The 113,678-nt window shown below is 71.1% G+C and carries 92 protein-coding genes, 3 rRNA genes, 12 pseudogenes and 1 riboswitch (2 of these 108 cut by a window edge); of the genes and pseudogenes, 52 read left to right on the top strand and 55 right to left on the bottom strand.

Annotated features, from left to right (window positions below; genetic code table 11):
- From Q3Y56_RS31455 to Q3Y56_RS31435, 5 genes are all read right to left on the bottom strand, one after another.
- On the bottom strand, positions 1–392 hold the start of the coding sequence (locus tag Q3Y56_RS31455) for a proline racemase family protein (RefSeq protein WP_304465125.1). 610 nt of this gene lie to the left of the window's left edge; 392 of the gene's 1,002 nt are visible here — the first part of the coding sequence; the start codon lies at positions 390–392; its stop codon lies beyond the left edge, outside the window.
- 60 nt (positions 393–452) lie between these two features.
- Entirely contained in the window at positions 453–1,364 is a 912-nt protein-coding gene (locus Q3Y56_RS31450) for a dihydrodipicolinate synthase family protein (RefSeq protein ID WP_304465124.1), read from the bottom strand.
- Positions 1,365–1,458: 94 nt separating this feature from the next.
- On the bottom strand, positions 1,459–2,919 hold the full coding sequence (locus Q3Y56_RS31445) for an NAD(P)/FAD-dependent oxidoreductase (protein WP_304465123.1): 1,461 nt from the start codon (positions 2,917–2,919) through the stop codon (positions 1,459–1,461).
- Positions 2,900–3,214, bottom strand: coding sequence for a (2Fe-2S)-binding protein (locus Q3Y56_RS31440; RefSeq protein ID WP_304465122.1), 315 nt, complete (start codon positions 3,212–3,214; stop codon positions 2,900–2,902). Before Q3Y56_RS31440 ends, Q3Y56_RS31445 begins: the two co-directional genes overlap by 20 nt.
- Positions 3,215–3,324: 110 nt before the next feature.
- A complete protein-coding gene (locus Q3Y56_RS31435; protein ID WP_304465121.1) occupies positions 3,325–4,482 on the bottom strand; it encodes an FAD-binding oxidoreductase in 1,158 nt (385 codons plus the stop codon).
- Between the two features lie 190 nt (positions 4,483–4,672).
- Here Q3Y56_RS31435 and Q3Y56_RS31430 point away from each other — a divergent pair.
- The 5 genes and pseudogenes from Q3Y56_RS31430 (at position 4,673) to Q3Y56_RS31410 (ending at position 10,384) form a co-directional block, all read left to right on the top strand.
- Positions 4,673–6,417: pseudogene (locus tag Q3Y56_RS31430) on the top strand (ABC transporter substrate-binding protein).
- Positions 6,418–6,431: 14 nt separating this feature from the next.
- Positions 6,432–7,375 (top strand): annotated as a pseudogene (locus tag Q3Y56_RS31425) (ABC transporter permease).
- Positions 7,372–8,358, top strand: coding sequence for an ABC transporter permease (locus Q3Y56_RS31420; protein ID WP_304465120.1), 987 nt, complete (start codon positions 7,372–7,374; stop codon positions 8,356–8,358). Before Q3Y56_RS31425 ends, Q3Y56_RS31420 begins: the two are co-directional and overlap by 4 nt.
- Positions 8,358–9,407 (top strand): ABC transporter ATP-binding protein, encoded by a 1,050-nt coding sequence (locus tag Q3Y56_RS31415; RefSeq protein WP_304465119.1) that lies wholly within the window; start codon positions 8,358–8,360, stop codon positions 9,405–9,407. The genes Q3Y56_RS31420 and Q3Y56_RS31415 overlap by 1 nt, the downstream gene beginning before the upstream one ends.
- Positions 9,404–10,384, top strand: coding sequence for an ABC transporter ATP-binding protein (locus Q3Y56_RS31410; protein WP_304465118.1), 981 nt, complete (start codon positions 9,404–9,406; stop codon positions 10,382–10,384). The genes Q3Y56_RS31415 and Q3Y56_RS31410 overlap by 4 nt, the downstream gene beginning before the upstream one ends.
- Before the next feature lie 109 nt (positions 10,385–10,493).
- Here the strand turns inward: Q3Y56_RS31410 and Q3Y56_RS31405 are convergent, their stop codons facing one another.
- Positions 10,494–11,693: a M6 family metalloprotease domain-containing protein gene (locus tag Q3Y56_RS31405; protein ID WP_304465117.1), complete on the bottom strand. Its 1,200-nt coding sequence runs from the start codon at positions 11,691–11,693 to the stop codon at positions 10,494–10,496.
- Positions 11,694–11,791: 98 nt separating this feature from the next.
- On the opposite strand from Q3Y56_RS31405, the gene Q3Y56_RS31400 reads away from it, so the two are divergent.
- Positions 11,792–12,760 carry a LysR family transcriptional regulator gene (locus tag Q3Y56_RS31400; protein WP_304465116.1) on the top strand — a complete coding sequence of 323 codons (969 nt, stop codon included), beginning with the start codon at positions 11,792–11,794 and terminating at the stop codon, positions 12,758–12,760.
- A 172-nt stretch (positions 12,761–12,932) separates the two neighbouring features.
- Entirely contained in the window at positions 12,933–13,994 is a 1,062-nt protein-coding gene (locus tag Q3Y56_RS31395) for a YncE family protein (RefSeq protein WP_304465115.1), read from the top strand.
- A gap of 12 nt (positions 13,995–14,006) precedes the next feature.
- On the opposite strand, the gene Q3Y56_RS31390 is transcribed toward Q3Y56_RS31395, so the two are convergent.
- Positions 14,007–14,192: a hypothetical protein gene (locus Q3Y56_RS31390; RefSeq protein ID WP_304465114.1), complete on the bottom strand. Its 186-nt coding sequence runs from the start codon at positions 14,190–14,192 to the stop codon at positions 14,007–14,009.
- A 25-nt stretch (positions 14,193–14,217) separates the two neighbouring features.
- Between Q3Y56_RS31390 and Q3Y56_RS31385 the strand changes: the two genes are divergently transcribed.
- On the top strand, positions 14,218–14,592 hold the full coding sequence (locus Q3Y56_RS31385) for a DUF2267 domain-containing protein (RefSeq protein WP_304465113.1): 375 nt from the start codon (positions 14,218–14,220) through the stop codon (positions 14,590–14,592).
- Positions 14,593–14,627: 35 nt separating this feature from the next.
- Here Q3Y56_RS31385 and Q3Y56_RS31380 read toward each other — a convergent pair whose 3' ends face one another.
- Positions 14,628–15,362, bottom strand: coding sequence for an RICIN domain-containing protein (locus tag Q3Y56_RS31380; protein WP_304465112.1), 735 nt, complete (start codon positions 15,360–15,362; stop codon positions 14,628–14,630).
- A 235-nt stretch (positions 15,363–15,597) separates the two neighbouring features.
- On the opposite strand from Q3Y56_RS31380, the gene Q3Y56_RS31375 reads away from it, so the two are divergent.
- Together Q3Y56_RS31375 and lnt are read left to right on the top strand one after the other, a co-directional pair.
- The gene (locus Q3Y56_RS31375; RefSeq protein WP_369696827.1) at positions 15,598–18,090 is read left to right on the top strand and encodes a SpoIIE family protein phosphatase; all 2,493 of its coding nucleotides are present in this window, start codon (positions 15,598–15,600) and stop codon (positions 18,088–18,090) included.
- 50 nt (positions 18,091–18,140) lie between these two features.
- Positions 18,141–19,735: pseudogene (gene lnt, locus Q3Y56_RS31370) on the top strand (apolipoprotein N-acyltransferase).
- Between the two features lie 24 nt (positions 19,736–19,759).
- Here the strand turns inward: lnt and Q3Y56_RS31365 are convergent.
- A pseudogene (locus Q3Y56_RS31365) lies at positions 19,760–20,869 on the bottom strand (FAD-dependent monooxygenase).
- A gap of 28 nt (positions 20,870–20,897) precedes the next feature.
- Here Q3Y56_RS31365 and Q3Y56_RS31360 point away from each other — a divergent pair.
- Positions 20,898–21,327: pseudogene (locus Q3Y56_RS31360) on the top strand (TetR family transcriptional regulator C-terminal domain-containing protein); the annotation flags it as partial.
- Positions 21,328–21,362: 35 nt separating this feature from the next.
- On the top strand, positions 21,363–21,896 hold the full coding sequence (locus Q3Y56_RS31355; RefSeq protein ID WP_304465885.1) for a DinB family protein: 534 nt from the start codon (positions 21,363–21,365) through the stop codon (positions 21,894–21,896).
- 47 nt (positions 21,897–21,943) lie between these two features.
- Here the strand turns inward: Q3Y56_RS31355 and Q3Y56_RS31350 are convergent, their stop codons facing one another.
- The 6 genes from Q3Y56_RS31350 to Q3Y56_RS31325 all read right to left on the bottom strand — a co-directional run bounded on the left by Q3Y56_RS31350 (position 21,944) and on the right by Q3Y56_RS31325 (position 26,360).
- Positions 21,944–22,438 carry a hypothetical protein gene (locus tag Q3Y56_RS31350; RefSeq protein ID WP_304465111.1) on the bottom strand — a complete coding sequence of 165 codons (495 nt, stop codon included), beginning with the start codon at positions 22,436–22,438 and terminating at the stop codon, positions 21,944–21,946.
- A 149-nt stretch (positions 22,439–22,587) separates the two neighbouring features.
- A complete protein-coding gene (locus Q3Y56_RS31345) occupies positions 22,588–23,268 on the bottom strand; it encodes a uracil-DNA glycosylase (RefSeq protein WP_304465110.1) in 681 nt (226 codons plus the stop codon).
- Between the two features lie 137 nt (positions 23,269–23,405).
- A complete protein-coding gene (locus tag Q3Y56_RS31340; protein WP_304465109.1) occupies positions 23,406–24,170 on the bottom strand; it encodes an SDR family oxidoreductase in 765 nt (254 codons plus the stop codon).
- A 17-nt stretch (positions 24,171–24,187) separates the two neighbouring features.
- Entirely contained in the window at positions 24,188–24,949 is a 762-nt protein-coding gene (fabG, locus tag Q3Y56_RS31335; RefSeq protein WP_304465108.1) for a 3-oxoacyl-ACP reductase FabG, read from the bottom strand.
- 176 nt (positions 24,950–25,125) lie between these two features.
- Positions 25,126–25,509: a DUF3037 domain-containing protein gene (locus Q3Y56_RS31330; RefSeq protein ID WP_304465107.1), complete on the bottom strand. Its 384-nt coding sequence runs from the start codon at positions 25,507–25,509 to the stop codon at positions 25,126–25,128.
- Complete coding sequence (locus Q3Y56_RS31325) at positions 25,506–26,360, bottom strand: HipA family kinase (RefSeq protein WP_304465106.1); 855 nt, start codon at positions 26,358–26,360, stop codon at positions 25,506–25,508. The genes Q3Y56_RS31330 and Q3Y56_RS31325 overlap by 4 nt, the downstream gene beginning before the upstream one ends.
- Positions 26,361–27,211: 851 nt before the next feature.
- Here Q3Y56_RS31325 and Q3Y56_RS31320 point away from each other — a divergent pair.
- Both Q3Y56_RS31320 and Q3Y56_RS31315 read left to right on the top strand, forming a co-directional pair.
- Positions 27,212–27,538 carry a hypothetical protein gene (locus Q3Y56_RS31320; protein WP_304465105.1) on the top strand — a complete coding sequence of 109 codons (327 nt, stop codon included), beginning with the start codon at positions 27,212–27,214 and terminating at the stop codon, positions 27,536–27,538.
- A 93-nt stretch (positions 27,539–27,631) separates the two neighbouring features.
- Positions 27,632–28,474, top strand: coding sequence for a hypothetical protein (locus Q3Y56_RS31315; RefSeq protein ID WP_304465104.1), 843 nt, complete (start codon positions 27,632–27,634; stop codon positions 28,472–28,474).
- Between the two features lie 55 nt (positions 28,475–28,529).
- Here the strand turns inward: Q3Y56_RS31315 and Q3Y56_RS31310 are convergent, their stop codons facing one another.
- The 5 genes from Q3Y56_RS31310 to Q3Y56_RS31290 all read right to left on the bottom strand — a co-directional run bounded on the left by Q3Y56_RS31310 (position 28,530) and on the right by Q3Y56_RS31290 (position 33,100).
- Positions 28,530–30,038, bottom strand: a complete 1,509-nt coding sequence (locus Q3Y56_RS31310) for a transglutaminase-like domain-containing protein (RefSeq protein WP_304465103.1) — start codon at positions 30,036–30,038, stop codon at positions 28,530–28,532.
- Between the two features lie 15 nt (positions 30,039–30,053).
- Positions 30,054–31,394, bottom strand: coding sequence for a DUF58 domain-containing protein (locus tag Q3Y56_RS31305; protein WP_304465102.1), 1,341 nt, complete (start codon positions 31,392–31,394; stop codon positions 30,054–30,056).
- Entirely contained in the window at positions 31,394–31,828 is a 435-nt protein-coding gene (locus Q3Y56_RS31300; RefSeq protein WP_304465101.1) for a MoxR family ATPase, read from the bottom strand. Before Q3Y56_RS31300 ends, Q3Y56_RS31305 begins: the two co-directional genes overlap by 1 nt.
- Positions 31,828–32,361, bottom strand: coding sequence for a MoxR family ATPase (locus tag Q3Y56_RS31295; protein WP_304465100.1), 534 nt, complete (start codon positions 32,359–32,361; stop codon positions 31,828–31,830). The genes Q3Y56_RS31300 and Q3Y56_RS31295 overlap by 1 nt, the downstream gene beginning before the upstream one ends.
- A 211-nt stretch (positions 32,362–32,572) precedes the next feature.
- Positions 32,573–33,100 (bottom strand): DinB family protein, encoded by a 528-nt coding sequence (locus Q3Y56_RS31290; protein ID WP_304465099.1) that lies wholly within the window; start codon positions 33,098–33,100, stop codon positions 32,573–32,575.
- Between the two features lie 204 nt (positions 33,101–33,304).
- Between Q3Y56_RS31290 and Q3Y56_RS31285 the strand changes: the two genes are divergently transcribed.
- Positions 33,305–35,668: an immune inhibitor A domain-containing protein gene (locus tag Q3Y56_RS31285; protein WP_304465098.1), complete on the top strand. Its 2,364-nt coding sequence runs from the start codon at positions 33,305–33,307 to the stop codon at positions 35,666–35,668.
- 136 nt (positions 35,669–35,804) lie between these two features.
- Here Q3Y56_RS31285 and Q3Y56_RS31280 read toward each other — a convergent pair whose 3' ends face one another.
- The gene (locus tag Q3Y56_RS31280) at positions 35,805–36,500 is read right to left on the bottom strand and encodes a hypothetical protein (RefSeq protein ID WP_304465097.1); all 696 of its coding nucleotides are present in this window, start codon (positions 36,498–36,500) and stop codon (positions 35,805–35,807) included.
- Positions 36,501–36,682: 182 nt separating this feature from the next.
- Here Q3Y56_RS31280 and Q3Y56_RS31275 point away from each other — a divergent pair, with 182 nt between their 5' ends.
- From Q3Y56_RS31275 to Q3Y56_RS31240, 8 genes are all read left to right on the top strand, one after another.
- Positions 36,683–37,660 carry an SDR family oxidoreductase gene (locus tag Q3Y56_RS31275; RefSeq protein ID WP_304465096.1) on the top strand — a complete coding sequence of 326 codons (978 nt, stop codon included), beginning with the start codon at positions 36,683–36,685 and terminating at the stop codon, positions 37,658–37,660.
- An 82-nt stretch (positions 37,661–37,742) separates the two neighbouring features.
- Positions 37,743–38,387, top strand: coding sequence for a CatB-related O-acetyltransferase (locus Q3Y56_RS31270; RefSeq protein ID WP_304465095.1), 645 nt, complete (start codon positions 37,743–37,745; stop codon positions 38,385–38,387).
- Between the two features lie 143 nt (positions 38,388–38,530).
- Complete coding sequence (locus tag Q3Y56_RS31265) at positions 38,531–38,725, top strand: hypothetical protein (RefSeq protein WP_304465094.1); 195 nt, start codon at positions 38,531–38,533, stop codon at positions 38,723–38,725.
- 673 nt (positions 38,726–39,398) lie between these two features.
- The gene (locus Q3Y56_RS31260) at positions 39,399–39,908 is read left to right on the top strand and encodes a transposase family protein (protein WP_369696873.1); all 510 of its coding nucleotides are present in this window, start codon (positions 39,399–39,401) and stop codon (positions 39,906–39,908) included.
- Positions 39,909–40,010: 102 nt separating this feature from the next.
- Positions 40,011–41,036 (top strand): hypothetical protein, encoded by a 1,026-nt coding sequence (locus Q3Y56_RS31255; RefSeq protein ID WP_304465092.1) that lies wholly within the window; start codon positions 40,011–40,013, stop codon positions 41,034–41,036.
- On the top strand, positions 41,033–42,145 hold the full coding sequence (locus Q3Y56_RS31250) for an FAD-binding oxidoreductase (protein ID WP_304465091.1): 1,113 nt from the start codon (positions 41,033–41,035) through the stop codon (positions 42,143–42,145). Before Q3Y56_RS31255 ends, Q3Y56_RS31250 begins: the two co-directional genes overlap by 4 nt.
- Positions 42,146–42,362: 217 nt before the next feature.
- Positions 42,363–43,421 (top strand): AMP-binding protein, encoded by a 1,059-nt coding sequence (locus Q3Y56_RS31245; RefSeq protein WP_304465090.1) that lies wholly within the window; start codon positions 42,363–42,365, stop codon positions 43,419–43,421.
- Positions 43,421–44,782 (top strand): aldehyde dehydrogenase family protein, encoded by a 1,362-nt coding sequence (locus tag Q3Y56_RS31240; protein ID WP_304465089.1) that lies wholly within the window; start codon positions 43,421–43,423, stop codon positions 44,780–44,782. Before Q3Y56_RS31245 ends, Q3Y56_RS31240 begins: the two co-directional genes overlap by 1 nt.
- Before the next feature lie 46 nt (positions 44,783–44,828).
- On the opposite strand, the pseudogene Q3Y56_RS31235 reads toward Q3Y56_RS31240, so the two are convergent.
- Together Q3Y56_RS31235 and Q3Y56_RS31230 are read right to left on the bottom strand one after the other, a co-directional pair.
- Positions 44,829–45,467: pseudogene (locus Q3Y56_RS31235) on the bottom strand (histidine phosphatase family protein); the annotation flags it as partial.
- A 117-nt stretch (positions 45,468–45,584) separates the two neighbouring features.
- Positions 45,585–46,466, bottom strand: coding sequence for an LLM class F420-dependent oxidoreductase (locus tag Q3Y56_RS31230; RefSeq protein WP_304465088.1), 882 nt, complete (start codon positions 46,464–46,466; stop codon positions 45,585–45,587).
- A 149-nt stretch (positions 46,467–46,615) separates the two neighbouring features.
- Here Q3Y56_RS31230 and Q3Y56_RS31225 point away from each other — a divergent pair.
- A pseudogene (locus Q3Y56_RS31225) lies at positions 46,616–46,921 on the top strand (transposase family protein); the annotation flags it as partial.
- A 455-nt stretch (positions 46,922–47,376) separates the two neighbouring features.
- On the opposite strand, the gene Q3Y56_RS31220 reads toward Q3Y56_RS31225, so the two are convergent.
- On the bottom strand, positions 47,377–48,525 hold the full coding sequence (locus Q3Y56_RS31220) for a DUF475 domain-containing protein (RefSeq protein ID WP_304465087.1): 1,149 nt from the start codon (positions 48,523–48,525) through the stop codon (positions 47,377–47,379).
- Between the two features lie 3 nt (positions 48,526–48,528).
- Positions 48,529–48,910, bottom strand: a pseudogene (locus Q3Y56_RS31215) (TerD family protein); the annotation flags it as partial.
- Positions 48,911–49,030: 120 nt separating this feature from the next.
- Between Q3Y56_RS31215 and Q3Y56_RS33640 the strand changes: the two are divergent.
- From Q3Y56_RS33640 to Q3Y56_RS31190, 5 genes are all read left to right on the top strand, one after another.
- Positions 49,031–49,465 carry a lantibiotic dehydratase C-terminal domain-containing protein gene (locus Q3Y56_RS33640; RefSeq protein ID WP_369696872.1) on the top strand — a complete coding sequence of 145 codons (435 nt, stop codon included), beginning with the start codon at positions 49,031–49,033 and terminating at the stop codon, positions 49,463–49,465.
- Positions 49,462–49,758 carry a hypothetical protein gene (locus Q3Y56_RS31205; RefSeq protein ID WP_304465085.1) on the top strand — a complete coding sequence of 99 codons (297 nt, stop codon included), beginning with the start codon at positions 49,462–49,464 and terminating at the stop codon, positions 49,756–49,758. Before Q3Y56_RS33640 ends, Q3Y56_RS31205 begins: the two co-directional genes overlap by 4 nt.
- Positions 49,755–50,246 carry a phytanoyl-CoA dioxygenase family protein gene (locus Q3Y56_RS31200; RefSeq protein ID WP_304465084.1) on the top strand — a complete coding sequence of 164 codons (492 nt, stop codon included), beginning with the start codon at positions 49,755–49,757 and terminating at the stop codon, positions 50,244–50,246. Before Q3Y56_RS31205 ends, Q3Y56_RS31200 begins: the two co-directional genes overlap by 4 nt.
- Before the next feature lie 25 nt (positions 50,247–50,271).
- A complete protein-coding gene (locus tag Q3Y56_RS31195; RefSeq protein ID WP_304465083.1) occupies positions 50,272–51,147 on the top strand; it encodes an NAD(P)-dependent oxidoreductase in 876 nt (291 codons plus the stop codon).
- 166 nt (positions 51,148–51,313) lie between these two features.
- Complete coding sequence (locus tag Q3Y56_RS31190) at positions 51,314–51,820, top strand: DinB family protein (RefSeq protein WP_304465082.1); 507 nt, start codon at positions 51,314–51,316, stop codon at positions 51,818–51,820.
- A gap of 61 nt (positions 51,821–51,881) precedes the next feature.
- Here Q3Y56_RS31190 and Q3Y56_RS31185 read toward each other — a convergent pair whose 3' ends face one another.
- Together Q3Y56_RS31185 and Q3Y56_RS31180 are read right to left on the bottom strand one after the other, a co-directional pair.
- Positions 51,882–53,213, bottom strand: coding sequence for a phosphatase PAP2 family protein (locus Q3Y56_RS31185; RefSeq protein WP_304465081.1), 1,332 nt, complete (start codon positions 53,211–53,213; stop codon positions 51,882–51,884).
- Between the two features lie 274 nt (positions 53,214–53,487).
- Positions 53,488–55,087, bottom strand: a pseudogene (locus Q3Y56_RS31180) (serine/threonine-protein kinase).
- Positions 55,088–55,305: 218 nt separating this feature from the next.
- Between Q3Y56_RS31180 and Q3Y56_RS31175 the strand changes: the two are divergent.
- From Q3Y56_RS31175 to Q3Y56_RS31165, 3 genes are all read left to right on the top strand, one after another.
- Positions 55,306–56,037, top strand: a complete 732-nt coding sequence (locus Q3Y56_RS31175) for a hypothetical protein (RefSeq protein WP_304465080.1) — start codon at positions 55,306–55,308, stop codon at positions 56,035–56,037.
- An 88-nt stretch (positions 56,038–56,125) separates the two neighbouring features.
- Entirely contained in the window at positions 56,126–58,204 is a 2,079-nt protein-coding gene (locus Q3Y56_RS31170) for a prolyl oligopeptidase family serine peptidase (RefSeq protein WP_304465079.1), read from the top strand.
- Positions 58,205–58,267: 63 nt separating this feature from the next.
- The gene (locus tag Q3Y56_RS31165; protein ID WP_304465078.1) at positions 58,268–58,696 is read left to right on the top strand and encodes a Rieske (2Fe-2S) protein; all 429 of its coding nucleotides are present in this window, start codon (positions 58,268–58,270) and stop codon (positions 58,694–58,696) included.
- Positions 58,697–58,746: 50 nt separating this feature from the next.
- Here the strand turns inward: Q3Y56_RS31165 and Q3Y56_RS31160 are convergent, their stop codons facing one another.
- Complete coding sequence (locus tag Q3Y56_RS31160; protein ID WP_304465077.1) at positions 58,747–59,394, bottom strand: cysteine hydrolase; 648 nt, start codon at positions 59,392–59,394, stop codon at positions 58,747–58,749.
- A gap of 150 nt (positions 59,395–59,544) precedes the next feature.
- On the opposite strand from Q3Y56_RS31160, the gene Q3Y56_RS31155 reads away from it, so the two are divergent.
- A complete protein-coding gene (locus Q3Y56_RS31155; protein ID WP_304465076.1) occupies positions 59,545–60,012 on the top strand; it encodes a pyridoxamine 5'-phosphate oxidase family protein in 468 nt (155 codons plus the stop codon).
- Positions 60,013–60,096: 84 nt separating this feature from the next.
- Here Q3Y56_RS31155 and Q3Y56_RS31150 read toward each other — a convergent pair whose 3' ends face one another.
- Complete coding sequence (locus Q3Y56_RS31150; RefSeq protein WP_304465075.1) at positions 60,097–61,020, bottom strand: LysR family transcriptional regulator; 924 nt, start codon at positions 61,018–61,020, stop codon at positions 60,097–60,099.
- A 74-nt stretch (positions 61,021–61,094) separates the two neighbouring features.
- Between Q3Y56_RS31150 and Q3Y56_RS31145 the strand changes: the two genes are divergently transcribed.
- A complete protein-coding gene (locus Q3Y56_RS31145; RefSeq protein ID WP_304465074.1) occupies positions 61,095–62,111 on the top strand; it encodes a DMT family transporter in 1,017 nt (338 codons plus the stop codon).
- An 18-nt stretch (positions 62,112–62,129) separates the two neighbouring features.
- Here Q3Y56_RS31145 and Q3Y56_RS31140 read toward each other — a convergent pair whose 3' ends face one another.
- Positions 62,130–63,461: an aminotransferase class I/II-fold pyridoxal phosphate-dependent enzyme gene (locus Q3Y56_RS31140; RefSeq protein ID WP_304465073.1), complete on the bottom strand. Its 1,332-nt coding sequence runs from the start codon at positions 63,459–63,461 to the stop codon at positions 62,130–62,132.
- 36 nt (positions 63,462–63,497) lie between these two features.
- Here Q3Y56_RS31140 and Q3Y56_RS31135 point away from each other — a divergent pair, with 36 nt between their 5' ends.
- Positions 63,498–64,214, top strand: a complete 717-nt coding sequence (locus tag Q3Y56_RS31135) for a pyridoxamine 5'-phosphate oxidase family protein (RefSeq protein ID WP_304465072.1) — start codon at positions 63,498–63,500, stop codon at positions 64,212–64,214.
- Between the two features lie 13 nt (positions 64,215–64,227).
- On the opposite strand, the gene Q3Y56_RS31130 is transcribed toward Q3Y56_RS31135, so the two are convergent.
- From Q3Y56_RS31130 to Q3Y56_RS31115, 4 genes and pseudogenes are all read right to left on the bottom strand, one after another.
- Positions 64,228–65,229, bottom strand: coding sequence for a DMT family transporter (locus tag Q3Y56_RS31130; RefSeq protein ID WP_304465071.1), 1,002 nt, complete (start codon positions 65,227–65,229; stop codon positions 64,228–64,230).
- Between the two features lie 211 nt (positions 65,230–65,440).
- Positions 65,441–66,433, bottom strand: a complete 993-nt coding sequence (locus tag Q3Y56_RS31125; protein WP_304465070.1) for a DMT family transporter — start codon at positions 66,431–66,433, stop codon at positions 65,441–65,443.
- Between the two features lie 31 nt (positions 66,434–66,464).
- Positions 66,465–67,031 (bottom strand): peptidase, encoded by a 567-nt coding sequence (locus Q3Y56_RS31120; RefSeq protein WP_304465884.1) that lies wholly within the window; start codon positions 67,029–67,031, stop codon positions 66,465–66,467.
- Between the two features lie 220 nt (positions 67,032–67,251).
- Positions 67,252–67,859: pseudogene (locus Q3Y56_RS31115) on the bottom strand (PadR family transcriptional regulator).
- A gap of 193 nt (positions 67,860–68,052) precedes the next feature.
- Between Q3Y56_RS31115 and Q3Y56_RS31110 the strand changes: the two are divergent.
- The 4 genes and pseudogenes from Q3Y56_RS31110 (at position 68,053) to Q3Y56_RS31095 (ending at position 71,642) form a co-directional block, all read left to right on the top strand.
- Positions 68,053–68,801: pseudogene (locus Q3Y56_RS31110) on the top strand (TnsA-like heteromeric transposase endonuclease subunit).
- Positions 68,801–69,949, top strand: coding sequence for a hypothetical protein (locus tag Q3Y56_RS31105; RefSeq protein ID WP_304465069.1), 1,149 nt, complete (start codon positions 68,801–68,803; stop codon positions 69,947–69,949). The pseudogene Q3Y56_RS31110 and the gene Q3Y56_RS31105 overlap by 1 nt, the downstream one beginning before the upstream one ends.
- A 65-nt stretch (positions 69,950–70,014) precedes the next feature.
- Complete coding sequence (locus Q3Y56_RS31100; protein WP_304465883.1) at positions 70,015–70,998, top strand: ATP-binding protein; 984 nt, start codon at positions 70,015–70,017, stop codon at positions 70,996–70,998.
- Positions 70,995–71,642, top strand: a complete 648-nt coding sequence (locus Q3Y56_RS31095; RefSeq protein WP_304465068.1) for a TniQ family protein — start codon at positions 70,995–70,997, stop codon at positions 71,640–71,642. The genes Q3Y56_RS31100 and Q3Y56_RS31095 overlap by 4 nt, the downstream gene beginning before the upstream one ends.
- 71 nt (positions 71,643–71,713) lie before the next feature.
- Here Q3Y56_RS31095 and Q3Y56_RS31090 read toward each other — a convergent pair whose 3' ends face one another.
- Positions 71,714–72,448 (bottom strand): helix-turn-helix domain-containing protein, encoded by a 735-nt coding sequence (locus tag Q3Y56_RS31090; RefSeq protein WP_304465067.1) that lies wholly within the window; start codon positions 72,446–72,448, stop codon positions 71,714–71,716.
- Between the two features lie 217 nt (positions 72,449–72,665).
- On the opposite strand from Q3Y56_RS31090, the gene Q3Y56_RS31085 reads away from it, so the two are divergent.
- Positions 72,666–73,628 (top strand): ATP-binding cassette domain-containing protein, encoded by a 963-nt coding sequence (locus Q3Y56_RS31085; protein WP_304465066.1) that lies wholly within the window; start codon positions 72,666–72,668, stop codon positions 73,626–73,628.
- The gene (locus Q3Y56_RS31080) at positions 73,625–74,428 is read left to right on the top strand and encodes an ABC transporter permease (RefSeq protein WP_304465065.1); all 804 of its coding nucleotides are present in this window, start codon (positions 73,625–73,627) and stop codon (positions 74,426–74,428) included. Before Q3Y56_RS31085 ends, Q3Y56_RS31080 begins: the two co-directional genes overlap by 4 nt.
- A gap of 394 nt (positions 74,429–74,822) precedes the next feature.
- Here the strand turns inward: Q3Y56_RS31080 and Q3Y56_RS31075 are convergent, their stop codons facing one another.
- Complete coding sequence (locus tag Q3Y56_RS31075) at positions 74,823–75,731, bottom strand: GlxA family transcriptional regulator (protein ID WP_304465882.1); 909 nt, start codon at positions 75,729–75,731, stop codon at positions 74,823–74,825.
- Between the two features lie 130 nt (positions 75,732–75,861).
- On the opposite strand from Q3Y56_RS31075, the gene Q3Y56_RS31070 reads away from it, so the two are divergent.
- Both Q3Y56_RS31070 and Q3Y56_RS31065 read left to right on the top strand, forming a co-directional pair.
- Positions 75,862–76,455 carry an MBL fold metallo-hydrolase gene (locus tag Q3Y56_RS31070; RefSeq protein WP_304465064.1) on the top strand — a complete coding sequence of 198 codons (594 nt, stop codon included), beginning with the start codon at positions 75,862–75,864 and terminating at the stop codon, positions 76,453–76,455.
- Between the two features lie 93 nt (positions 76,456–76,548).
- Positions 76,549–77,214, top strand: a complete 666-nt coding sequence (locus tag Q3Y56_RS31065; RefSeq protein WP_304465063.1) for a class I SAM-dependent methyltransferase — start codon at positions 76,549–76,551, stop codon at positions 77,212–77,214.
- Positions 77,215–77,233: 19 nt separating this feature from the next.
- Here Q3Y56_RS31065 and Q3Y56_RS31060 read toward each other — a convergent pair whose 3' ends face one another.
- Together Q3Y56_RS31060 and Q3Y56_RS31055 are read right to left on the bottom strand one after the other, a co-directional pair.
- The gene (locus Q3Y56_RS31060) at positions 77,234–78,040 is read right to left on the bottom strand and encodes a CPBP family intramembrane glutamic endopeptidase (protein ID WP_304465062.1); all 807 of its coding nucleotides are present in this window, start codon (positions 78,038–78,040) and stop codon (positions 77,234–77,236) included.
- Positions 78,041–78,212: 172 nt separating this feature from the next.
- A complete protein-coding gene (locus tag Q3Y56_RS31055; protein WP_304465061.1) occupies positions 78,213–79,715 on the bottom strand; it encodes a glutamate--cysteine ligase in 1,503 nt (500 codons plus the stop codon).
- Positions 79,716–80,234: 519 nt separating this feature from the next.
- Between Q3Y56_RS31055 and Q3Y56_RS31050 the strand changes: the two genes are divergently transcribed.
- Positions 80,235–80,825 carry a hypothetical protein gene (locus tag Q3Y56_RS31050; protein WP_304465060.1) on the top strand — a complete coding sequence of 197 codons (591 nt, stop codon included), beginning with the start codon at positions 80,235–80,237 and terminating at the stop codon, positions 80,823–80,825.
- Positions 80,826–81,135: 310 nt separating this feature from the next.
- Positions 81,136–81,342, top strand: coding sequence for a DUF5999 family protein (locus tag Q3Y56_RS31045; RefSeq protein ID WP_304465059.1), 207 nt, complete (start codon positions 81,136–81,138; stop codon positions 81,340–81,342).
- Positions 81,343–81,423: 81 nt separating this feature from the next.
- On the opposite strand, the gene gcvP is transcribed toward Q3Y56_RS31045, so the two are convergent.
- Positions 81,424–84,309: an aminomethyl-transferring glycine dehydrogenase gene (gene gcvP / locus Q3Y56_RS31040; RefSeq protein ID WP_304465058.1), complete on the bottom strand. Its 2,886-nt coding sequence runs from the start codon at positions 84,307–84,309 to the stop codon at positions 81,424–81,426.
- Positions 84,310–84,499: 190 nt separating this feature from the next.
- Positions 84,500–84,616: riboswitch (glycine riboswitch) on the bottom strand.
- 137 nt (positions 84,617–84,753) lie between these two features.
- On the opposite strand from gcvP, the gene Q3Y56_RS31035 reads away from it, so the two are divergent.
- Positions 84,754–85,071: a PRC-barrel domain-containing protein gene (locus Q3Y56_RS31035; RefSeq protein WP_304465057.1), complete on the top strand. Its 318-nt coding sequence runs from the start codon at positions 84,754–84,756 to the stop codon at positions 85,069–85,071.
- Positions 85,072–85,081: 10 nt separating this feature from the next.
- Here Q3Y56_RS31035 and Q3Y56_RS31030 read toward each other — a convergent pair whose 3' ends face one another.
- From Q3Y56_RS31030 to Q3Y56_RS30970, 13 genes and pseudogenes are all read right to left on the bottom strand, one after another.
- On the bottom strand, positions 85,082–86,551 hold the full coding sequence (locus Q3Y56_RS31030; RefSeq protein WP_304465056.1) for a DNA polymerase IV: 1,470 nt from the start codon (positions 86,549–86,551) through the stop codon (positions 85,082–85,084).
- A gap of 108 nt (positions 86,552–86,659) precedes the next feature.
- Positions 86,660–87,280 (bottom strand): MerR family transcriptional regulator, encoded by a 621-nt coding sequence (locus Q3Y56_RS31025; RefSeq protein ID WP_304465055.1) that lies wholly within the window; start codon positions 87,278–87,280, stop codon positions 86,660–86,662.
- Positions 87,281–87,449: 169 nt separating this feature from the next.
- Positions 87,450–87,922, bottom strand: a pseudogene (locus tag Q3Y56_RS31020) (bifunctional nuclease family protein).
- A gap of 53 nt (positions 87,923–87,975) precedes the next feature.
- On the bottom strand, positions 87,976–88,722 hold the full coding sequence (locus Q3Y56_RS31015) for a MerR family transcriptional regulator (protein ID WP_304465054.1): 747 nt from the start codon (positions 88,720–88,722) through the stop codon (positions 87,976–87,978).
- Positions 88,723–88,811: 89 nt separating this feature from the next.
- The gene (locus Q3Y56_RS31010; RefSeq protein WP_304465881.1) at positions 88,812–89,741 is read right to left on the bottom strand and encodes an FHA domain-containing protein; all 930 of its coding nucleotides are present in this window, start codon (positions 89,739–89,741) and stop codon (positions 88,812–88,814) included.
- A 61-nt stretch (positions 89,742–89,802) separates the two neighbouring features.
- Positions 89,803–90,738, bottom strand: coding sequence for a DUF881 domain-containing protein (locus Q3Y56_RS31005; protein WP_304465053.1), 936 nt, complete (start codon positions 90,736–90,738; stop codon positions 89,803–89,805).
- The gene (locus Q3Y56_RS31000) at positions 90,735–91,067 is read right to left on the bottom strand and encodes a small basic family protein (RefSeq protein ID WP_304465052.1); all 333 of its coding nucleotides are present in this window, start codon (positions 91,065–91,067) and stop codon (positions 90,735–90,737) included. Before Q3Y56_RS31000 ends, Q3Y56_RS31005 begins: the two co-directional genes overlap by 4 nt.
- Positions 91,064–91,996 (bottom strand): DUF881 domain-containing protein, encoded by a 933-nt coding sequence (locus tag Q3Y56_RS30995; protein WP_304465051.1) that lies wholly within the window; start codon positions 91,994–91,996, stop codon positions 91,064–91,066. Before Q3Y56_RS30995 ends, Q3Y56_RS31000 begins: the two co-directional genes overlap by 4 nt.
- Positions 91,997–92,136: 140 nt before the next feature.
- Positions 92,137–94,632 (bottom strand): mannose-1-phosphate guanyltransferase, encoded by a 2,496-nt coding sequence (locus tag Q3Y56_RS30990; RefSeq protein ID WP_304465050.1) that lies wholly within the window; start codon positions 94,630–94,632, stop codon positions 92,137–92,139.
- Positions 94,633–94,747: 115 nt separating this feature from the next.
- Positions 94,748–95,356: a CDP-alcohol phosphatidyltransferase family protein gene (locus Q3Y56_RS30985; protein WP_304465049.1), complete on the bottom strand. Its 609-nt coding sequence runs from the start codon at positions 95,354–95,356 to the stop codon at positions 94,748–94,750.
- Between the two features lie 139 nt (positions 95,357–95,495).
- A 5S ribosomal RNA gene (gene rrf / locus Q3Y56_RS30980) occupies positions 95,496–95,612 on the bottom strand.
- 87 nt (positions 95,613–95,699) lie between these two features.
- A 23S ribosomal RNA gene (locus tag Q3Y56_RS30975) occupies positions 95,700–98,821 on the bottom strand.
- Positions 98,822–99,101: 280 nt separating this feature from the next.
- A 16S ribosomal RNA gene (locus Q3Y56_RS30970) occupies positions 99,102–100,630 on the bottom strand.
- The 16S, 23S and 5S rRNA genes sit together here, the layout of an rRNA operon.
- 542 nt (positions 100,631–101,172) lie before the next feature.
- Here Q3Y56_RS30970 and Q3Y56_RS30965 point away from each other — a divergent pair.
- Together Q3Y56_RS30965 and ptsP are read left to right on the top strand one after the other, a co-directional pair.
- Positions 101,173–101,622 (top strand): PTS glucose transporter subunit IIA, encoded by a 450-nt coding sequence (locus tag Q3Y56_RS30965; RefSeq protein WP_304465048.1) that lies wholly within the window; start codon positions 101,173–101,175, stop codon positions 101,620–101,622.
- A gap of 81 nt (positions 101,623–101,703) precedes the next feature.
- Complete coding sequence (gene ptsP, locus Q3Y56_RS30960) at positions 101,704–103,374, top strand: phosphoenolpyruvate--protein phosphotransferase (protein WP_304465047.1); 1,671 nt, start codon at positions 101,704–101,706, stop codon at positions 103,372–103,374.
- 126 nt (positions 103,375–103,500) lie between these two features.
- On the opposite strand, the gene Q3Y56_RS30955 is transcribed toward ptsP, so the two are convergent.
- Together Q3Y56_RS30955 and Q3Y56_RS30950 are read right to left on the bottom strand one after the other, a co-directional pair.
- Positions 103,501–104,316 carry a hypothetical protein gene (locus Q3Y56_RS30955; protein ID WP_304465046.1) on the bottom strand — a complete coding sequence of 272 codons (816 nt, stop codon included), beginning with the start codon at positions 104,314–104,316 and terminating at the stop codon, positions 103,501–103,503.
- A 281-nt stretch (positions 104,317–104,597) separates the two neighbouring features.
- The gene (locus tag Q3Y56_RS30950) at positions 104,598–105,962 is read right to left on the bottom strand and encodes an MFS transporter (protein WP_304465045.1); all 1,365 of its coding nucleotides are present in this window, start codon (positions 105,960–105,962) and stop codon (positions 104,598–104,600) included.
- Positions 105,963–106,127: 165 nt separating this feature from the next.
- On the opposite strand from Q3Y56_RS30950, the gene Q3Y56_RS30945 reads away from it, so the two are divergent.
- Complete coding sequence (locus tag Q3Y56_RS30945; RefSeq protein WP_304465044.1) at positions 106,128–107,447, top strand: aminotransferase class I/II-fold pyridoxal phosphate-dependent enzyme; 1,320 nt, start codon at positions 106,128–106,130, stop codon at positions 107,445–107,447.
- 122 nt (positions 107,448–107,569) lie between these two features.
- On the opposite strand, the gene Q3Y56_RS30940 is transcribed toward Q3Y56_RS30945, so the two are convergent.
- Positions 107,570–109,600, bottom strand: coding sequence for an acetoacetate--CoA ligase (locus Q3Y56_RS30940; protein ID WP_304465880.1), 2,031 nt, complete (start codon positions 109,598–109,600; stop codon positions 107,570–107,572).
- A 211-nt stretch (positions 109,601–109,811) separates the two neighbouring features.
- On the opposite strand from Q3Y56_RS30940, the gene Q3Y56_RS30935 reads away from it, so the two are divergent.
- From Q3Y56_RS30935 to Q3Y56_RS30925, 3 genes are all read left to right on the top strand, one after another.
- Positions 109,812–112,481 (top strand): glycoside hydrolase family 31 protein, encoded by a 2,670-nt coding sequence (locus Q3Y56_RS30935; protein ID WP_304465043.1) that lies wholly within the window; start codon positions 109,812–109,814, stop codon positions 112,479–112,481.
- 107 nt (positions 112,482–112,588) lie between these two features.
- Complete coding sequence (locus Q3Y56_RS30930; protein WP_304465042.1) at positions 112,589–113,395, top strand: M15 family metallopeptidase; 807 nt, start codon at positions 112,589–112,591, stop codon at positions 113,393–113,395.
- A 120-nt stretch (positions 113,396–113,515) separates the two neighbouring features.
- Positions 113,516–113,678: the 5' end (the start) of a Zn-ribbon domain-containing OB-fold protein gene (locus Q3Y56_RS30925; RefSeq protein ID WP_304465041.1), read on the top strand. 296 nt of this gene lie beyond the right edge of the window; the window shows 163 of its 459 coding nt (coding positions 1–163); the start codon lies at positions 113,516–113,518; the stop codon falls past the right edge of the window.

Genomic DNA, 113,678 nt, shown 5'->3' with positions numbered 1-113,678 from the left:
CGTACGTCGACGGAGACCAGGCCCGCCGGGGTGTCGAGGCGGACGGTGGTGACCGGTTCGGTGACCGGCACCATCCCGGTCTCCACCAGCACGGTGGCCACGCCGATCGTGCCGTGCCCGCACATGGGCAGCAGCCCGGACACCTCGATGAACAGCACGCCGTAGTCGGCGTCGGGGTGGGTGGGCGGCTGGAGGATCGCGCCGCTCATCGCGGAGTGGCCGCGCGGCTCGTACATCAGGAGCGTACGGAGGTGGTCCATGTGCTCGATGAAGTGGAGCCTGCGCTCGGCCATGGTGGCGCCGGGGATCACCCCGACCCCACCGGTGATCACACGGGTGGGCATCCCTTCGGTGTGCGAGTCAACGGCGTGGAAGACATGACGAGTACGCACGGAGGTTCCTTGTCAGCGGTCAGCGGTCGGGGGGCGGTGCGGTCGGCGGTCAGCGGGCGGTCAGCGGTGGCCGTCGGCCACGGCCTTCTCGGTGGCGGTCCGCACCCCGGCCTCGATCTCGCCGGTGAGCGGGGCGCGCGGCGGCCGCACCGGGCCGCCGCGGCGCCCGACCATGTCCATCGAAAGCTTGATCGACTGGACGAACTCGGTCTTGGAGTCCCAGCGCAGCAGCGGGTGCAGCGACCTGTACAGGGGCAGGGCCGTGGCCAGGTCGCCGGCGACCGCGGCGTGGTACAGCTCGGAGCAGGTGGCCGGGAAGGCGTTGGGGTATCCGGCGATCCAGCCGACGGCCCCGGCCACGGCGAGTTCGAGCAGCACGTCGTCGGCGCCGATCAGCAGGTCGAGCTCCGGGGCGAGTTCGGCGAGCTCGTACGCGCGCCGTACGTCGCCGCTGAACTCCTTCACGGCCACGATGTGCCCGTCGCCGTGGAGCCGGGCGAGGACGGCGGGGGCCAGGTCGACCTTGGTGTCGATGGGGTTGTTGTAGGCGACGACCGGCACACCGGCCGCGGCCACCTCGGCGTAGTGGGCGTGCACGGCCGCCTCGTCGGCACGGTAGGCGTTCGGCGGCAGCAGGAGGACCGAGCCGCAGCCGGCCTCGGCCGCGTCCTCGGCCCAGCGGCGGGCCTCGGCGCTTCCGTACGCGGCCACTCCGGGCATCACCCGGGCCCCGTCGCCCGCCGCCTCGACCGCGATCCGCACCACTCGGGCGCGCTCCTCGTCGGTGAGGGTCTGGTACTCGCCGAGCGAGCCGTTGGGGACGACGCCGTCGCAGCCGTTGTCGACGAGCCAGCGGACGTGCTCGGCGTAGGCGTCGTAGTCGACGGAGAGGTCGTCGCGCAGCGGGAGCGCGGTGGCGACCATGACGCCGCGCCAGGGGCGGGTGGGGTTCCAGGTGGTGGTGGCGGTCATGCCGATCGAGCCTTTCGTGAAGGTGTGATGCTTTTCGTGGTGCCGCATTTCGTGGTGCCGCATTTCGCGGCGACGCCGGCCGTGCGTGACGTCTTCAGTGTGTGGCGTTGTGGTCTTTCGTGGGCTGGTCCAGGGCCCCGAGCGCGCCGAGGGGCACCGGGACGGCGAGCGGGCGGCGCTCGTCCGACGGCGGTACGGCACCGCCGCCTTCGGCCGCGAGGCAGGCCACGGCCGCGCCGCACATCCGGCCCTGGCACCAGCCCATGCCCGCCCGGGTGAGGAGCTTGACGGTCCGCGCGTCGCGGGCCCCGAGGTCGGTGACCGCCTCGCGGATCCGTCCGGCGGTCACCTCCTCGCAGCGGCACACGTCGGTGTCGTCGGCCAGCCACCGGGGCCAGCCGGGACCGGGGGCGTGTGCCACCGCCATGGCGTCCGCGAAGGACCGCATGCGGTCCCGTCGGCGGCGCAGTCGCGCCACGTGTGCGGACACGGCGAGCGCGGGGCGGCCCAGCAGGCGGGCGGCGACGGCGATGCCCGCCAGTTCGCCTTCCGCGCGGGCCAGCCGCGCGCCGCCGACCCCGCCGGTCTCGCCCGCCGCCCACACGCCGGGCACGGAGGTCTCCTGGAGGCCGTCCAGGACGAGGGCGGAGGTTCCGTCCGGGGTGCGCCGGGTGGCGCACCCGAGCCCGACGGCGAGTTCGATCTGCGGGGCCAGACCGTGGCCCACGGCCAGCGCGTCGCACTCGATGCGGCGGCCGCTCCCCTTCACCGGCCGCCAGTCGCGGTCGAGCCGGGAGACGGTGACCGCCTCCACCCGCTCGCCGCCGTGGACCTCGGTGACCGCGCTGCGGGTGCGCAGCCGGACCCCGTGGCGCAGCAGCGCCGAGCCGTGGACGACCGCCTCGACGAGCTTGTGCGGATTGGCGGCGAGGGCCCGGGGGAAGCGGGCGTATCCGAGATACCCGGACGCCTCCACCACCGCCGGGACACGGGCCCCGGCCGCGGCGAGCGAGGAGGCCACGGCGAGCAGCAGCGGCCCGCTGCCCGCGACGACGACCCGCTTTCCGGGCAGCACCAGGCCCGCCTTGAGCATCGCCTGGGCGCCTCCGGCGCCGACCACCCCGGGCAGCGTCCAGCCGGGGAAGGGCAGTTGGCGCTCGTACGCACCGGTCGCGACGAGGACCGCCCGTGCCCGGACGCACACGGGCCGCCCCTGCGCACCGTCCGCGCCGGTCACGGCGTGCACCGCCCACAGCTCGCCGCTCTCCCGTGTCACCGTCCAGACGTGGTGTTCGGCGAGGTGGGTGATGCCGCTGCGCGCCTTCTGGCGCCGGCGCAGGTCGGCGAAGGCCGCCCATTCGTGGTGCAGCGCCTCGGGCCGGGCGGCTCCGAGCGCGGGTTCCGGAGTCCGGTAGAACTGGCCGCCGACGGCGCCGGACGCGTCCAGCAGGGCGACCGACAGCCCGTGTTCGGAGGCGGTGACGGCGCCGGACAGGCCGGCGGCGCCCGCGCCGATGACCGCGAGGTCGTAGGGTTCAGACGCCGAGCCCGGCATGGCCGTGTCCTTCCTGGGTGGTGATCGCGTCCCCCGGCCGGGCCGGGACCAGGCAGGCCCGCCTGTTGGGCTCTCCGTTGATGGTGGCGAGGCAGTCGTAGCACTGGCCGATGCCGCAGAACGCGCCCCGCGGGCGCCCGCCGCCGCGCGTGGTGCGCCAGGCGACGATGCCGGCGCCCCACAGGGCGGCGGCGACGGACTGCCCGGGCAGGGCGGTCACGGTCCTGCCGTCCATCGTGATCTCGAACGGCGGATCGGGCTGCGCCCCGACCAGCTCGGCGGGGGTACGGGCCATGTGGGCACTCCTCTCGGGACGGACGGGCTTCGTCGGGCAGGGCGTCGATGGACGGCGCTGTGGCGGACGGGCTCGGGCGGATGGACTTCGGCGGACGGCGGCGGTCGGGTTCAGGCGGTGGAGTCGAAGCGCTCCGGTCTGAACGGGTGGATGTCGAGTGGCACTTCGCCGCCGACCAGGGACTCGGCGACGATCAGCCCGGTCGCCGGCGCCAGCCCGATGCCCGCGCCCTCGTGCCCGCAGGCGTGCAGCAGTCCGGGGACGCGCGGGTCGGGGCCGATCGCCGGCAGATGGTCCGGCAGATAGGGGCGGAAGCCCGGGTACGTGCGGATCGCCCGCACCGTGGCCAGGACCGGGAACAGCGCCGTGGCCTGGGCCGCGAGGCGCCGCAGCACCTCGACCGACAGCGTGCGATCGAAGCCGACCCGCTCCCGGCTGGCGCCGATCAGGACCGGGCCCGCCGGGGTGCCCTCGACCACCGCCGAGGTCTGGAGCGCGGCGGAGCCGCTGGCCACGTCGGCGACGTAGTCCGCCGCGTACACCTTGTGGCGCACCACGCGCGGCAGCGGCTCGGTGACCAGGACGAAGCCCCGGCGGGGCAGTACGGGCAGGTCCACACCGGCAAGGCGGGCGAGTTCGCCGCCCCAGGTGCCCGCGGCGTTCACCACGTACGGAGCGTGGATCGGACCGGTCGCCGTCCGCACCCCCCGCACCTCGCCACTGGCCCCGGTGAGCAGGCCGGTGACCTCCGTACCGAGTCGCAGCCGGACCCGGTCGCCGCCGCCGCGCAGCAGGTGCGCGGCGGCCAGCGCCGGCATGACCTGCGCGTCCTGGGGGTAGTGGAAGCCGCCTGCCAGGCCGGTGGCGAGGTGGGGCTCCAGGTCGTGCAGGCGGTCGGCCGGGACCTCCTCCGCCGTAATACCCGCCTTCTCCTGTCCGGCCGCGAAGTCCCGCAGCGCGGCCATCCGGGTCGCGTCGGAGGCGACGACCAGTCCGCCCTTTGGCTCGTATTCGATGCCCGGCGGGAGTTCTTCGGCCAGTTCCCGCCACATGAGCGTCGACAGCAGGGCCAGTTCGAGTTCGGGGCCCGGCTCCTTGTCGGAGACCAGGAGGTTGCCCTCGCCGGCCCCCGTGGTGCCGCCGGCCACCGGACCGCGGTCGAGCACGGTGACGCGGAGGCCGGAGCGGGCGGCGTAGTAGGCGGAGGCCGCGCCGACCACGCCGGCGCCGACCACAATGACATCCGCGGAGTCGTCTCTCGTGAGCACGGCAGTAATATTTCACATTGCACTGCCTCTGCCAAGGGGGCGCGATCAAAGCCGAGCGCTTCACCCCTCCACGGAGCACGGGTACGTAACGAAGCGGCCAACGTCTTGCCAGTGCAATTTCACATTACTATGTTACAGGTCACATTCCAGCCACCCCTCGGCTGGCCGACTGTTCACGGAGTGACCCCTGATGAACAAGCGCACCTGTACCGCCCTCGCCACCGCCCTCGTGGCGGCCCTCACGCTCGGCGCGACCGGCTGTTCCAGCGGCAAGCATTCAGGCAGCAACCAGGGCGGCAGGAACCCCGCCACCGCCAACCTCGGCAAGGTGATCGGCGGCACCCCGCAGAAGGGGGCACCCTCACGATCCTGTCCAACCAGGACTTCGAGCACCTCGACCCAGCCCGCAACTGGGTCGTGAACGCCATGGAGTTCGGCACCCGGACGCTGTACCGCACCCTGGTGACGTACAAGGCGGCCCCCGGGACGGAGGGCGGCGAGCTGGTCCCCGACCTCGCGACCGACCTCGGCACCCCCTCCAACGGCGCCAAGACCTGGACCTTCCACCTCAAGCCGGGGGTCAAGTACGAGGACGGGACCCCGGTCACCGCCAAGGACATCAAGTACAACGTCGAGCGGTCCTTCTCCCCCGACCTGCCCGGCGGCGCGGACTACGCGGCCCGCTACCTCAAGGACGCCGAGGGCTACAAGGGACCGGCCGACGGCAAGCACCTGGACTCCATCAAGACGCCGGACGACCGCACGATCGTCTTCGAACTGCGCAAGCCCTTCGCCGAGTTCCCCAACGCGACGGTCATGCCGACCTTCGCACCGGTGCCCAAGGCGAAGGACAACGGCCCCAAGTACGACAACCGGCCGTTCTCGTCCGGGCCGTACAAGATCGAGTCGTACCAGCGCAACAAGAAGCTCGTCCTGGTCCGCAACACCCACTGGGACCCCAAGACGGACGAGATACGCAAGGCGTACCCGGACAAGATGGTCATGGTCATGGGGCTCAAGCCCAACCAGATCGACGACCGGATGATCGCCAGCCAGGGCGGGGACGCCTCCGCCGTCCCGTGGTACGCGCTGCGCCCCGAGAGCGCCGCCAAGGTGCTGCCCAAGGCCGAGGTCCGCAAGCGGCTGCTGGCCGAGTCGACCAACTGCACCGACATGATCCAGATGCACACCGGCCGGGCGCCGTTCGACAACGCCAAGGTCCGCCAGGCCGTGCAGTACGCCCTCGACAAGGAGGTGGTGGTCACCTCCTCCGGCGGCCCCGCCTTCAACGACGTCTCCACCGCCTACATGCCCGCCACCCTCTTCGACGGCAAGCAGCCCGACACCCTCAAGATCCCCGCCACCGGCGACGTGGAGAAGGCCAAGCAGCTGATGAAGGAGGCCGGCAAGCCGGACGGCTTCACGACCAAGATGACCGTCTCCAACGGTGACAAGGGACGGGCCGAGGCCATCCAGCAGGCGCTCGCCAAGGCCGGCATCAAGGTCACCATCGAGACGGTCGACCCGGCCGCGTTCTACGGCACCATCGGCAACACCACCAACCGCACCGACATGGTCTACACCGGCTGGTGCCCGGACTACCCGTCCGGCTCCACCTTCCTGCCCTTCGTCTTCGACGGCCGCTACATCAAGGAGAAGGGCAACCAGGGCAACCACTCCCTCTTCCGTGACGAGGCGACCATGAAGCGGATCGACGAGATCGCGGCGATGACGGACGCCAAGAAGGCGGCCGACGCCTGGCGCGAACTCGACGGTGAGATCCTCGCCAAGGCCCCGACCGTCCCGGTCCTGGTCCGGCGCTGGCCGCTGGTGGTGGGGACCAACATCGCGGGCGCGTACGGCCAGACCTCCTTCGGCGGCCAGCTCGACTACGCCTCGGTCGGTCTCAAGGACCCGTCCAAGAGCCAGGGCTGAGGAGCGCCCCCACCATGGCCACCACCTCCACAAGCGCCCCGGCCGCCAAGGCCGCCCCGGCGGGCAGCGGCCCCTGGCAGCTCGCCCGCGCGCAGCTGAGCCGCCGCCTCTCCGTCAAGATCTCCCTCGTCGTGATCGCGCTCTTCGCGGTCATGGCGGTGGCCGCCCGCTGCTGAGCAAGCTGGGCGGCTGGGAGCCCGACGAGTTCGACAAGACCGCCGTCGACCCCTACCTGGGCGGAACGCCGATCGGGCCGCTCGGCGGGATCTCCGCCGAGCACTGGCTCGGCGTCGAACCCGTCACCGGCCGCGACCTGTTCGCCCGGGTGGTGCACGGCGCCCAGGTCTCGCTGCTCATCGCCTTCGCCGCCACCGCGATCGTCGTGATCGTCGGCACGGCGGCCGGGATCGCGGCCGGCTACTTCGGCGGCCGCACCGACGCGGTGCTCTCCCGGCTGATGGACCTCACCATGTCCTTCCCGTCCCTGATCTTCATGATCGCGATGATGTCGGTGGCGCGGGACGTCAACCGGATCGTGCTGATGATCGCCGTCATCGGGCTCTTCGGCTGGCCCGGCATCGCCCGCGTGGTGCGCGGCCAGACGCTCTCGCTCAAGCACCGCGAGTACGTCGACGCCGCCCGCGTCGGCGGATCGGGCCCCTGGCGGATCCTCACCCGGGACATCCTCCCGGGCGTCGCCGGGCCGGTCATCGCGTACACCACGCTGATCATCCCCGGGATGATCGCCACCGAGGCGGCGCTGAGCTATCTGGGCGTCGGCGTCCGCCCGCCCACCCCGTCCTGGGGCCAGATGATCGCCGAGAGCGTCGCCTTCTACGACACCGACCCCATGTACTTCGTCATCCCCAGCACCTGCCTCTTCCTCACCGTGCTCGCGTTCACGCTGCTCGGCGACGCGCTGCGGGACGTGCTGGACCCGAGGGGAAGCCGCACATGATCCTCTACATCGGGCGCCGGCTGCTCGGTGTCCTCGGCGTGCTGATCGCCATCGCCGCCGTCACCTTCACCATCTTCTTCGTCCTGCCCTCCGACCCGGCTGCCGCGGCGTGCGGCAAGTCGTGCAGCAACGAGCGGCTGGAGGCGATCCGTGCGCACATGGGTCTCGACCAGCCGCTCTGGAAGCAGTTCGGCGACTTCGTCACCGGCATCTTCACCGGCCGCACCATGGGGTCGGGCCAGTACGAGCTGCACTGCGACTTCCCGTGCTTCGGCTACTCCTACGAGAACAGCGAGCCCGTCTGGGACCTGCTGATGGACCGTCTGCCGGTCTCCGCCTCGCTGGCCTTCGGCGCCGCCGTGCTCTGGCTGGCCCTCGGGCTCTCCGCGGGGGTCGTCGCCGCCCTGCGCAAGGACACCCTCACCGACAAGGTGCTGATGGTCGGCGCCGTGGCCGCCGCCTCGCTGCCGGTCTACTTCACCTCGATGCTGATGATCTACGGGGTGATCCGGACGGCCGGCTGGCTGCCCTACCCGAGTTACGTGCCGTTCGCGGACGACCCGGTGGACTGGGCGTCGAACCTGCTGCTGCCCTGGCTGGCGCTGGCCATCCTGTACGCGGCGATGTACGCGCGGCAGAGCCGCAGTTCGATGATCGAGACGATGGCGGAGCCCTACATCCGCACCGCCCGCGCCAAGGGCCTGCCGCGCCGCACCGTCGTCGTCAAGCACGGGCTGCGGGCGGGCATGACCCCGATCCTGACCATCTTCGGCATGGACCTGGGCGGGCTGCTGGCGGGCGCGGTGATCACCGAGTCCATCTTCGGGCTCCCCGGCATCGGACGGCTCTTCTACGGCGCGCTGTCCAGCGGCGACCAACCGGTCATCCTCGGCGTCACGCTGCTCGCCGCCACCTTCATCGTCGTCGCCAACCTGGCCGTCGACCTGCTGTACGCCGTCGTCGACCCGCGAGTGAGGTACTGATGGCCGACCCTGTGATGGCTGACCCCGTGTCGGCCGCCCCTGAGACGGCCGGCTCCGCGCCCCTGCTGTCCGTACGGGACCTGACCGTCACCTTCGCCACGAAACACGGCCCGGTCCGGGCCGTCGACTCCCTCGGCTTCGACGTGCACCGGGGGCGGACCCTCGGCATCGTCGGGGAGTCCGGCTCCGGCAAGTCCGTCACCTCGATGGCGGTGATGGGCCTGCACACGGGCGCCGAGACCACCGGCTCCGTCGTCCTCGACGGGCAGGAGCTGGTCGGCCTGCCCGAGCGCGGGCTGAACCGGCTGCGCGGCCGGAAGATGGCGATGGTCTTCCAGGACCCGCTCTCCAGCCTGCACCCGTACTACACCGTGGGCGAGCAGATCGCCGAACACCACCGGGTCCACTTCGGCTCCCGCCGCAAAGCGGCCCGGGAGCGGGCGATCGAGGCGCTCGCCGAGGTGGGCATCCCCGAGCCGCGCCGCCGGGCGGGCGAGTACCCGCACCAGTTCTCCGGCGGCATGCGGCAGCGCGTGATGATCGCCATGGCGCTGGCCTGCGAGCCGGATCTGCTCATCGCCGACGAGCCGACCACGGCGCTGGACGTCACCGTCCAGGCCCAGATCCTGGAGCTGATCGCCCGGTTGCAGCAGGACCGGGGCCTGGCGGTCATCATGATCACGCACGATCTGGGGGTCGTCGCCCGGGTCGCCCACGAGGTGCTGGTGATGTACGGCGGCCGGGCCGCCGAACAGGCGCCGGTGGACCTGCTGTTCGCCGCCCCGTCCCATCCCTACACCCGCGGTCTGCTCGACTCCCTCCCGCGCCTCGACGACCGGGACGACGAGCCGCTGCGGGCGATCCCCGGCAGCCCGCCGTCCCTGCTCACCCCCGCCCCCGGTTGCGCGTTCGCGCCCCGCTGCCCGCGGCTGGCGACCGCCTCGGACGAGGAGCGGACCCGCTGCGAGACCGAGCGCCCGTCGTTCGGCGGCCCGACCGGCCACCCGGTCGCCTGTCATCTCCCCGCGCACGAAGGCGTCGCCTCATGACCACCACCGCCGAACCCCTGCTCTCCGTACGAGACGTGACGATGGCCTTTCCCGGCAAGCGGGCCCGCTCGGCCCCGGTCCGGGCCGTCGACGGCATCAGCTTCGACGTGGCGGCGGGCGAGACGCTGGGCCTGGTCGGCGAGTCCGGCTGTGGCAAGTCCACCACCGGCCGCATGATCGTCCGGCTCCTCGAACCCACCGCCGGCTCGATCACCTACGACGGACGCGACATCAGCCACCTGTCGCAGCGCGCGCTCAAACCGCTGCGCAAGGACCTCCAGATGGTCTTCCAGGACCCGCACTCCTCGCTCAACCCCCGCCAGACCGTGGCCCGGATCATCTCCGACCCGCTGCTGGTGCAGGGCAGTTCGGCGGCGGACGCGCGCAAGCGCGCGGTGGAGCTGATGGAGCTGGTCGGGCTCATCCCCGAGCACATCGACCGCTATCCGCACGAGTTCTCCGGCGGGCAGGCCCAGCGCATCGGCATCGCCCGCTCGCTGGCCACCGGCCCCCGGCTCGTGGTCGCCGACGAACCGGTCTCGGCGCTCGACGTCTCCGTACAGGCCCAGATCGTCAACCTGATGGAACGACTGCAACGGGAGCTCGGCCTCGCCTACCTGTTCATCGCCCACGACCTGTCGGTGGTCAAGCGGGTCTGCGACCGGGTCGCCGTGATGTACCTGGGCCGCATCGTCGAGATCGGCGAGAAGGAGCGGGTCTACGCGGCCCCCGCCCATCCGTACACCAGGGCGCTGCTGTCGGCCGTCCCGCTGCCGGATCCGGCGGCCGAGCGGAGCCGGGAGCGGATCACCCTGCTCGGCGACCCGCCGAGCCCGGCCTCTCCCCCACCCGGCTGCACCTTCCACCCGCGCTGCGCCAAGGCGCAGGACATCTGCCGGAGCGAGGCCCCCCTGCTGCGGATCACCCGCCCGGGCGAGGCCCGGGAGGTGGCCTGCCACTTCCCCGAGGGGGCCTGAGACGAGGCTCCGCCCCCGGACCGCAGGGGGGTCTGGGAGCGGAGCCTCCGTAGCGACAGGAGTGCCCTGGATCCCGGGCGGGATCCAGGGCACTGGTCTGTCCGGCCACCTACGACTTGGTGACGCGGACCGTGTCACCGCCCGCGTCGGAGCTCAGCACCTTGATGGTCACACCGGCCGCGGAGTCGGTGAACGACTCACCCGCCCCGTAGGGAGCGTCGTCCAGCGGACGGCAGCCGCTCGCCGGTGTGGCGTCGGGCTCGGCGTCCATCACCCGGATCGGCCCCTTGCCGGTCTCGACGGACGAGTCGACCTTGTAGACCAGCGCGCCGGTCGCGCACAGGCCCGTGTCCGCCTGGACCTTCCGCCGCGATTCGACGACGTACGCGGTGGTGGGGCTGGTGCGTACGACGGCCATCTTCTTGCCGCCGCCGGACTCGACCGCCTTCAGGTGCACGGTGGTGCTGCCCTTCGATGCCCGGCAGACGACCTGGCGGTCGGCGGTCCAGCCGAGCTTCCAGGAGTGCCAGGCGAAGTACTGCGGTCCCGCGCCGCTGATCAGGCCCATCACGTCCCAGCCGCCGACGTGGCGGTGGGCGTCGGTGCCGTCGAACGCGTACAGGTCGGGCAGGCCGAAGGTGTGCGCGGTCTCGTGGCCCACCAGCTTGGGGCCCCAGTGCCACATGTCCTGGCCGAAGGTGACCGCCCACTTGAGCCGGTTGCCGTCGGCGACGACTCCCTCCGTGCCCGGGTCGTAGATGTAGGTGGGGGTGAAGGAGATGGCCTTCGCGTTCTTCGTCGCCACGACGTACACCATGTCGTAGGCGGAGAAGTCCACATCCGGGTCGGCCGCCCGCACCGCGTCCTTGATGTACGCCTCGTGGGTCTCGTGGGTGAGGCCGCGCTCGAAGCCGTAGTCCGTCGAGTTGTGCGGCATCCGCACCCAGCGCTGGTGCTGGCTGATGGCCAGCCGGGTCTTGCCGTACGAGGCGTTCCGCACCCAGTCCGCGCCGGGCGTGATCTGGGCCGCGTCGTCGGCCGGGGACTCCGTGGCGGGTGCGTCCGGGAAGTCCACGAAGATCATGGCGACCTTCTTGGTCCCGGTGGGGCGCTGGAAGACGGAGGAGTCGGTGGTGTGCCCCTCGTCCGTCCAGCCGGTGGTGCCGCGCAGGGCGCAGTCCGACACCCTGTCCGGCGCCTTGGGTGCCGCCTGGACGGGAGGCGTACCGGGAAGGAGCACGATCGATGCGGCGACCAGGCCGGCCAGGACCGCTCCGCGCGCCGCCGTCAGGGGATGGGACCGTCTCATGGGCAACAACCTCCGAGTGTGCCGTGTGACATTTCACATAATCTTGACGGTCTCCGGCCACTGTCCGAAAGCTGTCGCCGGTCCATAACATCCGCGCCATGGATCTGGAGGTACGGCATCTGCGCGTGGTGTGCGCGATCGCCGAGGCCGGCAGCCTCACCCGCGCCGCCGCCCGGCTGGGCATGACCCAGCCGGGGCTCAGCACCCAGCTGCGGCGCATCGAGGCGATGCTGGGCGGGGTGCTCTTCGACCGCAGGAAGGCCGGGGTGGCGCCCACGCCCTTCGGCGACCTGGTGCTGGAGCGGGCGCGCGCCATCCTTCCGGGGGTCGACGCGCTCCTCGCCGACACCGCGCGGGCCACCCGCGTCCGCGCGGCCCCGGAACGGGTCCGCCTCGGCTCGGTCGGCGCCCCGCTGCTCGCCCGGCTCGTCGTGGCGGTACGGGCGGCGCTGCCGGAAGCCGAGGTGACCTCGCGCTGCCAGTACTCCCCCGCGCCGCTGCTGGACGACCTGGCCGCGGGCCGACTGGAAGCGGCGGTCCTCGGCGACCACCCCGACCAGGAACTCCCGCCGCGCGACGGGGTGGTGCTCACCCCGCTGGTCACCGAGCCCGTCTTCGCCCTGCTGCCGGCGGCCCACCCCCTGGCGGCGCAGGAAGAGGTGGGTCTGGAGCAGCTCGCCGACGAGGACTGGGCCGTGCCCCGCCCCGACCGCGACCGGACCCGCGAATACTGGTCATCCGCCGTCGCCCTGGCGGACCGCCGCCCGCACGCGCCGTACGAGGCCGAGGGGCGTCAGCTGATCGAGCTGGTCAGGGCGGGGCTGGCGGTCAGCCTCTGCCAGGCCACCTTCATCGAGGTCCCCGGCGTCACCGTCCGCCCCCTGCGCGGGAACCCGCTCTGGTACCGGCACCTCCTGGCCTGGCACCGCGAGGGTCCGCTCGCCGCGCACGGCGACGAGATCCTGCGCGACGTCGCCGCCGGCTACCTGGCCACCTGCGCCGCGAGCCCCGCGTACGCCCGCTGGCGCGCGCGGCATCCCGAGGCGGCCCCGGTGGCGTACGCCTGAGCGGGGCCGACCGATCGGCGCCGCCGGCGATGGATGACCCGGACGGTCGGTGATCCGCGTCACGTCGCCCGCCCTGTCCGTGCGCCTCCACCAGGATTCCTTCGCCCGGTGCAACGACACCTTGCCCAGGCGGCATTGGATCACCGGCCGGGCCGTCGACCAGGCTCGCGGCATGAACACCACGGAAACGCACCCTTCCCATGACACGCTCGCGGTGGTCAGCCAGAGCGGCCCGAGCGTGACGTTCTTCGACGCCGCGACCTTTGAACGGCAGGACGTGCTGGCGCTCCCCCCGGAGCCGCACGAGCTGTGCTTCGACGCCGAGCACCGGCTGCTGTACGCGACCGGCACCTACGTCTCGGGCTACTACCACGCGAACCAGGGCCGGGCCCGCGACGTCAGCGTCATCGACGCCGACACCCGCGAGGTGGTCGACGTCATCGACACCTCCCCCGACCACGGGCCGCACGGTCTCGCCCTCGATCCCGCCCGGCACCGCCTGTACGTCAGCGTCGAGGCCACCGACACCGAGCCGGGCGGGGTGATCGTGTACGACACCCGGGACCGGCGCCGGATCGGCAGGATCTCCACCATGGCGCCGGGCCCGCACTGGTTCGCGATCACCCCGGACGGCCGCCGCGGCTACGCGGCCAACAAGGAGGCGCCGTTCGTGTCGGTCGTCGACCTGGAGCAGGACCGGCTGATCGGACGGATCGAGGTGCCCGGAAGCGAGGGGCTGGACGTCTCACCCGACGGCGGGTACGTCTACGTCGCCGCGCCGAAGGGCGACTTCGGGCCCCACCCCAAGGACCGGCCGGGGATCCGCGTGATCGACACCGCCGAGGACGAGGTGGCGCACGTCCTGCACACCGAAGGCGTGGTCTTCCCCGTCCACACCACGGCCACCGGCCTGGTGCTCGCGGGTGAACTGCGGATGGCCACCGGTCCGGGCAGCGCGCTGGGCGCGCAGACCAACGGCGTCCTGACCGTCTTCGCGCCGGACACCTTCGAACAGGTCGGACAGGTCGAGGTCGGGAAGTTCCCCCTCACCATCAGCTCCTCGCCGGATGGCTCCCTGGGCTTCGTCGCCAACGTCATGTCCAGCACCGTGACCGTGGTGGACCTGCGGCGGCTGAGGGTCGTCACCACCCTCGAAGTCGACCGCGCGGGCGAGCCGGGCGCCCACGGCCTGGCCTACATCCCCCGCGCCGCGGACGGCCCGTCCCACCCGTAGGACGCTGACAACTCAGGCGACGCCGGACGGGCGGGCCCAGGGGCTGCCGGGCCGCCCGTCCGCGCGGTGGGAGGCCGGCAGCCGGGGGACGTCCGCGACCCGGTCGTCCATCGTGCGCGCCCGGGCATGGGCGGTGCGGCCCTGGGTACTCGGAGGGGGCCCAGCAGGAGGGACGCCCAGGGGAGGGACGTACGCCATCCAGAACCTCCCGCCAGGAGGAACCATGATCACTCACGAACGGCTGATCGCCGAGGCCGCGGACGAGGTCCGCGTCACCCGGGGCGCGGACGCCGGACACGTCGCCAGGATCGTCCTCGCCGAGCTCGCGCTCCACCTGGAGATTCCGCAGCGGCGGCTGCTGCAGCGCGCGCTGCCCGCCGCCGACCGCGACGCGGCGTACGCCACGGTTCCCCGCTCCACGGGAGGGGCCGCGGAACTCGTCCGCGAGGTCGGCCGCCACCTCGAACTGCAACCCGAGCGCGCCCGCCATCTGACGAGAAGGGTGCTGTCGGCCATCGCCGACTCCGACCCCGACCTGGTGGCCGCGTTGCGCCCGCACCTCTCCCCCGACATCGACGACTTGTTCGCCGCGCCTTAGTGCCGGTCAACGGGCCTGTTCCGGGCAGCGCCCGCTCATCGGCCGACCGGTTCGAAGCGGAAGACCTGCCCGCGGTCGCCCGCGGCGCAGGGGAACTGCACCACACGGGACCAGGGCGTCGCCCCGGGCGCGGCGAGGCAGTGGCCGGTGTGCGACGGCTTGATGCGGTAGCCCCGTACCGGGGTCCGGACCTCCTCGAGGCGGAAGCGCTCGGCCTTGCCGCGGTGCCCGCAGTAGTCGTCCGTCATCCCGGCGCCCGCCTCGGTGCTGCCGCGGGCCACTCCCAGGCACCCTTCGTCGAACACCGGGTGGAGGGAGTGGATCCAGTAGGTGCCGCCACCAGCCGCCTCCACGCTGTAGGCCGGGATGCTGTCCCGGCAGTGGGACTGGTAGACGTTGCCCGATTCGGAATCCGCCTTCTCGGACAGGCAGAGGGAGGACAGGGCGGAGCGGATCCGGTACGCGCCCGGCAGAGGTAATGACGCCGCGTCGGACGTCTTCTCCGGCATGGGGCTCGCCACCGTACGCGAGGGCGCCTGCCGCCTGTTTGCGGCAGACGCCCCCGGCCTGTCTCCGGCGTCGCCGCTCGGCCCGTCCCAGACCGTGTATCCGACCGCGTACCCGACGGCGTATCCGCCGCCCAGCAGCACCGCGAGCGTCAGCGCTCCGACGGCCAGCCGGCCGCGCACGCCGCCGGGCACCCGCACCCGCCGGCCTGACGTACCGGCAGTTGTCGACTCCGCCCCCTGCGGATCCGGAGCACCAGGCATACCGTCAGCCCCCCCCGTCGGCGTCCATCGACGCGCATCGGCATTCCATTGGCGTGTTCAGAACAGCGAACAGCGATACAGAGAACAGGCTGGCAGATCCGCGCAGAACGGAACAGCAGCCGACGCGTGGAGGACGGGACGGGCTGCTCGGCGGGCAGGAACACCCCACGTCGCCGATACTGAGAGCAACCTCCCGGTGGCGGCAGGTCCGCCACCAGCCAGGAGCGAGATGGGCGTGCACACCGATCATCCGGGCGACGGCGCGGCGGCGCTTCTCGACGCCGTCGCGACCGCCGTGGTCGATGGCGGAGGAACGGTGCTGCGGTGGTCGCAGACGGCGGCGCGGTTGCTGGACAGGACGGCCGAGGAGGTCCGCGGACGTCCTGTGCACGCGCTGCTCGCCACCGGCGGCGAGACCGGCCGCGATGGCGAGACCGGCGGGGACACGGCGGACGGCGGCGCGGCCACCGGCGTGGCGCCGTGCGCCTCCCGGCTCCCCCCGACCGGCCGGGCGCTGCTGAGCCGCGGCTCCGGAGGCACCGTCGACGTCACCTACCGCGTCCTGCCGCTGGACGGCACCGCGGAGTTCCTGGTCGCCGCCGTGCCCACGGACCGCCTCACCGAGTGGCAGCAGGGCGCGTCCCTGGTGCGCGCCCTGCTCGCCCAGGACGTCATCGGGCTCGGGCTGCACGACATGGATCTGCGCACCGTACGGACCAACGTCGCCACCGCGACGTTCGGCCGGCGGGCGCGGTCGCCCGTCGTCGACGCGGCCGACCTCATGGGCGCGCAGGACACCGAGGCGATCCTGCGCGAGGTCCTGGAGACGGGGGTGCCGGTGCTCGGCAAGGAGCAGCGGCTGCGGTCGCCGCTGCTGCGCGGCAGGGAGCGCACCCTGTCGCTGTCCGCCTTCCGGCTGGAGGACTCCGGCGGCGTCCCGACCGGCGTCGCCTCGGCGTTCATCGACGTCACCGCCCAGGCGCGGGCCCGCCGCCAGCTCGACCTGGTCCTGGAGGCCGCCACGCGGATCGGCGGGGAGCTCGACGTCACCCGCGCCGCGCAGGAACTCGCCGACGTGCTCGTCCCCTTCGCGGACCTGGCGGCGGTCGCGGTGGCCGAGGCCGTGCTCGACGGCGACGAGCCGCCCGTGTTCGTGGACCGGCGCCGACATCCGCTGCGGCTGGTCGCCAGCGCGGCGTCGGCCGGGAACCCGCCGCCCGGCTTCCTCGGCGTGGGCGGCATCGTCCCGCCGTTTCCCGAGTACCCCGAACAGCGCTTCATACAAAGAGGACAGGCGTTGGTGGCCGACCGGACCTGGGCGCTGAACGTCTTCGGCGGCGCCGGGGTGGCCGACCAGCTCGTCCCGCCCGGCGGGCACTCCCTGGCCGCGGCGCCGCTGTTCGCCCGCGGGCTGCTGCTCGGTGCCGTGCTGGCGTGGCGTATGGAGCGGCCCGAGCCCTTCGACAAGGGGGACGCCGAGCTGCTGCGGGAGCTGGCGACGCGGGCGGCGCTCAGCCTGGACAACGCCCGCCGGTACACCCGTGAGCGCCGCACCGCCATCGCGCTCCAGCAGAGCCTGCTGCCGCCCGCGATGGCCGACACCCCGGCGGCCGAGACCGCGGGCATCTACCTGCCGGCGGGCGGTGCGGTCGGCGGCGACTGGTTCGACGTCATCCCGCTGCCGTCGCTGCGCGTCGCCCTGGTCGTCGGGGACGTGGAGGGCCACGGCCTGCACGCCGCCGCCACCATGGGCCGGCTGCGCACCGCCATCCAGACCCTGGCCGACCTGGAGCTCGATCCGAAGGAGCTCCTCACCCACATCGAGGACCTGGTCCAGCGGCTGTCGGGCGAGACCGGCCCCGGCGTCCAGGACATCACCGGCTCCGAGCTGCTGTACGCCGTCTACGACCCGGTCTCCGGGCGCTGCACCTTCGCCGGTGCCGGGCATCCGCCGCCCGTGGTGCTCCGGCCCGACGGCAGTGCGGAGGTCATCGAGATGTCCCTCGGGCCGCCGCTGGGTGCCGGCGACACGCCGTTCGAGGCCGCCACCGTGGAGCTGGAGCCGGGCAGCGTGCTCGCGATGTACACCGACGGGCTGCTCAAGGCCGAGGACCGCAGCGCGGACGAGGCGGTGCGGTGGCTCAGGGACACCCTCGCCGCGCACGGGCCCCGGTGGCCGCTGGGGGACATCCGGCGCGAGCTGCTGGCGGACCTCAGCGGCCGCCGCCACCGCGACGACATCGCGCTGCTGCTGGCCCGTACCCGGGTCGTACCGCCGGAGTCCGTCGCGGCGTGGGAGTTCCCGGCCGATCCCGCGGCCGTCGCCGACGCCCGCGAGGCCGCCGCCCGGCAGCTGACGGCGTGGGGGCTGGAGGACCTGGTCTTCACCACCGAACTGGTCGTCAGCGAGCTGGTCACCAACGCGATCCGGTACGCGGGCGGGCCGGTGGGCCTGCAGCTGGTCCGGGAGAACGTCCTGGTGTGCGAGGTCACCGACCCCAGCAACACCCAGCCGCGGCTGCGGCGGGCGGAGACCACCGACGAGGGCGGCCGGGGGCTGTTCCTCGTCGCGCAGCTCACCACCCGCTGGGGAAGCCGCTACGGCAGGCGGGGAAGACCATCTGGGCCGAGCAGCCGCTCCACCCGGCCCTCGGCTGACGTACGTTCCGGCTCTCGGCTGACGTACGTTCGGCCGCGCACCGGGCGTCGTGGCGCCCCCTGTGCGTGATCGCCTCCGTCGCGCACACTGGTGGCCTCATCCGACGAGGGAGGCGCGGCATGCCGTGGTCGGTCGGCCGGAGCGGTCGGTGGAGGCGGGCGGCCGCCTCCCGGTGGGCGCGCGGGGTCGCGGCGGTGGCGGCCGGGGCGCTGCCCGCGCCGGCGTTCCCGGCACCCGCCCTGTGGTGGCTGGCCTACGCGGCGCTGGTGCCCTGGCTGCTGCTGGTGCGGTCGGCCGGGTCGGGGCGGCGGGCGGCGCTGGACGGCTGGCTGGGCGGGGCGGGGTTCATGCTGGCCGTGCACCACTGGCTGCTGCCGAGCCTGCATGTCTTCCTCTTCGTGCTGGCGGCGCTGCTGGGGCTGTGCTGGGCCCCGTGGGGCTGGCTGGCGCACCGGCTGCTGCGCGGGGCGCCGGGTCCGGGCCGGGCGGCAGCGGCCGTGGTGCTGGTGCCGTCGGGGTGGCTGATGGTGGAGCTGGTGCGGTCGTGGGAGTACCTGGGCGGGCCCTGGGGCTGCTGGGGGCGAGCCAGTGGCAGGTCCCGGCCGCGCTGCGGCTGGCGTCGGTCGGCGGCGTATGGCTGGTGAGCTGGCTGATCGTGGCGCTGAACACGGCGCTGGTGGTGCTGGTCGCGGTGCCGCGGGCGCGTACCGCCCTGGTGGCGGTCTCGGGCGCGGGGGCGTGCGCCGCGGCGGCCGGCGGGGTGTGGGCGTGGGCGCCGCAGCCGGAGCGCGCGGGGACTGTGCGGGTCGCGGTGGTGCAGACGGGGGTGGTCTCGGGGTACGAGCGGCGTTTCGACCGGGACGAGGAGCTGACCCGGCGGCTCGCCGGGCGGCGCCTGGACTTGGTCGTCTGGGGCGAGAGCAGCATCGGGCAGGATGTGACGCGCCGTGCCGACCTGCGGCGGCGGCTGGCCGCGCTGTCCCGTACGGTCGACGCGCCCCTGCTGGTGAACGTGGACGCGCGCCGCCGGGGCGAGCGGGGGATCTTCAAGAGCGCGGTGCTGGTCGGCGCCCAGGGGCCCACCGGCGACCACTACGACAAGATGCGTCTGGTGCCGTTCGGCGAGTACGTCCCGCTCAGGGGCGCGCTGGGCTGGGCCACGTCGGTGGGCAAGGCGGCGGGCGAGGACCGCAGGCGCGGCACCGCGCCGGTGGTGATGCCCCTCCCGGGTGGGCCGGGGCTGCGGATCGGTCCGCTGGTCTGCTTCGAGTCGGCGTTCCCCGACATGAGCCGGCGGCTGGCGCGGGACGGGGCGCAACTGCTGATCGCCCAGTCGGCGACGTCCTCCTTCCAGCACAGCTGGGCACCGGCGCAGCACGCCTCGCTGGCCGCGCTGCGGGCCGCGGAGACCTGGCGGCCGATGGCGCACGCGACGCTGACCGGGGTGAGCGCGGTGTACGGGCCGCGGGGTGAGCCGGTCGGCGCGCGGCTGGGCACCGACCGGAGCACCGCGGCCGTCTACCCGGTGCCGCTCGGCCGTGGCACCAGCCCCTATGTGCGGTTCGGGGACTGGCCGGTGTACGGGTCGATGGCCGCGCTGGCGCTGTACGGCGGGATGACGGCGGGGCGGTCGGTGACCGGCCGCCGGGACCGGCGGCCTCCCGCGCGCCGCACACGGCCGGCGCGCACCGCGCGTGCGGGCGCGGGGCGCTGACCTCGACCGCGGCGATACGGGCCGTCAGGCGGCGGCGTGCGTGCGGATCGGCGGGGTCCAGTCGGCGATCCCGTCGAAGGCGCGCAGCGCGAGGCCGGGGGCGAGGCGGCCGACGACGATGAGGGCGGCGGCGCGCAGGGCGGCGGTGGGGGCGCGGTCGAGCAGGGAGAAGCGGGCGGTGCGGGCCGAGCGGCGGACGATGTCCGTCGTGCGGGGCAGCCGGTCACGGGTGTACGCGGCCAGGGCGCGGCTGAGGCCGCCGTCCGGGGCGACGCCGCCGTCCGGGGCGGCCAGGTGGTGGGCGAGGACGACGGCGTCCTCGACGGCCTGGTTGCCGCCTTGGCCGAGGGACGGCGCCATGGGGTGGGCGGCGTCGCCGAGCAGGGCGGTGCGGCCCCGGTGGTAGGCGGGCAGCGCCGTGGTCATGTGGCGCACGTCGTGCCGGAGGACCCGGGCGGGGTCGGCGGCGGCGAGGAGGGCGGGAACAGGGTGGTGCCAGTCGCCGAAGCGGCGCAGGAGTTCGGCCTGCTCGTCGTCGGGGGCACGGCCCGCCGGCGGCGCGAGGGCCGCCGCGTAGGCGTACACCCGGCCGTCCTTGAGCGGCTGGCTGCCCCACAGCGCGCCCCGGCCCCAGGTCTCGTGCGGCGGATACGGCCGGGTGGGGGCGGGGACGACGAAGCGCCAGGTGGTGAATCCGGCCTACGCGGGGGCGGGGTGGCCGGGGAAGAGGGTCGCCCGCACCCCGGAGTTGATGCCGTCGGCGCCGATGACCAGGTCGGCGGTCAGCTCACCGCCCGACGTGCCGACCCGGGCGGGCCGGTCCGGCGCGCCGGGGTCGGTCAGCGTGGCGGCGGTGCCGGTGCGCAGGGCACCTTCGGGCAGCCGGGTGCGCAGCAAGTCGGCGAGGGTGGCGCGGTGGAGCAGGACCAAGCCGCCGCCGTGCCGCCGGAGGTGGGCTGAGCTGTCGCTCCGGGCGAGCCAGCCGCCTCGCGGGGTGCGGATGCCGCCTTCGCCGTGCCAGGCGGCCAGCGCCCGGACCTCGTCGCCGAGGCCGATGACGTCGAGGGCGCGCTGGCCGTTGGCGGCCAGCGAGATGCCGGCGCCGACCGGTTCGAAGGACGGCGAGCGCTCCAGGACGGTGACCGCCCAGCCCCGCTAGGCCGCCCTGCTGGCCGCGGCGGTGCGGAGGCTGGCGCAGCGCGAGGCGCGGGTGCTGACCCCGGAGGAGATGCCCGGCCCGTGGGACGGACCGGAGAAGCTGGCCGACGCCCTCTCGCTCTCGCTGCATCGCTATCTGACGGCCCATCGCCATCTGCTGGTCGCCCGCTACGAGCTGGCGCTGGAGGCGACCCGCCGGCCGGAGCTGCGGGAGATCTACGACGCGTCGGGCCGGGTCTTCCAGGAGATGCTGGTCGCGCTGATGCGGGCGGCGGGGTCGGCGGCGCCGGAGCGGCACGCGGCTGGCCCTGACCGCGTGGTGCGACGGGATCCTGTTCTCGTGCTCGGCGGGCTCGTACCACCAGGCGTCGCCGACCCGGGAGGAGCTGCGGGCCGGCTGCGCGGAGCTGCTGTGCGGGATGCTGGCACGCTGACATCCCCTGGCGCACCGGCCACTTGGGTGACGATGATGGCGGCCATGACGACGACTGAGCGCACCATTCCGACCGGGGAAGCCGACGAGCGCACCATGTTGGAGAACTGGCTGGAGTTCCACCGGGAGACCCTCGCCGCGAAGTGCGAGGGGCTCTCCGACGAGCAGCTGCGGGAGGCGTCCGCGCCGCCCTCCGATCTCACGCTGCTCGGACTCGTACGGCACATGGCGGAGGTGGAGCGCGCCTGGTTCCGCCGGGTGCTGTCCCAGCAGGAGATCGGGCCGCTGTATTACAGCGAGGAGGACCCGGACGGGGACTTGCATGTGAGCGGTCAGGACACGGCCAAGGAGGCGTTCGACACCTGGCGCGCGGAGATCGCCGCGGCGCGCGAGTCGGCCGCCCGCCATGCGCTGGACGACACCGGGGTCTGGAAGAGGCGCAAGAGCCCGGGCGAGGACCGGGTGGTCAGCCTGCGCTGGATCTACGTCCACATGATCGAGGAGTACGCGCGGCACAACGGCCACGCGGACCTGCTGCGCGAGCGGATCGACGGCGCCACCGGCAGCTGACCGCACGCTCGGCCCGCGCCGCCCTCGCTCCCGCCAGGCCCTCTCGGTCAGGCGTGCGGCGGGGCGGCGTCCCCGTCCAGCCGCAGCGCGATCCGGCCGATGGCGGCCCGGACCCCGTCGCTGTACGGGTCCTCGCCCAGCACACCGGAGGCGGCCCGGGCCTGCGCCAGCTGGGCGCGGGCCGCCTCCCGCTGGCCCAGCTTCACGTAGTCGGCGGCCAGGTTGAGATGGAGCGAGGGGTAGAAGGCGCGCACCGCCACCCGCGCCGGATGGCGCACGGCACCGTCACCGGTGACCGCGTCGGCGGCCGCCAGGGCCAGCAGGTCCCACATCAGCTCGTCGGCCGGGTCGTCCTGGGTGTCGGCCATGTAGTGGGCGAGGGTGCAGCGGTGGTACGGATCGCCGTCCTCCCCGATCTGCTCCCACAGCCGGGCGAACCGGTTGCGCGCCTCCTCCCGGTCGCCGCCCTGATGCAGCATCACCGCCTGCCCGATGCGGGTCATCACGACGTCCTCCGCCGGCTCGTGCCGCGCTGGTGCCATCACCCACTCCCGTCTGTGTGCGTCGCCTATAGGCGTCGTCGCTCCGTCGCCGTGTCCCGACTCGTCGTTTTCGTTGCCGTGTCCCGACGCTAGCCGCGCGGCCACCGACAATCCCGGTCAGGAGCCCCGGACACGCCGAAGCCCCCGGTTCAGACGCCCAGGTCAGGGATCCGCCAGTCGATGGGCTGGTGGCCCTGGGCCGCGACGGCATCGTCGATCTGCGTGAAGGGCCGGGAGCCGAAGAACTTCTTGGCCGACAGCGGGGAGGGGTGCGCGCCCTTGACCACCACATGCCGCTCCTCGTCGATCAGGGGCAGCTTCTTCTGGGCGTAGTTGCCCCAGAGCACGAAGACGGCCGGGTCGGGCCGGGAGGCGACGGCGCGGATCACCGCGTCGGTGAACTTCTCCCAGCCCTTGCCCTTGTGGGAGTTGGCCTCGCCGGCGCGGACGGTCAGCACCGCGTTGAGCAGCAGCACCCCCTGCCGGGCCCACGGCATCAGATAGCCGTTGTCCGGGACGGGGTGGCCGAGCTCCTCCTTCATCTCCTTGTAGATGTTCCGCAGCGACGGCGGGGTCTTGACCCCGGGCCGCACCGAGAAGCACAGCCCGTGGCCCTGGCCCGCGCCGTGGTAGGGGTCCTGCCCGAGGATCAGCACCTTGACCTGGTCGTACGGCGTGGCGTCAAGGGCGGCGAACACCTCTTCGCGCGGCGGGTACACCGGGCCCCTGGCCCGCTCCTCCTCGACGAAGTCGGTGAGCTCTTTGAAATAGGGCTTCTCCAGCTCGTCGCCGAGCACGGCCTGCCAGGACTCGGGCAGCATGTCGCTCACGTGGGTGTTCCTCCGGTCGTGATGGTGTGACAGGACGAACGTACCGGCGACCACTGACAACGCACGCGTCGAGGGCCGGGCGGCATCCGGATCCGGGCCGCCCGGCCGCTCGACGAGGTGGGTCCGCCGTGATCCGCTCAGGCACCGACCCCGGCGTTGAGGAAGATCCCGCCGTCCACCACCAGGGTCTGGCCGGTGATCCAGGCGGCCTGGTCGGAGGTGAGGAACGCGGCGGCGCCCCCGATGTCCTCCGGTACGCCGAGGCGGCCGAGCGGGTAGGCCGCGGCGGCCTCCTCCTCGCGGTTCTCGTACAGCGCCTGGGCGAACCTGGTCTTGACCACGGCCGGGGCGATGGCGTTGACCCGGACGCCCGGCGCGAACTCGTGCGCGAGCTGCGCGGTGAGGTTGATCATCGCGGCCTTGCTCACCCCGTACGCGCCGATGAACGGCGAGGGCGCGAGTCCGGCGATCGAGGCGATGTTGACGATCGCGCCGCCGTGCTCCTTCTGCCACGCCTTCCAGGTCTGCTGGGCGAAGCCGAGCGCGGAGACCACGTTGGTCTCGAAGACCTTGCGGGCGACGGCGAGGTCGAGTTCGGCCAGCGGCCCGAAGACCGGGTTCGTACCCGCGTTGTTGACCAGGAAGTCGACGCGGCCGAACGCCTCCATGGTGCGCTCGACGGCAACCGCCTGGTGCGCCTCGTCGTGGGCCTTCCCCGGCACCCCGATCACCCGGTCCGCGCCGAGCCGCTCCACGGCCTCCTTCAGCGCGTCCTCGTTGCGCCCGGTGATGCACACCCGGTCGCCGCGCGCCACCAGCGCCTCGGCGACGCCGTATCCGATGCCGCGGCTCGCCCCGGTGACGAGCGCGACCTTTCCGGTGTCCGCTGCCTGTGCGGTCATGTCGCTGTCGCCTTCCGTCAGTTGAGCGGGCCGCCGGCCACGTACAGGACCTGGCCGGAGACGAAGCCCGCCGCGTCGCCGGTGAAGAAGGCGATGGCGTTGGCGATGTCGTCCGGCACCCCGACCCGCTGGACCGGGATCTGGGTGGCGGCCGCCGCCTTGAAGTCCTCGAAGCCCATGCCGACGCGCTCGGCGGTGGCGGCGGTCATGTCGGTGGCGATGAAGCCGGGGGCGACCGCGTTGGCCGTGACGCCGAACTTGCCCAGCTCGAAGGCGAGGGTCTTGGTGAAGCCCTGCAGGCCGGCCTTGGCGGCGGAGTAGTTGGCCTGGCCGCGGTTGCCGAGCGCGGAGCTGCTGGAGAGGTTGACGATCCGCCCGAACGAGGCGTCCACCATGTGCTTCTGGCACGCCCGCGACATCAGGAACGCGCCCCGCAGGTGCACGTTCATGACCGTGTCCCAGTCGCTGTCGCTCATCTTGAAAAGAAGGTTGTCGCGCAGGACGCCCGCGTTGTTGACGAGGATCGTCGGCGCGCCGAGCTCTTCGGCGACCCGGGCGACCGCGGCCTGGACCCGCTCGGCGTCGGAGACGTCGGCGCCGACGGCGATGGCCTTGCCACCGGCCTTGGTGATCTGCGCCACGGTGTCCGCGCAGGCCCCCTCGTCGAGGTCCAGTACGGCGACGGCGCGGCCCTCTGCGGCCAGTCGCACGGCGGTGGCCGCGCCGATGCCGCGGGCCGCGCCCGTCACGATGGCGACGCGCTGCTCGGTGGTGGACATGCGGGTTCTCCTCGCCTCGGTAGCGGCTCACCACCCGGCCGGCGGGCGCGGCGGTGAGCAACCGCTTAGTCGCTTCAGCAGACGAGACGCTAGAAGCCCCACCACCGCATGTCAACGCCCCACCCGCCGACGCACGGGTGGGGCGCGCACGGGCCGACGCGGCCGTACGTACGCCGTCAGCGCACCAGCAGCTCCAGCAGCCGCTCGACCTCGGCCTCCGGGTCGGTGGTCAGGCCGGTGTGCACCGGCCCCGGCTGGACGACCGTGGAGCGCGGCGCGATCAGCCAGCGGAAGCGCCGCCCCGCGTCGTCGCCCGCAGCCTGCCCCGCGTCCTCGCCGCCCCGGCAGACCGCCTCGACGGCGTGCAGCGCCGCGCGCACGCCGGCCACGTCGGCCTGCGGGTCCAGCGCGCGCAGCTTCTCCTCGCTCAGATACGTGCGGGCGGCCACGAAGGAGGCTGCCCGGCAGTAGACGACCACGCCCGCGTTGAAGCACTCCCCGCGCTCGACCCGCGGCACGACGCGCAGCAGCGCGTACTCGAAGACCTGGCGCTCGCTCATTCCCCGCCGCCCTTGCGCTGGTTCTTGGTCGGGTGCGGCCAGGCGGCCAGATGCTCGGTCAGCCAGCCCGCGGCCGGGGTGGGCTTGCGCTCCACCCGCGGGCCGAGGCCGATGCGCTCACCGATGGTCGCGGCACGCGGCAGCAGCGCCTCCACATAGGCGCGGCGGAGCGCGTCGGCGGAGTCAAAGCCGGGCTCGTCGACCAGCCACTCGTCGGGGACATCCGCCACGACCTCGGTCAGCAGCTCCTCGGTGACCAGCGGGGCGAGCGTGGCCGCGGCCGACGCGACGTCGGGGGCGAAGGGGGCGAGCACGTGGTCCGAGGCGTCGTACGGCTTGGCGGCGGATGTCCGCGCCGTCGACCAGTTGTGGTGCCAGATCATGGTGGCGCCGTGGTCGATGAGCCACGGATCACCGTGCCAGACCAGCATGTTGGGGTTGCGCCACGAGCGGTCGACGTTGTTGACCAACGCGTCGAACCAGACGACCCGGCCCGCCTCCTGGGAGTCCACCCGGTAGGCGAGCGGGTCGAAGCCGATCGATCCGGGGAGGTAGTCCATCCCCAGGTTCAGCCCTCCGCTCGCCTTGAGCAGTTCCTGCACCTCCTGGTCGGGCTCCGACAGACCGATGACCGGATCCAGCTGGATCGCGACCAGCTCCGGGACGCGCAGCCCCAGACGGCGGCCGAGCTGTCCGCAGATGACCTCGGCGACCAGGGTCTTGCGGCCCTGGCCCGCGCCGGTGAACTTCATGACATACGTACCGAGATCGTCGGCCTCGACGATGCCGGGGAGCGAGCCACCCTCACGCAGCGGCGTGACATACCGGGTGGCGATGACTTCTGTCAGCATTTCTCCAGGCTATACGCCCTGACTCCCTGGAAATCCACGACCACGTCAGCGCCGCACAGCCTGGGGAATCGCTTCCGCGAGCAACGGCGAGCGGCGGCGAGCATATGTACGCCATCGCCCGTTACCCGACGGTAGTACCGTCTGTCACCTCTCCTTGCGGTGCGTCTTCGGATAGGCTGAAGTGAGCCAATTACCGCTTATTCATGGCGAGTTCGGCACGGGGGATCATGAGACGCGCCAGGAGATCCAACCTGTTCATCGGCGCCGTGTGCACCCTCGGGGTGGCGGCGGCACTGGCCGCGGCGGGGCCCGGCGCGTCCGACGGAGAGCCTGCGCGGGCCACCGGGCTGACGCTGACACGCGATGGCGAGGGCATCGCGCCCTCGCCGCCTACGGGGGCGTCGGCCGAGGCGTCCGGCAGCGCGTCGCCAACGGCTCCACCGCCGCTGTCCGTAGCGCCGAGCACCGGTTCATCGGAACCCTCGCGCTCCAGCGGCTCGACGAGCCCGACGAGCCCGACGCACCGTACCGATCACGGCGGGCAGCAGCCGCCCTCCCCGTCGGCGGGCGTGCCTGACCGGCCGTCATTCTCGCGTCTGCCGGGGACCGATGAGCCCTCGTCGCGCGGGCCGGCTCCCTCGGGGCCGGCCACCCCGGCACCGGGCACCACCCCTCCCGGGTCCCCCGCCACCGGGCCCTCCCCGCCCGGGCCGGACCGCTGCGGGGACGCGCGCCCGTGGCAGGGACTGCGGATCGGTTTCACCTCCCCCTGCGAAGGGGCCGCGGTCCCGCAACTGGTGTCGGTCCGGCTGAAGGTGCCGAGGTACCCGGGCGAGGGCCAGGGGGCGTTCGTGATCACCGGCACCGTGCTCACCGACGCCGCCGGTCGGCGGCTTCCCGAGTCGTACACCTTCTCGGAGTTCTACCCGCTGGCGCTGGGCCCTGGGACGTCCCAGGAGACGGGCCACCCGGACGTCTGGCGGAACAACGTCATCGTCGGGAAGGGCTGCGCTCCCCTGACCGACCGCACCCGGGTCCAGTTGCGGATCTATCTGCTGTCGTCGGCCGGTCTGGCCTACGCGCAGCAGGAGTGGCGCGAGTCCACACCGGTGCGCATCCCCGAGGACAGCGTCCTGATGGACCGGATCACCGTGACCCGGCACGACGCCTGCCGCTGACCGCCCGGCGCGCACCTCGGCTGACCGCGCGGCGCGCACCTCGGTCGCACGGCCGCGACAGCCGGCCCCCGTCCCGGCGCGAAGGAGACCCGTATGAGCACACCCTCCGATCCACCGGACCCGTCCGACGAGAGAGCCGAGGGCACCGCGTCCACCCCTGCGGACGGGGCAGGCGAGGGCGCGGCCGCCGCCCCCGCGGACGGGGAGGCCGGTGGTGAGCCGAGTGGGGAGCCGGGCGCGGAACGGTCCCGGCGGGTCGGCTGGCCGGTGGCGATCGGCAGCGGCGTCGCCATCGCCACCGCCGTCGCCGCCCTGGTCACGGCCTTCACGCCCTGGCTCACCGGCGGGGGCGGCGGTGCCGCCGCATCCTCGGCGTCGCCGACCCCGTCCAGCGGGCCGACGTCCTCGCCGACGCCGCCGCCGAGTCCGCCGCCGCCCACCTCGCCGACGGTCACCCCCTCGCCGCCTCCGCCCACGCAGGCGCCGGACAAGCCCTGCCGGTCCACCAAGGCGGCGCACGGCTTCCGTGCTGCGTTCGTCGCGCCCTGCGACGGGGGTTCCGCCACCGCCCCGTACCCCACCGTCACCCTCGCGGTGCCCCGGTACCCCGCCGGGGACGGATCCCAGGGGCGGCTCTGGATCGTCTCCAGAATCCTCACCGACGGTGCGGGGATGCCGCTCGCGGACGAGCCGCTGTACGGCCAGTACCCGGTGGAGCGCAAGACCGCCGACCGGTTCACCGCCACGACCTGGCAGAAGAACCTCTTCGTCTTCCGGACCTGCCGCGACTACGGGCCCACGGAGCTGTCGGTGTACTGGCTCGACCCCAGCGGGGCCGAGGAGGCCGAGCGGTGGCGGCCCGGCGTGACCATCACAATCCCCCCGCACAGCACGCTGCTGGACCGGGCCACCGTCACGCTCGCCCCCGGCTGCTGACCACCGCCGACCGGCCCCCGGCGGCAGCCGACCGGACGGCGGCCCGGACCCGGCATCACCGACGGGCACCCGGACGCAGCGCCGCCGTGACCAGGGCGCGGCGACGGCGCGCGCGCAGCACGCGGCGGCAGTGTGCCGCCAGCCGGACCGCGCGCCGGGCGTCATCGTCGTCCACCACGTGGTAGAGCGCTCGTTCGGTGAGCCTGGCGAGGGCGAGCACCGGCGCCAGGCCCGTCGCCTGTGCCGTCTGACGGGCCGTCGAGCCGACCGGCCGGGGCCGCCCGGCCTCGGCGACCCGGACGACGTCCTGCCAGGCGGCGAGGATGCGCTGGTCGGCGGGGGCCCGGCGGCCGCCGCGGGGGCGTCGGCGGACGGCCCGGAGTACGCCTGCCAGGACGGGCCACATCGCCGACAGGCCGAGCAGGATCAGGAGGCGGACGTACAGCGGGAGATGGGACGGGGAGCGGGCCGGGTGCGCGGAGGGCTCGGGCGTGTGGGCGGCGGCACCGGCCTCGGGATCCGGCGCGGCGGTACGCCGCCCCGCCGCGCCCGGCAGCGGCAGGTAGTCCGTCCAGCCGAGCCCGGCGAACCGCACCTGCGGCCAGGCCAGCGCGTCCGCCCCGGTCACCGTCACCACACCGCCGGCGGGAGCGTGCCGGGGCCGGTATCCCACCACGACCCGGCTGGAGACGCCCAGCGTGCGCGCGGTCAGGGCGAAGGCGGTCGCGTATTGCGCACCGCTCCCCTGATGGGTCGTCAGCAGCTGGCGGAGGGCGGCGCAGTCCGTCCCCGGGCCTGCCGACGGGCGGTACCGGTACGGCGGCGAGCCGAGCCGGTCCCGCAGCCGCTCCAGCCGGTCTCCCGCGGCCGGCCCGGCCCGCAGGGCGTCCTTGCGCAGGCCGTCCAGGGCACGGGCGGCGCAGCGCGGCACGCGGTCGGCGGCGGGGACCGGTGCGGCGGCCCGGAGTCGCGCGCGGGACGGGGGGACGGGGGCGGGCGCGGTCAGCTCGTACCGCGTGACCGCCGAGGGCGCGTACAGCGCCTCGTGGCGAGGGTCCTCCCGGAAGCCGCCGACCGCGACCGCGCCCCAGGGGTGCGGCAGCAGGCGCGCCGGACGGGCCAGCGTGACGGTGACCGGGTCCCGCCCTGCCGCGGGCCGGGGGCGGGGAGCGGGGCGCAGCGCCGGTTCGGCCGACCAGCCCCGGCCGTCGGAGAAGTCCTGGTACGCCAGCAGCGGCCAGGTCGGCGGCCGGGTCCGCAGCCGGCCGGTCAGGGTCGCACGGAAGACCTCGGCGGCGCCGTGCCGCGCCGGGCGCGTCAGCCGGTGGAGCGGGTCCTGCTCCGTGGGTGCGGAGGACGACGGGGCGGGGGCGGGGCGCTGGGCCGCCCGAGGCGGCAACGGGAGCAGCGCCGCGGCGGCACCGGCCGACGCGACGGTCACCACCGCCACGGCGCTCAGTCCGCGCCGGTGCCGTAGCGGGGCGCGGCGCCCGGCGAGCAGCAGCACCGCCATCAGGCAGACGGCGGCGACCGCGGCCGCCGCGGAAGCCTCAGGCGCGGTCATGGCCGTCATGGCCGGTCATGCCCGGTCGTGGTCGGGGAGAGGGGCCAGGGACAGCATCAGGGGCGGCAGCTCCGCCGGACGGCTCACCTGGCCGTACCGCACCCGCCCGACGCGCAGGAACGCCCCGGTGGCCGCTTCGGCGGCGCGGACCACCGCCACCCAGCGGAAGCGCCCGGCCAGCACGGCCAGTTGGGGCTCGGCGGCGCTGAGGTCACGGGTGGTGCACACCACGGCCAGTGCCGCGCGTGGTCCGGCGGCCAGGGCCCGGGCCGCCTCCGACAGCTCCATGGCGGGCGCGCACCCGTCCCGGGGACCGGCCGGAGGCGCCACCGCGGAAAGCTCGTCGAGCACCATCCGGCGGCCCGCCGCCCCGGGCGGGCAGGCGACCGGCCCGCGGGTCAGCGCGGGGTGCCACAGCTCGACGGGCGAGTCGGCGCGCAGCGCGGCGACCGCCAGGCTCGCGGCGCAGTCGACCGCCGACTCCACGTGGTCGTGGTCCGGTCGGCTGGGAGCGGGGGCCGGGTCCGCGTGGACGGGAGCCAGGTCCAGCAGCACCGCGGTGCCTCCGCCCGTGGTCGAGGGGCTCTGCCGGATCTGGAGGACGCCGGTACGCAGCGACGCCGGCCAGTGCACCCGGCGCGGCGCCTCGCCCGGCTGACGGGGGCGCAGTGAATGGAACTCGAAGACGTCCTCGGGATCGGCGCAGCGGGTGGTGCCGGAGAGCTCTCCCGCCACCGCGCGGGGCCAGCGCAGTTCCTCGACGACCGCGGGGTGGACCAACAGCCGGGCGCCCGCGCCGACATGCGCCCGGGCGCGGGCCAGCCCTGTCGGATCCCGCCATTCCAGCGCCGGCGGCCCCGCTTCCCAGACGCCTCGGCGCAGGGGCGGCGACAGCGCGCGGCCCTCGGCGCCCGAGACGTCGACCGCCCACTCCTGCGCCGTACCGAGCGGTGTGCTGCGCCAGCGTTCGCGGACCGTCGTGGCGCCCGCCGCCCGGGTGGCGCCCCGGACCACGTAGCCGGTCTCGACCCGCTGACCGCGCACAGCGGGTGAAGGCGACAGCCGTTCGCGGACGATGTCCAGCGGCACGCGGCGGGGAGCGCTGAGCAGCGCCACCGCGCAGGCGGCCAGCCCCGCCGCGCCGAGGCCGGCCAGCAGATGCTGCCGCAGGATGCAGGCGTCGGCCAGCGCGGTGGCGGACAGGCCCAGCAGCCACCGCCCGCGCGTGGTCGGCCGGACCGTGGTCCGCCCCAGGAATCGGCCTTGGACCGTGGTCCGGCCCGGAGTCCGGCCTCGGGCGGTGGCCCGCCTCGTGAACCACCCCCGAACCGCTGCCCGCCCCGTGGCCCGGTCCATCACCGCACCGCCGTGCGTTCGGCGACCGGTACCCGCCGGACCAGTTCGGCGACCACGTCCGTCGGCTCCCGCCCCGACCCGAGGTGGACCACCATCCGGTGCGCGAGCACCGGCACCGCCAGCGCCTGGACGTCGTCCGCCACCGGGTAGCGGCGTCCGGCCAGCATGGCCCGCGCCCGCGCCGCGCGGACCAGCCCCGCGGTGGCCCGGACGCTCACCCCCCGGGCCACGTCGGGGTGGGTGCGGGTGGCCCTGGCGAGCCGTACCGCGTAGGCGGTCAGCGGCGCGGGGGCGGGCACCGCGCCCAACGCCTCGATCGCGGCGTTCAGTTCCCCGGGAGCCATCAGCGGGCGCACGTCGGCCGCCTTGCCGATGCGGCCGGCGGCGATCTCGCACTCCGTGGCCTCGTCGGGGTCGCCGACCACCACCCGCATCAGGAACCGGTCGAGCTGTGCCTCGGGGAGGGGTAGGTGCCCTGCAACTCGACGGGGTTCTGGGTGGCGGCCAGCAGGAACGGCTCCGGCAGCGGCAGGGTTTCGCCGTCCACCGTCACCTGACGCTCCTCCATGGCCTCCAGCAGCGCCGACTGCGTCTTGGGAGAGGCGCGGTTGATCTCGTCGGCCACCACGACGTTGGCGAAGAGCGGACCCTCCCGGAACCGCAGACCGCCGCCGACACCGTCGGGCACGGCGTAGCCGGTCACCTCGGCGGGCAGCAGATCCGGGGTGAACTGGATCCGGCGGCAGGAGCCCGCCGTCGCCCGGGCGAGGGCCTGGGCCAGGGTCGTCTTCCCGCTGCCGGGCTGACCCTCGATCAGCACATGCCCCTCGGCGAGCGCGCAGATGACCGTCTGCTCCACCGCCTCCGGACTTCCGGCGAACACCGCGCCGATCGGCGCGAGCAGCCGGTCGCGCAGACGCTCCGCCCACGCGGCGGTCCCTGCCCGGCCTGCCCCCGCACCACTCATCGGTACGCCCCCGCCCCCCGTACGGCCGGTTCGCCCACCGGCGCAAACCACCCTTACCGCGGCACTCTAGGCACCGCGGGTGGTGACCGCAGCCGATCGGCGAGGATGAGGCCGTGCTGTGACCCGCCGCGACGGATCCGGAGAAGCGAACTCCTCCTCGGACACGGCACTCGGTCTACTCACCGGGGGCGGCTGCGGCCGAACCGGTCGGCTACCCCATGCTCTTGGCGCCGTCCAGGGACTCGCGAATGATGTCGGCGTGGCCCGCGTGCTGGGCGGTCTCGGCGATGACGTGCATCAGGACTCGGCGGACCGACCAGTACGCTCCGGCCTCGAACCACGGGGCCTTCGGCAGCGGCTGGGTCGCGCCCAGGTCGGGCAGCGAGGCCACCAACTCATCCATACGCTGGGCCGCTTCGGCGTAGTCGGCCAGCACGCCCGCCAGGGTCTCCTCGGGCAGCAGCCGGAACTCGTCGGCCCGCCGGGCCAGGTCGGCCTCGGTGATGGTGGTGAAGTCGGGCATCGCCGACGGGCCTTCCAGGATGAAGGCCGTCCAGGTCCGCTCGACCGCGGCGACGTGCTTGACCAGGCCGCCCAGGCACAGCTCGCTGGCGGTGGTCCGCTTCCTGGCCTGCTCGTCGGTGAGGTCGCGCGTGGTGAAGCGCAGGAAGTGCCGGTGCTGGGCCAGCATCGCCAGCAGGTCGGCGCGCTCACCGGTGTCGGTCGTGGTCTCGCTCATGTCTCGGCCTCCGTTGTTGCCGTTCCCTCGGACGAGAACCACGCTACGGGCCATGTGGGTCAGATCATGACCTAGATCCCCCAGATCGCGGATGCTTTCAGCTCCCGCCTCGGCATCGCCATCGGACGTCTCCGACATCTACCCCTCACCTGTGACATGTGAAATATTACTGCGCGCCCGGCGACTCCTTCGAAGGGATCAGTCATGTCGCGCAGACTCAAGGGGGCAGGAGCGGCGATAGCCCTCGCACTCCTCGCCGCCCCCGCCATCAGCGCCCAGGCGCTCGCCGCACCCGCACCCGTCACCGCGCCTCCACCGGCCGCCGACCACCCGCACGACGCCCGCCACGGGCACGGCGCCGAGGCTCCGCCGGCGCCCAGCCGCCAGGAACTGCAGCAGCAGGCCGTGCGCCGACAGGCCCTGGAGCAGGTGGCGGCGGGCCGTATCGACACGGTCGACGGCCGGCTCCCGCAGCGGGTCAAGGTCGGAAAGCGCTACGTGGAACTCGCCCAGGAACGCAAGGACAAGATCTTCGTCATCCTCGCGGAGTTCGGCGAGCAGGTGGACAACACCACCGAGTTCGAGGGCAAGCCCCGCTTCGGCGGTGAGCCCGGCCCCCTGCACAACACCATCGACAAGCCCGCCAAGGCCGACAACCACACGGTCTGGCGCAAGGACTTCGACCGCGCCTACTACCAGCAGCGGTTCTTCGGCGACAAGCCCGGCGCCGTCAGCCTGCGCAACTACTACCGGCTCCAGTCCTCCGGCCGGTACGACATGGACGGCCACGTCACCGACTGGGTGAAGCTGCCCTGGAACGAGAACCGCTACGGCACCGACAACTGCTCCGAGTCCGGTCAGTGCCGCACCAACTGGGACCTGGTGCGCGACGCCACCAACGCCTGGTACCACTCCGAGCGGGCCAAGGGCCGCACCCCGGCCGAGATCAAGGCCCAGCTCGCCGAGTACGACGTCTGGGACCGCTACGACTTCGACCGCGACGGGAACTTCGACGAGCCCGACGGCTACCTCGACCACCTGATGATCGTCCACGCCGGGAAGGACCAGACCTGGGGCGGCGGCAAGCAGGGCACCGGCGCCGTCTGGGCGCACCGCTGGTTCGCGTACTGGAACCAGGCCGGATCCGCGGGCCCCGAGGGCAACAAGAACGGCGGCGCCCCGGTCGGTGAGTCCGGCATCTGGGCAGGCGACTACCTCACCGGCGGCGAGAACAGCGGGGTCGGCCTGTTCGCCCACGAGTTCGGCCACGACCTGGGCCTGCCGGACATGTACAGCTCCGACGGCGACAACAGCGTCAACTTCTGGTCGCTGATGTCGTCCGCCTCGTACCTGGCCAAGGGCCGCAACACGACCGGCGAGTATCCGGGCGACCTCGACGCCTGGAGCAAGCTGCAGTTGGGCTGGCTGGACTACACCGAGGCCGACGCGGGCCGTAAGACCCGCGCCCTGCTGGGCGTGTCCGGGTACAACACCGAGGACCCGCAGGCGCTCTTGGTGCACCTGCCGCCGTCGACCACCTCCACCGACCTGACCGACCCCTACGAGGGCGGCAGCCAGTGGTGGAGCGGCACCGGCGACTACATGGACAACACCCTGACCCGCACCGTCGACCTGACCGCCGCGGGCGGCGCGGCCCGCCTCGACGCCAGGGCCTGGTACGACACCGAGGAGGGCTACGACTTCCTGACGGTGGAGGCGTCCACGGACGGCGGGGTGCGCTGGACCCCCCTGACCGGCACCGTCGGCGGACGGCCCCTTCCGGCCAACGGGATCTCCGGCGCCTCGGGCGGCTGGACGGAGCTGAGCGTGCCGCTGGACCGGTTCACCGGCCGGAGCGTACAGCTGCGGCTGCGGGTGACCTCCGACAGCAACACCCACGGCAAGGGCGTCACCTTCGACGACATCCGCATCACCGCGGGCGGCACCGAGCTGCTGCGCGACGGCGCCGAGCAGGGCGCCAACGGCTGGAGCGCCGTGAAGTGGTCACGGACCCAGGGGCGCACGGGCACCGCCGAGCACCCGCGGGCCTACCTCGTGGAGAACCGCCGCCACACCGGGTACGGCGCCTACCTGAAGACCGGCCCGTACAACTTCGGCTGGACCGGCGACGCCGCCCACCCGGAGAAGAAGGACACGGTGGAGTTCTACCCGTACCAGGAGGGCGTGCTCGTCTGGCTCTGGGACACCGCCTACAGCGACAACACCACCAAGGCGCACCCGGGCAAGGGCATGCTCCTGCCGGTCGACGCCCGGCCGCAGGCGCTGCGGTTCACGGACGGAACGCTGGTCAACGCGCGGGCGCAGACCTTCGACGCGCCCTTCTCGCTCCGGCCGAGTGACGAGATCCTGCTGCACCGCGCCGGAGTGCCCGTGGTCGTCCCGGAGCGCCCGGGCGTGCCGGTCTTCGACGACCACACGGGCACGTACTGGAACGAGGAGCTGCCGCAGGTCGGGGTGAAGGTGCCGGACACCGGGACGAGGATCGCGGTGGTGAAGGAGGCCCAGGACGGTCGGCTGACGACGGTGCAGGTGAGCCCCTCGCACTGAGCCGCCGGTTCGGCCGTCGACGTGGGGATGGCGGTGGGGGGCCAGGGCAGGGCCCGCCATCCCCACGCGCGGCGGGCGCCGCGTCCCACCGCCGCGGCCGGTCCCACGGGCGACCGTGGAGACCGGCCGCGGCGCGTCAGGGGGAGAAGACCTGGTCGAGCCGGTGGATCGCCCCGTCGTCGCCGGTCTGGTACTTGAAGACCAGGCCCGAATTCGGGTGCGCCGCCAGCCAGTCGACCAGTTCCTGGACGCCGATCCGCCGGTTCTCCGCGGAGTCCGTGATGGGGGTGGTGGCGGACACGTACGCCGCCTGGTCGAGGGCCCACCGGGCCTCCTCCCCGGTGGTGACGAACGGGGCCCCGTCCGTGTCCTTGCCGGGGCAGCCCCAGGCGCCGTGCTGGAGGATCAGGTTCAGGTGCGTGGGATCGTCGATCTCCTCGGTGCCGTAGAGGGCGATCTCGTCCGGGTCCACCTCATCCGGAGTCGGCGGCTTGTCCGCGCACGGGGACTTCTTCGGCGCGGGCGCGGTGGGGCCGGTCGTCTTGGGGTTCGGCTTCTTCGCCGGTTCTCCCCCGCCCGTCCCGCCCGAGCCACCGGTGCTGCCCGTCCCGCTCGTCCCGCCCGAACCGCCCGTGCCGCCCGAGGCCGCCGGGCCGCCGGAGGACTTCGGAGATGCCGGAGACGAGGCGCTCTTGTCCGGCTGCCCGGCGCCCGGCTTCCCGGAAGCCGGCTTCCCGGAGGCCGTGTCGTCCTTCGCGCATCCCGTCGCCAGCGCCACCAGCGCGATGGGCGCGAGAAGGCCGACGACGCATCTGAACCGCGTTGCAAGCATGTAGGTGTTCCCCCCTGCTCAAAGGCGGCCATTTCCGGCCGCACCCCCATGGACGGGGGAAAGGTACCAACAGCGGTTCATGGGGCACATCGGCGGCGGCTCCTTGTCACCCAGCTGGGACACTCCCGTCGCAGATCGGCGACTGGCCGGGGGGAGGCAGGGTCGTCGACCGACCTCATTAGGTGGCCGACCACCACCGGCAGCCGGTGGCGCCCTCGGCGATCGCCCCCGGGCAGCAGATGTTCACCGCGGCCGGGATGCAGGACATCCCCATGCCGCGCGCGCTGACCACCGGGGAAGTGCGCGCCACGGTCGACGACTTCCGTCGGGCTGCCGCACGCGCGATCCGGGCGGGCGCCGACGCGGTCGAGATCCACGGCGCGAACGGTTACCTGCTGCACCAGTTCCTCGGCGAGGGCTCCAACCACCGTGATGACATCTACGGCGGTTCCCTCGCCAACCGCGCCCGACTGACCGTGGAGACAGCCCAGGCCGTCAGCGCGGAGATCGGCGGCGAGCGTACGGGGCTCCGCCTGTCGCCGGGCGCGCCGATGGGCCGCGTGGACGAGGGCAGCACCGGTCCCGACACCTACCGCCATCTGGTGAGCGAACTCGCGCCGCTGAACCTCGCCTACGTGCACCTGCTGCATCTGGGGGATGAGGAACTGCTGCGGGACGTGCGTGCCCAGTGGCCGACCGCGCTGCTGGTCAACCGCCCCGGACGCGACCGGGCCGAGGTGGCGGCAGACATCGAAGCGGGACTCGCCGACGTCGCCACCGTCGGTGCGTGGGCACTGGCCAACCCTGACCTACCGCAGCGGCTGCGGACCGGCGCCCCGCTCAACGAGGCCGACTGGCCCCCTTTCGGCACCCTGTCCGCGTACGTCACCAGCAAAGCCGCCCTCGCCGGCATGACCCGCGCCCTCGCCCGTGATCTCGGTACTCGCGGGATCACGGTCAACAACATCCAGCCCGATCCCATCCGCACCGACCTGACCTCTGCCGACAGCCGCGCACACAACGTCATGACCACGGCCACGGCCCTTCGCCGTTTCGGCACCCCGGAGGAGATCGCAGGCCTCGTCGCCTACCTCTCCGGCCCCGACGCCGCCTACATCACCGGCGCCACCATCACCGCCGACGGCGGATACCCGGCCTGACGGGCCCGTGCGTGGCCGGCCGTGGCTTGGCTGGCATGCTGATCATTTCCACCTGCATTTCCCTGTGAGGAGTCGACTCGTCATGCCAGTTCCCGCAGATCCGAACGTGGTTCACCCGATGCCGGACCAGCCGCGTCTGGTACTGCTCAGGCCGCTGATCACCTCGCCGCTGATCGACGTCGGAGAGTTCTCCTACTACGACGACCCGGACGATCCGACAGCATTCGAGACGTCCAACGTGCTGTATCACTACGGGCCGGAGAAGCTGGTCATCGGCAAGTTCTGCGCCCTCGGCGAGGGGGTGCGGTTCATCATGAACGGTGCCAATCACCGGATGGACGGCCCTTCGACGTTTCCCTTCCCGATCATGGGAGGTTCGTGGGCCGAGCACTTCGATCTGATCACCGGCCTGCCCGGCCGTGGTGACACCGTGGTGGGCAACGACGTGTGGTTCGGATACCGGGCCATGGTGATGCCCGGCGTCCGCATCGGTCATGGAGCGATCATCGCCTCCGGTTCCGTTGTCGTCGACGACGTCCCCGACTACGGCATCGTCGGCGGCAACCCGGCCAAACTCATCCGCCGCCGCTACAGCGATGAGGACATCGCCCGCCTTCTGGCCATCGCCTGGTGGGACTGGCCGGCCGAGCACATCACCGAGCACGTCCGGACCATCATGTCCGGCACCATCGACGACCTTGAGGCCGCAGCCCCGAGGAGGCGATAGCCGCATGCCGGGGCCCGCCACGGGCGCGTGAAGCCGCACTGTTGCCCGGCTTGAGAAATCCTGTCGGTTTTCGCGCGGGTGGCGGGACGGTTCTCGCGGGTGGACCCGCGGTGGCGGATGGGGGAAGGGCACGGCTTCGGCTGGTGTCCAGCGGCAGTACTCCAGGCCGCCAGAACGAGTGCGGCCTGGACCAGTACGAGGTCCGCCGCTACCCAGGCTGGCACCGGCACATCACCAGCACCGTTCCCGTCACCCTGGCAGAGATCCGGCGGCTCCTGGACGTACTACTTCCCCGCCCCGAGCCCCCCAACGGCCCCATCGCACACGCCCTGAGCTGATCCCGCTGGCGCAGACGTCACCGGGCCACAGCCCGGCACTGCCACTACCGAAGAAAAACCAGCTCAGGCAACGATTTCTGACTGGAGCACTACGGGCCGCACGTGTTGGTCCCGCTACTGGATTGGACCGACCCGGTCACCGGCATCGGCCTGCCGGACGGCTTCCACACATCCACCAGCGCTGTATGAGCACCTTGGCTCGAATCCGATGCGAAGGGTTGACCAGTTGATCGCGGCATGTATTCTCTAATTGAGAGACGGCATTGTTTAGGAAGACCTCGGTAGACCCCGGAGGGATCCTTGTTAGACCGGTTCGGTTGGCAGCCGCAAGTTAGCAATCCAGTTACTGTCAGTGGATATACCTATAACGAGGCTTACCTTCACGGTGTACACGGTTTCACCAGGGGGCTTCTCCATGACCCGTGTAGCTGCTGAATTACTTACTCCTCCCTCGACGCGCCGGAGGGGTGATCACGCAAAAACATGCCCAGGCAATCCGGAGTCCAGATATTTCGGCGTGACTTGCGATGCCGTTATGCGCGACAATATCGCTGAGGATTTCGCCAAGAATTGCGTAACGTCCGCCATTTATACAAGACTTGAAAAATTCACGCCCATTCCCGAGCGGCGTAGATGGTCAATGAAGCGTGTCGCTGGGTCCTGACGAGAGAACCTGACCACCGCCCGAAGGGATGACGCGGGCGGTATCTGGCGGGCCCTGGCGCCGTGGGGCCAGGCGCTCGTGCTGCTGGTCTTCCTCGCCAAGGGCGACACCTTTGAACCGCTCGGATGCCGCTTCGGGATCGGCACCGAGACCGCCCGCCGCTACGTCAACGAGGGCATCGATGCCCTCGCCGCGCTGCCCCCACCCCCCACCCTGGCCGACGCCCTCGCCGCCGAGGCGCTGACCACCGCCGAAGGCGAGCTGGTCTTCCTCGGCGAGGTCCGAGTCGGCTCCACGCACGACCTGACCGTCGGCCGCGCCGACGGCATCATCGAGTCCGCCTCCGAGCAGGACGTGGAGATCACCGCCGACTCCGGCTGCCGAGACGCCGACGGCACCGTTCACACCCCCGATCAAGCGCCCCAAGGGCAAGAGCCGCAACGGCTGGGAGAAGCTGGCCAACACCGCCCTTGCGCGCCTGCGAGCCCCCGCAGAGCGGCCCTTCGCCCAGCTCAATAGCTGGCGCGTGCTGCACAAAATCCGCATCAGCCCCGGACGGGTCACCGCCTGCTGCACGCGCTCCTCGCCGTCAACCAGCAACAGCACTTAACGAATCCGTCCGTGACTCTTTCGCAGAGAAATCGCAGCGGCGACATCTCACTGAACAAGGGGAAAATCTTGACTGAAACGTTTTCTGGTCGGCATGTCGAGATCGCCTGGCCCGACCTGGGTATCACCGTGACCGCGGAACTCGACGGCCGCAACGCTGAACTTGCCGACGCGCTGTGGGAGGCGTTGCCCTACCAGAGTCTGCAGGGACACGCGCTGGTGGCGGGACAGCATCTGTATCACGCGGCACCGATCCCGTCGCTGCTGCATCTGTCCGCGTCGACTCGGATAGCAGATCGACGCGAGGCGCCCGATGGGACCGTATTCTGCTCCGCGCTACAGCATTTAGGTATCAAGTACGGCACGTTGACCGAACCGATGCCGGCATCCCCGGTGGGCCGGATCCTGCAGGAGGATATGCCCGCACTACTGGAGGCCGGGAAGGCGACCTGGGATTCGGTCTATTCGACGAAGAAGCCGATCCTGGTGGAGGTCCGCAAGGCGGGAACCGAAGGCGGCCACCGTATTCCCCAGTTGACCGCCGCAGATCCCGACGCGAGCCGTCTCATCCACGACGTGTACACCGCGACCGAGCGGGCTTGGCTGTCCGCACCACAGGAGCTCGCTGATCTCCACGAGGGGGTGATCCCTTCCGGGGCAGGGAGCTTCGAGACGGTGTTGCCCACTCTGTTGTTCGTCAACGGTGAGACCCGCCCGCTGGGGTACGCCACCTACGGTGGTCTGGTCCGGGCCGCGGTCCAGGGCATGCCGATGGATTCCTTGCGTCACATGACGCGCCTGCTGGTCGGTATTCCGGCTGAGTTTCTGGGCTACTGCGGCCTGGAGCAGCTGTGGAGTTTCACCCAGCGCTTCCTGGCCTGCCTCGACCAGCTCGATCGCGACGATTTCCTGAGCGTGGCGAGCCAACTAGCCCTCTACGTCAACTGTTTGGGCGGTTGGAATCTCCACCTGTACCCGTGGGACTCCGGAGATCACCTGCGCCAGCTGCGCCCCAGCGAACCGGTCCGCCAGTCATGAGCCAACTCCCCCAACGCGCGGACGCCGTCGTCATCGGCGGGGGCGTCATCGGCAACTCAATAGCGTGCCAGCTCGCCGAGTCAGGCGTCGGTACCGTCCTGCTGGAGCGTGGCGCGCTCGGATCGGGATCGTCCGGGACCACTGCGGGCGTTGTGCGTACCTACTTTCCCGGCAACGCTCTCATCAGCGGCCTTGCCGCCCGGAGCCTGGCGGCTTACCACACCCTTGCCGAACGGACCGGAACCGACCTCGGCCTGAAGCGCATCGGCTTACTCGTGCTGTTCACCGACGAACAGCAGGTGCAGGACTTCCGACACACCCAAGCTGCCCAGCAGGCAGCTGGAGTGGACGTCGAACTCGTGACCCCTGCTGAAGCAGCGCGGCTCAACCCGCTGGTCGACGAGCGAACCATCCTGGCGGCAGCCTGGTCACCCGAGGCCTACGCCTGCGACCCCGCCGCGATCGTGCGCGGCTATGCCACAGCCGCCCAGCAGGCCGGCGCCACCCTGTGCACGGAAGCCCCCGTCACCGGCATCGACCCGGACGGGCGGGTCCACACGCCTGCGGGCAGCATCCGCGCCGACACCATCGTCTGCGCGGCAGGCCCCTGGGCGGGAAAGGTCGCCGCCATGGCCGACGTGCACATTCCTGTGACCACATACCCCGTCGAAATGCTCCTGACCGACACCCCTGGTAGTGCCCCGCGCCACGCTCTGCCGATGACCATGCACCCGTCCAGCCTGCGGATTCGAAGCTGGGGAGATCGCATCCTCGTCGGGATGGGCCGCCCCGCTCCGGACGAAACCCGACAGGCCTGGCTCCAACGGGTGTCACACCACCTCGGCACGACCTTCCCGACCCTCGCCGGCAACGGCCTCGAAAGCGGGTGGAGCGGAGACCTCGACGTCAGCCCGGACGGGATGGCTTTCATCGGCCGCGATCGCTCCCGCCCGTTCCTCTACGCGGCTGGATTCTCCGGTCAGGGACTGTGCCAAGCGCCTGCCGCCGGAGAGATCATCCGAAACCTCGTGCTCGACAAGGAATCCTGGACCGACACGGCCGGCCTCTCCACCGACCGCTGCCTCAGTGGTTCGGCCGAGACTGGGTGAGCCGGTCCACCGGGCGGCGGGCGAAGGTTTTCCTTCCGCCCGGTGGCGGGTCGGGATTCGCGGAGCGTCCGCAGCGGATCGCCTGGTCGAACGCTTCTTCCAGCGGCGTTTGGTGAGACCCATGACCAGACCAACGAACCGATCATGCCCGGGATCATTTTCGTCATCGACGTAGCAGTCGCCGGGCATTTGTTCCATTCTTTCGAGAGGAAAGTCCATGGTCGAGCACACTGGCGGAGAGTTCGTTCGGGAGATGATGCGGTGGCACTTCAGTCCGGAGACCGGGTCACCGTTCTGGCTGAAACGGGCCGAAACCCTCGGCTTCGATCCGCTGACCGATGTCCGGGATTTCGACGATCTCGGCTTGTTTCCCAACGTGGTGGACGAGCTGCGCGATGTCGGCGTCCGTGAGCTGATTCCCCGTGGCTACGGTGACGAGCACGGGGCGGCCGTCTACGAAAGCGGCGGTACCACAGGGCAGCCCAAGCGAGTGATGTACGCCGCGGAGTGGCATCGGCGCAGCGTCGAATGGTTCAGTGAGCGACTGGATTCTCACGGCGTACCTCGAAATGTCGACTGGCTCAGTGCGGTTCCCACCGGGCCGCACAATGTCGGAGCAATGGCGGTCGACACCGCGATGTCTCGGGGTGGGCTGAACTTCAGCATCGATCTGGACCCGCGATGGGTGAAGAAGCTCCTCGCCCAGGGCCGGATGGACGTGGCCGACGCCTACACTGATCACCTCATCGAACAGGTCGGCTACATTCTGACCAGCCAGGACGTGGGCGTCCTCTTCGCCACCCCGCCGATGCTGGAGCGCCTCGCGCAGCACGACGATCTGGTCGAGTTGGTGAACCGGAAGGTTCGCGCGATCATCTGGGGTGGTACACATCTGGACGCTGACACCCGAGATCTGCTGCGCGACGAGGTGTTCGCGAGCGCCACGTTCGTCGGCGGGTACGGCGGCACGATGATGCTGGGGACATCGGTGGAGCGACCCGGCCTTGGTGCCGACGAGCCGTGCGTGTTCGACTCGTTCGCTCCGTACACCACGTTCCGGGTGATCGACCCCGACACCGGCAAGGTCGTTCCGTACGGCGACCGCGGGCAGATAGTTCTGCATCACATGAGCCGAAGTGCCTTGCTGGTCAACAACATCGAGCGGGACTACGCAACCCGGATCGCACCGCTGGACGGCGGCTTCGGTGATTCGGTCGCAGACGTCGCACCCGTGGCGTCCTTCGGCGATACGAAGGTGATCGAGGGCGTGTACTGATGTTGCCCCTGGACGTTCTCGGCCCCGGCGGCCCCTATCGGTCCCGGCGCCAGGAGACCATTCGAGATCTTGCCGGAAACCCGGTCGCGACGCTGAGTCTCGCACCCTCGCTCTACATCACCCGCGCGATAAAGGCCCTGCGCCGAGCGCCGGCGCTCCCCGTCGACACACGGATCGCGGCACTCGCACAGGCGGGGCGGGCTTTCGCCACGCAGTCGATCGCGGGACTTACGCCGGAGGAATATCAGCACACCGTCAGCGCGGTTACCGGGATACCGATCACGGTGGTGCGCAATGCCACCGACGACATCGCACGGGCCGCCGAGCTGATCCACCACACCGTGGAGAACGCGCGACCGGCCGCTGCGGTCGGCTCGTGGCGCGATCCGCGGGCCCGGGGCGGTGCGGCGGTGTGGACCCGGCGCGGTGAGGTGTTCGCCGTCCATGCGGCGGGCAATCACCCTGCGGTGCACCAGGGTTGGTTCGATGCCCTCGCGCTCGGCTATCGCGTTGCCGTGCGTCCCTCCCGTCGTGAACCGTTCACCCCCCATCGGCTGGTCACTGCCCTGCGCAAGGCCGGTTTCGGCGACGAGGGAATCGCGTTGCTGCCCACCGACCACAACGTGGCCGACGACATCCTCCGGCACGCCGACTTCGGAATGGTGTACGGCGGTGCGGATGTCGTGGGCAAATATGCGGGCGACCGACGCATTCTGCCGCAGGGCCCCGGGCGCTCCAAGATACTCATCACCGCCGAAACCGAGTGGGAGCCGATCGTCGACACCATCGTGGAGTCGATCAGCAGTGGTGGGGGCACCGGTTGCGTCAACGCCACCGGCGTACTGGTCGAGGGCGACCCCTCCCCCGTGGCCGAGGCGATCGCCGAACGCCTCGCCGCGCTGCCCAGCCTGCCCGCGACGGACGAACGCGCAGTCCTGCCCGTGATGCCCGTCGGTCCCGCCCGTCGGTGGGAGAAGTATCTGCGGCAGCGGGCAGCGGGCACCAAGGCGTGGCTCGGCGGTGACGGTATCGCCGACGATCTCGGCGATGGTTCCGCGGTGCTCCGGCCGGCGGTGCACCAGCTCGACAGCCCGTTCGCCGAACAACTCGGGATGGAACTGGGCTTCCCCTGTGCGTGGATCGCACCGTGGGACCGTGACGCCGGGATCCGACCGCTGCGCGACACCCTCGTCCTCACTGCCGTCACCACCGACGAGAATCTGATCGACGCATTGGTGGCCGAGCCGACCATCGCCAACGTCTACGTCGGTGACCATCCGACCCCGTGGATGGAGCACGGACTGCCGCACGACGGCTACCTCGCTGAATTCCTCATGCGCACCAAGACGATTCGACGCTGACCGACGAGGGCGCTGTGCCGGGCAGCGCCCCCGTCGGCCGCCGAGGTCAGCGGTGGTCCGTCAGGTGCGACGTGTCGTTCAGCAATTGCACCGACGCGGTCCCATCCCCGTAATAGGCCACGGCCGACAGCGATGCCGCCGACAGTTCCATCCTGAACAGCGACGCGGGCGGCGCGCCCAACGCCAGCCGAACGAGCGTCCGCAACACCCCGACATGCGAAACGACCAACACCGTCTGTCCCTTGTACCGCGCCAGGAGCCGGTCCCGTGAGCGTCCGGCCCGGCGCGCAACCGAGGTGAACGTCTCCCCGGTTCCGCCCGGCACCGCCGCCGGAGAGGCGCGCCACGCTGCCAGCTCGTCCGGGTAGCGCTCGCGCACCTCGGCGAACGTAAGTCCCTCCCAGACACCGAAATCCGCCTCACTGAGCCCTTCGTCGACTTGGACTTCCAGGCCCAGCCGTCGTGCCGCGGTCTCGGCCGTCTGCTGGGCTCGGCGCAGTGGTGAGGACACCACCGCCTGCACCGCGCCGCGTGCGGCGAGCATCCTCGCGGCTGCCTCGGCCTGCCGCAGCCCGGCCTCCGACAACGCCGGATCGGAGCCGCCGCTGCCGGACAACCGCTTCTCCGGTGTCAATGCCGTCTCACCGTGGCGTAGCAGCATAAGAGTCGTGGGGCTTCCCTGGTCGGCGAGCGCGGGATTCACGCCGGCCGTTCCCTGACCAGTTCTGGAGCCAGTACGCATCGGGTCGCCCCTTTCCCTCACAGCCGTCGTCGTCGGCGGCATTGTGGCGAAGTGTGCAGTTCAGCGCAGCGCGGCGATGACCGGCGCGAAGTTCTCCATGTTGTATTCCATGACCGTGAAGTAGGTGAAGCCGTAGCGTTCGCGACGTTCCTTGATTTGTTGCGCCATCTCCGCTGGGGTTCCGATCAACACACTGGGCAGTTCCTCGGGGCTGTGCTCGGCGTCCGGCGGCAGCGGCTCGAACCTGTCAGGTACCGCGGCGCGTTCGGCGGGCGGAATCACCTGCTGCACCAGGAGATTGAGCTCCACGGCGTCGGCGCGGTCACCGAGTAGGCCGCGCACGTAGGCGACCCGTTCTTCCGTCTGCGCGCTTCCGGCCAGTTGGAGTACATCACCGGTGGTGTTGGCCCAGCCTCCGGTGAAGGCGATGATGTCGGCGTGTGTGGCGGCCAGCCGCAGCAGCCGGTCGCCCCAGCCCCCAATCAGCAGTGGTGGCCCGGATGGTTGGGCCGGACGCGGCTGATATTCCGTGTCCGCAAACAGACGGCGCAACGTGGTGACGGTCTGTTCCAGCTGTTCGACCCGCTTTCCGCCGCTGGGGAACGGTATCTCCGCGGTGTCGAACTCGGCCTTCACGTAGCCTGCGCCGAGCCCGAGTTCCATACGCCCGTCGACGAATTGGTCGGTGCTCGCCACGTCACGCGCGAGAAGGACGGGGTTGTAGAACGGTGTGTTCAACACGAACGTCGTCAGCCGTACCCGTTCGGTCGTTTCGGCTGCGAGCACCATTGCTGGAAACGGCGCGGAGAACCCCAGATGATCGGCCACCCCGACTACATCGAAACCGAGTTCCTCGGCTCTGCGGCACTTCGCGATCCACTCACGTCGCGATCCGGGAACGAACATGTTGACACCGAAGCGGAAGGGGCGCTGTAAAGGCATTACGCCTGTATACCATGCGATGATTCTCCCGTCATCCCGCTTGGGTGGGACGACATCATCTCGATCAGTTATTCATTGAGGCCTTCTCGGCAACGCTCATAGTTGCGGTGCGTGAACCGCGTGCAGGTGGTCGAGATGGTGACCCGGCGTCAAATATCCGTGAAACCCCTGGTAGGAACGAGAACGGCACCCGGCTCGTCCAACTCGCCCGGGACAACGGCATCGCGGCCCCGCACGGCTGGCCGATGTGGGTCTCCCCGGTCCGGCCGGGCCGCGAGCACGGCACCACTTGCGCCCGCACCCACGGCCTCGTCAACGCCCTCAACCGGCTCGCCGCCACCCTCGGCGTTCCCACCCTGACCGACCTGGGCTACGAGAACATCGGTGACGGGTTCCGCCACCCGGCCGAAAAGCCCAAGGGCGACGAACTCACCGAGCTGGAGCGAGCATTCAACGTGGCGGCGTGCGTCCCAGCCGTCATCCGAGAACCGGGCCTGACCTGACGTCAGGGGGGCGCGCTGGTACGCAAGTTCGATGCCCTGGTTCCCTCTCCGCGCCAGTCCCAGCCGCGCACGCCGCCGGAGGTGGTCGATCTGGCGATGGCGCTGAAGAAGGAGAGCCCCGAGCGCACGGCCGCGCAGGTCACAAGGATTCTGCGGGCCGCCGCACCGGGCTGATCGCGCTCAAGGCACCCCGGCAGAAGGAGACGTTCGGCCGGTTCGAGGCCGACCGCCCAACGAACTCTGGATTGGTGATGCTCTGCACGGGCCGCGGATCGATGGCCGCCGCAAAACGTGTCTCCTCCCCTTCCTGGACAACCATTCCAGGACGGTGGTCGGCCACCGGTGGGGTCTCGCGGAAGACACCCTCCGCCTGGCGGCGGCCCCGCGGCCCGCGCTGGCGGCCCGGCTCAGACGCCGGAGGAGACCTCAGCCTTCTCGTTGGACCCCGCGTCCTTTCCCTCGGCCGCCGCCAGCCTGCGGTTGCGCTGGACCGAGGAGAAGAAGGACCAGCCGATCAGGACGACGCCGACGAGGCCCGTGATGACCTCGTGGATCTCGTACTGGATGGTGACGAGCAGGATCACGGCGAGGGCGCCGATCGCGTAGTGCGCGCCGTGTTCCAGGTAGACGTAGTCGTCGAGGGTGCCCTGGCGGACCAGGTAGACCGTGAGCGAGCGGACGTACATCGCGCCGATGCCGAGGCCGAGCGCCATCAGGACGATGTCGTTGGTGATCGCGAAGGCGCCGATGACGCCGTCGAAGGAGAAGGACGCGTCCAGGACCTCCAGGTAGAGGAACAAGAAGAACGCGGCCTTGCCGGCCATCACGACCGCCGGGACCTTCTTGCCGCTCCTCTTGGCCTCTTCCTCGGCCTCGTGCTCGCGCTCCTCCTCTTCCTCGAGCCTGTTCTCGAAGTAGCCGGAGAGGCCGCCGACGATCAGGTAGGTGATCAAGCCCGCGATGCCGGCGATCAGGACGGTCTCCGCCTTGTCCGCATGGATGCCGCCGTGCTGGTGGGCGTTGGTGGCGACGGTCATCGCGGAGACGAGCAGCACGATGAGCGCGATGCAGACGGAGAGCATGTCGACCTTGCCGAGCTTGGCGAGCGGACGCTCCAGCCAGCCGAGCCACTTGATCTGCCGGTCCTCGAAGATGAAGTCGAGGAAGATCATCAACAGGAACATGCCACCGAAGGCGGCGATCGACGGGTGGGCGTCGGTCACCAGCTGCTGGTACTTGTCCTTGTCGTCGAGCGCGAGCCGTACCGCTTCGATCGGACCGATCTTGGCGCTGATGGCGACGACCATGACCGGGAAGACCAGGCGCATGCCGAAGACCGCGATCAGGACGCCGATGGTGAGGAAGGTCTTCTGCCAGAAGGCATTCATCTTCTTCAGGATCCCGGCGTTGACCACGGCGTTGTCGAAGGACACCGAGATCTCGAGGATGGACAGGATCGCCACGACCCCGAAGCCGGTCCACCCCCCGTAGAACACCGCCGCGACCAGGCCGAGCGCGGTGACCGCTAACGACCAGCCGAACGTTTTCAGAAGCACTGGCTACCCAATCGTTTTGTACGGGGCTCCCCCGCGCCGTACCTGGCTTTGCGAAACATTGACCTCGAAGTCTAGAGCGATGCCTCGCAGCCCTGACACATACCCCGGGCCAACGGCGCGGAACTTCCGCTCGCCGCCGTGTCGGTAGACCTCGCCGGAGATCATCACCGTTTCCGTGGACGCGTCTTTGCTGAGGTCATAGCGGGCGAGTTCCTGGCCGTCAGCCTGGTTCACCACGCGGATGAACGCGTTGCCGACCTGGCCGAAAGTCTGCCCGGGGTTGTCGGCGTCGTGGATCGAGGCCGGGAAGACGGTTATCGCCGGTGTGCTCCACCGAACCGTCGGGGCGCTTCAGGTTGTTGTAGAAGACGAACCACTCGTCGCCGCTCGGAGGCGGCATCGAGGGCCGCGGTGGGTGCGTCGACGATGACGACGGACGCGTCGCGGAACCCGGCCCGGACCGCCTCATGGAGGCCACCTTCACCCTGGACCGTTTCTTCGCCCACTGGGGACTCGACCCCGCCGAACGCCTCTCCCTGGCAGCCGACCTGAGCGAGGGCCACCGCGCGGACGACACCGTCCGCGGCCTCGTCCGCCGGCTCGGCCTGCGGATCACCGCCGCGGACCACCCCGTGCCCGCCGAGCCCCGGGACGATGCCCCGCCGCCGGACCTCCTCCGCCCGTACGCCGACCTGCTGCCCGCGGCCGCCGGCACGGCGGACAGGCTGCACCGGGCCGGGGACTGTGGCGGCCCCCGCGTGAGATCCACGCGAGCCTCGCGCACATGCACGCCAACCGACTCTTCGGCATCGCCCGCGAAAGGGAGAACCGGATGTACACGCTCTGGGTGCAGGCGCCGCGCGCGGCGGCCCACCAGAGAGCGGCGGCGGACGAACCGGCCGGGACGGCACGAGACAAGAGGAGTGTGGAAAGCCCGTGATCACCCATCTGCTCGACCGTCCCGAGGACGTCGCACGAGCCGTCGAGGCCTTCCGGGAAGACGGTTACATCGTGCTCGACGGCCTGTTCACCGAAGAGGACGTGACCGGCTTCCGGAGGCTGCGCGAACGGGCCGTCGCCGACACTCGATTCACCGGCGGCACCGACGATCGGCCGCTTTTCGTCACCAACCTGGTGGAGCGCTATCCCCGGGAGGTATGGCCGGTGGTCAGTCGGCCCCGGCTGCTGCGGTTCGCGGAAGCCGTCATGGGCCCCCGTATCTCCAGCCGATGACGGACGATGCGGGCCCCCTCCGCGTCATCCCCGGCTCCCACCGCCGCGCCGTGACGATCGCCCCCGACGCGCTGGACCGGCCCCACCACGAGGAGCGACTGCTGGCCACCCGACCGGGCCACCTCGTCGTCATCCACCACAACCTGCTGCACTCCGGCTCGCACAGCGTCCTGGCGGAGGAGCGGCAGTTCCCCGGCATCGGATTCAACACCTCCGCGATGCGCCAGGACGACACCTTCACCGGCCCCAACTGCACCGCCCTCGCCCGCACCGCGCGCCGCACCGGCGACCGACGGGCCCTGCGGCTGCTGGGCCGCGACGACACCATCAACCTGCGCCAGAACGCGGGCTTCACCTCACCCGAGGATTCCGTCTGGGCGCGCTGGGCGGACGAAGACGACCGCGCGCTGAACCCGGCGGAGGACAAGGCCGTCCGCACCGCCCGAGCCGTGTTGCTCCCCGACAGCCCCCAAGGACCGACGGCGTAAGCCGGTAAGGAAGGAAAATCCCCCGATGCGACTCTCCCGGGAGCAGATCGAGCACTACCGCACCTTCGGCTACGTCGTGCTGCCGCGACTCCTGAACGACGACGAGACCGGACGCCTGACGGAGGAGGTCCGACGGGCCCACGCCGACGCCTTCGTCACCGACGAGCGGACCGATGGGGGCGGGATCCCCGGCCGTCGGAAGGCGGACCGCTTCTTCGCCACCACCAACCGGCTCCGCAGCGAGGGGATCGACCATCTGCTGGCCGCGGCCGAGGCGACCGGCGTCTCCCACATCGTCGCGCAGAGCCACGCCAGCTTCAATGGAATCCGCGCGGGTGGATGGGTCAAGACCGAGGAGGACCCGCTGGAGGTGGTGGAGGGGACGAAGGCGCTCCATCACCTCGAGGACGTGGTCGTCCGGGCTGGTGGTGCGGCTCTGCGTTACGGCGCGTTCTACGGGCCGGGCGCCAACGACGACCAGGTCAAGATGGTGCGCAAGCGGATGTTCCCGCTCGTCGGGGGCGGCACCGGCTACTCCTCGTGGGTGCATCTCGACGACGCGGCGAACGCCACCGTCCTGGCGATCGAGCAGCGGGCGAAGGGCGTGTTCAACATCGTCGATGACGAGCCGGCACCGGTCAGCGAGTGGCTTCCCTGCCTCGCGGAATGCGCCGGGGCCAAGCCGCCGCGACGGATCCCGGCGTGGCTGGCCCGGCTGCTGGCCGGCGAGATGGTGGTGGGCATGATGACCGAGGGGCGTGGCTTCTCCAACGCCAAGGCCAAGCGGGAGCTGGGCTGGGAACCGCGGTTCCCGTCGTGGCGTCAGGGTTTCCGCGAGGAGCTGGCCGCTGCGACGGCTTCACCGCGGGGAGCAGTGAGTCGACGTGGAAGCGGTGCGTGATACTGCGCGCAGAGATGCGGCCGGCGATGAGTCCGGGTTCGGCGGTGAGGATCACCGCCAGGGCCTGTCCTGCGGATCGCGCCGGAGACGCGGCCGTCGCACGAGGCGGGGTCGTCGCCCGCAAATGCCTCGACAGCGGTCAGGGTGATCGGGAATGCTTCGCGCGGTGACCAGAATCGACGACATGCCTCCCGCGTGGGACGAGCGCACCCAGCTCACCAGGTTCCTCGACTACACCCGTGACACCGCCCGCGCCAAGTGCGAGGGTGTCTCCGCGGAGAACGCCCGCAAGGCGCTTCTGCCGGGCTCACCGCTGATGACCCTGAGCGGACTGATCAACCACCTCCGCTGGGTCGAGTACTACTGGTTCCAGGTGGTCTTCCTCGGCGAGGAGGACGAGGGTCCCTGGACCGAGGAGGACCCCGACCGCGAGATGCGCATCGCCGTCGACGTCCCGCTCCCGCAGTTGCTCGACGAATACGCCGAACAGAGCGCCCGCTACCGCGAGCTGGTCGCCGGGAACGCCCTGGACACCAAGGCCAAGCGCGCCGTCCGCGACGGCATCCACGTCGACCTGCGCTGGATCCTCCTCCACCTCACCGAGGAGACAGCCCGCCACAACGGCCATATGGACATCCTGCGCGAGATGCTCGACGGCACGACCGGCGACTAGGGCGCCTGTCCGGCGGGGCCGTAGCGCATCGCCGGACACTCCCACCGGATGCAAACGCGACTCACACCAGTTCGGGTTGCCGTTCCGGTTGCCGCGCTGGTGCGGTCTTCGGTTCCCATTGTCTGGTGGTCCGTACGTAGCCGTAGATCACCGAGGTCATCGCCAGGATGAGAAGTGGTCCGAACACCCAGGGATGTTCGGCCATTTCCATCGGCAGATAGCGATAGGACACCAAGAGCGCGGCGAAGACCGTTGTGCCGTAGGCGACCAGCTGGATTCCCGACCGATCCCAGCCGCGGTCGAGCGAGCGCAGCGCTGCCTCGATCGTGAGGGCGAACACGACGCCGGCAACGAGGTCCACGCCGTAGTGGTAGCCGAATCCCAGCGTCGCGCTGAGCGTGGCAATGAGCCAGAACGTGCCTGCGAAGCGCAGAATCCATGGGCCCTTGCGGGAGTGAATGAAGATCGCGACGGCCCACGCCGTGTGCAGGCTGGGCATGCAGTTGCGAGGGGTGATCTCGTCGTATCGCACCGGGTGCGGGGTGGTGATCGGCGGCAGCGTGTCCGGCCACAGGTTGGCGATCGCCCACTGCACGCCGCCCGTGCCGGAGGTGCCCGGGCCGTAGGCGAAGATCGGCCCGACCACCGGGAAGATCATGTAGATGGCCGGCCCGAGGAGGCCGATCACCAGAAACGTACGCACCAGATGATGGCTCGGGAAGCGGCGCTCGACCGCCACGTGACGCAGCTGGTACAGCGCGACGACGACCGCGGCCACCGCAAGCTCGCCGTAGACCCAGTCGAGAAGATGGGTGCCGATCGGATCGGTGGCCCTGAGGATCCGGCCTGCCAGCCATGACGGGTTGCCCAGCGCGTGATCGGCGGTTGCCACGTACTCGTCGAGCACCTCCGGGCGGGTCTTCGACGTGATGAGCAGCCAGGTATCGCCCGTTTTGCGGCCGGCCACCAGTATCAGACCCAGCCCGACGCCCTTGAGCAGCAGGACACGTTCCCGGCCGGTGCGGCGCGTGACAGCGATGACCGCGCAGCCCAACATCACCCACAACGCGCCGTTGCCGAAGAAGTGGTCGTCGGGCGTCTCGGCGTCGACCGCCCACCGCACCAGCACGAAGACGATGTCGATGCCGATCGCGGCACCGGCCGCGATGAACCGTTGCCGCCAGGTGAGCACCACCATCATCAACGCCATACCGGCGTACAGCGGCCCCGGTTTGGGGGGGAATATCACCTCTCTCGCCTGGTTGGTGATCGGCCCCGGTACGCCGCCGTAGCGGCGTGCGGCGATCTCCAGCGCGATGAGGAATCCGAGGGTCGCCACACTCACCGCGGCCCACAGGAGCGCCCGTGGCTTGCGCCACGCGGCGAACTTCATTCTGCCGTTTATTCGCGAAAACACCCGCGATGCTATAGGTATCAACTGTTTTGGCCGATTTGGTAGATGTTTGGCTGAGTAGGTCGCTTTTCGCGCCGAATGGCGCGGTTTTCCAGCGAAGGACGGGCGGTGAGGGTGCTCCTCGAGAGTCCGATCATGCCATCGGAGCGGTGCGGGTGGCCTCGCCGGTCACGGGCGGCACGAAGGTCAGTCGATGCTGCGCTCGATGGCCCATCGTCTCGGGGATGACCGTGCCCTGGAAGACGTACGCACTCTAGGCCGCGCGCCAAACCGTCATGTCCGCGGTCATGAAGCCGATTTCCGGCATCGCGGTCGACTTCACCTGGATCACGAGCAGCGCGATGTCCCCGGAGGGATGCTTGACACAGATCTCGCTGCCGGCCGCCGCCGCGGCCAGCGGGAGACGGCGGCTGTCGGCGCCGGTGAGGGCGAGACGGCATGACTCGAGGGAGGCCCCGGCTTGCTGTACAGCATGGTGATCACGCTGGTGTCGCTCTCCAACGCGCAGCCGGTCTCCTTGCAGACGAAGCGGATGTCCCCCTTGCGGTCCTTGCGCTCGACCGGTTCCTTGATGCTCAGCGAGCTCTTCTGGTCCAGCCACAGGAGGGGGTACGGGACGGCTTGCGGTGGTTTGGGCGCGGTCGAGGACGGCCGCGACGCGTCCGGTGTCCGGCCACGGGCCCCCGACGTCGGCGCGGATGTCGGCGACGACGCCGACGACCGCGGGGAGGCCGCCGGACCGGATGTCGATGAGGCGGCCGCACCCCTGTCGCGGAACCTGTCCACCGCGTCCATGACCGTCCACACCAAGCCCGTGAGCAGCAGCACCCCCGCCGTCACGACTCCGGCCGTGATCAGCGCGAGACGCCGCCTGCGCGCCCTCCGCTCGTCCGGCCCCGACGGCTGCGGCCGCGCGACCAACGGCATCGTGTGCACCGGGGTGGGATCGGGGACCGGAGACGGAACCATCACCTCCGGTCCCATCACGTCCCGCCAGACGGCCGGCCCCGCGCCTGCGTCGGCGTCCCGGCCCAGCCGCTGCCGGCACCACTCGACGACCTCCGCCGGGGTGGCCCGCTCCTCCGGATCGGCGGCCAGGCACCGGGCGATCAGCGGACGGAGCTGCGCGGGCAGAACGGACAGGTCAGGTTCGGAGTGCACGATCCGGTACAGCACGCTGACCGCGGAGCCGTCCCCGTACAGCGGCTCGCCCAGCGCCGCGAACGCCGCCGTCTGGCCCAGCGCGAAGACGTCGGTCGCCGCCGTGACCTCACCCGAGGACGCCTGCTCGGGAGCCATGAACGAGGGCGTGCCGACGGCGGCGCCTGTGGCGGTGTACGAGGTGACGCCAGAGGCCAGCGAGATGCCGAAGTCGATCACACGCGGCCCGTCGGCGGCCAGCAGCACGTTCGACGGCTTCAGGTCCCGGTGCACGATTCCCACACCGTGGATGGCCTGCAGCGCCTCGGCCACCCCCGCCACCAGCCACAGCACCGCGGGCACCGGCAGTGGTCCGCGCCGCGCGACGGCCTCCGCCAGGGAGGGCCCGGGCACGTACAGGGTGGCCAGCCAGGGTGGTACGCCGTCCGCGTCGGCGTCGATCAGCTCGGCGGTGTACGCCCCCGGACCAGCCTGGCCGCCTCCACCTCCCGGCGGAACCTCCGCCGGAAGGCCGGGTCGTCGGCCAGCTCCGGCCGTACCACCTTGATCGCCACTGGTCGGCCGCCCTGCGTGTGCGACAGGTAGACCCGGCCCATGCCCCCCGCGCCGAGCCGGGCGGCGAGGCGGTAGCCGGCCACCATGGGCGGATCGTCCGCCTGCAGTGGCTGGAACACCTCAGTCGCATTGTTCATCGGGCCTCTTCCCCCTGATCACCTGGTCAACCGATGGGGTGACCGACGGCGGCAGCCTAAGCGCACGGGCATCGGCGCCAACCGGAGGGGGGCCGAGCACGCCGCAGCGTCCGGCATCCGGGCTCTTCGGGGATCTCAACACGCCCACCGAGCGTTGAACGGTCGAACGGAGCGCTCCTCGTCGGCGCGCCGCACATCCCATGTCATGAGGAGGGCCCATGGACGCCGCCGAAGAAGGACGGCAGCAGCTGGACGCGGTGAGTGTCCTCAACGCCAAGCAGACGCTCCGGCAGCTTCTCGGCCGGGCGGGGGTCTTCTCCGGCGACGTGGAGGAGCTGATCGGGATCGTCGAGGCCGGCGCCCTCGCCCTCGCGCAACAGGAGATCAGCGGGAGCGGGCGAAGCGCGCCGGTGGAGAAGGGCGAACTCTACGAGGCCGGGTGGCTCGACGGGGCCCAGGTCGTCACCGACGAACTCGGTGACCTCGCCGCACGGGCGCTACGACACGCCGTCGCCTCCGATCCCCAGGCCGTCTCTGCGGACGCCCGCCCTCCCGTCAGAAGAATGCAGGTGGAGCGGGCGAAGGTGGCGGTCATGTCTGCCTACCTCTCGTTCACCAGCGTTTCCGACCTCGATCCCGAGGTCTCCGAGCAGGTGCTCACCGCCGTCCTCGGCACCATGAACGCCAGGCAAAGGGCCGGGTACGCGGGGCGGCTGGCGGAGTTCGCCTCGGCCAACCGCGTACGCCTGGAGCGGCTGTACGCGGAGTACGGACCCGGCAGCACCATCGCGATCCACGGCCGCTACTCCCTCATCCACTCCCCCACCAGCGTCGCCGTACTCGAACGACTCGCCACAGCGCCGGCAGCGCTGCGGAAGGAGTGGGACGCCGCCGAACTGCCGCCCGCGTGGCTGGAAGGACTCACGACAGCCTGGGGCTCGCCGATCTGACCGACAACCGCGCACCGCGCCGCCCTTGCGTCGACCGGGGTTATCCACAGGCGCCCCATGGGCCTTCCGCGGCTGCCATAGTCACGCCATGAAGACCTCCACCGGCACGGCCCACGCCCCCGGCTTCCCCCGTCAGCTCGCCCGCACCCGGCGTTTGACGCTGGGGGTGCCGCGGCACTTCACCGTCTCCCCGGACGGCTCGCGGGTCCTGTTCCTGCGCACCGGCGGCAGCGGCCCGCTGAGCGCGCTGTGGGCGTACGAGGACGGCGCCGAGCGGATCCTCGCCGACCCGCGGCGGCTGCCGGGCGGCGGCGCGGTACCGCAGGCCGAGCTGGACCGCCGGGAGCGGGTCCGGGAGCGCTCGGAGGGGGTGGTGGCGTACGCGACCGACCGGGATGTCCGGCTCGCGGTGTTCGCTCTCGGCGGGGCCCTGTGGGCGGTGCGTACCGACGGCGGAGAGCCGTTCCCCGTTCCGGCCGCGGGGCCGGTGACCGATCCGCGCCCCTCCCCCGACGGGCGCCGCATCGCGTACGTCACCGGTGGCGCGCTGCATGTCACCGAGCTCGGCGGGACGGACCGGCGGCTGGCGGCGCCGGAGGGACCGGAGGTGACGTACGGCCTGGCGGAGTTCGTGGCGGCCGAGGAGATAGGCCGGTCGCGCGGCCACTGGTGGGCGCCGGACGGCAGCGCGCTGCTGGTCGCGCGGGTGGATCCGACGCCGGTACGGCTGTGGTTCCTCAGCGATCCCGCCGACCCCGCCAAGCCGCCCCGCAGGCTGCGCTATCCCGTCGCGGGCACCGCCAACGCCGACGTCTCGCTGTCCGTGGTGACGGTCGACGGCCGGCGCACCGAGGTCCGCTGGGACCGGGCGGCCTTCGAGTACCTGGTCGCCGCGGTCTGGGACGCGCACGGTCTGCTGATCGACGTACAGAGCCGCGACCAGCGCACGCTGCGCACCCTGGCGGTGGACCCGGCCACCGGGGAGACGGCCCTGGTGGCCGAGCGGACGGATCCCGCGTGGGTGCAGATCGTCCCCGGGACCCCGGCGCGCACCGCGTCGGGCGCGCTGGTGCGGCCCTGGGAGGACGGCGGCACGCGCGGGCTGCGGATCGGCGAGGCGCGCACCCCGGCCGGGCTCCAGGTGCGCGAGGTGCTAGGCGTCGACGGCGAGCGGGTGCTGTTCCTGGCGAGCGAGGAGCCGACCGAGGCGCATGTGTGGTGCCACGAACCGGGGCGCGGCTTCGCGCGACTCAGCGAGGGGCCGGGAGTGCACCGCTCGGCCGCGGGCGGCGGCACGGTCGTCCTGGACAGCCTCACCCCGGACGGCCCGGAGGCGACGGTGATGAGGGCGGGCGCCGAGACCGCCCGGATCGCCTGCCGCGCGGAGCGCCCGCTGGTCACCCCGCGCCCGCGGTACCTCCGGCTGGGTGCGCGCGAGCTGCGGTCCGCGCTCTACCTGCCGTCCTGGTACGAGCCGGGGTCCGGCCGGTTGCCGGTCCTGCTGGATCCGTACGGCGGCGCGGGCACCCAGCTCGTCCTGCGGGCCCGGGGCTGGACGTCGTGCCTGTCGCAGTGGTTCGCCGAGCAGGGGTACGCCGTGCTGGTCACCGACGGGCGCGGCACGCCCGGCCGGGGACCGGCCTGGGAGAAGGAGATCCGCGGCGATCGGCTCGGCCCGCCGCTGGAGGACCAGGTCGACGCCCTGCACGCGGCCGCCGAGCAGTGGCCCGACCTGGACCTGACGCGGGTGGGGATCCGCGGGTGGTCGTTCGGTGGGGCGCTCGCCGCGGCCGCCGTGCTGCACCGCCCGGACGTCTTCCACGCCGCCGTCGCCGGGGCCGCGCCGACCGACCGGAGCCTGTACGACACGCACTGGGAGGAGCGGTTCCTCGGCCACCCGGACAAGGAGCCGGAGAACTACGCCCGCTCGTCACTGCTCGGCCATGTCCACAAGCTGCGCCGTCCGCTGCTGCTCATCCACGGCCTGGCGGACGACAACGTGGCCCCCGCTCACATGCTGCGCTTCTCGGCCGAGCTGCTGGCGGCCGGGCGCCCGCACACCGTACTGCCGCTGCCGGGCGCCACCCATCTGCCGTCCGACGAGACCGTCGCGGAGAACCTGCTGCACTTCCAGCTCGATTTCCTCAACCGGTCGCTGACCGGTTGAACGGGCCGCCCGCCGGATCCGTATGGAGCGCACAGAGATGTCCCTCGATCGGGAGGCAGCACCATGACGGAACGGGTTCGCGGCGAGCAGGGTCCCACCAGGCGCACCGTCGTCGCCGCGGTGGGCGCGGTGGGGCTGGCCGCCGCGCTCGCCGCCTGCGGTGACGATGGCGGGTCGGGCGACGACGGCGGGTCGAAGACCGCCGGTGGGGAACTGGCCAAGACCAGTGAGATCCCGGAGGGCGGCGGCAAGATCTTCAAGGATCAGATGGTCGTGGTGACGCAGCCGTCCAAGGGCAAGTTCAAGGCGTTCTCCGCGGAGTGCACCCACCTTCAGTGCCCGGTCACGGAGATCGCCGGCGGCACCATCAACTGCCCCTGCCACGGCAGCAAGTTCTCCATCGCGGACGGCAGTGTGCAGCATGGGCCCGCCAAGCGCCCGCTGCCGCCGGCCAAGGTCACCGTGAAGGGGGACGCCATCACCCTGGCCTGAGACCGGCACGCGCCGTGGGGGTGCCCACCGGCCGATGCGCGCGGCGTGGTTCACCGCCGCCGGGAGCGCCTCCATCGGGCGCGTATCCGGTCGGTGGTGGTGACGGTCGCGACGAGGGCGAGGGTGTGCCGGACCATTGCCGGGGTGTAGTCGGCGGGCACCCCGGCGATGGCATCCGCCGGGACCACGGCCGTGTAGCCGAGGTTGACGGCGTCGAACACGGTGTTGGGGATGGCGACGTTCGCCGAGACGCCGGTGACCACCAGGGTGCGGCAGCCCAGGTTGCGCAGCAGCGCGTCGACCCCGGTCCCGGCCAGTGGGGACAGCCCGTGCAGCCGCCGCACCACCAGGTCGTCGCCGGACACCGGGACCGGCTCGGCGATCCGTACCGCCGTGCTGCCGGTGAGCTGCCGAACGGGCAGCCGCTCGGCGGCGTGGAACAAGGGAGCGTTGCGGTTGCGGCCGCGGCCGTCCGGTCGCCGCTCGGCGACCGCGTGCAGCACCTGGACACCGGCCTCGTGCGCGGCCATGACCAGCCGGGCGACGTTCCCCAGCGCCCCGGACCGGCGGGCTTCGGCGGCCAGTTCCGGCAGCGCGCTGTCCGGGCCGACGACGCCTTCCTGGCACTCGACGGTCAGCAGCGCGCAGGCAGCGGGGTCCAGCTGTCCGGCGAGTGGGTCGGACTCGTCCGGTGACATGGTTCCCTCCCTGTGCCATGCGGGCCCGAACGGGCCGACGGGCTGGGCGGGCGAGGGTAGCGCGCCATTGCGCGCGCCGGGAAGAACCACCATGCTCTGACGGATAGTCAGTTCTGAAGTGAACAGCGTGTGTGCGGGAGGCGCCGGGACATGACGGTCACCCAGCGGCGGGGCCGCCGCATCATGATGACGCCCGAGGAACGGGACGGCTATCTCGCCGGCCGGCGCACCTGCCGGGTGGCCACGGTCGGCGCGGACGGGCGACCGCATGTCAGCGCCTTGTGGTTCGTCTGGGACGGCACCGCGCTGTGGCTGTACTCCCTGGTGCGCAGCCGCCGGTGGGCGCAGACGCTCCGGGACCCGCGGGTCGCCGTGATCGTGGACGACGGTGACGACTACGGCGAACTGCGCGGCGTGGAGTTCGGCGGCGCGGTCGAGGTCGTCGGGGAGGCGCCGCGCACGGGCGAGCCGTGCCCGGCGCTCGCCGCGCCGGAGCGGATGTTCACGGCGAAGTACTTCGGCCTGGATGCCATGCCGCACGACGGCCGGCACGGCTGGCTGCGGCTGGTGCCGGAGACGGAGACCTCCTGGGATTTCCGCAAGCTCCCGCGCGACTGAGGCACGCCGGGCGAGACGGAGGCACACCGGAACAGGGAGGCGGACAGGCACACCAGGGCACATCCCGCCACACGCGTCAGCCGCTCACGAGCCCATGGGCTCCGCCGCCGATATGCGCTCTCCTATGCCGCGCAGCGCGTCCACCGCCGCCCGGATGGACGGCCTGCGGTCGGCGTCCGCCCGCCAGATCGCGTAGATGTGGCGCCGCATGGTCTGGTGCCTAACGGGCACCACCCGCACCCCTTCCGGCACCGGCCCGCGCCCCAGCCGGGGCGCGACGGCGACACCCAGCCCGGCGGCGATCAGGGCCATCTGGGTCGGATGCTCCTCCGCAGTGTGGCCGATCCGCGGCTCGATGCCCTTGCCGCGCAGGGTGAACATCAGCCAGTCGTAGCAGAAGCCGTTCGGCCAGGCGATCCACTCGTCGTGGGCGAAGTCCTCCAGATCGACCTCGGCCCGGTCGGCGAGCGGGTGGTCCGCGGGCATGGCCACATCCGCCGGGTCGTCCAGCAGGGCCGCCTTGACCAGCCCGCCGGGCATGGGCAGCGGCTTGTTGTACCAGTCCAGGACGACGGCGAGGTCGAGGTCACCGCGCACCACCGCGGGCACGGAGGCGTCCGGCTCCCGCTCCATCAGCCGGGCGCGCAGCTGGGGGTGCTCGGCGCGCAGCACGGCCAGCGCGTCCGGCACCAGGCCGCGGGCGGCGGTGGGGAACGCGCCCAGCAGCAGTTCGCCGACGGCCTGCCCGCGCTGCGCCTCCAGATCGGACCAGGCCAGCTCGACCTGGGAGAGGATGCGGGAGGCATGGTCGGCGAGCAGCCGCCCGGCGTCGGTGAGCCGCACCCCCCGGCCGTTCTTGGCCAGCAGCTGCTGGCCCGTCTCACGCTCCAGCTTGGACAGCTGCTGGGAGACGGCGGAGGTCGTGACGTGCAGCCCCTCGGCGGCACCGCTCACGGAGCCGTGCCGGGCCACGGCGTGCAAGGTCCGTAGGCGATCCAGGTTCAACATGTAAGAAATACTACGCGAAAATGCGTACGAATTCTCGCTTGTTCTAAGAGGTTTCACCCATCAGAGTGATGGTCATGACCACCGCGACCGGCTCCCGCGGCACCTCAGCCGTCACCACCCCCTCCGCCGCCCCCTCAACCTCCCCCTCCTCTTCCGCCTCGCCCTCTTCCGCCCAGTCCCCCGCCACGCCGCCCGGCGGCCGCGGCCGCCTCGACTGGCGGATCCGCTTCGGCATCCTCGCCCTGGTGTGGGGCTTCAGCTTCCTGTTCATCAAGGTCGGCACCGACGCGTTCGCCCCGCTCTACGTCTCGCTGGGGCGGATGGCCTTCGGCACCGCCGTCCTGGTCGCGGTTCTGGTCTGGAAGCGCGAGCGGCTGCCGCGCAGCGGCCGCACCTGGGCGCATCTCATGGTCGCGGCCTTCTTCCTCAACGCCCTCCCGTTCTCCCTCTTCGCCTACGCCGAGCTGACCATCTCCTCGACGCTGGCGGGCATCTGCAACGCCACCTCGCCGCTGTGGGGCATGGTGCTGGCGGTGGTCGCGGCCTCCGACGACCGGCCGACCCGGCAGCGCGTGGCCGGGCTGGGGCTGGGGTTCGTCGGCGTACTGATCGTGCTCGGCGCGTGGGAGGGCTTCTCCGGCCAGGACCCGGCGGGCACCGTGATGGCGCTGGTCGCCTCGCTCAGCTATGCGGTCGGCTGGCAGTACGTGCGGCGCACCATCAGCGGCACCGGCGACTCGCACCTGGCGATGTCCGGCGCCCAGCTGCTGCTCGGCACCGCCCAGCTCGCCGTCGTCACCCCGCTGTTCGCCCCGGCGCCGGACTCCTTCCCCGTCCTGCCGGTGCTCGCCGTGGTGGCGCTGGGCGCACTGGGCACAGGCGTCGCGTTCCTGCTCCAGTACGCGATGGTCGCCGAGGTGGGCCCGACCACCGCGATGATGGTCACGTACTTCATCCCCGTCATCGCCACCGCCGCCGGGGTGGCCATCCTCGGCGAGCACCTGAGCTGGAACACGCCTGTCGGCGCGCTGGTCGTCCTCGCGGGCGCGGCCCTGACGCAGAGCCGGCCACGCGGCAGGTCGGCGGCGTAGCCATCACGGCCGTCCGCCTCAGTCAAGCCGCCCCCGCGGGGCGGAGCCGGTTGCCGACGCCATCGCGTCGGCAACCGGCTCGATGTCGTCCAGGGTCAGCGGGGACACGGTCAGCCGCACCCCCGGCGGCGAGGCCAGCCGGAAGCGGGTGCCGGGCGCGACCGCCCAACCTGCCCGCAGCATCCGGGCCACCGCGCCGGTCTCGTCGGGGACCGGCACCCATACGTTCATCCCGGTGCGGCCGTGCGCGGCCAGGCCCCGCGCCCGAAGGGCCCGTACCAGCGCGTCGCGTCGCGCGCCATAGGACCCGGAGACCGCCCGGGAGTCCAGCGCGCCGGTCCGCCACAGATACGCCACCGTGTCCTGGAGGAGATGGCTGACCCAGCCGGGCCCCAGCCGCTGCCGGCCGCGCACCCGGTCCACGGTGACCGCGTCCCCGGTGACCACGGCGAGCCGCAGATCCGGTCCGTACCCCTTGGCGGTGGCGCGGATCAGCACCCAGTGCTCGGTGGCGCCCGCGAGCGGGCACAGCGGCAGCTCCGTGATGCCGTGGAGGTGGTCGTCCTCGATCAGCAGCGTCCGCGGATGCGCGGCGAGCACCGGGCGCAGCTCCCTGGCGCGCGCCGGACTCACCGCCGCGCCGGTGGGGTTCTGGCCGCGGGTGGTGACCACCAGCGCCCGCGCGCCGTGCCGCAGCGCCTCCTCCACCGCTCCGGGCAGCGGCCCGTCGTCGTCGACGGCGACAGGGACGGCGCGCAGTCCCAGCGCCGGGACGAGGTCCAGGAGGCTGCCCCAGCCGGGGTCCTCGACCGCGACCGTGTCGCCGGGGCGCAGATGGGCCGCGAGCACCCGCTCGATCGCGTCGAGCGCTCCGGAGGTGACGGCCACCGGGCCGTCCGGCACCCCCTCGGCGTCGAAGGCGGCGCGGGCCAGCCCGGCCAGCTCGGGGGTGATGTCCGGGGCGCCGTACAGCGCGGGACATTCGGCATGCCGCGCGGCCGCGGCCGCGAGCGCGTCGCCCAGCGGCGGCAGCAGCGCGGGGTCCGGGTTGCCCGTGGCGATGTCGCGGCCCCCTTCCGGAGGCTCGACGCGGATCAGCTCGCGCCACGTACTGGCAGGCCGCTGCCGGACCCGGCTGCCCCGGCGGCCGGCCGTCTCGATGACCCCGCGGTCGCGCAGCGTGCGGTACGCGGCAGCGACGGTGTTGGGGTTGACTCCCAGATCGCCCGCCAACTCCCGCAGCGGCGGCAGCAGTTGACCGGGGGGCAGCTCACCGGAGCTGACCGCGCGCTCCACACTCGCCGCGATCTCGGCTGCGCGACGCCCTTCGATCCGATATTCTCCTAGCACGAACCACAGTATGCACTAGTGCAATGGAGTTGGCCAGTGACCGCATCGCCTCCGCCCGCCGCGCACGCGCCGTCGACTGCCGCGCACGAGTCCCCGGCCGGCGCGTACCAGCCGACCGACCGGACTGTCCCCACCCGGTCCAAGGACCGCGCCTCCTACGACCGCGAGCTGGTGCACGCGATACTCGACGCCGACTACGTCTGCCACCTCGGCTTCGTACGCGACGGCGCGCCCGTCGTCCTGCCCACGCTGTACGGCCGGATCGGCGAGCGCCTCTATCTGCACGGGTCCACCGGTTCCCGCCCGCTGCGCGCGGCCGGCCAGAGCGACGCGGGGCTGCCGGTGTGCGTGACCATCACCCATGTCGACGGGCTGGTGCTGGCGCGCTCCACGTTCCACCACTCCCTCAACTACCGGTCCGTGGTGGTGCACGGCACGGCCCGCCAGGTGACCGACGAGGCCGAGAAGCGCGCAGCACTCGACGCCCTGGTGGACCAGGTCGTACCGGGCCGGTCCGCCGACTCCCGGCCGGGCAACGCCAAAGAGCTGGCCGCCACCGCCGTCCTCCGGCTCGACCTGGACGAGGTGTCGGCCAAGCTGCGCACCGGCGGGCCGAACGACGAACCGGAAGACCTCGCCCTCCCCTACTGGAGCGGCGTGGTGCCGGTCGCCCGCCGTTACGGCGCGCCGGTCCCGTCCGACGACCTGGCCCCGGGCATCGCCGTGCCCGCGTACATCACGGAGCTCGGCTGACGCCCTTCGGGCCCTAGGCCGCAGCCGAGGCGCGCGAGGCCGTGGCCGAGCCGCGCGCCTCGGCCACGACCAGGGCCGCGACCGCGCCCAGGAGCACCGTGGTGCCCAGCGCGGTCGCCACGGTCAGGCGCTCGCCGAGCAGCGTCACCGCGATCACCGCGGCCGTGACCGGCTCGATGAGGGTGATGACGGTGACCGTCGTACCGCGTACGACCGCAAGGCCCGCGAAGTACAGGGCGTAGGCGAGCGCGGTGGGCACGGACGCGATGTAGATCAGCAGCGCCAGCGTGCGGCCGAGGTCGTGCGCATGAGGCCACAACCCCTCGGCGGCGGCGAGCGGCAGCAGGCCGACCGCGCAGACACCGAAGGACGTCAGTGTGGTGGTGTACGGGTCGGTCGCGCGGCCGGTCCGCTCCAGATGGCGGCCGTAGACGGTGACGGTGGAGTAACCGGCCGCGGACAGCAGCGCGAGGGCGACGCCCGCCGGCCGTACGGTGCCGGCGCCGTCGCTGCCCAGGACCAGGACCGCCAGTCCGGTGAGCGCGCCCGCGACCGCGAGCACACCGCCCGCGCCGAGCCGCTCTCCCAGGAACAGCCGCCCGCACAGGGCGACCATCACCGGCGCCGCGCCCAACGTGACGATGGTGCCGACCGCCAGACCGGTCGCCTCCACCGCGCCGAAGTAGGCGACCTGAAAGGCCATCAGCCCGAGTCCGGTGACCAGGATCCGTTCCGCACGGCGCAGCGGCGACTCGTACGGACGCGGGACGGTGGTGCGAGGGACGCTGGTGCGAGTGGCGGCGGTCCGGTGGGCGGCGCGGCGGACGGCGCGTGCGGCGAGCAGCAGGACGAGTCCGCCGACGATGCGCCAGAAGGTCAGCGCGACGGGGCCGAGGCCGCTGCCGCCGTAGAGCAGTGCGGCGGCCGCGCCGGCGGTGCCCCAGGCGGTCGCCGCGACGGTGACGTAGAGCAGGCCCCGGCCGACAGACAGGGCAGGGGTGAAGGAAGTAAGCACGAGTGTTCTCCCGCGGGAAGACATGAAGGTTCGCGTCATCCGTGTGCGGGCAGCGGCCGGGAACAGCGGTCGCTGAAGTGACGGTTCGCCGGAGCGCCGTCCGGGACCGGGATCACGTCACCGGGCTACTGGGGCCGGGCGACGGCGGTGGCTGCCCGCGTCAGACGGCGGGAGGCGGAAGAACGGTCATCGGCATGGTGATCACACTACCTCAGCGCTGTACGGGCTCTTCGGCCTTGTACGCGTCCGGTTCCGCCGCGGCGGCCGCGGAGGCGGCCACCGGCTCGGCCGGGGCGGCCTTCGGCGCCGAGGTCTGGGCGATGAACGCGCCGGCGAGCACCACCGCACCGCCGATGATCTGCGCCGTGCCCAGGTGTTCGCCGAGCAGCACCCAGGCGAGCACGGTGGCGATGACCGCCTCCAGGCAGGCGACGACCCCGGCGACCTGGGGCGAGAGCCGGCGGATGGAGAGCACGCCGGTGAGGTAGGCGACCACGGTCGCGACCAGGACCACCCAGGCGAGGAGCAGGATGGCGGGCACCCGCGCACCGTGCATGTCCGCGCGCCCGGCGAGCACCGACCAGTCGAGGTTCCACGGGGCGGCGACGGCGGTCAGCGCGACGGCGCCGATGAGCAGGCCGTACGCGATCACTCCCAGCGGGTCCGCCGCGTCCGAGGTGTCGCCGCCGTGGTCGGAGAGGACGAAGTAGCCGACCTGGCAGCAGGCGGCGCCCAGGGCGAGCGCCAGTCCCACGAGATCGAAGCTGAGCCCGCTCCAGACCTCGACGACACAGGCCAGACCGCCGACGGCGAGGACCACGCCCACGGCCGCGGCACGGGTCACCGGCCGCCGCTGGACGAAACGGACCCAGCCCAGGACGAGGGCGGGCGCGAGATATTCCACGAGGAGCGCGACGCCGACGGGGATGCGCGATATGGACGCGAAGTAGCAGGCCTGAACGCCCGCGACGGCCAGCAGGCCGAAGCCTGCGACCAGCGCCGGGCGGCGGACGGGGAGACGGCGGTGCCGCCAGGCGACGGGCAGCATCACCAGGGCGGCACCCACGACGCGCAGCCACGTCACGTGCAGCGGTTCCAGCCCAGCCTCGATCAGCGGCTTGGCCGCGACACCCGATCCACCGAACGCGAGCGCCGATGCCAGGGCGAGGCCCAGGCCGGTGCTCTTCCCCAGAGAGCCTTGCATCGGGCCATCATGCCAGGTCGGTACAGGAGCGTCACCCCGTTGACTGCTGGCAGGGGCCGCCCTCCAGGTGGGCGATCAGCAGAGCCGGGTCGATACCCGCCCGCGTGAGCACCTCGACGGCGCGGCACTCACGGTCGCACGCGAGCGCCGTGAGCAGGTCGAGCCCCTCGGCGCGGCCGGCGCCCCGGGCCCGGGCACGGCGCAGCGCGCGCTCCATGGCCAGGCCCGCGGCCGGCGACCAACCGGAGCAGCCGCCGTCCGAGGCGGCGCCCCGGCGGCGGTCGCCGATCCGCACCACCGGCACGGCGCCGGAGTCCTCGACCGTGCGGCTCCACTGGAGCCCGTAGCCGATGGTGCGCTGTACGAGATAGCCGAGGAGCCGCCCGACCTGGGGTCCGGTGAACGCGGCGCGCACCTGGGGATCGGATTCCAGCAGCCCGTGCAGCAGGTGTGCGGTGTCGGCCTGCCGGTCGCCGCCGCGTGCGGCACGTCGGCGCGCACCCGCCGCCACCGACACCAGCTCCGCACTGAGCCGGGGGTCCGGGCCGGTGCCGGCCGGACCGGCGCAGGGGAGGAACTTCGCACCCTCCCACCTCATCAGCTGCCTGGGCGCGGAGCATCCGCGCGGGGAGGCATATGCGTATCCCACCATGGTTGTGTCCTGATGACCGGCTTCTCCTCCTCAGGGAGGAGATGGGCGCACCGCAGGTGCGGGAATGCGGGATCAGCGCCGGGAGGCGGGCGGCGCCCAGTTTCGCACTGCCCGCCTCCCGGCGCCCGCCCCTCAGTGCTCCTCAGCGAGGATCAGGGGTTGCCCCTCAGTGCTCCTCGGCGAGGATCAGGTAGAGCTTCTTGCGGGCCTCGTTGATGACCGTGAGCCCCTTCTGCCGCTGCTCGGGGGTGCCGGTCTTCCAGACCTGCGCGAACGCCTCCATCAGGCCGAACCCGGCCTGTCGGATCTCCTGGGCGGCCTCCCAGTCGACGCCGCGCCCGGCCTCCTCCCACGGGGCCTGCGACCCCGCCTCGGCCTCCGCCCGCCCGGCGTCGGTGAGGGCGAAGAGCTTCTTGCCGCCCTCGCTCTCGCTGCCGATCAGACCTTCGTCCTCAAGGAGTTGCAGGGTCGGGTAGACCGAACCCGGGCTGGGCTTCCACGCCCCGCCGCTGCGCTCGGCGATCTCCTGGATCATCTCGTAGCCGTGCATGGGACGGTCGCGCAGCAGCGCGAGGATCGAGGCGCGCACGTCGCCGCGCCGCGCCCGGCCGCGCGACCCACCCCGGCCGCGACCTCCGTACGGCGGCCCCCCGAAGGGCGGCCCGAACGCCCCGAAGGCCGCCCGGCGCCCTTCGTACTCCCCCGGCCTTCGCGGCCCGGTCGGCAGCGTCCCCGGCCATGCCCGTGTTCGTGTCGACGCTCATCGGAACGCATCATTACGCTCCTTCCATCGTTGATCGGTCACGATGCTTCGACGATATATCGGAACCGATCGCATGACAATCCCCTGGCGGAGAGTCGGGTTGTCCTTTGTCATCCAATCGAGTCGTTTGACATCGAACCCAGCCATTTCGACTTCTCTGACAGTGAATCTAGTCGTGAGGGGTGAGCAGGCTGGGGGTGTCGGATGTCGGTATCGGCTGAGGCGGACGGGGTCGTGCCGTACGTCGAGGTGTCGTGCGTGGAGGGCAGGCGCGAGCGTCGACGACGTCCGCTGTTGGACTGTGTATCGGTCAGGTTCGAGGACGCTCGTCCGGTACGGCCGTTTCGGTGGCCGCCGGGTGGGCGCCATTTCCCGGGCTGGTACTGGGCGGCGACGACTCGGCAGCACGTCGGCTTCGAGTCGTGGCTGGAGCGGGACCGTCTCGTTCTCATGGACTTCGACCCCGCCGTGGTGGGGATCGCCTCCCAGCCGTTCTGGCTGCACTGGCACGACGGGACGCGTGAGCGTCGGCATGCCCCGGACTTCTTCGTGCGCCGCGCGGATGGCTCGGCCGTGGTCGTCGATGTCCGCGCCGACGATTGGATCGCGCCGCGCGATGCCGCAGCGTTCGAAGTGACGCGCAGAGCCTGTACCGAGGCTGGGTGGGGCTTCGAGCGGGTAGGGACGCCGGAGGCGGTGTTGCTGGCGAACGTGCGGTGGCTGTCGCTCTACCGTCACCCCCACTGCCGACAGCGTCCGGTCGCGGTCCGGTTGATGGAGGTCTTCTCGCAACCGGGACCGCTGTTGTCCGGGGCCGATAGGTCGGCGACCGGCTCGCGACGCTGCCTGTGTTGTTCCATCTGCTGTGGCGACAGGAGTTGTCCGCCGAGGGGTTGGCGGTCGAGCTGCTGGGGCCGCGCACGGTCGTGCACCTGACCGACGGGGGTGCCTGATGAAGGAGGAAGAGCGGCGGGTTCCGCCGACTGCCCGAATCGCAGAGTTCCCCAAGAAGGCCGCTGACCAGGCCCGTTGGTGGGAGAGCCACATCCTGGAGGTGCTGCACGGTTTGCCGCCGGATGCTCCCCAGGGGGCGGTGCCGCGACCGGAATTCGATCCTAGGCTGCACTCGCTGGCCGAACGCGAGCGGGCCAAGGCGGCCGAGCTGACGGCAGCGGGCCATCGGATGACGGCCAGTGGCGTCAAGCAGCGGCGCCATCGCTATCGCCGCGACGGGCTGGTCGGGCTGGCCGACGGCCGGTCGGCCAAGCAGCTGCCTCCCTTCGGCCGGATCGCCCCGGCGGTGGTCGAAGCGATGCGGCAGGCGATCGATGAGACGGCAGATGCCTCCTCGAGGACGATCGGATTCATCATCTGGCGGACGAAACAGATCGTTGCGTCCCACGAGGACGGCGACGGCATCGAGCTGCCTACGGATCGCACGCTCTACCGGCTGTTCGACAAGCTGGCCGTCGGGACGCACGCGACCGGCTCGGCAACCACGCGCCGCTCGGTGCATGCGCGTCCGGCCGGGCCGTTCGGTGAGGTGCCGGCCGTCGCGCCGGGCGAGTTGATGCAGATCGACTCCAGTCCGCTGGATGTGCTGGTGCGGCTGGACGACGGCATCGCGGAGAAAGTCGAGTTGACCGCGCTGGTCGATATCGCGTCCAGGTCGATCACTGCGGCGGTGCTGCACGTATCCCGGATCTGGGTACGCGACCGACGCGGCGACAGGGACCGGTGGATCACTGTGTTCTGGCGGCACCTGCACCGCGTCGGCGTCCCCTTCGGCGAAATGGCCTGGGCCCACGCCCACCAGCAGGCCCCGAGGAATGTGGGCGAGGCGCAGATCGCGGATGTGGCGGTCGGCCTGCTTCAACGCGCTCACGACGGCCCCCGAGACGAGCAGGACGCTCCGGCCAAACGGTCTCAGCGTGATCGCCGGATCGCCGCCCGCACCCGGGCGACCGCCCCGAGCCGGGAGGACCCTGACCCACCGCCGGCCGACAGTGAACCTGCGGATGAGGACACAGACACCTCGACAGCCAAAGTCATCCCGCTGGGCCTGTTCGACCCGCTCGCCAACCCCTGGAGGCGCCCGTGACCCTCTCCAAGCCAGCAGCCCGGCGCACCGTGTTGCGGGAGGCCGATGCCGCGGCCGGCCGATAGCTGAACACCCTTACCGGATGGCTCAGGTTCATCGACGGGCCACCCGCGCCCCCGACCCTGTCGGCCCGGAGCATTTGGCAGCGAGTGCCGGCGTCCGAGCGGGACCTCTACGACGAAGACCGCCTGGACCATCACGCCCGCATGCTCACGATCGCTACCTCGTTCGTCGAGAAGGCGGCGATCTGCGGCCGCCGACTCGTCCTGCTCAACCGGCACGCGATCAGCGCCCGCCGCGGGTTGATCGTTTCCGGGCCGGCAGGCACCGGAAAAACCATCGCCATCACCCAGTTGGGGCGCTCCCACGAACTCCTTGACCAGGCCCGGCACCCCCACGTCACAGACCGCATCCCGGTCGTCTACGTCACTCTCCCGCCTGCCGCGACCGCCCGCATGATCGCGACCGAGTTCGCGCGCTTCCTGGGCCTGCCGGTGCGGGCCCGCTCGAACTTGACCGACATCATCGAGGCCGTGGTCGGCGTCTGCACCGACACCCGCACCGGTCTGGTGCTGGTCGACGAGCTCCACAACATCTCGCTCACCAGCCGCCACGGCGCCGAAGTCGCCGACACTCTCAAGTACTTCTCCGAGCGCCTGCCCGCCACCTTCGTCTATGCCGGCATCGACATCGCCGAATCCGGATTGCTGTCCGGGACACGCGGCGCCCAGATCTTCGGGCGCTTCACCCTGATCCCCTCCCGCCCCTTCCCCTACAACAGCGAATGGAAGGGCCTGGTCGCCAGCATGGAGGACACCCTGCGGCTGCACGAGCACCGCCCGGGCACGCTCACGGACCTGGACCGCTTCCTGCACGACCACACCGGCGGCATGATCGGATCGCTCTCCCACGCCATCTGCGGAGCCGCGATCGACGCCATCCTCACCGGCACCGAGAAGATCACCAAGACGAGCCTCCAGAACATTCCGCTCGACCACACCGCCCACACCACGGCGTCGCTGGCCACGAAGACCGCAACGTCCCGATGAACAGTGAACTGCCGCCCCGGTTTGCGCCACTACCGGTCCGGCTCCGCCCCTGCCTCGGAGAATCCTCCGACTCGTACATCCGGCGCCTGGCGCGCGCCAACCATCTCAAGCCCAGCTTCTTGCACTGCTACCTCTCCGGCCCACCCCAGTGGTTCGCCAGGCCGCTCCTCGAACACCTCGCCGCAGTCGCCGGCCACTCACCCGAGGCACTCGAGCGCGCCCTTGCTGACGCCAGCGCCCTGGGCGGGGCCAACAGGCCACGCCGCCGCCTGCCCAGGAAGAATCCCTTCACCCGGCGCCAGGACCTGGCCCACCGCATCGCCCAGGACGCCCTGAAGGGCACACAAATCCGCACGCTGGCAAAACGCTACAACCTCCGCTGCTGGGACATCCGCTTCGCCCTGGAGACCCCACGCCCGACCACCACAGAGACGGGGCAGCTGGCCGACCCCATCACAGGCGAACTCGCCGACCTGATCGAGAACATGATCAGCAGAAAGTTGAACAAGAGGCGGATATGGATCGAGCTCATGGACCACCACGACTACCTGGTCAAATACCACAGCATCCGCCACTACATCGACTACACGCGACCCCGTCATGGCGGACAGCCACAAGCGGGCGGGACCCCGACCAACGAATGAACGGTCAACCTCCCCCTTGATCGAACCCAGTCGCCCCAGGTCAGCGCACTGCACCCGACTAACTGATCTATTCAGCCGTCGGTTTCGGACGTCTCCCGAGGATGGGTGGGGTAGATCTTGCGCCAGTGCTGGGCGGAGCGGACCAGGTCGTCGATGACGTGGAGGAGAAACTGGCTCGTGTTCTCCAGTCGGGCGCCGGCGGGGGTGGTGGTGCCGAGTTTCTGGGCTGCGATCTTGCAAACCTCGGCGATCTGAGTCTGGGCGCGCGCGCTGGCCACGATGGACTGGAACGCCACGTCGTCGTCGATGGCGTAGCGTTCCGCGCGGCTGTGGGGGTCGCGTTCGCGTTTGATGAGTGCCTGATTTTCCAGGTAGCCGACGGCCTTGGAAATGGAGGCGGGGCTGACGTGCAGGCGTCGCACGAGTTCCGCGGAGGTGAGGCTGCCGCTGTCGGTGGTGAACAGCGCGGCGAGCACCCGGGCCATCATCTGTGGGAGCCCGGCCTGAATCATCAGTTCCACGCTCTGCGCGTCCACCTCGTCCACGAGCCGTGGATCGCGCCCGGGGTCGGCCCTTCCTGGTGACGGTGTCGGCGCAGTGGTCCTGCGCTGGCGCCCGTGTCGTGTGCTGGCCCGGTGTGCCGCCTCGGCGTGATAGTCGCGTGGCCCGCCGTTGCGCATCACTTCGCGGGTGACGGTGGAGGTCGGCCGCCCGATGCGGCGGCCGATGGCGGCGTAGGTCAGCTCCTCGCGCAGTCCCGCGGCGATCTGCTGTCGGTCCTGGACGGTGAGTCTGTCACCAGGCATCGGGTGTCCTCCGCTGTCGGCGTCGAGGCCAGCTTAATGCAACGCAACGCTATTGCATTAGTCGGCATGAGGCATGCAACGATTTGGTCGACTTGACCTGCATCTATGCCGTTGCTTCACACGGATATGATTGACGCTCTTATGTATGCAACGTAACTTTCGCTGGGCTGTAAAGGCGCTTATGTGGCGCCGGACCTCACCAGCGGGAGTGAAACCCATGACTACCGATCTCGGTCAATCCGCGATCGCGGCGACTGCGGTACGCAAGGCGTACCGGGACCACGTCGTGCTCGACGGCATCGACATCCATATCCCCGCGGGGTCTGTCTTCGCGTTGCTCGGACCGAACGGCGCCGGCAAGACCACCGTGGTGCAGATCCTGTCCACGCTCATCCGCGCCGACGCCGGCGACATGCGGGTCGCCGGCCACGACGTGGCCCGGGATCCGGACTCGGTCCGTGCCGCGATCGGCGTCACCGGCCAGTTCTCCGCGGTGGACAGCTTCCTCACCGGCGAGGAGAACCTGCTGTTGATGGCCGACCTGAACCGCCTGCCCCGCAGGGAACGGCGGCAGCGTGCCGCGGACCTACTGGCGCGGTTCGATCTGGTGGACGCGGCCCGGAAGCCTGCGGCGACGTACTCCGGCGGGATGCGCCGCCGCCTGGACCTCGCGATGACGCTGGTTGGCCAACCCCGCGTGATCTTCCTCGACGAGCCGACCACCGGGCTGGACCCGCGCAGCAGGCGGACCATGTGGGAGATCATCCGCAGACTGGTGACCGACGAGGGCGTCACGATCTTCCTCACCACCCAGTACCTCGAGGAGGCCGACCAACTCGCCGACCGGATCGCGGTGCTGCACCAGGGGAAACTGGTCGCGGAGGGCTCGCCGGAGGAGCTCAAACGACAGGTCGGCGGAGGCCACATCACCCTGCGGTTCGCCGACCCACGCGGTTACGACCACGCGGCCCGGACGCTGGACGTGGTGTCCCGCAACGATGAGGCATGCACCCTGCAGATCCCCAGCCAAGGCGATGCCCGGTCATTGCGCGCCCTGCTGGACTGGCTCGACCACGCCGCGCTCACCGTGGACGAACTGCAGGTCCACACCCCCGATCTCGATGACGTCTTCTTCGCGCTGACAGGCAACCCGGTCACGGAACAGGAGCCCGCCCGATGAGTGCCGTTTCCAGCAGCATTTCCCATGCCTTTGCCGATTCGTCGACCATGTTGCGTCGCCAGTTGCGGCACATGCTTCGTTATCCGACGCTCATCCTGACCGCCGCCGGGGTTCCGGTGGTCTTCCTGCTGCTGTTCGTCTACGTTCTCGGCGGCATCCTCGGCACCGGCCTTGGCGGACCGTCGGGCGGCCGCGACGCCTACGTGAACTACGTCGTCCCCGGCGTCATCCTGATGACTGTGGCGACCGCGGCCCAGGGCACGGCGATCTCGGTAGCCATCGACATGACCGAGGGCATCGTCGCCCGGTTCCGCACCATGGCCATCGCCCGGGTCTCGGTGCTCACCGGTCATGTGCTGGGCAGCCTGATCCAGACCCTGCTGAGCATCGCTGCCGTCATCGGCGTCGCGCTGCTGGTGGGATTCGAGCCGACGGCGGACTTCGGCGAATGGCTCGGCGCGGTCGGCGTGCTCGTGATGATCATCCTCGCGCTCACCTGGCTGTCGGTCGCACTGGCCATGGTCGCCAAGAGCGTCGCCACCGCGAGCAACATGCTGACGCCGCTGATGATCCTGCCCATGATGGGCAGCGGGTTCGTCCCCACCGACTCGATGCCCGGAGGGCTGAAGTGGTTCGCCGATTACCAGCCGTTCACCCCGTTCATCGAAACCCTGCGCGGGCTGTTGATGGGCACCCCGATCGACAACAGCACAATCCTGACCACCGGTTGGTGCGCCCTGATCGCTCTGGGCGGCTACCTATGGGCCAAGAAGCTCTACAATCGCGAGCCCACCAAGTGAGTGTCTTCGTCGCGTCAGCCCGTGAACTGCACGAACACCTCGGCATGCCCACCGACGAGGCGACCGTCAACATCACCCGCAGCCGCCTCGGACGGCCAAGGCTTCCTCACCCAACCCGGACGAGGCCGCTACCAGAATCGGACTTAGCGTCCTCCCAGTCTCAACGCTCATGCTCTGGGACCTATCGGCAGCTGCGAGGCGCCGACCGTCAGCCTGTGACCGTTTTATAGCTACATCATCCTAAATGTCACATTGACATCCAACCCAGTCACCCCTGGCCAGCGCACTGCACACGACTAACTTCGCTGTCAAAGGACACCGGAGCCAGGTGCCTGCGGGAGTGGGAGGCGGTCTTGCTCGGAGCGGCGTTGGCCCGCCTGGCTCGCCTTGTTCGTTACGGCGTGTTCGTGAAGGAGCGGCGGTAGGAGCGGGGCGGCACTCCCCGGCGGCGCACGAAGTGTTCGCGCAGGACGGCCGCGCTTGCGTATCCGACGCGGCGAGCGATCTCCTCGACCGGCAGGTCCGTGGCCTCCAGGAGCTCCTCGGCGCTGCTCAGACGCAGGCTCCGCAGCCAGGCGTGGGGGGTGGTGCCGGTCGCGGCGGTGAAGCGGCGGGCGAAGGAGCGTTTGCTCATCAAGGCACGCCGGGCCAGTTCCGCGACGGGAAGCGGCTCGTGGAGGTTCTCGCGGGCCCACGCGAGTACCTCGGCGAGACGCTCGTCGCGGCAGTCTTCGGGGACGGGGGCGGCCAGGTACTGCGCCTGCCCGCCGTCGCGGTGGGAGGGCAGCACCACGTCCCGGGCAACAGCGTTGGCCATCGCGGCTCCGTACTCCCGCCTCAGCAGGTGCAGGCAGAGATCGAAGCCCGCGGCGGCTCCCGCGCCCGTGATGATGCGTCCTTCGTCGATGTAGAGGGCATCGGGTTCGACGGTGACGTCGGGGTGGCGGCGGGCGAGCAGTTCGGCGAACCGCCAGTGGGTGGTGGCCCGCCGACCGTCGAGCAGTCCGGCGGCGGCGAGCGCGAAAGCGCCGACGCAGTGGGCCGCGACCAGTGAGCCGCGCTCGTGTGCGGCCGACAGCGCATCGAGCACGGCGGGAGCGGGCGGTGTGCGGAAGCCGGCCCACGGCAGGGCGATCACCAGATCGGCGGAGGCGAGTCGGTCCAGGCCGTGCGTGATGGTGAGCGGCACGCCGAGGTCAGTGGGGACCGGCCCGGGCCGGTCGGTGCACAGGGTGAAGTCGAAGCCGGGGAGTGTCTCGCCGTGCGGGCCGAAGACCTCGGTGACGATGCCGACGGCGAGCATGCCGACTCCGGGCGGGGTGTACGCGGCGACGGTCACGAAAGGAGGCACACGTGCAGTGTGGCACTAATCCTGCGATCAGCGGCAGATATGCCACTCGTGAACGATCAGCCTGCCCGGAAGGATTGAGGCCATGACAGACGCACCGCTCGGCCGCAGCGCCGTGTACACGATCCTGACCACCGGATACGTCGGCTCCACCGGCCCCGGAGTCGCCGCCACCGTCTCCTACGTATCCGACGCCGGCCGGCATGTGATCTTCGACCCGGGCATGGTGGCGAGTCGCGACCGTATCCTCGCCCCGCTCGAGGAGTTGGGGCTCGGCCCCGACGACATCACCGACGTGGTGCTCAGCCACCACCACCCGGACAACACCATGAACGTGGGCCTGTTCCCACGGGCCCGGGTGCACGACCACAAGGTGGAGTACCTCGGCGATCAGTGGAGGAACCGGGATGCGGAGGGTTACGAACTCACTCCGTCGCTACGGCTGATCCGCACCCCGGGCCACAGCGCCGAGGACATCACACTGCTGGCGGGCACGGACTCGGGCGTGGTCGCCTTCGCCGGTGACCTGTGGTGGCACGCGGACGGCCCGGCGGACGACCCGGTAGCCCCCGACCGTGAGGTGCTGCGCGCCTCCCGGCTCCGGGTGCTGACCGCCGCGGACCTGATCGTGCCCGGCCACGGCGGCCCGTTCAGGGCCGACGACACCACGCCACGCTAGCCGCTCTGTCCGGTGTGGGCTGCGGAATTCCGTCCGGTCAAGGTTCACTGCCACAGGACACGGGTGTCGGTGCCGTCTTCTAGAGTCGCCCGCGTGACCGAACCCGAGCCCTCCTACCTCGCCGCGGTCCGGGAGTCGTACGACACCGTCGCCGCCGCCTACGCGAAACTCGTCAAGTCCCCGGCGCAGTTGGATCCGCTGTCACGCGCGATGCTGGCCGCGTTCGCCGAAGCCGTGCGGACGGCCGACCGCGGACCGGTCGCGGACCTGGGCTGCGGCCCCGGCCACGTCACGGCGTATCTGGCAGACCTGGGGGTGCCGGCGTTCGGCGTCGATCTGTCCCCGAAGATGATCGAGCTCGCCCGGCAGGCCTATCCGAGCCTGCGCTTCACGGTGGGGTCGATGACCGCGCCGGCGATCCGGGACAACGAGCTCGGCGGCATCCTGGCCTACTACTCCACCCACCACACGCCACCGGAGCTGCTGCCGGTCGTGTTCGCCGCATTCCATCGCACACTGGCCCCCGGCGGTCATCTGATGCTGGCCGGCCACGTGGGAGACGGCGAGCGTCTGCGTCCGACGCGGGCGTATGGCGGCCACCCGGTGTCCTACGAGTCCCACCTGCTGCCGGCGGATCGGATCGCCGAGCTGTTGGACCGGGCCGGACTCGCCGTCACCGCGCGACTCACCGAGGAGCCTGACGAGGGAGCGACGAGGACGATCGCCACCTTCCTCGCCCGGAAACCCGAGCGACCGTGAGGACGAGCTCAGCCCTCGATCAGGCCGTGGGCAGCCAGGCCACGTGGCCGGCCAGCAGCGCGTACCCGACGAAGGCGACGATGTCGATCAGCGCGTGCGCGGCGACCAGCGGCCCCACCCGCCCCCACCGGCGGTAGAGCAGCACGAAGATCACGCCCATCGCCAGGTTGCCGAAGAACCCGCCGATGCCCTGGTAGAGGTGGTACGAGCCGCGCAGCAGCGAGCTGGCCGCGAGGGCCGCCATCGGGGTCCAGCCCAACTGGCCGAGCCGGCGCAGCAGGTACCCGACGACGATCACCTCCTCCAGCACCGCGTTCTGCACGGCGGAGGCGATCAGCACCGGGATCTTCCACCAGACGTCCGGCAGGTTCTCGGGCACCACGGTGAGGTTGCCGCCCGCGGCCCGGGCCCCGAGGTAGAGCAGCAGTCCGGCGCCGCCGATGCCCGCCGCGAGCGCGGCGCCCCACCCCAGGTCGAACCGGGGGCGACGCAGGTCGAAGCCGATCGTGCGCAGCCCCGCGCCCTCACGCAGCAGCAGATGGGCGACGAGCAGCACGGGGACCAGCGCGGTGGTGATGCCGAAGAGCTGCCAGGCCAGGTCCAGCCAGGGGCGGCCGGGGGCCTCGGAGGCGTTGAGGGTGGCGGCCTGGTCCTTGAGGCCGCCCGATGCGGTCACCGAGCCGACGAAGCTGATCAGTGCGGACACCGCGCTCGCGCCGACCGACAGCGCCAGGACGAGCAGCAGCTCGGTGCGGCGCAGCCGCCGCCCGGCCTGACCACCGTCTCCGGGCGCGGAGACCGCCGCGTCGCGTGCCTGTGCCTGCACTCCCTGCCTCCCACTTCCGCCGTCCCCAGGAGGTCCTAGCTTGCCGTACGGGCCGGCGCAGCACGAACGTGGGACGGCGGGCGTCGCGCCAGGAGACGCGGCGGGCGTCGCGCCAGGAGAGGCGGCGGGTGCCGCGTCAGCGGGGCGGAGTAGGGCGGAGTGGGGCGGGAGCCTATTCGGCGAGGTCGACCGGCCAGGCGTGCACGGGCTCGCCGCTGCCTGCCAGTGCGCAGTACCGGCTGGTCATCGCCGCGAGGGCGGCCTCCCGGTCGAGCCCGCGCTCGCGGGCCAGCCGGTAGGCCGCCACCTGCCAGGACGCTCCGTTGACGCGCCTGCGGCAGCGCTCCTCGATGATGCCGAGGTAGCGATCCCGGTCCGCGGGCTCCACACCCCAGGCGTCCAGCCCGGCCGCGGCCAGCGGCAGCAGCTCGTCCCGTACCAGCGTCACGGCGGGGATCCGGACCGTGGCGAGGGAGCGGCCGGACCGGGGCCACTGCAGCACGGCGTCGATGCCGTGGCGGCACGCGGCGTCGAAGTTCTCCTCGGCGGCGGCGAAGGGCAGCCGGGTCCACACCGGGCGGGGCTCCTCCGCGAGCGCCCGCACCAGACCGTAGTAGAAGGCGGCGTTGGCGATGACGTCGGCGACGGTGGGGCCGGCGGGCAGGACGCGGTTCTCCACCCTGAGGTGCGGTACGCCGTCCGCGACCGCGTAGACCGGGCGGTTCCAGCGGTAGATCGTGCCGTTCTGCAGCACCAGCTCGTGCAGCTGCGGTATCCCGCCGTCCTCCAGGACCCGCAGCGGGTCCTCTTCGTCCGCGGCCGCCAGCAGCGGCGGAAAGTACCGGAGGTTCTCCTCGAACAGCTCGCGCACGTCGGTGATCCAGCGTTCGCCGAACCAGTTGCGCGGGCGTACGCCCTGAGCCGCCAGCTCCGGCTGCCGGACATCGGTGGACTGGAGGAACAGCGGCGGGCGGGACTCGCGCCAGACCTCACGGCCGAACAGGAACGGCGAGTTCGCCCCCGTCGCGATCTGGGCGCCGGCCACCGCCTGCGCGGCGTTCCACACGGCGGCGAAGCGCCCCGGCGTCACCTGGAGATGTAACTGGACGGACGTGCAGGCCGCCTCGGGCGCTATCGAGCCCGAGGTGTAGGTGAACCGCTCCACGCCCTTGACGTCGATGTGGAAGTCCTCGCCGCGGGCGGCCAGCATGTGCGCGTCGAGAAGCTTGTAGCGGTCGTCGCCGGAGAGGTTGGCGGCGCCCAGATCCGCGGCCGCCAGGGTCGGCAGAATACCGATCATCACGACCCGGGAGGTCACTTCCCTGGCCTTGCGATCGGCATAGGACAGGCCGGTGCGGAGCTCTTCCTCCAATTGGTCGAAGACCCTTCCGCTCAACCGGTGCGGAACGACGTTGACCTCCAGGTTGAACTGCCCGAGTTCGGTCTGGAAATCGGGGCTGGCGATACGCTCCAGAACCTGTGCGTTCAACATCCGGGGCATACCGTCGGACCCCGCGAGATTCAACTCGATCTCCAGCCCCATGAGATTCCGCGGGCGGTCGAATCGCCGCTCTTCCATCAACCGCGACAGCCCCTCCAGACACGCCTGGAGATTCCTGCGCTGCCGCCGCCGGTCGGCCAGGCCGAACCCGTTGGCCACGACCTTCTCGCCCATCGAAGCGACCTCCTCGCGCCGGCAGTCCGCGGCACCAGCCGCTGAGTCACGGTCGATGATGCCCAGGCAATGTGATCGATAACGCCACGCGAGCGGCATGCGGCCGGTAGGCTCTGCACTGCGGCACGCACGACACCCCGGCGCGCATGGCGAAATGCCCTGAATCGGCAGTTATGTTCTGGTGAAAAACGCCGACGAGAACCGGCCTACCGCATTGACGGGAAAGGCCGAGGTCAGGTGAGCCCAGAAGGAACACATTCGGCCAAATCGTCGCGCCAGGCGGACCGGAAATCCCCTTGCTGACATTTTCGGCAACGGCTAGCCGGAACTCCAAGGGAACACGTGTCGTATAAACTTGCCGAACGCGGCAGAGAGTTGACGTCCGGTATTCGGCCCCGGACCGCCTCTGACCGCTCGGCTCACGGTGCCCGTCCGCACCCGACCCATCGCGCACCACCGCGTCTTCGCACCACCACGTCTTTCGAACCACCGTGTCTCCGAAGTGAGAGGCGACCCATCATGCCGCTGCATGCCCTCCCGGCTCCCGCGCCCGCCCTGCGCAGCGTCCTCACGGCCCTCGGTTCCCCCAGCGCCGTCCGCGAGGCCCGCACCACCGCCGCACTGCGCTCGCTGTCCGGCCCCTTCACCCCCGAACAGCCACTGCCCGTCCATGTCCTGGAGGGCGTCACCGAACCCGGCACCCCGCCGACCACCAGGCTGACCGGCTGGCGCTTCCTGATCCGGCACGGCGACCGCGCCGTCGCCGTGGCCGAGGCCATGCTCACCGCGGACGGCTGGGCCTTCTCCCGCTTCTCCGAGGGCCCCTACGTACGCTCCACCGAACAGGCCCTGCTCCAGGCCGAGTCGCTGCCCGACCCGTACCAGCCGCGCCTGCTGTCCGTACCGGAGCTGTACATGCTCACGCTCTGGCTGCACGGCGACCCGGCCGCGGACGCCGCCACGGGCCGGCCCGCCCCCGGCGATCTGCTGGTGCCGCTCGCGCCCGCCCCGCCCGGGATCGCCGCGCACCGCCCCCACCGGGTCGCCGATCTGCTGCCGGTCCTCACGGTGCGGATGCCTCCCGGCCCGCTGCTGGGATCGCCCGCCTGAGGCACGGCCGGGAGCAGCGCCCCGCGACCCCGTGGTCGCGGGGCGCTCGCCACGCCGGCGTACGCCCCCCTCCATACGGGCTAGTCCACTCCGGCCATACAGAACCCCCGAAGAGACCGCCCGGTTCCGGTGAACCGTCCGCACGAGTGACACGTCCCCTTGGAGTGAGTACCGCTGCCGCGAAATCCCTGCGGAATGACTCCCGTGGGGCAAGACTGGGACCCAATAGCCGACCGACAACGGGGGGGCGGCCATGAACGCCGCATCGAGCCGCAGGACCTTCACCACACCGCAGCGAAAGAACCCTTCCATGTGCCAGCACCAGCCGCCGTGCCCGTCAGCCGACTCCGCCGACCGGGAGGCCGCACACCTCGTGGCGCAACACCCGGAGCAGGGATGGAGCCTGCTGTGCAACGGTGTCCTGCTCTTCGAGGACACCGGTGAGCTGCTGCCGGACGGGCAGGTCATCGCCCCGCACCGGCCGCTGGGCAGTGAGCACGTCATGACCGCCGCCTGATCCACTGCGCCGTCACAGCGCGAAGGGCCGGCTCGGCGTCAACCGCCGCACCGGCCCCCACGCATGAGCGCGTCGGGCGCGTCAGCCCTCGTACTCGTCCATCGGCGGGCAGGAGCAGACCAGGTTGCGGTCGCCGAAGGCACCGTCGATCCGGCGCACCGGCGGCCAGTACTTGTCGGCGGCCGACACACCGGCCGGGAAGACGGCCTCCTCGCGGCTGTAGCCGTGCGTCCACTCCCCGCTGAGCGCGGCCGCGGTGTGCGGCGCGTTCCGCAGCGGGTTGTCGTCCTTGGCCCACTCCCCCGAGCCGACCTTCTCGATCTCCTCGCGTATGGCGATCATCGTCGCGCAGAACCGGTCCAGCTCGGCCAGGTCCTCGCTCTCCGTCGGCTCGATCATCAGCGTGCCGGCGACGGGGAAGGACATCGTCGGGGCGTGGAAGCCGTAGTCGATCAGCCGCTTGGCGACGTCGTCCACGGTCACCCCGGTGGCCTTGGTGAGCGGCCGCAGGTCGATGATGCACTCGTGCGCGACCAGGCCGCCCGGGCCGGTGTAGAGCACCGGGTAGTGCGGCTCCAGGCGCTTGGCGATGTAGTTGGCACCGAGCACCGCGACCTGGGTGGCGCGCCGCAGGCCCTCGCCGCCCATGAGCCGGACGTACGCCCACGAGATCGGGAGGATGCCCGCGGAGCCCCACGGGGCGGCGGCGATCGGGCCGACGCCGGTCTGCGGACCCGCGGCCGGCTGGAGCGGGTGGTTGGGCAGGTACGGCGCGAGGTGCTCGCGCACCGCGACCGGGCCGACGCCGGGGCCGCCGCCGCCGTGCGGGATGCAGAACGTCTTGTGCAGGTTCAGGTGCGAGACGTCGCCGCCGAACTTACCCGGACCGGCCAGGCCCACCAGCGCGTTCAGGTTGGCGCCGTCGACGTACACCTGGCCGCCCGCCTCGTGCACGGCCGCGCAGATCTCGGAGATGTGCTCCTCGAAGACGCCGTGGGTGGAGGGGTAGGTGACCATGAGCACGGCGAGCTCGTCGCGGTACTGCTCGATCTTGGCGCGCAGGTCGTCGGTGTCGACCTCGCCGTCCTCGGCGGTCTTCACCACGACGACCTTCATGCCCGCCATCACGGCGCTGGCGGCGTTGGTGCCGTGCGCGGAGGACGGGATGAGGCAGACGGTGCGCTGCGCGTCCCCGTTGGCCCGGTGGTACGCGCGGACCGCCAGCAGCCCGGCGAGCTCACCCTGGGAGCCGGCGTTGGGCTGGAGGGAGACCTTGTCGTAGCCGGTGACCTCCGCCAGCCGCTCCTCCAGCTCGCGGATCAGCGTCAGGTAGCCCGCCGCCTGCTCGACCGGCGCGAACGGGTGCAGCCCGGCGAACTCCGGCCACGTGACCGGCTCCATCTCGGTGGTCGCGTTGAGCTTCATGGTGCAGGAGCCGAGCGGGATCATGCCGCGGTCCAGCGCGTAGTCACGGTCCGCGAGGCGGCGCAGGTAGCGCAGCATGGCCGTCTCGGAGCGGTGCCGGTGGAACACCGGGTGGGCCAGGTAGGCATCGGTGCGCAGCAGCCCGGCGGGCAGCGCGTCCTCCGTGGCGGCGTCGAGCGCGTCGACGTCGCCCTGGACACCGAAGGCGGCCCAGACGGCGGCCAGTTCGGCGCGGGTCGTGGTCTCGTCGCAGGCGATGCCGACGTGGTCGGCGTCGGTCAGGCGGAGGTTGACCCCGGCCTCGCGGGCGGCCTCGACCACCTGCGCGGCCCGGCCCGGGACGCGCGCGGTGAGGGTGTCGACGTACGTGTCGTGGACGAGCTCGACACCGCCGGCCCGCAGGCCCGCGGCGAGCACCGCGGCGTAGCGGTGGGTGCGGCGGGCGATGGCCGCGAGCCCGTCCGGGCCGTGGTAGACCGCGTACATCCCGGCCATCACGGCGAGGAGGACCTGCGCGGTGCAGATGTTGCTGGTGGCCTTCTCACGGCGGATGTGCTGCTCACGGGTCTGCAGGGCCAGCCGGTAGGCCGGGGCGCCGTCGGCGTCGACGGAGACGCCCACGAGGCGGCCGGGCAGGCTGCGGGCGTAGGCGTCGCGGACGGCCATGAAGCCGGCGTGCGGACCGCCGAAGCCCATCGGTACGCCGAACCGCTGGCTGGAGCCTACGGCGATGTCGGCGCCGAGCTCGCCGGGCGAGGTGAGCAGGGTGAGGGCGAGCAGGTCGGCGGCGACGGTGACGATCGCGCCCAGCTCGTGCGCGCGCTCGATGACGGCACGCGGGTCGCGGACGGCGCCGGAAGCGCCCGGGTACTGGAGCAGGACACCGAAGACGCCGCGCTCGGCGACCTCGGCCGGGATGCCGTCGGCCAGGTCGGCGACGACGACCTCGACGCCGGTGGGCTCGGCGCGGGTCTGGATGACGGCGATGGTCTGCGGCAGGCAGTCGGCGTCGACCAGGAAGACGCCGTCCTTCACCTTGCCGACGCGGCGGGAGAGCGCCATGGCCTCGGCGGCGGCGGTGCCCTCGTCCAGCAGCGAGGCGCCGGAGGTGGGCAGCCCGGTGAGGTCGGCGACGACGGTCTGGAAGTTCAGCAGGGCCTCCAGGCGGCCCTGGGAGATCTCGGGCTGGTACGGCGTGTACGCCGTGTACCAGGCGGGGTTCTCCATGACGTTCCGGAGGATCACCGGCGGGGTGAAGGTGCCGTAGTAGCCCAGGCCGATCATCGACGACAGGACCTGGTTGCGGTCGGCGAGGCCGCGCAGTTCGGCGAGGACCTCGGCCTCCGTGCGGGCCTCGGGCAGGCCCAGGGCCTCGGTGCTCTTGATCACGTCGGGCACGGCGGCCGCGGTGAGCTCGTCCAGCGAGCCGAAGCCGACCTGCGCGAGCATCTTGGCCTGGGCCTCGCTGTCGGGGCCGATGTGGCGCTCGGCGAACGGAGTGCCGCGCTCCAGCGCTGCGAGGGAGATGCGGTTGGCGGTCATCTGCGAAAGGCCTCCTGGTCTGTGCGACCTTAGAGGGGCACCGCGGCGCGGGTGCCCGGACGGCCTCCCCCTCTGTCATCGCGACCTGAGAGCTTCACCGTCCCGCGTGCCGCGGCCCGGCTTTCCCCGTCGGTGAGGCGGAATCCGGGGACATTTCGCCCCGCAGACCCGACCTGCTTTCCAGAGTGACCTCGCCCGCGCGGTACGTGTGCCTGAGAGATTCCGGGGAGGATTTGCTCCTTCGGCGCCTCCGGCGATTCCGGTGAACTGATCCGGTTCCACTGGAGGACTCTCCCGCACAGGGTCTGCAGCCAGCGCCAGCCTACCAGCGCCATTGTCGCCCGAACCGGTGCGGTGAGCCCCGCACACCGCGCTCAAGTGGCCGCATTCCCCGTTGTGGCTTTTCGTAGGTGTCACGGGACAGATCTGTGAGTTGGAGGGACCGTGCAGACCGACATCGATCCGCGGCGACTGATCGGGCACAAGGCCGTCGACCGCGACGGGGCGAAGCTGGGGACGGTGGACGAGGTCTATCTCGACGACGCGACGGGCGAACCGGAGTGGGCGGCGGTGCGCACCGGTCTGTTCCACCGGGACGTCTTCGTGCCGCTGGGGCCGAGCGAGGTCGTCGACGACACACTCAAGGTGCCGTTCGACCGCGCGCTGATCAAGGACGCGCCGGACTTCGGCGTGGGCCGCCACCTCTCCCCCGAGCAGGAGCTCCAGCTGTACCACCACTACGGCCTGGACGTGCCCGGCTGACGCACCACCGCTACGACCTCGACGCACTCGGCTCACCTTCGCCACCGGCTCCTCCCCCTTCTGGTTCCTGCCGCGTCCCCTCGTGCTCGTCGGGCCGGATCAAGGGCAGAGGATCGGCCGGTGCCAGGTCGGGGTCGTCGACGGCGAAGGTCCGCACCCTGCCGGGCGGAGACCACGGCTGCTCGAACCGCACGGTGACCCGGCCGACCCCGCTGCCCTGCACCCAGCCCGTCCCGTACTCGGCGTGGGTGACATCGGCGCCCGGCAGCCACCGCCGGGCCTGCCGCGCGTCCGCCGCGGCGTCCTGGACGCCCTGGCCCGGCGGCCCCGGTATTCCTGTGCCGGATTCCGCTCCCGCGGGCTCCGGGACGGCGGGGGCGGCCTCCCCGGCCCCTTCCCCGGCGGCGTGGGCGGCCTGCGCGAACAGGTCCTCCTGGGTGTAGTCGGCCAGGCCGCTGACGCCCACGCCCAGCAGCCGGACCCCGGCCGTGGTGTCCACCTGCTCGATCAGCCGCGCCGCCGCCTCACGGACCACGGCCGGGTCGTCGGTGGGCCCGCGCAGCGTCTCGGACCGCGTCAGGGTCGAGAAGTCGTACCGCCGCACCTTGATCACCACCGTCCGGCCCGCGCGCCCCGCGCCGCGCAGCCGCTCGACGCACCGGTCGGCGAGCCGGGCGATCTCCAGCTGGACCCGCGTACGGTCGGTGACATCGGTGTCGAAGGTGTCCTCCACCGAGACCGACTTGGTGTCCCGCTCGGCGACGACCGGGCGGTCGTCCCGGCCGTTCGCCATCGCGTACAACGAGGCGCCGTGAGCCTTGCCCAGCAGCCGCACCAACTCCCCCTCGCCCGCCTCCCGCGTCTCGGCGACCGTGTGGATGCCCGCCCGGCGCAGGGCCTCCGCGGTCGCCGGGCCGACGCCGGGCAGGGTGCGCACCGTCATGGGGCCCAGCAGCTCCCGCTCGGTCCCGGGCTCGATCACCACCAGGCCGTCGGGCTTGGCCTGCTCCGAGGCGATCTTGGCGAGCATCTTGGACCCGGCGAGCCCCACCGAGCCCGTCAGCCCGGTGGCGGCCCTGATGTCCGCGCGCAGCCGCTCCCCCACCGCCCGCGCGGTCCGGGTGTCCTCGGCGGCACCGCCGGCCTCCAGATCCACGAACGCCTCGTCGAGGCTGAGCGGCTCCACGAGCGGGGACAGCCGTCCCAGCAGGCCCATCACCGTGTCGCTGACCGTCCGGTAGAGCGTGAAGCGCGGAGCGAGATAGGCGGCGTGCGGGCACAGGCGGCGGGCCTGTGCCGTCGCCATCGCCGAGTGCACCCCGAAGACCCGTGCCTCGTACGAGGCCGTGGCCACCACCCCGCGCGGGCCCACGCCGCCCACGACGACCGGCTTCCCGCGCAGGCTGGGCTTGGCCGCCTGCTCCGCCGAGGCGTAGAAGGCGTCCATGTCCAGATGGAGAATGGTCGGCGCATCTCTCACAGGTACCGATGCTGCCGTACACCACTGACAATCGGCCCGAAGGCCGCCCCAGGCGGCCTTCGGAGATCGGCGCGGTCAGCCCCCGGCGGCCTGCACGCCGCGGCGCGGTCAGCCCGCCCGGTTGCGGCGCCGGGCGAGCTCGTCGGCCGGGTTGTGCCCGATCAGCGTCTCGCCGGTGTCCACGTGCTCACCGTGCAGTTGCGACAGCGCCTCTTCCACATCCCGCCAGACCACGCCCACGGCGATCCCGAAGACGCCCTGGCCGCCCTGGAGCAGCTCGACGACCTCGTCGGGGGAAGTGCATTCGTAAACGGTCGCGCCGTCGCTCATGAGCGTCATCCGCGTCAAGTCGTCCAGCCCGCAGGCGCGCAGGTGCTGGACGGCAGCGCGGATGTTCTGCAGGGACACACCGGTGTCCAGCAGCCGCTTGACGATCTTGAGGACGACCACGTCCCGGAAGCTGTACAGCCGCTGCGTCCCGGAGCCGTACGCGGGCCGCACACTCGGCTCCACGAGGCCGGTGCGCGCCCAGTAGTCCAGCTGGCGGTAGGTGATGCCCGCGGCCGAGCACGCGGTGGGACCGCGGTATCCGACCACCGCGGAGGCCCGTTCGTGCAGGGTCCCGGCCTGTGCCGCGACTCGATGTGCGGGGGGAGCCGGATCGGCCGGTACGCCCCCGTGGAGCGGATACGGACCGCCGGCCGCCGTGCCGTCGCCGGTGCTTCTCACGCCGACCTCCGTCCTTGACCTGCCTTCTCGACGGTAGGCAGTCACTCGGGGTGCGTCAACGATCGCCACACTCGGCACGCCGAGTGATAATCACCCTGAGAGTGGTTTGCCGTGACTGTCGCGCGGGAAAGGCTACTCGAATGTCAGAACGGGGGCGGGCCAAGCGCCCTTACTGGCTGCTGGTCCCGAAGTCCTCGGGGGAGATCTGGTCGAGGAACTCGCGGAACTTCTCCACCTCGTCCTCCTGCTCGTCCGGAATGGCGATACCGGCGTCGTCGAGCACGCCGTCGCTGCCGTAGATCGGGGTACCGGTGCGCAGCGCGAGGGCTATGGCGTCGGAGGGGCGGGCGCTGACCTCGACACCGCTGGCGAAGACCAGTTCCGCGTAGAAGACGCCTTCCCGCAGGTCCGTGATGCGGACTTCGGTGAGCTGCTGGCCCACCGCGTCGAGCACGTCCTTGAACAGGTCATGGGTGAGTGGGCGCGCGGGGCCATGCCCTGCTGCGCGAAGGCGATCGCGGTCGCCTCTCCCGGTCCGATCCAGATGGGGAGGTACCGGTCGCCTCCCACTTCCCGCAGGAGCACGATCGGCTGGTTGGAAGGCATCTCCACCCGGACACCCACGACGTCGAGCTCGTTCACACAGCAACCCTAGGACGTGCGCGGCCGGTTTGGATAGTCGGGCCCGAGTTCGGTCAGCCCTGCCCGGACCGCAGCGCCGCCTGGAGCAGCGCCGCGTGCAGCCGCACCGACAGCGTGGCAATCTCGCGCGCCGTGGCCTCCGCATGCGCTCTGGTCTGCGGATTCCGGTGCCGGCGCAACGGTGCGACCACTTGTTCGACCAGCCCGGCCTCGCGGTCGGCCGCCGCCTTCACGGCCCGCAGATGGCGCGGCTCGAGACCGAAGCGGCCGAGATCCGCGACGATCTTGGCGACCGTGACCGCCTCGGCGTCGTACGACCCGTCCGCCGCCTGCCCGACGAGCCCGTATGCCTCCCACTCGGCGAGCTGGTCCTCGCTCACCTCGGTGGCCGCGAGCAGCTCGGCACGGCCGATCCGGGCGACCGTGGGTCGCTCCAGCTCGATCTCACCGCCGTCGATCAGCTCCTGGGCGGGCGGACCGGACGCGGCGGGCAAGGAGATACGTTCACCGCGCTCCAGCGCGTCGAGGTGCTCCCTGATGACCTTGAGCGGCAGATAGTGGTCACGCTGGATACGCAGGACGTAACCGAGCCGTTCCACGTCCTCCGGGCTGAACTTGCGATAGCCCGACGGCGTCCGCTGCGGCTCCACCAGGCCCTCCGACTCCAGGAAACGGATCTTGGAGATGGTGACCTCGGGGAACTCCTGCCGCAGCAGGTTCAGGACCGCGCCGATACTCATCGGGCGGCGTCCCGCGGCGGCGGTGCCGGAACCGGCACCGCCCGACGGTTTTTGCAGCATGGACCTTCCCCTGGGGGTCCCCCGGACCGGAGTCCGGGGGGAGGTCAGATACCGATTGGGGGTACCCCCGGACGGAGTCTGGGGGAGGATCAGATGCCGACGGCCCGCTGGCTGGCGTAGAAGACCAGGCGGTACTTGCCGATCTGGACCTCGTCGCCGTTGGTCAGCGGGACCGCGTCGATCGGCTCCCGGTTGACGTACGTGCCGTTCAGGCTGCCGACGTCGGCGACGGTGAACCCGCCGTCCGGAGTGCGCCGGAACTCCACGTGGCGACGCGAGACCGTCACGTCGTCCAGGAAGATGTCGCTCTGCGGATGGCGGCCGGCCGTGGTCAGGTCGCTGTCGAGCAGGAAACGGCTGCCGGAGTTCGGGCCACGACGCACCACGAGCAGCGCCGAGCCGGGCGGCAGCGCCTCGACGGCGGCCTGCGCCTCCGGCGAGAGCGACGGCAGCGGCGTCTGCCCGGTCACCTCGGAGTCGTACGCCTCGAGACCCGAGATGGAGATCGTCGAGGTGGTCTCCGAGGCGCGCTCGGGAACGGCGCCGCCGCGCAGCGGCGCACCGCAATTGGAGCAGAACTTGCTCGACTCGGGGTTCCGGTGCCCGCACCGGTTACAAACAGGCAATCCGAACCCTCCACCCGCACTTGAGGTTGATGGCTCCTGGAAACCTATGCGTCCGGCACCGGCAGGGTCAACAGACGACGCGCCCTGTCCGCCCGAAATGTCACCGCCCTGCGCGCCGATCTGGTCCCGGAACAGCGGCCGCCGCTCCTCCCCACCGCCGCCTTCCGCGGAACCCTGGGCACGGTGACGAGCGGTGCCGCTGCCACCGTCCCGGCGCGCACTCTTGCCGAACAACTTCCCGAACAACTTCACGGGCGATTCCCCTTGACTGAAACAGACCCGCCCGTGGGGCAGGACAAAGCCTCGCTGTAACCCTCGATGCACACACCGGTCGACCCGGACACCCTCACAACGTCCGTGACCTTCAGACAGTTTCCACCACGCGCTACTGATCTGATGCGCCGACCCCCCACTACCTTGAGTACTGGCCGGACCAGCTCCATGCCCGCCCGCCTCACTCCGATGACGACCGAGCGTAGTCAGGGCGCTTCGCCGATCGCAAGGCGTCCACGACGATCTTCTCAGCGCGTCGCACGGACGCCGTGGCCTGCTCCTTCTTCAAGGTCTGCACCACACCGCCGGGGATGTTGAGCGCCGGCTCCAGGTCCTCCGGCTTGCCGATGACCTTGAAGACGTAGGGCTGGCTCACCTTCTGCCCGTCGACGGTCACGCCGTCCACGGCATCCGCGAAATAGGTGTCGGCGACCACGCGCACGTCGTTGACCTGGATCGCCTCGGCGCCCGCCGCGCGCAGCTCCTGGATCGCGTCGAGCAGCATGTCGGCCTTCACCGCGTTCTGCGAGTCGCGGATAGTGAACTCGATACCGGGGCCCTGAGCGGGCACCGTACCCGCGAGGATCCCCAGCTGCTGCTCCTTCTGGAGCGTCTGCTTCCGGGCCTCCTTGGCCTGGTCCGAGCTGGTCTCCAACTCGCGACGCTGCCCCTCAAGGCGCGTCTTCTCGGCCTCCAGACGCTGCGTGCGGTTGCCCAGTTCGTCCAGAATCCGCACCAGGTCCTCCTGCCGCGCGCCGCGCAGCACGCTGCTCTCGGTGGTGGACCGCACCTGGATCGCCAGCCCCAGGCCCAGCACGAACAGCAGCACGGCGACGATGAGTTGGGCGCGGGTGAGCCGCGGCGGCCACAGGCTCTTGGCCAGTCGCTGGCGGCCGGTGAGTGCCGGTTCGGCGGCGTCGGCCGCGGCACCGGCCGACGGAGACTGCGGGGCCTGGGGCGCGGGCCGTACGGGCTCTTCGCCGGTCCCGGCTCGCTCGCCCCGCGCTTCCTTCGCGTGGTCCTCGCGCCCCTGACGGTCCTCGCGGTCGTGGCGGTCCTCGTGGTCCGTACGGCCCTCGCGGTCCTCGGGCGTCTCGTCGTGGCTCATCGGTGTCACGCCCGGAAGACGTGCCGGCGGATGGCGGCGGCGTTGGAGAAGATCCGGATGCCGAGAACGACCACGACGCCGGTCGACAGCTGGGCACCGACGCCGAGCTTGTCGCCGAGGAAGACGATCAGCGCGGCGACCACCACGTTGGAGAGGAACGACACCACGAAGACCTTGTCGTCGAAGATCCCGTCCAGCATCGCCCGGAGCCCTCCGAACACCGCGTCCAGTGCCGCGACAACGGCGATCGGCAGATACGGCTCGATCTCCGTGGGCACCACCGGGCGGACGAACAGTCCGACCACGACTCCCACGATGAGGCCCAATACGGCGATCACGATGTGCGTGTGCCCTTCCCTGTGTCGGCGCCGCCGGCTCCGGTGGCACCGGCTTTCGGTTCTGCGGTACGTACGATGAGGCTCGGCGCGGCCGGCAGCTCGACCTCGTCCTGGGCGGAGATGCTCGCCTTGATCCCGTAGTTGCTGTGCAGCACCTGCAGATAGCGGCCGTCGGCGGTCTCCCGGAACGCGGTGGCCAGGCGTTCGCCGTCCCCCACCGCGAGTACCGTATAGGGCGGTGCCACCGGCCTGTTGTCGACCATTATGGCGTCGCCCGCCGCTCTGATCGCCGACAGCGACGTCAGCCGCTGCCCGTTGACCGCGATCGCCTCCGCGCCCGACTCCCACAGCCCGTTGACGACCCGCTGCATGTCGCGGTCGCGGACCCGGCCGGTGTCGGAGAACCCACTGCTCTCACGCGGGCCCCCGCCGCCCTCGTCGGCACCTTCCGCGTCGTCGATGACGAGCTTCACGCCGGGGCCGATCACCTTGGTCGCCCCCGCGAGCAGCGCGAGCAGCTCGGCCTTGTCCCCGCCGTACTTCTCCAGCGCCTGGCGCTGCTTGTCGCCGACCTCGTCGCGCAAGCGGTCGAGCTGCTTCTCCAGATCGTCCGCCGCGGTGGTTTCGGTCTCGACCCGGTCGATGAGCTTCTGGCGCTCCTTGGCCAGTTGGGGGGCCGATATCCGCGCCTTGTCGGCGGCGATGGTCACCACGATGGCGGCCAGCACGAGACCGACGGCCAGCACCACCTTGGACCGCAGCGTGCGCGGCATGCCCGAGGTCCCTACGGCGCCCCGGCGTGCCGCGGCCTCGGCGTAACCGTCGTCGAGGCTGTGCTCCATCACGTTCGTCAGCAGCGACATGGACGCGTCGGGACGCGGACGCGCGGGTGGCGATGCGGTGCTCCGAACGGGGGGCTGCTGCGGCATGCCGCACATCGTCGCATGTCGGGGGCGCCGTCACCCAATGGCCCCACCGGCGTGCCGGATACGGGCCCGGGTGGTGGCGCCCCCGAGGTGGTTTCAGCGCATTCGCACGGCTTCCGCGCGGTGCATGGACGGTACGCCGCTCACCGCCCGGCGCTGTCCACCACCTCCGACCACTCGTCGAGCAGGGCCTGCGCCGAGGCGTCGTCGGGGCCCTCCGCCCACAGATGGGTGACGGCTTCCGCCGGATCCGGCAGCACCATCACCCACCGGCCGTCGGCCTCCACCACCCGCACCCCGTCGGTGGTGTCCACCGACCGGTCCCCCGCCGCCTCGACCACCCGCCGCATGACGAGCCCCTTGACCGCCCACGGCGTCGCCAGGTCCCTGCGGAGCACATGGGCGCGCGGGATGCGCGCATCGATCTGGCTCAGCGTCAGCTGTGTGCGGGCCACCAGCCCGATGAGCCGTACGAACGCGGCCGCGCCGTCGAAGACGCTGCTCGACTCGGGGATGATGAACCCGCCGCGCCCGTCGCCGCCGAAGATGGTCGACTCGGCGCGGCCGACGCGGGTGAGGTCGTCGGGCGAGGTCGTCGTCCACTCCACCTGCGTGCCGTGGTACGCGGCGACCTGCTCGGCGATACGGGTCGTGGTCACCGGCAGCGCCACCTTGCCGCTGCGGCGCTCGGCGGCCACCAGGTCGAGCATGACCAGCAGGGCCCGGTCGTCCTCGACGATGCGGCCCTTCTCGTCCACCAGGGACAGCCGCTCGCCGACGGGGTCGAACCGGACACCGAACGCGGCACGGGCGGAGGCCACGATCTCGCCGAGCCGTACCAGCCCCGAGCGGCGGCCTTCGGCGGTCTCCGTCGGCCGTGTCTCGTCCAGGCCGGGGTTGATGGTGAGCGCGTCGACCCCGAGCCGGCCGAGCAGGCTGGGGAGGACGAGGCCGGCGCTGCCGTTGGAGGCGTCCACGACGACCTTGAGGCCGGAGTCCGCGATGCCGGTGGTGTCGACGGCCCGCAGCAGCGACCCGGTGTAGGAGTCGAAGACGCTCGACGGGAAGCTCAGGTCGCCGATCTCGCCGGGGAACGCGCGCCGGTACTCCTGGCGTGCGTACACCCGGTCCAGCTTCCGCTGGCCGCCCGCGGACAGGTCCGCACCCCGTTCGTCGAAGAACATGATGTCGACGGAGTCGGGTACCCCGGGCGAGGTGCGGATCATGATGCCGCCGGCGCTGCCGCGCGCGGTCTGCTGGCGGGCCACGGGCAGCGGTACGTTCTCCAGGTCCCGTACGTCGATGGCGCTGGCCTGGAGCGCGGAGATCACCGCGCGCTTGAGCGCTCGGGCGCCGCGGGAGTGGTCACGGGCCGTGGTGACCGTGGCCCCCTTCTTGAGGGTGGTGGCGTACGCGCCCGCGATCCGGACGGCGAGTTCCGGTGTGATCTCCACGTTCAGGATGCCGGAGACGCCTCGCGCGCCGAACAGCTGCGCCTGGCTGCGCGACTCCCAGATCACCGAGGTGTTGACGAAAGCGCCGGCCTCGATGGTCTTGAAGGGGTAGACGCGGACGTTGCCCTGGACGATGGACTCCTCGCCGACCAGGCACTCGTCGCCGATGACGGCACCGTCCTCGATCCGGGCGGACCGCATGATGTCGGTGTTCTTTCCGATGACGCAGCCGCGCAGATTGCTCTGCTGGCCGATGTAGACGTTGTCGTGGACCACGGCCTTGTGGAGGAACGCTCCGCTCTTCACCACCACGTTGGAGCCGACCACCGTGTGCTCGCGGATCTCCACGTCGGCCTCCACCTTGGCGTAGTCGCCGATGTAGAGGGGGCCGCGGAGTACGGCGTCGGGATGGACCTCGGCTCCCTCGGCGACCCAGACCCCGGGGGAGATCTCAAAGCCGTCGATATCGACGTCGACCTTGCCTTCGAGCACGTCGGCCTGCGCCTTGACATAGCTTTCGTGGGTGCCGACATCCTCCCAGTAGCCCTCGGCGACAAAGCCGTAGATGGGCTTGCCTTCCTTCATCAGCTGCGGGAAGACGTCGCCGGACCAGTCCACGGGGACGTCCGGCTGCACATAGCCGAAGACCTCGGGCTCCATGACGTAGATGCCCGTATTGACGGTGTCGGAGAAAACCTGGCCCCAGGTCGGCTTCTCCAGGAAGCGTTCGACCCTGCCCTCTTCGTCAACGATGGTGATGCCGAATTCCAGCGGATTGGGGACACGGGTCAGGCAGACCGTGACCAGCGCGCCCTTCTCCTTGTGGAATTCGATGAGCTCGGTGAGGTCGAAATCGGTGAGCGCGTCGCCGGAGATGACCAGAAAGGCGTCGTCTTTCAGCGCCGCTTCCGCGTTCTTCACGCTGCCCGCGGTGCCGAGCGGCTTCTCCTCGTTGGCGTAGGTGAGCTCCATTCCGAGCTCTTCGCCGTCCCCGAAGTAGTTCTTGACCAGCGAGGCGAGGAACTGGACGGTTACCACGGTCTCGCTCAGGCCATGCCGCTTGAGCAGCCGCAGAACGTGCTCCATGATCGGCCGGTTGGCCACCGGCAGCAGCGGCTTGGGCATGCTTGAGGTCATCGGACGAAGGCGGGTTCCTTCGCCTCCGGCCATCACAACGGCCTTCATGTCGGAAGCGTCCTCCTTGAAGAGACGACGGTCATGCCGACTTCCCCCGTCCAGATGGGTCCCACGCATATCCGTGGGCCTATCCGGCCTCCGCTGGGCCGCTACTTCGGCGCGCTCAGTCGGCCGTGGCGTCCGCCTTCACCAGTCGGCGGACCTGAACCACGTAGAGGATTCCTGCCCACCAATACAGAGTCGTACCCCATCCTGCGAACGCCCATCCGAAAATAGCAGCGAGTGAGTGCAGCCAACCAGTCCCGTCACTCAACAGGAGCAACGGGAAGGCATACATGAGGTTGAAGGTCGCGGCCTTGCCGAGGAAGTTCACCTGGGGCGGCGGATAGCCGTGCCGCCGGAGGATGCCCACCATCACCAGCAGGACCAGCTCACGGGCGAGAAGAACGGCGGTCAGCCAGAACGGAAGGATCTCCCGCCAGGTGAGTCCCACCAGGGTGGACAGAATGTAGAGCCGATCGGCGGCGGGGTCGAGAAGGCGGCCGAGGCTGCTGATCTGATTCCAGCGGCGGGCGAGCTTCCCGTCCAGGTAGTCGCTGACGCCGCTGAGCGCCAGCACCAGCAGGGCCCAGTTGTCGCTCTTCGGCCCGCCGAACTCGGGCCGCAGGATCAGCCACAGGAAAAGCGGCACGCCGGCGAGGCGGGCCATGCTGAGGATGTTCGGGATGGTGAGGACGCGGTCGGTCTGGACACGCGTCTCCTGGACCTCCACCCGGGGGCCTCCTGTGGGAACGAGCCGATGATGCCCTTTGACTTTACCGGTCCGGCGCGGCGCTCCCGCACCTGGCCCCCGGACACGCAAAAAGGCCCTGGCAGGGAACCGAAGTTCCCCACCAGGGCCTCTAAAAATTGTTCGGCGGCGTCCTACTCTCCCACAGGGTCCCCCCTGCAGTACCATCGGCGCTGAAAGGCTTAGCTTCCGGGTTCGGAATGTAACCGGGCGTTTCCCTAACGCAATAACCACCGAAACACTATGAAGATGACACAACCGGAACCCCAACAGGGGCTCAAAACGGTTCGCAACTTCAGAACCAACACAGTGGACGCGAGCAACTGAGGACAAGCCCTCGGCCTATTAGTACCAGTCAACTCCACCGGTTACCCGGCTTCCATATCTGGCCTATCAACCCAGTCGTCTACTGGGAGCCTTACCCTCTCAAGGAGGTGGGAATACTCATCTCGAAGCAGGCTTCCCGCTTAGATGCTTTCAGCGGTTATCCCTCCCGAACGTAGCCAACCAGCCATGCCCTTGGCAGAACAACTGGCACACCAGAGGTTCGTCCGTCCCGGTCCTCTCGTACTAGGGACAGCCCTTCTCAATATTCCTACGCGCACAGCGGATAGGGACCGAACTGTCTCACGACGTTCTAAACCCAGCTCGCGTACCGCTTTAATGGGCGAACAGCCCAACCCTTGGGACCGACTCCAGCCCCAGGATGCGACGAGCCGACATCGAGGTGCCAAACCATCCCGTCGATATGGACTCTTGGGGAAGATCAGCCTGTTATCCCCGGGGTACCTTTTATCCGTTGAGCGACGGCGCTTCCACAAGCCACCGCCGGATCACTAGTCCCGACTTTCGTCCCTGCTCGACCCGTCGGTCTCACAGTCAAGCTCCCTTGTGCACTTACACTCAACACCTGATTGCCAACCAGGCTGAGGGAACCTTTGGGCGCCTCCGTTACCCTTTAGGAGGCAACCGCCCCAGTTAAACTACCCACCAGACACTGTCCCTGATCCGGATCACGGACCCAGGTTAGACATCCAGCACGACCAGAGTGGTATTTCAACGACGACTCCACACACACTGGCGTGCATGCTTCACAGTCTCCCACCTATCCTACACAAGCCGAACCGAACACCAATATCAAGCTATAGTAAAGGTCCCGGGGTCTTTCCGTCCTGCTGCGCGAAACGAGCATCTTTACTCGTAATGCAATTTCACCGGGCCTATGGTTGAGACAGTCGAGAAGTCGTTACGCCATTCGTGCAGGTCGGAACTTACCCGACAAGGAATTTCGCTACCTTAGGATGGTTATAGTTACCACCGCCGTTTACTGGCGCTTAAGTTCTCAGCTTCGCCCCACCGAAATGGAGCTAACCGGTCCCCTTAACGTTCCAGCACCGGGCAGGCGTCAGTCCGTATACATCGCCTTACGGCTTCGCACGGACCTGTGTTTTTAGTAAACAGTCGCTTCTCGCTGGTCTCTGCGGCCACCCCCAGCTCAGAGTGCAAGACTCATCACCGGAAATGGCCCCCTTCTCCCGAAGTTACGGGGGCATTTTGCCGAGTTCCTTAACCATAGTTCACCCGAACGCCTCGGTATTCTCTACCTGACCACCTGAGTCGGTTTAGGGTACGGGCCGCCATGAAACTCGCTAGAGGCTTTTCTCGACAGCATAGGATCATCCACTTCACCACAATCGGCTCGGCATCAGGTCTCACCCTGTGTGAGAGACGGATTTGCCTATCTCTCGGGCTACACCCTTACCCCGGGACAACCACCGCCCGGGCTGGACTACCTTCCTGCGTCACCCCATCACTCACCTACTACAAGTCTGGTCCGTCGGCTCCACCACTCCCCATCACTCCGAAGAGATCAAAGGCGGCTTCACGGACTTAGCATCGCCTGATTCGATGTTTGGCGCTTCAAAGCGGGTACCGGAATATCAACCGGTTGTCCATCGACTACGCCTGTCGGCCTCGCCTTAGGTCCCGACTTACCCTGGGCAGATCAGCTTGACCCAGGAACCCTTAGTCAATCGGCGCAAACGTTTCTCACGTTTGTATCGCTACTCATGCCTGCATTCTCACTCGTGAACCGTCCACAACTACCTTCCGGCGCTGCTTCACCCGGCACACGACGCTCCCCTACCCATCACAGTCCCCGTTGGGGGTATGTACTGCAATGACACGACTTCGGCGGTACGCTTGAGCCCCGCTACATTGTCGGCGCGGAATCACTTGACCAGTGAGCTATTACGCACTCTTTCAAGGGTGGCTGCTTCTAAGCCAACCTCCTGGTTGTCTCTGCGACTCCACATCCTTTCCCACTTAGCGTACGCTTAGGGGCCTTAGTCGATGCTCTGGGCTGTTTCCCTCTCGACCATGGAGCTTATCCCCACAGTCTCACTGCCGCGCTCTCACTTACCGGCATTCGGAGTTTGGCTAAGGTCAGTAACCCGGTAGGGCCCATCGCCTATCCAGTGCTCTACCTCCGGCAAGAAACACACGACGCTGCACCTAAATGCATTTCGGGGAGAACCAGCTATCACGGAGTTTGATTGGCCTTTCACCCCTAACCACAGGTCATCCCCCAGGTTTTCAACCCTGGTGGGTTCGGTCCTCCACGAAGTCTTACCTCCGCTTCAACCTGCCCATGGCTAGATCACTCCGCTTCGGGTCTTGAGCGCGCTACTAAACCGCCCTATTCGGACTCGCTTTCGCTACGGCTTCCCCACACGGGTTAACCTCGCAACACACCGCAAACTCGCAGGCTCATTCTTCAAAAGGCACGCAGTCACGACGCAAGGACAAGTCCTTGCGCGACGCTCCCACGGCTTGTAGGCACACGGTTTCAGGTACTATTTCACTCCGCTCCCGCGGTACTTTTCACCATTCCCTCACGGTACTATCCGCTATCGGTCACCAGGGAATATTTAGGCTTAGCGGGTGGTCCCGCCAGATTCACACGGGATTTCTCGGGCCCCGTGCTACTTGGGTGATTCTCAAACGAGCCGTACAGATTTCAGCTACGGGGGTCTTACCCTCTACGCCGGGCCTTTCGCATGCCCTTCGCCTATCCATACGGTTTCTGACTCGCCGACCGGCCGGCAGACCGATCAAGAGAACTCCCACGACCCCGCATGCGCAACCCCTGCCGGGTATCACACACATACGGTTTAGCCTCATCCAGTTTCGCTCGCCACTACTCCCGGAATCACGGTTGTTTTCTCTTCCTGCGGGTACTGAGATGTTTCACTTCCCCGCGTTCCCTCCACACTGCCTATGTGTTCAGCAGCGGGTGACAGCCCATGACGACTGCCGGGTTTCCCCATTCGGACACCCCCGGATCAAAGCTCGGTTGACAGCTCCCCGGGGCCTATCGCGGCCTCCCACGTCCTTCATCGGTTCCTGGTGCCAAGGCATCCACCGTGCGCCCTTAAAAACTTGGCCACAGATGCTCGCGTCCACTGTGCAGTTCTCAAGCAACGACCCGTCCCCGTCACCCCCACACCAACGTGCAGAGTTCACCGAGGCCGGCATCGCAAAGGGACGAGCAACGCTCGCACCCTCAGACACCCAACAGCGTGCCCGACAAGCCCCATCCTCTTCACTGTGTTCCACGCCGAAGCAGTACTAACAGGAAGGATCAAGAACATGCCGAGTAGTCAACGTTCCACCCATGAGCTAACCGTGCGAGACATTCGCTCGCAGTCGGCCATGTGCTCCTTAGAAAGGAGGTGATCCAGCCGCACCTTCCGGTACGGCTACCTTGTTACGACTTCGTCCCAATCGCCAGTCCCACCTTCGACGACTCCCTCCCACAAGGGGTTGGGCCACCGGCTTCGGGTGTTACCGACTTTCGTGACGTGACGGGCGGTGTGTACAAGGCCCGGGAACGTATTCACCGCAGCAATGCTGATCTGCGATTACTAGCGACTCCGACTTCATGGGGTCGAGTTGCAGACCCCAATCCGAACTGAGACCGGCTTTTTGAGATTCGCTCCACCTCACGGTATCGCAGCTCATTGTACCGGCCATTGTAGCACGTGTGCAGCCCAAGACATAAGGGGCATGATGACTTGACGTCGTCCCCACCTTCCTCCGAGTTGACCCCGGCAGTCTCCTGTGAGTCCCCATCACCCCGAAAGGCATGCTGGCAACACAGAACAAGGGTTGCGCTCGTTGCGGGACTTAACCCAACATCTCACGACACGAGCTGACGACAGCCATGCACCACCTGTACACCGACCACAAGGGGGCGACCATCTCTGGCCGTTTCCGGTGTATGTCAAGCCTTGGTAAGGTTCTTCGCGTTGCGTCGAATTAAGCCACATGCTCCGCCGCTTGTGCGGGCCCCCGTCAATTCCTTTGAGTTTTAGCCTTGCGGCCGTACTCCCCAGGCGGGGAACTTAATGCGTTAGCTGCGGCACGGACAACGTGGAATGTCGCCCACACCTAGTTCCCAACGTTTACGGCGTGGACTACCAGGGTATCTAATCCTGTTCGCTCCCCACGCTTTCGCTCCTCAGCGTCAGTATCGGCCCAGAGATCCGCCTTCGCCACCGGTGTTCCTCCTGATATCTGCGCATTTCACCGCTACACCAGGAATTCCGATCTCCCCTACCGAACTCTAGCCTGCCCGTATCGAATGCAGACCCGGGGTTAAGCCCCGGGCTTTCACATCCGACGCAACAAGCCGCCTACGAGCTCTTTACGCCCAATAATTCCGGACAACGCTCGCGCCCTACGTATTACCGCGGCTGCTGGCACGTAGTTAGCCGGCGCTTCTTCTGCAGGTACCGTCACTCTCGCTTCTTCCCTGCTGAAAGAGGTTTACAACCCGAAGGCCGTCATCCCTCACGCGGCGTCGCTGCATCAGGCTTTCGCCCATTGTGCAATATTCCCCACTGCTGCCTCCCGTAGGAGTCTGGGCCGTGTCTCAGTCCCAGTGTGGCCGGTCGCCCTCTCAGGCCGGCTACCCGTCGTCGCCTTGGTAGGCCATCACCCCACCAACAAGCTGATAGGCCGCGGGCTCATCCTGCACCGCCGGAGCTTTCCACCACCATGAGATGCCTCAAGTGGTCGTATCCGGTATTAGACCCCGTTTCCAGGGCTTGTCCCAGAGTGCAGGGCAGATTGCCCACGTGTTACTCACCCGTTCGCCACTAATCCCCCACCGAAGCGGGTTCATCGTTCGACTTGCATGTGTTAAGCACGCCGCCAGCGTTCGTCCTGAGCCAGGATCAAACTCTCCGTGAATGTTTTCCCGTAATCGGGATGCACACTCGCGTTGAGCGGAACCATCGGGAGGAATAATCCCGACGGTTCACAGCGTCCTCGCTGTGTTTTGTTTCTTCAAAGGAACCTCGTCCCAGACCATCAGGCCCGGAGACGGGGTATCAACATATCTGGCGTTGACTTTTGGCACGCTGTTGAGTTCTCAAGGAACGGACGCTTCCTTTGGATTCCCTTTCGGGTTTCCTCCGGGCGCTTCCCTTCGGTGTTTCACACTCTATCAGGCTATTTCCGTCTCTCTGACCACCGAATTCCTGCGAGCACGCAGAAGTGGACCCGAGATTGGATCTAGATCTGAGGAGTGCTGCCTCGACTTGCCCACTCACAGCCTTCAGTCCGTGGTGTCTCGTCCGGGGCAGGAGTACGACACTACAGCGCCCCCGGGAGGGAGGCAAATCGATTCCCTGGCTCGCGGCCTGCCTGCGGTGGTTCCGCGGGAGCGGAATGGTCTACTCCTATGACTTACGCTTCTGGTCAGTTGAATCTCCACCCCTGGGAGGCTTCCCATGACCACCGTGACGTCCCCGCTCGCCGGACGTGCCATCGGACTCTCGGCAGTGCCCGACCCGGTGTTCTCCGGCGCGATGGTCGGTCCCGGCACCGCGATCGACCCGGAGCGTGAGCCCTCCGTGGCCGTGGCTCCCGTCGATGGCGTCATCGTCTCGCTGCACCCGCACGCGTTCGTCGTCGTCGACGAGCAGGGGCACGGCGTTCTCACCCACCTGGGTATCGACACCGTCCAGCTCAACGGGCAGGGCTTCGAGCTGCTCGTCAACAAGGGCGACACCGTCAAGCGCGGCGATTCCGTCGTGCGGTGGGACCCGGCCGCCGTCGAGGCCGCGGGCAAGTCGCCCATCTGCCCGGTCGTCGCGCTGGAGGCCACGGCCGAATCCCTCGGCGACGTCCGCGAGGACAGCGCGCTGGTCGCCGGCGACGTGCTGTTCACCTGGGAGTGACCCCCGCGCCGTCCTGACGGACGACAGGTACGACATCCACCGCGGCGGGGGCGATCCGCCGCATTGACGGAGACGGTTGACATGGAGACAACGCTGCGAGGCGTCGGCGTGAGCCACGGGGTGGCGATCGGCGAGGTGCGGCACATGGGTACGGCGGTGCTGGAGCCGCCGGCGAAGCAGATTCCCGCGGACGAGGCACCGCGCGAACAGGGGCGCGCCCGCCAGGCCGTGGAGGCGGTGTCCGCCGATCTGATCGCGCGCGGCAATCTGGCCGGCGGCGAGGCGCAGGCGGTGCTCGAGGCACAGGCCCTGATGGCGCAGGACCCGGAGCTGATGGCCGATGTCGAGCGCCGCATCGCCGTGGGCAGCACCGCGGAGCGCGCGGTGTACGACGCGTTCGCGGCCTATCGGGCGCTGCTCGCCGGGGCCGGCGAGTACCTGGCCGGGCGGGTCGCCGACCTGGACGACGTGCGCAACCGCATCGTGGCGCGCCTGCTGGGTGTGCCGATGCCGGGGGTGCCGGACAGCGACGAGCCGTACGTGCTGATCGCGCGGGATCTGGCGCCGGCGGACACCGCGCTGCTGGACCCGGCGCTGGTGCTCGGATTCGTCACCGAGGAAGGCGGGCCGACCAGCCACAGCGCGATCCTCGCGCGGGCGCTCGGGGTGCCCGCGGTGGTGGCGCTCCCCGGTGCCTGCGAGCTCGCCGAGGGGACCGTGATCGCGGTCGACGGCAGCACGGGTGACGTGCATGTGGAGCCGACCTCGCAGGAGCGGGCGGACCTGGCGAAGGCCGCGGAGGAGCGCAAGGCCGCGCTCGCCGCGGCGTCCGGTCCGGGCGCGACCTCCGACGGGCACAAGGTGCCGCTGCTGGCGAACGTCGGTGGCCCGGCGGACGTCCCGGCGGCCGTGGCCGCGGGTGCGGAGGGCGTCGGGCTGTTCCGTACCGAGTTCCTCTTCCTGGACGACAGCGAGCGGGCGCCGTCGGAGGAGAAGCAGGTCGAGGCGTACCGGCAGGTGCTGGAGGCGTTCCCCGAGGGGCGTGTCGTGGTCCGGGTCCTGGACGCGGGCGCGGACAAGCCGCTGGACTTCCTCACCCCGGCGGACGAGCCGAACCCGGCGCTGGGCGTGCGGGGTCTGCGGACCCTGCTGGACCACCCCGAGGTGCTGCGTACGCAGCTGACGGCGCTGGCCAAGGCCGCCGAGGGGCTGCCGGTCTACCTCGAGGTCATGGCCCCGATGGTGGCGGACCGGATCGACGCCAAGGCGTTCGCGGACGCGTGCCGGGAGGCCGGGCTGCGGGCGAAGTTCGGGGCGATGGTGGAGATCCCGTCCGCCGCGCTGCGGGCCCGTTCGATCCTGCAGGAGGTCGAGTTCCTGTCGCTGGGCACGAACGACCTGGCGCAGTACACCTTCGCCGCCGACCGGCAGGTCGGTGCGGTGTCCCGGTTGCAGGACCCGTGGCAGCCCGCGCTGCTCGACCTGGTGGCGGTGTCGGCCGAGGCCGCGCGTGCCGAGGGCAAGAGCTGCGGGGTGTGCGGCGAGGCGGCGTCCGACCCGCTGCTGGCGTGTGTCCTGACGGGTCTGGGCGTGACCAGCCTGTCCATGGGCGCGGCGTCCCTTCCGTATGTACGCGCCACGCTGGCCAAGCACACGCTGGCCCAGTGCGAGCGGGCCGCCGCGGCGGCCCGGGCCGCGGACACCGCCGAGGAGGCGCGGCGGGCCGCGCAGGCGGTGCTCTCGGGCGAGTGAGCCCGGGCGCGCCGTGGCCGCCGTCGGGATGGTGATCCCGGTCGGCGGGCCTGACGCCGTGCTGGTGTGTGTGCGAAGGGGTGTCCTTCCGCTGCTGCGGGGGCACCCCTTCGCCGTGTCAGCCGGTCATCGCTTCTCCTCCGGCTGGGGCAGCGGGAACCCCGCGCGGTACTCGACGCCGTGCTCGGGTGGGATGGGTTCGCCGGTGCGGACGTCGGTGCAGTAGGCCGCGAAGACCTCGGCCTCGGTGAGCGGCTGCGGCCAGCCGTCCTGAAAGGTCCAGCCGCGGAGCGTGTCGGGCATGCCGCGGACGCTCGTGCGCAGGACGAGGCCGCCGGGGCTCCGGGTGGCGATGCCCGCGGCCAGCACGGTGGTGAATACCAGGGCCTCGGCCTCGATCAGCCGCGGTCGTCCGGTCTCGGATACCTCGGCGTTCAGGGCGGCGATGAGTGATCCGCCGTCCGTCGGGACGCTGCACACCAGATGGTGGCTACCGGCGCCCGCTGTCTCCAGCAGCCGCCGGATCAGGGTCGAGGCGCGTGTGAAGGCGACTCGGCCGATCTCGGACCCGCAGTCGGGGCAGTCCCCGGCGCGGGCCAGCAGGGTCGTGGCGGACTCCCAGGTCAGCTGCTGCTCCACCGCGTCGAGGAGCTCGGCGACGAGGTCGGCGACGGGCTGGCCCTCGTAGGTGACGGTGGCGCCGACGGCCGCGACACGGGCGACATACCGGGTGCGGCTGTCGGCCGTGTCGGGGTCGAGGCGGGTGTCCGAGCAGAAACGCGCGTACTCGGCCGGGTCGAAGAGGGCGACCGTGGTGTGCACGTGCCGCGCCGCCAGGTCGCGCAGCATGCCTTCCATCTGCCGCAGATACTCGGTGTGGTCGTCGAAGCCGAACGATGTGTAGTGCCGCATGGCCGCGAAGTCGTGCTCGTCGGCCAGCACGGCGACCGTGCTGGGCGCTTCGCGGCGCAGGGCGCGCCGGAGTGCCCGCCGCGGTTCCCGGCGTGGCGCGCCGCCGTACGGCGGGGGTCCCGTGCGCGCGGGTCCGGTCCTTGTGCCGCTCTGCCGCCCCGTTTCCTGCCGTGCCGTCCCCTGCCGTCCGGTGCCGTTTCTCGAACGGCCCTTCCTCGTGCGGGCGCTTCGTGTGCCGCCCTTGCGTGCGTGGCCGTTCCTGATGTGCGCCATGCATCCCCCTCGGTGCGTGGACGATCGTGTATGGCCGATCAGTGCTCACTCACCGTAACCGGCGCCACTGACAACGCCGGGGCATCGGCGTCTCGTACCAGGTGGCGCTGGGCGCAGCACGTCGCGGCGAGGGCCGCGCCCAGGCCGAGCCAGCCGAGCGGTCCCGCGGCCATCGCGGCGGTGACGGCGAGCGGCCCGGTGCTGCGCTGGACCGCCTGGGCCAGGCCGTGTACGCCCAGGTAGGCGCCCTGCGCCTGGGGCGGGGCGAGGGCGACGGACAGTTCCCAGGAGATGGCGGCGTGCAGCATCTCGGCGACGGTGAAGGCGGTGGCGGCCAGCAGGAGGGCGCCGGTGGCGAACCACGGGGCGCCGACGGCGGACGCGGCGAGCGCCGCGCCCGCGCCGAGCAGGACCGCGGCGAGCGGCAGCAGTGACCTGCGGGCTTTGGCGGGGGTGGCGCCGAAGCGTGCGAAGGGGACCTGGCAGAGCACGACGAGCGCGTTGTTCAGGACGAGGAGGAGGGGTGCGAGTTGGTGCGGGGCGCTGGTGGCCGTGATGAGCCACAGCGGCAGTCCGATCTTGAGGACGGAGTCGTCGAGGAAGAGGGCGGCTTCGGTGGCGGTGTAGAGGAGGTAGCGGCGGTCGCGCCAGGGCGTCACGGTGGCGGGCTTCCCGGTCCCTTCGGCCGCGGTGCCTTGCGCCTTGATGCCTTCCGGCTGGGTGGCTTGCGCCTTGGCGCCTTCCGTCTCGGTGCCTTGCGCCTTGATGCGTTCTGTCTTGGTGCCTTGCGTCTGGGTGCCTTGCGTCTCGGTGGCGTCGGCCGCGGCCGGTCCCGCCGGTCGGGGCCCCTGGGCCACGGCACGGGTCGGGGACGCCGGTTCGGTGCAGCGCAGGGTGAGCAGCGCGGCCGCGACGAAGGAGAGCGCGTCGCCGATCAGCAGGCAGCGGTAGACGGTGGTCGTGCCGGCGGTGAGCGCCGCGGCCGCCACCAGGCCGCCGACCGCCCAGCCGCTGTTGGAGACGGTGCGGTTGACGGCCTGGTAGCGGGTGCGGTCGGGGCCGGCCACTCGGGTCGCGTAGAGCTTGGTGAGGACGGAGGAGGCCCGGTTGCCGAGGCTGGCGACCGCGTTGACGACGAGCAGGAGGCGGAGGTCGGTGGTGGTGAGGAGGGCGAACGCGGCGACGGCGCGTCCGGCTTGGACGGTCACCAGCAGCGGGCGCAGGGGTACCCGGTCGGCGACGAGTCCGGCCAGCGGCGGGCCCGCGATGCCGATGGCGCCGGAGACACCGAGCAGCAGGCCGATCTGCGCGGTGCCGAGTCCGACGACGTAGGTGAAGTAGAGGACGGCGGTCACCTCCGCCAATCCGGAGCCGACTCTGTCGACGAAGGTGACGGCCAGCATGCGGCGGCCGCCCGTGCCTCCCGGTATGCGGTGGAGAACTCCCGGGATGCGGCTTCGCGCCCCCGGGAGGCGGTTGAGAAGTGCGGTGAGGCTGTGTGGCCCGCTCACCTGGGTCCCCCTATGACGACTTGACAGCGCGATTTGTATCAATACATAATCTGTTCTGTGGCGACACAATATGAGATCATGGGGGCCGACGCCAAGGGGATTGCCGCGTCCATCGAGCGCGGCGTCGCGGACGGGTCGCTGGCGCCGGGCACCTCGCTGCCCCCGGTGCGCCGTCTCGCCGAGCGGCTCGGGGTCAGCCCCGGCACCGTCGCGACCACGTACAAGGAGCTGCGGCGGCGCGGCATCGTGGTCACGCGCGGCCGGGGCGGGACGGTCGTGGCCTCGGCTCCGGCCGTGGCCTCCCGGCGCCCGCCCACCGTGCCCGAGGGCGTCCGCGACCTGGCGGGCGGCCATCCCGATCCGGCGTTCCTGCCCTCGCTGCTGCCGCCCGCCCGGCTCTCCCCCGGTGCCCGCTCACACCGTTCGACGCCCCGGCTGCCGCAGCTGGAGGAGCTGACCCGCGGCTGGTACGCGGCGGACGAGGTGCCGAGCGGGCACATCACGTTCGCGCACAGCGCGCTCGACTGCGTCGCGCGGCTGCTGTCGGTCGAGCTGCGGCCGGGCGACGCGGTGGCGATGGAGGACCCCGGCTACCACCATCTGCTGGACCTCGTCCCGGCGCTGGGTCTGCGCAGCGTGCCGGTGGCCGTGGACGACGAGGGCATCCGGCCCGAGGCACTGCGGGCGGCGCTGCGCGCGGGAGCGCGCGCCGTCATCTGCAGCCCGCGGTCGCAGAATCCGTACGGCGGCTGCTTCTCGGCCGGGCGCCGCGACGCGCTGCTGGAGGTGCTCGCCGAGGCGCCGGAGGTGCTGGTGGTCGAGAACGACCACGCCGCGGACATCGCCGGAGTCCCGCTGCACACGCTCACCGCGGGCGGCCCGGCACGCTGGGCGCAGGTGCGTACGGTGACCAAGTACCTGGGCACGGACCTGCGGTGGGCCGCGCTCGCCTGCGACGCGACGACGCTCGCGCGGCACGACGGGCGGCTGCTGCTCACCTCCGGCTGGGTCAGCCATGTGCTCCAGGAGACCGTGACCCGGCTGATGGCGGACCCCGCGACGCATGAGCTGGTGGGACGCGCGCGTACGGCCTATGCGGAGCGGCGTACGGCGCTGATCGGGGAGCTGGCGGCCCGCGGCATCGCGGCCCACGGGGCGAGCGGCCTGAACGTGTGGGTGCCGGTGCGCGACGAGGCGGCCGTGGTCAACGGTCTGCGGACGCACGGCTGGTGGGTCGCGGCGGGGGCGCGGTTCCGGCTCGGCGCCGCGCCCGGGGTGCGGATCACCACGGCGGGTCTGACACCGGCGGACGCGGCGCGGCTGGCGGCGGACTTCGCCGCGGTGCTGGGCGAGTCCCAGCTGACGTACGGGGGATAGTGCGGACAGGGGGTTCGGGGCGGCTCCGGGCCCCCCTGTCCTGGCCGCCTATCCTCAGTCCCCTGTCCTGAGCCCCCTGTCCTGCCGCCTGCCCTCAGCCCCCTGTCCTCGGGTTCCGGTCGTCAGCCTCCCGCGGACGGGCTCTGCTGCGAGCGTTCGCGGGCCACGCGCTCGTAGAAGTCCAGTAGTGCGACGTTGTCCACGGAGCCGGGGTTGACCGCCTTCTCCAGCGGCGTGCCCTGCATCATCCGCTTCACCGGCACCTCCAGCCGCTTGCCCGTGAGGGTGTGCGGGACGCCCGGCGCCTCGATGACCTCGTCGGGGACGTGCCGCGGCGACAGCTGCTCGCGGATGGTCCGCTTGATCCGGTCGCGCAGCGCGTCGTCGAGCGTGGCGCCCTCGGCGAGGTGGACGAAGAGCGGCATCCAGTAGCCGCCGTCGGGCTGTTCCACGCCCAGGACGAGGGACTCGCGGATCTCCGGGAGCCGCTCGACGGCCTCGTAGATGTCGGCGGAGCCCATGCGGACGCCCTGCCGGTTGAGGGTGGAGTCGGAGCGCCCGTGGATGACGACGCTGCCGCGCGAGGTGAGGGTGATCCAGTCGCCGTGCCGCCAGACGCCCGGGAACATGTCGAAGTAGCTGTCGCGGTAGCGGCTGCCGTCCGGGTCGTTCCAGAAGCGGACCGGCATCGACGGCATGGGGCGGGTGACGACCAGTTCGCCGACCTCCTCGGTCAGCGGCTTGCCGTGCGGATCCCACGCCTGGAGGTCCGTGCCGAGGCACGGGGCCTGGAGTTCGCCGATGTGGACGGGCAGGGTGGGCACCGCGCCCGCGAAGCAGCTGCACACGTCCGTGCCGCCGCTGACGGAGGCGATCCACATGTCCTCGGCGACCTCGTCGTGGATCCAGCGGAAGCCGTCGGGCGGCAGCGGGGACCCGGTGGTGGCGACGCAGCGGATCTCGGAGAGGTCGAAGTCGTGGCCGGGGTGGATGTCCGCTTTGCGGCAGGCCATGACGTACGCGGCGGAGGTGCCGAAGAGCGTGGCGCGGGTGCGTTCGGCGATCCGCCACTGGGCGGCCGTGTCGGGGTGGCCCGGGCTGCCGTCGTAGAGCACGACTGTGGCGCCCGCCAGCAGGCCCGAGACGAGGAAGTTCCACATCATCCAGCCCGTGGACGTGTACCAGAAGAACCGGTCGCCCGGGCCGAGGTCGCAGTGCAGGCCGAGCTGCTTGAGGTGCTCCACGAGGATGCCGCCGTGCCCCTGCACGATGGCCTTGGGCAGGCCGGTGGTACCGGAGGAGTACAGCACCCACAGCGGGTGGTCGAAGGGGACCTGCTCGAAGTCCGGTTCGACCTGGTCGCCGGTGAGCGCGTCCCACTCCAGCGTGCCCTCGGGTGCGGGGGTGCCCAGCAGGGGGACGTGGACGACGGCGCGGAGCGTCGGCAGTTCGCGGCGGAGTTCGGCGACGGTCTCGGTGCGGTCGTGCTCCTTGCCGCCGTAGGCGTAGCCGTCGACGGTGAACAGGAGGACGGGTTCGACCTGCTGGAAGCGGTCCAGGACGCTGCGGGCCCCGAAGTCGGGGGCGCAGGAGGTCCACACGGCGCCGACCGCGGCGGTGGCCAGGAAGGCCACGGCGGCCTGCGGGATGTTGGGCAGGTAGCCGCTGACGCGGTCGCCGGGCCGTACCCCGAGGCGGCGCAGGGCCGCTGCCAGGGAGCCGACCTGGTCGCGCAGCTCGGCCCAGGTGACCGGGCGCGGCTCGTGGCTCTCGTCCACGGCCAGCAGGGCGGGCTCCGCGGCGCGGGCGGGGTCCGTGCCGGCGCGCAGCGCGTGTTCGGCGTAGTTGAGTCGGGCGCCGGGGAACCAGGTGGCGCCGGGCATCGCGGGGTCGGCGAGAACGGTTTCGTACGGGGTGGAGAAGCGGACGTCGAACCATTCGGCCACGGCCTGCCAGAAGCGCTCCAGTTCCTCGACGGACCACCGGTGCAGGGCCGCGTAGCCGGCGGCCGGGTCGCCGGGGACCGGGCCGGGCGCGCCGTACCGCTGTGCCGCCCACTGCTGGAAGCGGGTGATCTGGGCGCCGGCGACTCGGTCCTCGCCGGGGCGCCACAGGGGCTCAGGCTGGGTCGCGGGCTGCGGTGCGGTCGTCATCATCGGCTCCCGGGCTGTACGCGTCGTGTGCGTCACCGCGTCCACGTGCGGGTGGTGTGGTGACGCGGTCCAGCGAGACGATGCCATGTGATCCTCTCCCGCACCAGGGCCGCCGGTGCGCGCACGGGCGTGGCGTGATGTGTGCGGACAGCGGGTGAACGGCAGTTGAACGCGGCGCTGTGCGCGGGTCGGCGATGGCAGGCTGATCAGCATGAATGCGCGTGACCTGGTGCGGTCGGTGAAGGTGGTCGGTACGGCGCAGGGGCTGCGGTCGGTGCGGGCGGCGTGGCGGCGGCGCCGTACGGACGCGCTGTGGCTGCCGCGGCGGGGGCCGGAGCGCGCCCGCACGCCGGGGGCCGCGCAGGGCGCCGATCCGCAGCCGGGCGGCGGGGTGGTGCGGTTCGCGCGGTCGTCGCTGCGGGTGCGTGTGACGAAGTCCGGTGCGGTGTTCTGCGGCTGGGACGGGGCCGGTCCCGAACCGTCGTACGGCCTGGCCGGGCCGGGGCCGGCGCTGGAGGCGGACGAGCGGGCGGTGCTGGAGCCGGACACCGACGGCGGGTGGCGGGTGGTGTCGGAGCGGGTGACGGTCGCGGTGTCCCGGGTGGGCACGGTCGAGATCCGGACACCGGGCGGGGTGGTGCTCCGCCGGGACCTGCCACCGCGCTGGTGGGAACCGGCGGACGGGGCGGGGGCCGCCTCGGCGGGGGCCGCCTCGGCGACCGGGGCACGGGTGAACGGCGACGGGTCGGCGGGCGGCGGCGAGAGCGGGGACGGTGACCAGCCTGGGGACGGCAGTGCGGCCGGGAACGGCGGCGCGGCCGGGGACGGCGGCGCGGCCGGGCAGGGCGGTGCAGCCGGGCAGGGCGGTGCGGCCGGGGACGGCGGCGCGGCCGGGCAGGGCGGTGCGGCCGGGCAGGGCGGTGCGGCCGGGCAGGGCGGTGGGGGCCCGCGGGAGGATGCCGGGATCCCCTCGCAGGTCGGCCGCGCGCCGGGTGCTGCCGCGGGTGGTGCGGCCACGGCCTGGGTTCAGCGGTCCGAAGTGGCCCCGGACGCCGCCGTCTTCGGGCTGGGCGGCCGGTCGGCCGGGCCGCGGCTGCGGGACGGCACGTACCGGCTGTGGAACACCGACCCCGGCGGCAGCTTCGGGCCCGGTGACGACCCGCTGTACGTGACCATGCCGGTGCAGCTCGTGGTGGCGGACGCGGGAACCCATCTGATCTTCCACGACAACTCCTGGGACGGCACGGTCACCCTGCGCGCGGGTGAGGAGGGCAACGGTTCCGGGCACGACCGGCCCGGGTCCTGCGTGCTGCGGATGGAGGGCGGGCCGCTGCGCTACTGGGTGATCGTGGGCACCCCGGCGCGGGTGCTGCACGGCTGGACGGCGCTGACCGGCGCCCCCGCGGTCCCGCCGAGCTGGGCGCTGGGCTACCAGCACGCGCGCTGGGGCTTCGGTGACGAGCAGGAGGTGCGGCGGGTGGCGGCGGGCTACCGGGACCGGAAACTGCCGCTGTCCGCGCTGCACCTGGACATCGACCACTACCGCGGCCACCGGGTCTTCACCGTCGACCCGCGGCGGTTCCCGGAGCTGCCGGGGCTGGCCGCCGAGCTGCGCGCGGACGGGGTGCGGCTGGTGTCGATCGTGGACCCCGCGGTGAAGGCCGAACCGGGGGATCCGGTGTACGACAGCGGGCTGGCGGCGGACGCGTTCGTCCGCGACGCGCGGGGCCGGACGGTGCGGGGCGTGGTGTGGCCGGGTGAGGCGGTCTTCCCGGACTTCACCGACCCGGGGGTGCGCGAGTGGTGGGCCGGGCTGTACGCGGAGCGGCTGGCGCAGGGCTTCTCCGGGGTGTGGCACGACATGAACGAACCGGTGTCCTTCGCGGCCTTCGGCGACCCGACGCTGCCGCGCTCCGCCCGCCACGACCTGGACGGCCGTGGCGGGGACCACCGCGAGGCGCACAACGTGTACGCGCTGGCGATGGCGCGCGCCGGGTACGAGGGGCTGTGCGCGTTGCGGCCCGAGGAGCGGCCGTTCCTGTTCTCCCGCTCGGGGTGGGCGGGGATGCAGCGGTACGGGGGCACCTGGTCCGGCGACGTGGCCACCGGCTGGCCGGGGCTGCGGGCCTCGCTGGCGCTGGTCTTGGGCCTGGGCCTGTGCGGGGTGCCGTACTCCGGTCCCGACGTGGGCGGTTTCACCAGCAGTCCGTCGCCCGAGCTGTTTCTGCGCTGGTTCCAGCTGGCCTCGTACCTGCCGCTGTTCCGTACGCATTCGGCGATCTGGGCGGGGCGGCGGGAGCCGTGGGAGTTCGGCCCGGACGTGCTGGAGCACGCGGCGGCGGCGCTGCGCGAGCGGCAGCGGCTGATGCCGTACTTCGTGACGCTGGCGGAGGTGGCGCGGCGTACGGGTGCCCCGTATGTGCGGCCGGTGTGGTGGCGGCAGCCGCAGGACCGGGCGTTGCGGGACTGCGAGGACGCGTTTCTGCTGGGGGATTCGCTGCTGGTGGCGCCGGTGGTGGAGGAAGGCGCGCGCGAGCGGCGGGTCCGGCTGCCGCGCGGGCGCTGGTACGACACGGCGACCGGCCGGGCGTACGAAGGTCCGGGCTGGGCGCGGCCGGCGGCGCCGTGGTCGCGGATCCCGGTGCTGGCGCGGGCCGGCTCGGTGATTCCGGTGGCCGGTGCGGACGGCGCGGTGGAGTTGGAGGTGTGGGCGCCCGCTGCGGGGCGTACCGGTGGCGGGCTGCTGTTCGCGGACGCGGGAGACGGGTGGGAGCGGCCGTCGGCGGTGCGGTTCACGACGCGGTGGCGCAACGGCGAGGTGGTCGTGGAGCAGGACGGGGCGGCGGAGGTGGGGTATCCGGTGCGGATGCGGGGCTGTTAGGACGTGTCCGGTGGAGCACGGCGGCGCCTGCGGCGCATGCGTGTTCTTCGCCTGCGGCACGTGCGTGTTCTTGTCGACGGGGTGTGCGGCTGGTATCTGGAGGGGGCATGCCAAGACCTGCCGCCGCTGTGCGCGCGCTCATCGTGTCCCTTGCCGCCGTGGCGGCTCTCGTCACGCCGACCCCGGCACACGCCGAACCGGAGCCGAAGGCCCCGAAGGAGTTCGTGGCCCTCAGTGAGGTGGACCCGACGATCCTTCAGGAGATCCGCTACGTCACTCCGCACAACTTCACCGGTCACCGGATCGACGGCTACCGCCGGCCGATGTGCATCCTGACGCGCCCGGCCGCCGAGGCGCTGCGTACCGCGCAGCGTGAGCTGCTGCCGCTGGGCTACTCGCTGAAGGCGTACGACTGCTACCGGCCGCAGCGCGCGGTCGACGACTTCGTGGCCTGGGCCGAGGATCTCGACGACCAGGCGATGAAGGAGGAGTTCTATCCGCATGTCGACAAGTCGAGGCTGTTTCTGGACGGCTATATCGCCGAGAAGTCGGGGCACAGCCGGGGCAGTACGGCCGATCTGACGATCGTGCGGCTGCCGGCCGTTCCGACGCGGCCGTATGTGCCGGGTGAGCCGCTCGTGCCGTGCTACGCGCCGCAGGCGGAGCGGTTCCCGGACAACTCCGTGGACATGGGCACCGGGTTCGACTGCTTCGACACCCTCTCCCACACGCTCGACCCGCGGATCCAGGGCGCACAGCGGGCGAACCGGCTGCTGCTCAAGGGCGCGCTGGAGCGGGCGGGCTTCGTCAACCTGGCCGAGGAGTGGTGGCACTACACGTACAAGCCGGAGCCGTTCCCGGACACGTACTTCGACTTCCCCGTCTCGCGGCGAGCCCTGTCGGGCCGCCGTTAACGGCCGGGTTCCGTGCACACGGTCGGGTTCCGTGCGCACGGCCGGGTTCCTTGCGCGAGGCCGCCTCCGTACACTTCTGATGATCCGTCAGGTCGGTGGTCCACGGAGACAGGGAGGGCCATGTCGCGCGCGCGTACGCCGGTGGTGTCCGGCTGGTTCACCGGAGACACCGAGAACACAGAGGACTTCCGGCTGCTGGGCACGCGGTGCCGTGCCTGCTCGGCGGTGTTCTTCCCTCGCGAGGACGCGTCCTGCCGCGATCCGGGCTGCGGCGGCGCCGAGC

Origin of the sequence: Streptomyces sp. XD-27, from assembly GCF_030553055.1 — a bacterium.
In the GTDB taxonomy this organism is placed as follows: domain Bacteria; phylum Actinomycetota; class Actinomycetes; order Streptomycetales; family Streptomycetaceae; genus Streptomyces.
This window is presented reverse-complemented; position numbering and strand designations above follow the sequence as displayed.

What these genes read in the sequence shown, in the direction of transcription:
- Q3Y56_RS31450 (WP_304465124.1), bottom strand. Translation starts at nt 1,364, where the DNA reads ATGACCGCCACCACCACCTGGAACCCCACCCGCCCCTGGCGCGGCGTC.
- Q3Y56_RS31445 (WP_304465123.1), bottom strand. Translation starts at nt 2,919, where the DNA reads ATGCCGGGCTCGGCGTCTGAACCCTACGACCTCGCGGTCATCGGCGCG.
- Q3Y56_RS31440 (WP_304465122.1), bottom strand. Translation starts at nt 3,214, where the DNA reads ATGGCCCGTACCCCCGCCGAGCTGGTCGGGGCGCAGCCCGATCCGCCG.
- Q3Y56_RS31420 (WP_304465120.1), top strand. Translation starts at nt 7,372, where the DNA reads ATGATCCTCTACATCGGGCGCCGGCTGCTCGGTGTCCTCGGCGTGCTG.
- Q3Y56_RS31415 (WP_304465119.1), top strand. Translation starts at nt 8,358, where the DNA reads ATGGCCGACCCTGTGATGGCTGACCCCGTGTCGGCCGCCCCTGAGACG.
- Q3Y56_RS31410 (WP_304465118.1), top strand. Translation starts at nt 9,404, where the DNA reads ATGACCACCACCGCCGAACCCCTGCTCTCCGTACGAGACGTGACGATG.
- Q3Y56_RS31405 (WP_304465117.1), bottom strand. Translation starts at nt 11,693, where the DNA reads ATGAGACGGTCCCATCCCCTGACGGCGGCGCGCGGAGCGGTCCTGGCC.
- Q3Y56_RS31400 (WP_304465116.1), top strand. Translation starts at nt 11,792, where the DNA reads ATGGATCTGGAGGTACGGCATCTGCGCGTGGTGTGCGCGATCGCCGAG.
- Q3Y56_RS31395 (WP_304465115.1), top strand. Translation starts at nt 12,933, where the DNA reads ATGAACACCACGGAAACGCACCCTTCCCATGACACGCTCGCGGTGGTC.
- Q3Y56_RS31390 (WP_304465114.1), bottom strand. Translation starts at nt 14,192, where the DNA reads ATGGCGTACGTCCCTCCCCTGGGCGTCCCTCCTGCTGGGCCCCCTCCG.
- Q3Y56_RS31385 (WP_304465113.1), top strand. Translation starts at nt 14,218, where the DNA reads ATGATCACTCACGAACGGCTGATCGCCGAGGCCGCGGACGAGGTCCGC.
- Q3Y56_RS31380 (WP_304465112.1), bottom strand. Translation starts at nt 15,362, where the DNA reads ATGCCTGGTGCTCCGGATCCGCAGGGGGCGGAGTCGACAACTGCCGGT.
- Q3Y56_RS31355 (WP_304465885.1), top strand. Translation starts at nt 21,363, where the DNA reads ATGGCGGCCATGACGACGACTGAGCGCACCATTCCGACCGGGGAAGCC.
- Q3Y56_RS31350 (WP_304465111.1), bottom strand. Translation starts at nt 22,438, where the DNA reads ATGGCACCAGCGCGGCACGAGCCGGCGGAGGACGTCGTGATGACCCGC.
- Q3Y56_RS31340 (WP_304465109.1), bottom strand. Translation starts at nt 24,170, where the DNA reads ATGACCGCACAGGCAGCGGACACCGGAAAGGTCGCGCTCGTCACCGGG.
- fabG (WP_304465108.1), bottom strand. Translation starts at nt 24,949, where the DNA reads ATGTCCACCACCGAGCAGCGCGTCGCCATCGTGACGGGCGCGGCCCGC.
- Q3Y56_RS31330 (WP_304465107.1), bottom strand. Translation starts at nt 25,509, where the DNA reads ATGAGCGAGCGCCAGGTCTTCGAGTACGCGCTGCTGCGCGTCGTGCCG.
- Q3Y56_RS31325 (WP_304465106.1), bottom strand. Translation starts at nt 26,360, where the DNA reads ATGCTGACAGAAGTCATCGCCACCCGGTATGTCACGCCGCTGCGTGAG.
- Q3Y56_RS31315 (WP_304465104.1), top strand. Translation starts at nt 27,632, where the DNA reads ATGAGCACACCCTCCGATCCACCGGACCCGTCCGACGAGAGAGCCGAG.
- Q3Y56_RS31310 (WP_304465103.1), bottom strand. Translation starts at nt 30,038, where the DNA reads ATGACCGCGCCTGAGGCTTCCGCGGCGGCCGCGGTCGCCGCCGTCTGC.
- Q3Y56_RS31305 (WP_304465102.1), bottom strand. Translation starts at nt 31,394, where the DNA reads ATGGACCGGGCCACGGGGCGGGCAGCGGTTCGGGGGTGGTTCACGAGG.
- Q3Y56_RS31300 (WP_304465101.1), bottom strand. Translation starts at nt 31,828, where the DNA reads ATGCGGGTGGTGGTCGGCGACCCCGACGAGGCCACGGAGTGCGAGATC.
- Q3Y56_RS31295 (WP_304465100.1), bottom strand. Translation starts at nt 32,361, where the DNA reads ATGAGTGGTGCGGGGGCAGGCCGGGCAGGGACCGCCGCGTGGGCGGAG.
- Q3Y56_RS31290 (WP_304465099.1), bottom strand. Translation starts at nt 33,100, where the DNA reads ATGAGCGAGACCACGACCGACACCGGTGAGCGCGCCGACCTGCTGGCG.
- Q3Y56_RS31285 (WP_304465098.1), top strand. Translation starts at nt 33,305, where the DNA reads ATGTCGCGCAGACTCAAGGGGGCAGGAGCGGCGATAGCCCTCGCACTC.
- Q3Y56_RS31280 (WP_304465097.1), bottom strand. Translation starts at nt 36,500, where the DNA reads ATGCTTGCAACGCGGTTCAGATGCGTCGTCGGCCTTCTCGCGCCCATC.
- Q3Y56_RS31270 (WP_304465095.1), top strand. Translation starts at nt 37,743, where the DNA reads ATGCCAGTTCCCGCAGATCCGAACGTGGTTCACCCGATGCCGGACCAG.
- Q3Y56_RS31250 (WP_304465091.1), top strand. Translation starts at nt 41,033, where the DNA reads ATGAGCCAACTCCCCCAACGCGCGGACGCCGTCGTCATCGGCGGGGGC.
- Q3Y56_RS31245 (WP_304465090.1), top strand. Translation starts at nt 42,363, where the DNA reads ATGGTCGAGCACACTGGCGGAGAGTTCGTTCGGGAGATGATGCGGTGG.
- Q3Y56_RS31240 (WP_304465089.1), top strand. Translation starts at nt 43,421, where the DNA reads ATGTTGCCCCTGGACGTTCTCGGCCCCGGCGGCCCCTATCGGTCCCGG.
- Q3Y56_RS31230 (WP_304465088.1), bottom strand. Translation starts at nt 46,466, where the DNA reads ATGCCTTTACAGCGCCCCTTCCGCTTCGGTGTCAACATGTTCGTTCCC.
- Q3Y56_RS31200 (WP_304465084.1), top strand. Translation starts at nt 49,755, where the DNA reads ATGACGGACGATGCGGGCCCCCTCCGCGTCATCCCCGGCTCCCACCGC.
- Q3Y56_RS31195 (WP_304465083.1), top strand. Translation starts at nt 50,272, where the DNA reads ATGCGACTCTCCCGGGAGCAGATCGAGCACTACCGCACCTTCGGCTAC.
- Q3Y56_RS31185 (WP_304465081.1), bottom strand. Translation starts at nt 53,213, where the DNA reads ATGAAGTTCGCCGCGTGGCGCAAGCCACGGGCGCTCCTGTGGGCCGCG.
- Q3Y56_RS31175 (WP_304465080.1), top strand. Translation starts at nt 55,306, where the DNA reads ATGGACGCCGCCGAAGAAGGACGGCAGCAGCTGGACGCGGTGAGTGTC.
- Q3Y56_RS31170 (WP_304465079.1), top strand. Translation starts at nt 56,126, where the DNA reads ATGAAGACCTCCACCGGCACGGCCCACGCCCCCGGCTTCCCCCGTCAG.
- Q3Y56_RS31165 (WP_304465078.1), top strand. Translation starts at nt 58,268, where the DNA reads ATGACGGAACGGGTTCGCGGCGAGCAGGGTCCCACCAGGCGCACCGTC.
- Q3Y56_RS31160 (WP_304465077.1), bottom strand. Translation starts at nt 59,394, where the DNA reads ATGTCACCGGACGAGTCCGACCCACTCGCCGGACAGCTGGACCCCGCT.
- Q3Y56_RS31155 (WP_304465076.1), top strand. Translation starts at nt 59,545, where the DNA reads ATGACGGTCACCCAGCGGCGGGGCCGCCGCATCATGATGACGCCCGAG.
- Q3Y56_RS31150 (WP_304465075.1), bottom strand. Translation starts at nt 61,020, where the DNA reads ATGTTGAACCTGGATCGCCTACGGACCTTGCACGCCGTGGCCCGGCAC.
- Q3Y56_RS31145 (WP_304465074.1), top strand. Translation starts at nt 61,095, where the DNA reads ATGACCACCGCGACCGGCTCCCGCGGCACCTCAGCCGTCACCACCCCC.
- Q3Y56_RS31125 (WP_304465070.1), bottom strand. Translation starts at nt 66,433, where the DNA reads ATGCAAGGCTCTCTGGGGAAGAGCACCGGCCTGGGCCTCGCCCTGGCA.
- Q3Y56_RS31120 (WP_304465884.1), bottom strand. Translation starts at nt 67,031, where the DNA reads ATGAGGTGGGAGGGTGCGAAGTTCCTCCCCTGCGCCGGTCCGGCCGGC.
- Q3Y56_RS31105 (WP_304465069.1), top strand. Translation starts at nt 68,801, where the DNA reads ATGAAGGAGGAAGAGCGGCGGGTTCCGCCGACTGCCCGAATCGCAGAG.
- Q3Y56_RS31095 (WP_304465068.1), top strand. Translation starts at nt 70,995, where the DNA reads ATGAACAGTGAACTGCCGCCCCGGTTTGCGCCACTACCGGTCCGGCTC.
- Q3Y56_RS31090 (WP_304465067.1), bottom strand. Translation starts at nt 72,448, where the DNA reads ATGCCTGGTGACAGACTCACCGTCCAGGACCGACAGCAGATCGCCGCG.
- Q3Y56_RS31085 (WP_304465066.1), top strand. Translation starts at nt 72,666, where the DNA reads ATGACTACCGATCTCGGTCAATCCGCGATCGCGGCGACTGCGGTACGC.
- Q3Y56_RS31080 (WP_304465065.1), top strand. Translation starts at nt 73,625, where the DNA reads ATGAGTGCCGTTTCCAGCAGCATTTCCCATGCCTTTGCCGATTCGTCG.
- Q3Y56_RS31075 (WP_304465882.1), bottom strand. Translation starts at nt 75,731, where the DNA reads ATGCTCGCCGTCGGCATCGTCACCGAGGTCTTCGGCCCGCACGGCGAG.
- Q3Y56_RS31070 (WP_304465064.1), top strand. Translation starts at nt 75,862, where the DNA reads ATGACAGACGCACCGCTCGGCCGCAGCGCCGTGTACACGATCCTGACC.
- Q3Y56_RS31055 (WP_304465061.1), bottom strand. Translation starts at nt 79,715, where the DNA reads ATGGGCGAGAAGGTCGTGGCCAACGGGTTCGGCCTGGCCGACCGGCGG.
- Q3Y56_RS31050 (WP_304465060.1), top strand. Translation starts at nt 80,235, where the DNA reads ATGCCGCTGCATGCCCTCCCGGCTCCCGCGCCCGCCCTGCGCAGCGTC.
- Q3Y56_RS31045 (WP_304465059.1), top strand. Translation starts at nt 81,136, where the DNA reads ATGTGCCAGCACCAGCCGCCGTGCCCGTCAGCCGACTCCGCCGACCGG.
- gcvP (WP_304465058.1), bottom strand. Translation starts at nt 84,309, where the DNA reads ATGACCGCCAACCGCATCTCCCTCGCAGCGCTGGAGCGCGGCACTCCG.
- Q3Y56_RS31015 (WP_304465054.1), bottom strand. Translation starts at nt 88,722, where the DNA reads ATGCTGCAAAAACCGTCGGGCGGTGCCGGTTCCGGCACCGCCGCCGCG.
- Q3Y56_RS30995 (WP_304465051.1), bottom strand. Translation starts at nt 91,996, where the DNA reads ATGCCGCAGCAGCCCCCCGTTCGGAGCACCGCATCGCCACCCGCGCGT.
- Q3Y56_RS30990 (WP_304465050.1), bottom strand. Translation starts at nt 94,632, where the DNA reads ATGAAGGCCGTTGTGATGGCCGGAGGCGAAGGAACCCGCCTTCGTCCG.
- Q3Y56_RS30965 (WP_304465048.1), top strand. Translation starts at nt 101,173, where the DNA reads ATGACCACCGTGACGTCCCCGCTCGCCGGACGTGCCATCGGACTCTCG.
- ptsP (WP_304465047.1), top strand. Translation starts at nt 101,704, where the DNA reads ATGGAGACAACGCTGCGAGGCGTCGGCGTGAGCCACGGGGTGGCGATC.
- Q3Y56_RS30950 (WP_304465045.1), bottom strand. Translation starts at nt 105,962, where the DNA reads ATGCTGGCCGTCACCTTCGTCGACAGAGTCGGCTCCGGATTGGCGGAG.
- Q3Y56_RS30940 (WP_304465880.1), bottom strand. Translation starts at nt 109,600, where the DNA reads ATGACGACCGCACCGCAGCCCGCGACCCAGCCTGAGCCCCTGTGGCGC.
- Q3Y56_RS30935 (WP_304465043.1), top strand. Translation starts at nt 109,812, where the DNA reads ATGAATGCGCGTGACCTGGTGCGGTCGGTGAAGGTGGTCGGTACGGCG.
- Q3Y56_RS30930 (WP_304465042.1), top strand. Translation starts at nt 112,589, where the DNA reads ATGCCAAGACCTGCCGCCGCTGTGCGCGCGCTCATCGTGTCCCTTGCC.